Raw genomic sequence first — 112578 nt, forward strand, 5'->3', positions numbered from 1 at the left:
CGACGGCGAGCGCGTCACACGTGACGCGCATCGCCGTCTCTTTATCTGCTTGTTTGGCCTGTGTGAACTCCGCTGCTATCGGGATCTTTGCGCCGGTCGAGATGATCGTACAGCCGAAGCCGTAGTAGTACTCCTCAGCCGTTGGATCGTAGTTCCATGACGCCGCGTCGTTGTATTGAATCGCTTCAACGTGTGTCGAATCGATGGAGTACGTGGAGTCGAGCAGGCCGCGGGCGGCGGCCTGCTCGACGAGTCTGTCGAAGACATCGTCGATAACTTGTTCGAGGTCAGTGAGAAAGCGGTCAATGGTGTCTCTGGATGGCGGTTTGTCGAGTCCGCAGTAGTACCAGACAAGGCCGTTCTGAAGTTCTCGTGTAACCGGGCGTGTACCGTACACATCCTCGTAGTAGCAGTGCAGAAAGCCGCGAAAGAGATCTGGTGGCTGGTAAACTCGTGTTCGCCCCCTCGAAGCGGGGGCGAACACGTCGTACTCCAGCAGAAACTCGAACTCAAGATGTTCAAACAGCGGCACTGTCTCGATAGCCGCGACATTCAAGAAGTCGTCTACCGAAGCTACATCTTGCAGGGTTGCGCTTGTGTTGGACACACTTCGCGCACCCTGCTGCTTCGTACGTGACGCTTTCTATGACACGCTCTAATCATGGTAGACGAAACACCACGACTGAATTTAGACCGGTTTGAACAGGGCGATACTGACTGGGACCATTGACACGGTCGACGCGGTTGACGTGCAGGCGATCGTGCACGGTCCAATCTCGGAACGACCCGACACGGGAGAGTCCGACGACGAGCTGTACCACGCGACAGATCAGCAGATAACTTGGCGGTGGGACGCGTCAGCTGAAGACTGGGAGTACTTTGCTGGCCGGGGTTCGGAAGAGCAATCCATTCCTAGCACAACACATCACGAGGCGGTCGATACCGAACAATCAGTGCTCACTGAGGAGCCGGCAGGCATCGATCGTGCTCGGTCCTTCGAACACATGGCTCTGCATCCGACCCCTCTTGTTGCTCCAACGCGGGAGTCTCTGGGAGATCCCCCATGGCCCCTCAATGCCTTTGACGGCTATGTGTGGGGGCGTGCGGAGGTTGACGGGCAGCACTCCATCCATCGGTCAGACGACGATGGCGAGACGTGGAGCCATCACGTCGACACGCCAATCGATCCCGACCGGCACATCCTGCCGACAGATGACGGCGAGGTGTTGATCGCTTCTGCCGACTCGATATATAAGTCGTCGGGGTGGGACAGCGACGAGACAACATCCGTCTCGTGGACATCCGTGTTCAGTCTCGATGACGATGGGACCGTCATCCGACGCTGGAGTATTGACGGAGACGGGACAAAGTTCGTCGTCAACCACTACGCCGGAGGCGGAAGCCGGCCGGATAGCCGACATGTCTGGATCAGCACTGATGCAGGGGACACGTGGTCAGAGGTGTACGATTCCGTGGAGCGACATCCCGACCACCACGAGGACATGCACCACCACGGGTGTGCATATGACCCGTGGGCCGACCGATTCTGGACCATTGACGGCCACACTGATGCGGGTGGCATCTTTTATTCAGACGACGACGGCGACACTTGGTACCGGCTACAGCATTTCGACAACCCCCTCGAAGAACGGGATCAGATCACAACGATCCTCGCCGGACGGCACGGGATGGTCCTTGGTTCGGATAACCAGAGTTCGCCGGGGATCTACGCGATTCATCGGGCCGAAGACCCGGAAAATATGGTTCTAAAATATATCTGGAATTGGCCTGCAAAAGCGGAGGGGATGCCGGGGATCGCTTTGCTGAGTCGTCGAGATGACCAAACTGGGACCGTCTACGTCGGCTTCTCCGCATATGAGGTGACGGGTGGCGAATTTACAGAAACTGGCGCGATAATTGCTGCGTCGGACGGTACCACGGGTGCCGGTGTGTGGGAGGAGTCTGACCCGGCCGATGAGTAGTCTGCCGCTCTGAATTTCGCAATTGCCGGGCGACGGCTCGTTGCCCGTCTTGAGCGCGACGATAACCCGGACGACTATCTTAACCGGATCTCTGTCGCGAGACGGGGCGCATCCGCCAGCACAGTTAGACACCGGGGGCGTCCTCGGCGGGACGCGCGAACGGATGTCGGGCGGGAGGCAGTGGCCGCCGATGGCCGTCGGTCGGACGGCGATCGCGGGCAGTCAGGAATCGTTAGCCGTTGGCAGTCATGCCAGAGCCGCCAATCAATCGCTAGCGATGGGTGTGAATGCAGAACATCCAGGGAGAGGCGTCGTCCTGGAAATAATATTCGTCCAAGTGATGAGGTGTCTCGGGCAGTGATTGTCGGTGGCGACAACAAAGCTGATGGGAATTTTGACCTCTTGACTGTCATCGGATTCGGAGCAAATGCATTGGATACGGGAGCGACCGCCATCGGATACAATGCCCAGAGCGCGATGAACGCAACTGCGGTTGGCCGGGAGGCGGATGCGACAAATCGGACGACGGTTGTCGGGGCGAATGCCGATGCTGGCGGCAACACAATCGGCGCCGTGGCTATTGGGCAAAGCGCGAGTGTCGGCCCGAACTTTGGGGTCGCACTCGGCGAGGGTGCAGCGGTCAACCACTCCAATTCGGTCGCGGTCGGGCGAGAGTCAGAGACGACCGCTGATGATCAAGTCATGGTCGAAAATCGCGATATAGAGATGACCAATCAAAAAGGGCCGGTCATCGAAGATTCTAATGGTGATAGATATAGAATTACCGTTGATACAAAGGGCAATCTCGATACGGAACCGCTGTAATTCAAAACGTGATTGAACATCAAGGCGCACAATCATCGAAGCGACGGTCGGCGGGGTGGGCGACCTAGAGGACATCGACCCTCGTATAAAGACAATTAAATACGATGCTCCAGCACACTGTGACGTCGAACGTTGACATCGCAACGACTGATCTGGGACACTACTACAGGAGCGAAAGAATATAACCATAGAGCAACTCAGGACCATATATTCATGAGAGTAGGTGTTGTGCACCCTGAATTGAAATCTACCGGGGGAGCTAATGCAGTCTGTCTTAATGTTATTGAAGCCTTACAACAGGATCATAAAGTAGATCTCATAACTAGTGGCGAGCCAGATATTGAAGGATTAAATAAGGCGTTGGGAACATACTCAAGGATTGATAGCGTTATTGTCCCTGATTACTCAGGAGTTCTAAATATACCGTCAAAATATTCCAAAAAACATTTTGGTATAGGATTAGAGCGAATGAAAAAGTCTTTATTAAACCGATATGCCCAGTCAATTTCTCATAATTATGATGCCATTATAAGCACTAGTAATGAAATTGACATCAACGATATTCAAACATTACAATACATTCACGTGCCCCAGTATGGTGGTAAATCGATTCCTGGAGTAGTTGGAAATGATAATCAACTTCTGCCAATATATAATCTATTATGTAGGAGAATGGGTGGCATGGATATTGAGTTTGATGAGTCAGATTGTTTGGTGAGTAATTCAAAATGGACTGCAAAGATGGTAGAAAAAGCGTACAATGTAGACTCTAAGGTGGTCTATCCTCCTGTTGTTCCTCCAAAGGACTCGAAATCATTTGAAAAAAGAGAAGATGGATTTATATGTATTGGTCGCATCTATCCAAGCAAAAATATTAAAAAAATAATTAAGATGATAAAATCAGTACGAGAAACTGGATATGATACACATTTGCATATCATAGGTCCTGAGTCGTCCACACAGTATAATCAAGAAATCAAAAATCGAGTCTCAAAATATGATTGGGTATCTTTAGAAGGCAAGCTTGATCGGTCCGAATTGAATAATGCATTAATTTCTCATAAGTATGGAATCCATGGACGACAATATGAGCACTTTGGTATTGCTGTGGCTGAAATGGCGATGAGTGGAACTATTCCATTTGTACCTCGATCCGGGGGACAAACAGAGATTGTTAACGAAAGCAACTTGCTCACGTACGAAAATCCGGAAGAAGCAGTTCGTAATATTACTACTGTTATGAGTAATAATGATCTCCAAAAAGACCTCTTGTCTCAATTAAACCGGTCATCAGAACAGTTTAGCCGTGAAAATTTTAAAAAGGATATCAGAAAAATAGTTGAGGATATCAATTAACGGTTCAAGATCAATATCGCCCTTATTGGCTTGGCGTTCCACTAAAAGAGCTACATTTTAGTACATTCGCCTTCGTTTATGTCTTGATGAATGTCCTCTATATCACCGTCGACGCGCTCCGTGCAGATCACGTGACCTCAGAGATTATGCCAAAAACCCATGGTTTTGTCGACAAGAACATGGAATATACTCGTTGTTATGCAAACGGTCCTGGCACACCGTGGTCGTTCCCTACCCTTCTTGGGAGTAGGTATTCAGGGGGTACCGATGGATTTGGTATTCCGGGCGAGGATGATGTCCGCCCGACGCTTGCTGAAACTCTGCAAGAAGAAGGTTATGCGACCGCGGGTTTCACTGATAATCGTTTTGCAAGCAGTGATTACAACTACGACCGAGGAATGGATTCAATGTGGGATTCGGGTGCGACATCGTCAGAAAAACGTCTCAAACATGAAGTTCGGGGACGCCTCGATCAAGATGGACTACTTTTTAAAGCAATTCTGAGAGGCTATCATCTTATAGATGATCTACTTCTTAATATCCGAGGAGATGATACACGGTTCGTCCGGGCGGAAGTTCTCGTAGATCAAGTCACGGAATGGATTGAAGACAGAGAAAATGACTGGTTTGCCTGGGTCCATCCTATGGATACTCACGCGCCGTACGAAGCACCTGACGAATATCAACGGCAGTATCTTGAAGAACCCGTCTCACGAAGAAAATCACAGAAACTTGCGAGCGCGGCGACACACCGACCAGATGATCTGAGCGATAAAGATTGGCAGCTACAAAAACAGCTTTACAAAGCTGAATGTCAGTATCTGGATGATCAGCTCGAACGACTCTTTACTTCTCTGCCGGATTCCGTAAGGGATGAAACGGTAATTGTCGTCACTGCCGACCATGGCGAGATGCACGGTGAACATGGACTTGGTGGGCATCCACAGCAGTTCTGGGAAGAGGTGATCCACGTCCCATGTGGCATCTCGATTCCAGGACGGAGTAACGAGACGATTGATGATCAAATCGGTCTCGTTGATATCCCACCGACAATACTAGATTCTGTCGGAATTGAGTTCCCCCGAACTGGGACGGCCACAGTATCCTTCCAGATGATGACGGCGTAGTCCAGGAACGCGAGCACCTGTTTGTTGATGTTGAGCCCGAATTAAATAGGGATCATGCAGGTGTTCGACATGCTAACAACTGGAAACTGATGCGACACGATATTGAGGGTGAATTATTACTTGATTTGAATACGAATCTACAAGAGGACCCAGAAGGCGATCAGTCAAATGCCGCTACTCAGCAGTACAGGTCGCTTACACGCGTACTCGACGAGCACCTCGACGAGATGGAACAGCGCCGTCGCGGTGAGACATCTGGTGTTGAAGATGAAGAACTCATCGAAGATCATCTCAAAGAGCTAGGATATCTCGAGTAGAATACATAACCCCGAATTTTCGGGCGCCAATCGTTTCGGGAGAGTGAGAGAGTGACGGCACTTAGAAGAGCATTAGTGATTTCAGCGATTACTATGTTCTTTGTTCGTTAAGTGATCTATCTTGGGAAAGATTAACTATATTAAATTATGAATAACGAAGTGTCTATATCCCTCGGGAACATCGGCATCGATAGTGTATGACTTTTACTGGTTGGAATACCGAATTCAACACCTATATTTGAGAAGCAACTACTCCAATACTTATGACGTATCTTGCTAAACTTCAAAAAACAGCACGACATCGAGGAGTTATCCCGACAGTTAGACATGGGGTTCGTTTTACGATTCAGAAGGCAGGCTATCCAGTTTTTTCAAAAATCTTGTCTCCTAAAACTCACGAAAAGCTGATGGCTGCACCTGTTCTGGGATACTGGCCACAACTCGAGGAACCACGGTCATTCAGCGAAAAAATCATTTCGCGAAAGCTATCTGGTGAAAGAGCCGAACTATTCTCGACGGTATCTGATAAGTATTCAGTTAGGGAGTATGTTAAACAGAAGGTGGGAGAAAATCTATTGACAGATCTCTACTTTGTCGGCGAATCATCGGGGGAAATACCCAAAAACGGACTCCCGGAAAAATTCGTTATTAAAGCTACCCACGGAAGTGGTATGACGATTGTAGTAGACGACCACCGGGAGTATGACTTTGATCTGATCGAATCTAAATGCAAATCATGGCTCGAAACACCGTTCGGAAAGAAATCCAGAGAATATTGGTATGAGGAAATTCAACCACGGGTGGTCATTGAGGAATATATCGATGACCCAAAACATGATATACCTCCTGATTTCAAGTTCTACGTTTTCAATGGTCGTGTCGAATTCGTACATGTTGATTTCAACCGGTTTTCAGCTGAGAGGTCGCGAAGATTCTTTGACAGAGAATGGAATGCTTGCGACTTTAGATTGGACTACCCATTAGGACCGACAATTGATAAACCAGATCGCTTGGACGAGATGATCAAAATTGCTGAAACGCTGGGAGAAGATTTTGAGTTTGTTCGCGTAGACCTGTACCATACTAGTGACAACAGGATCTACTTTGGAGAGATGACCTTAGCTCCTGCTGCAGGCACAGAGAGGTTTTACCCGGTCGAGTGGGACTTCAAATTGGGATCGTACTGGTAAGGACACCAATCTATAACAATCCCAATGGTTGTTCCATCGATGCACTCTTTACAATTCTACGGGGATTGATCGAGTCAGTGTTCTAGCGGGTGGTGGTCAGTTCCATCCCTCGTTGTAAATCCCATCTCTCACTACCAATCGCGTGCTTCCCTACGAATTAGCACGATACTAAGACGTAAAACTCGTCGGACCTTTCTCAGGTCTCTCACGTATTCCGGGAACTTGGCTATAATATACTTCCCAATATATCAGTGGTTCGTCCTACTGTCTCAGCCCAATCGAACGATCCTTCAATTTGCGCCCGCGGTTCGTCATAGTCCTCGTGTATCATCGTGTCAATACCTGACGCGAAACCATCGACATCTCCAACTGGAACCGTTACACCACTACCGTTGACCACTGGTGTGACTTGCTCCAGATCACTTACGACGACAGGGATTCCCGACGACATCGCCTCTAACACAGTTCGAGGCAGTCCTTCAGCGCGACTCGGCAACACCAGCACGTCGCCAGATCGGTAGATTTTGCACATCTCATCATAGGCGAGTTGTCCGAGGAATTCTATTTTTTTATCAGCTATTTTTTCCAAATCAGATCGCATTGGGCCATCTCCAATTAGATATAGTTTTATATCTTTCTCATTCGAGAGCTTTGAAATCGCTTTTACTGCATCTTGCGGTCGTTTCCCCTCAACCAAACGACCGACAAATAAGATTACTGGACCACGATGATCTATCTTCTCGCTAGCCCGTCCATGAGGCGTGAATCGCTCAATATCAATACCGTTCGACACAACTTCTATCCTAGTTGATACTCCGTACTCTTGAACGCGTTCCCTGTCTTCCTCAGTATAACAGAATACCACATCTGCTTGGTTGAATGTCCATCGCCCAATCGTCTTCAGATACAACTCGAAAACCCACTCGGGGGCCGTCTGTGAGTACAGGCCGTGATTCGTGATTGCCAGCGGGATATCACCTAAGAACGCCTTCAACGCTGCTAGGTTCGTCGAAAAGTACAGATGCGAATGGGCGTGAATCACGTCGAAGTCCCCAGCGTCTTTCAGGTACTGTGCAACGCCAGTTGAGATATCATTCCCGAGTAAGTTTACTGTCGGATCGTATCGCACAACAGTGTATCCGTCACGTGTTCTGAACTGTGGTTTGTCCGGGTTGCGGTGTATCGTAAGTACCGTGACGTCGTGGCCCATCGCTGCCTGATCCCGACTCATAGCATGGACGTGATACGCACCGCCACCTTTCACGTCAGGGTATGCGGTCTGTGCGACTCGAAGGATCCGCATCGGTGAATCCGTTTCCGGGAGATCACGAGCCATCACTGAGACTCCTGAACCAGTGTCGTAAGTCCGTCTATGAGACTAATCGTCGTGTCGTAATTCATAGCTGCTTGGATATTCGAGAGATCGCTCGGCTGTGCTCGATATCGCCGGGTCGTGGATCTTGATGAATTATATCTGACTCTCCGCGGACAATATCCCGAATCGTTTCCGCTAGCTCCTGAATCGTCACAGAGGATCCAGTCCCGACGTTGAACGCCTCTCCAACGTGATCAGTCTTTGCTGCCAACAGGTTTGCTTGCACCACATCGGATACGTGAACGAAATCTCGTGTCTGCTCTCCGTCACTATTCACGGTGATCGGCTCGCCTGCACGTGCTTGCTCGAGGAAAATACTGATCACAGCACTGTAATCCCCACCGGCCTGCCGTGGGCCATATACGTTGAAGTACCGCAGTGCAACTGTCTCCAAACCGTACAGTTCGTGATACAGACGTGCGTATTCGTCCGCAGTTGCCTTCTCAAGCCCATAGGGGGAACTGGGCTCGGTCGGATGCCCCTCGTCGATCGGAACGTATTCGGGGTGACCGTAGATCGCCGCACTTGACGCGAGGATAACGCGAGCATCCTCAGCCCGTGCCGCTTCGAGGACGTTCAGCGTTCCCTCTATATTCACCGAGTGACTTTCTGTAGGCTCTTCAACGGACTGGCTAACACTCACAACAGCAGCCTCGTGAAACACGATATCGACACCACTCATTGCCTCCGAGATCAGTTTCTCGTCTCGAATGTCACCCTCGTTTAGCTCGGCGTCCTGGTGCAGATACTCACGGGACCCCGAGGAGAAGTTGTCGAGAACTCGGACGTCGTTCTCTTCAACCAGCGCGTCGACGAGGTGGCTTCCAATGAATCCTGCTCCACCGGTGACTAATACTGTCTCGTTACGTATCTCTGAGTGATCTTGCATAGTAGCACATCGAATTGCGGCGTCTCAGTCGTCTCCACTGTTCGCATCTTGGCCCTCTGTCTTAGTCTCACTTGGTGGTTCCGCACCGCGTTCTGAACGCCATCGCATCCATGGCAACCATCCAGAGCTGCCGAACCACGATCTTTACGTCGAACCAGAACGACTGTTTTCGGACGTACTCGATGTCATAGCGGAGCTTTCGACCGGGCTCGTGGCCAGTGACCTCGTTGATCTGTGCGAGCCCTGTCAGTCCTGGTTTGATGAACCATCGTTTTTCCCAATCAACACCACCCTCCTGAATGTCCGAATCAAGTTTCGGTCGTTCGGGTCGTGGACCGACGACGCTCATGTCGCCGATAAGAATTGACCACAGCTGTGGGATCTCGTCGAGATGCGTCTTCCGAAGAACACGCCCGACGCGGGTAACACGTGGATCTACGCCTCCAGCATCTTCCTCACTAATCTTCGCCCCGGAGACGGATTCGGCGTTTTCGATCATACTCCGAAACTTGTAGATCTGGAAGGTTTCGCCGAACGTAGCTGTCCGTTGCTGTCCGTAGAGGATCGATCCGCCGTCCTCGAGCTTGATCGCGGTAGAAATTACAATGATCGCTGGTAACGTCGCTAACAGGGCAGCAGACGCAAAGAACACGTCGAACACCCGCTTGAATAAGTGGTCCTGCGGATCCCACGGTTCCAGATCCACATCAACCAGATCACCAACAGCCCCCTCACCAACGAGAACACTATCAGTGTAGTCCCGATGAACCTTCACGTTAACACCGTGTTCGTGACAGGCATCGAGTGCACCAAAGAACTCGGCCCGGTCGGGTTGTCGGAAGGCCAGGATTACCGTATCGATATCACACTCGACGAGTGTGTCTTCGAGACGTGAAAGCCCACCAAGTCGCTCCAGATAGATCATCCCGCCGTCGGTAACGACTGGGACTTCCTCCCCGTCCCTCGAATCAAATAGATCGTCTTTCGAGATCGGTTCAAGCACACTGGTCGGACACAGATAGCCGAGCACGTTCCCGTCCAGATCCGGAACGACGCGCTCGATCTGTGCGGGATCGTCGCCGACGACGATCGTCCGACTGCCGTCCGTATCCGGGCGGTGTCGGATCCAGACGAACCAGAGGGGCAGCGCCAGCCCGAGCAGGCCGACCGTCATCACGAGCGTCGCACGCGGGACGCGATACGAGAAATTAAAAAAGCCGATCGCGGCGAGCGCAAGCCCGCTCGCGACGAGACGTTTCTCGGTTAGCGCAACTGTATCCAGCACTCGCCGTGGGCGTGGCTTGTACAGCGGAATCAACGCAAGCGTCACGGCCCCGACCGTCAGGCCGACGACCAGCGCGAGCGAACTGCCCCAGAGCACGATTGGCTCCAGCCGATTGAACAGCGGTACGTACTCGGTGAACAGCCGCTGTGGCACCGGATGGTTCGCCACGAGAACGGCAGTAAGGGTCAATATAACGGTCCCGATAGCACTTGTAATTCGATACGGCCACCCGGTAAGCATTGTTTAACCACACGCATCTCAATTCTCATAAATGCTTTGACAATACTATCACAGGAAAATCGGGGTGGAAAATACTACAACATGATTCCTCATACGCCTCGGCGCTGGACGACGCTCCCAGTCCGCAACGGCACCAGATTATGAATTCCGAACCAATGGATCGTACCACGCCTCGTTCGCCCGGTACCAGTCGATGAACTGCTGGGCTCCCTCGCGGATGTCGACGGTCGGTTCGTAGCCCAACAAGTCGTTGGCCTTCGCAATATCCGCGTGGGTGTGCTCGGCATCGCCCTTGCGCGCGTCGGTAAACTCGATCTCCAGCGACGGATCGATCTCGTCGCGCACGACCTCCGCCAGCGTGAGAATGTCGATGTTGTCGGTCGACCCGATGTTCATGATCTCGCCGTCGGCGCTGTCGTCGGTGAGCAGCTGCTCGTTGACGCGCTTGATGTCGTCGACGTACGTGAAATCACGCGTCTGCTCGCCGTCACCGTAGATCTCGGGCGACTCGCCGTGAAGACACCGCGAGACGAAGTTGGTGAAGGCCATGTTCGGGCGCATCCGCGGGCCGTACACCGTGAAGTACCGCAGGGCAACCGTGGGCAGGCCGTAGATCTCGTTGTACACACGCGCGTACTGCTCGGTCGCGAGCTTCGAGACGCCGTAGGGTGACACGGGCGTGGTTCGGTGATCCTCGTCGTAGGGGAGATACTCGGGTTTGCCGTACACAGACGAAGACGACGCGACGACCACGCGCTCGACGTCGTGGTGCCGGGCGGCCTCCAGAACGTTGATCGTCCCGGTGACGTTGTACTCGTTGACCGTCTTCGGTTCGTCGACGCTCGCGCGCACACCAGCCTGTGCGGCCTGATGGTAGACGACATCGATATCGTTGGTAGCCTCCTCGACGAGTTCCGCATCCGTGAGACAGCCCTTGATCAGTTCGTACGAGCCGCCGTTCTCTTGGGCTGCCGTCCGTGCGACGTCGACGGTGTGTTCTTTGATCCCTAAGTCGTAGTAGGGAACGAACTTATCCAGCACCTTGACGTCGTGGCCCTTGTTCGCCATTCGCTCGGCGATGTGGCCGCCGATAAAGCCCGCGCCGCCAGTGACGAGTACCTGCATTACAGGAGAAGTCGGTTACCAGCCCAAAAACTGTTGTTCTTTTGGTCTGTTTCCGACGACCAGTAGCCGGGGGACGCTACTCTTGATCGATGCCGAGGCGTTCGCGCGCTTCGTCCGTGGACAACGTCCGCCCCGCCGCAACGTCTGCGTAGCCCTCCGAGATACCCTCCTGTGCGCCGGGGGTCAGGATCGGCTCCGTGGGGTCGCGCAACACCTCTCGGATGAGCTTCAAACGGTTGCTATACTCCAGTTCCTCGGCCAGTTCGTCGATCTCTTCCAGAAGCCGCTTAGGAGCTTTCATATTCATCACACCAATAGCTGCTGTTCACAGCTCCTTTTCGAGCTCGCTCATATCTCGACGCTCCCGTTCGCGCTGATCGTCGAGTAACTGATCGAGTTCCTCCTCTAGTTCGGCTTCCGACATCGACCCTTCGGCGTACTCGGTCTTGACGTCACTCACGGGATCCGCGGGCTTCGACCGGGACGTCTCGACACTCCGCTGGGACTCACTACCTGCCGTCCAGCCCGTGTACACTTCGTAGGCGACGTACATCGCGAGCGCGGCGAGCAACACGAACGAGCCCCAGGCGACCATCCGACTCATGAAGCGCAGCACTTGCCCGGCGAAGATGAACAACAGAAGCCCGCCACCGACGAGGAGCGCGAGCTTGATCCCGGTCGTATCGACCGATAGTCGGTCGCTCATACACGGAGATGGTGCCAGATTGATAAAAACCTTGGTCAAAACACCCGACATTATGACCAGCATGTGCGCTCCTACAGAGACCACAGGGTGGGACTCAAAGGGGCTGGCGGGCTCGGCGAACCCCGGCGACGGTGAGCCGAACGGCGTGAGGCGAACGTCGCGTGACGAGCGTAGCGAGTCACGCAACAAGCACTGCAGGCCGGAGGCCGAAGCGCGCAGCGAGCCGCGGGAGTCGAGCGCGCCAGGGGCTTTTGAAGTGTAAGTCACCCCAATCCGTATAAATCCGACAGCTATTTTCCCTCACTCCGACCAACACCACGGCATGGCGCTCCCACTCCCCGTCTTCCCTCGACGAGTGCGACTGCTCGCCGTCGCCATCGTCTGTGGGATCATCTTCTACTTCTCCGTACTCGTCATCCCACCCGAAACCGGCGCTCCCGACTCGCTCGAACTCCCAACCGCCCGCCACCTCCTCGCGTACTTCGTCCTCGGGCTCTCGGTCGCGTACGCACTAACTGACCGATCGCTCTCCCGGCGACGCAAGGCGCTCCTCGTCTTCGTCCTTGCGACCGCCTACGGGGCTGGGATCGAGGTCGCTCAGGGTTTTGTCCCGGAGCGGCACATGACCCTCGTCGACGGCTTCGTCAACGCGGCCGCGATCACGGCGAGTCTGGGATGGTATCTCATCGAGCCGTATTTCGATCAGGTGAAGATTCCAAAAGCCATCACGAAGCGACGACGCACCGAGCAATAACGCCGCGATCTATCTCCGAGCCCGACACCCCGAACGTATCACTGACACATGATATCATAATAAGATATTTACCGGAGTAGTAGCCTCCTATGGGTATGAAAGCAGTCGTACTCGCGGCCGGCAAGGGAACGCGCCTGCGCCCGCTCACCGACGACAAACCGAAAGGCCTCGTCGAAGTGAACGGGCGGCCGATCGTCACCCACTGTTTCTGAACGCCTCGCCGAACTCGGCGCCGAGGAGTTCGTCGTCGTCGTGGGCTATCGCAAGGAGGACATCATCGAACACTACGGCGACGAGTGGGAGGGCATTCCGATCACCTACACTCATCAGCGCGAGCAGAACGGCCTGGCCCACGCCCTGCTAACTGCCGAGGAGCATATCGACGACGACTTCATGCTCATTCTCGGCGACAACATTTTCGAGGCCAACCTCGAGGACGTCGTCCACCGGCAGAAGGAATCCCGTGCTGACGCCGCCTTCCTCGTCGAGGAAGTGCCGTGGGACGAGGCGTCCCGATATGGGGTGTGTGACACGAACAGCTACGGCGAGATTACGGATGTCGTCGAGAAGCCCGACGACCCGCCGAGCAATCTCGTGATGACCGGCTTTTACACGTTCTCACCGGCCATCTTCCACGCCTGCAAACTCGTCCAGCCGTCGAATCGCGGCGAGTACGAGATCAGCGAAGCAATCGACCTGTTGATCCAGAGTGGACGGACCATCGACGCGATCGGACTCGATGGCTGGCGCATCGACGTCGGCTACCCCGAGGATCGCGATGAAGCCGAAGAGCGACTCCAAGAGAAAAAAGAGGACGCGGCGACTGCTGAAGCGGCCGAGTAGGGAACTCGGGCGTGGACTTTCTCGGAGTGTGTGACGTTTTACGGAAGGCGAACCACGATTACACGAAACCGAATATCTACCTCAGTAGTTTACTTCGAGTGAACTACCTGTCTGATGACCCCAACTACACTGCGTTCTCACCTCACTCCAGTGATTGAATTGGAGTCGCAGGTCGATGGATCATCCGTCCTGTGACCAAAACTACCTTATCGGGCTTGCTCCAACGGAAGATATGAATCTCACAGGACAGCGGATTCTCCTCGCAGGTGGGGCAGGCTTCATTGGCTCGCATCTCGTCGCAAGATTGCTCGCTGATGGTAACAAAGTCCGTATCGCGGACGACTGTTCGAATGGCCGACGTGAGTGGGTGCCGAAAGACGCTGAGTTTATTGAGGCCGATCTTACCACCGAAGACGGCGTTGCCAAGGCGGTGACTTCCGATCTCGACCTCGTCTTTCATCTGGCCGCGCACAAGAGCGTCAACGATGAGGATCCAAAGTCGCAGTTCGCCGCAAATACGACAATGACGCATACGATCCTCGAACGCATGCGCGAAGTCGGCGTGACGAATATCGCGTTCACGTCGTCGTCGACGGTGTATGGCGAAGCACCACGTCCAACTCCGGAGGATTACGCGCCACTTGAGCCCATTAGTGTCTATGGAACGGGTAAGATAGCTGATGAAGGGCTTGTGTCGACGTACGCACATTCGCACGACTTTACGGCGTGGACGTTCCGGTTCGCAAACATCGTCGGACCACGACTGATCGGCGCAGTGATCCCCGACTTCATCGAGAAACTCCGTGAGGAGCCGGAGACGCTGACGATTCTGGGTAACGGCCTCCAGGAGAAGTCCTATATGCACATCGAGGACTGTCTCGACGCCATGATTCACGTGATCGAGAACACTGACAGCTCGCTGAACACGTATAATCTGGGAACACGGACGACGACGTCGGTGAATCGGATCGCGGATATCGTGAGTGACGAACTGGGCCTCAATCCGGAGTATGAGTATACTGGCGGCGAGCGTGGATGGACTGGTGATGTACCGAAGATGCGACTATCAATCGAGAAGCTGTCCGCACTCGGATGGGAACCTGAAATAGAGAGTAATGCGGCGGTACGTCAGGCTACAGCAGAGCTGTTATAATATAATACCGGATTATAACACGGGGTGAGCCGGCATCGTCAATCGGACGCTGGATTTACCGCGCATCAACATTCATCTGCCTGTGACCACCACGAGTCATAAATATCAGCTCTACTATATGAACGCACATAATTTGAGTTACTTTTGCGGGGCACATAGCTGGTCAGTCAGAGGACGGTATGACCAGTTCTATCAATCACCTGAATCGGCTCTGACCTGTTGGGGCTGCTCCTGAGAGCTGTTGTACTGTTGGCAAACGTTCTGGATGCCCTCTTCAAAGTCAATTTGTGGTTCCCAGCCGGTAGCTTCAGTCATCTTCGAGAAGTCAGCACAGGTATCATGGACGTACACGTCGTCTGGAATCGGGTTCTCGATGTATTCGGGCTCTACGTCGGTGCCCAGCTCGTTGTTGATCATCTCGACGACCATTTTGAAATCGTAGGTGTCGCCGGTACCGAGATTGTAGATCCCATTGAGTTCGTGTTCAGCGGCGAGTTCAAGCCCCCGCACGATATCATTGACGTGTGTGAAATCTCGCGTCTGGGTTCCGTCGCCGTACAGTACTGGCGCGTCGCCGTTCGAGATATCGTCAGCGAACTGTGCGATAACGTTCGCGTACTCACCTTTGTGCTCTTCTGCACCCCCGTAGCCCTGGTACACGGAGAAAAACCGCATCCCGGCGACGGCCATATCGTAATGGTTCGAGAAGTACTCACCGTACCGCTCGCGTGCGAGTTTCGACGCTTCGTAGCCGGTGTTTACCCCCACAGGCATGTCCTCCGGAGACGGATCGGTTCGACTCCCGTAAATCGACGAGGTCGAAGCGTAGACAACGGTCTCACAGCCGTCGTTCCGAGCTTGTTCGACTACGTTGACGAATCCTTCGACGTTGACACGCGCGCCCTTCGTCGGATCCTCCTCATGCATGGCATACGAGGAGAGTGCCGCGAGATGAAAGACGACATCCACGTCTGTTGGCAAATCCTCTTCAACGACACTTCGGTCGTGGAATTCGACCGCGTCGTCGAGATTCTCTCGCGTTCCTAAGTACTCGTCGTCTACGACCACAACATCGTTTTCCTCGGCCAGATGGTTCGCGAGATTTGATCCAATAAATCCTGCGCCACCGGTGACTAGCACGCGGTTGTTTTGCATAGTAGACGGGAATCCAAAGTAGATATAAAAAGTTGTCTGTATTAACTAATTTTGACTATCAGTTTTACATATTATATTTGTGACTCTGACACCATGTTGACACCCTCCACAGTCTGAAGACGGTGGTGGCGCGTCTTTTCAGCATAAGATGGTCAGAGTAGACCCTTTCGAGATCAAACGTTCGGCCAAAATCTAACAGTATTGAACAGTAACGTTGTTGCAAATTGGGTATTGTGGGTGCGTCGGTTACCTCTATTGACGTTTATCTAATCTATCATACCTATCTCGGCGGAGAACTCAAGAACTACCCACGATCTGTCCGTCGACGAGTCGATACTGCGTTGAAAAGCGCTCTGCAATCGCCGGATCGTGGCTGATCACGACGTGGTGGTCGTCACTATCTCCTGCGTTCCTGGAGCAGTTCGAGCACCTGCTGTGCTGTCTCCGGGGTCGAGGTGGCCGGTTGGCTCGTCCGCAAGCACGATCTCGGGCTGGTTTGCGAGTGCCCATGCGATGCCGACGAGTTGTTTCTCGCCCCAACTGAGCGCTGCTGGACGCTTGGCGGCGATGTCGGTGATGCCGAGTCGCTCGAAGAGTTCGTAGAGCCACGCCTCGTCGCGTTCGCCGGTGTGTTCCTGCGGGAGGGCCGCGTTGGCTCAAGCACTCAGGTCGGGAATCGACTGATAGTCCTGAAACACGAACTTGGTCGTATCGCGTCGAAGCCGTACCCGCCGACGCTCCGATAATCTGTTAACCCGTAGAAAGAGTGTGTCAATGAATCTCGAAATCTAGCAAGAACCGTTGCCCAGGAATGCGAGATTCAGCGAGGGCGACATATTGATCGACAAGACAATTCCTTTGGATTACCGGCCTACAGAGCTACTCAGCTATTGACTCCGGTACCACTCCGCTGTTCGCTCAAGTCCCGCTTGGAAGGAGACTGTCGGTTCGTAATCGAGATCGGCGGTCGCTTTCAGAAATGTCCGCCGACGAATGTTGGATATCGCCTGGCCGTGGGTCGGTATAGACGATCTCCGAGTCCGTATCGGTAACCGCCTGGACGTGCTCGGCCAGTTCACGGATCGTGACCGAATCGCCGGTTCCGACGTTGTATGCCTCGCCGACGACGTCGGTTGTGGCAGCCCGCAAGTTGGCCTGGACGATATCGTCGACGTAGACGAAATCCCGCGTCTGTGTGCCCTCGCCATTGACGGTGATCGGGTCGCCGCCCAATGCCTGATCGAGGAAGATGCTAATGACGCCACTGTAGTCGCCAGCCACCTGTCCCGGCCCGAAAGCGTTGAAATAGCGGAGCGCAATCGTCTCGAGGTCGTATAGCTCGTTGTAGAGGCGAGCGTAGTGGTCGACCGAGAGCTTGCCAAGACCATACGGAGACGTCGGGTCTTTGGGATCGGTTTCCGTGATCGGTACGGAATCCGGGTGGCCATAGATCGCCGCACTCGAGGCGAGCACGACGCGAGCATCCTCGGCGCGGGCAGCCTCAAGCAGTTCGAGGGTCGCCGTAGAGTTAATCTCGTGGCTCGTTAGCGGATCCTCCACTGAGCCCTGAACGCTGACGAGGGCCGCCTCGTGAAAGATCACGTCGACGCCGTCGGTGGCACGGGCGAGTGCCTCATCGTCTCGGATATCGCCTTCAATGAATGTCGCACTGTCAGGTACGTGTGCTCGGTCGCCAGTTGTTAGATTATCGAGTACCCGAACGTCGTTCTCTGCAACAAGTGCATTCGCGAGATGGCTTCCGATGAATCCGGCTCCACCTGTAACAAGAATCGTTTGATCTGTCAGCCGATCAGCGGTCATACGCACGAGTGCTTATCGAAAACACATAGATCTGCGCATGTGAACATCGAACCGGACTGATCTGCTAGAGGAGAATGACTTGAGCGAGACTGCTATCTATATATCATTTAATTAGTTTCGGTATCAGTAGAGGCTCCCTCTTCGGGTCCGTATATCGATTTCGTGAATCGCTCTGATGGATTCGGATCGAATCGTTTTTATTAGCCACCACAACCAAACAGACAATATACTTTATAACTATTGTGACCATACCGTGGGACGAGGCCTCCCGCTACTGCGTCTGTGATACGAACAGCTACGACGAGATTACGGACGTTGCCGAGAAGCCTGACGACCCGCCAAGCAATCTCGTGATGACTGGCTTCCATATGTTTCGCCGTCGATCTTCCACGCCTGCACGCTCGTCCAGCCGTCGAATCGCGGCGAGTACGGGATCAGCGAGGCGATCGACCTGCTGATCCAGTCGGGCCGCACCATCGATGCGATCGGCCTCGATGGCTGGCGCATCGACGTCGGCTATCCCGAGGACCGCGACGAAGCCGAAGAGCGGCTCCAGAACAAAGCAGAGGATCCGGCGACCGCTGAAGCATCCGAATAATCCGGCTACAGTCCTTATCGATGACTCGTCGATGCGACTCGCCGAAGTGAACGGCCGACTGATCGCCACTCACAAAGACGTGATCGAATCGAGTCCATAACGAGCGAGATAATAACATACCTGTACTCTGCCCAGTAAGTCCACGTATGAACACCGGGGTGAGTGTTATTCTCCCGACGCTCAACGAAGCCGATCAGGTCGCAACTGCGCTCGAAAGTCTTGCTAATCAAACATACGACGAATTCGAGGTCGTTGTTGTTGACGACGGCTCTGATGACGGCACAATCGAGGTCGTGAGACAGTTCAGAATCGGCGGTTCCAGACCTCACGATTATTGAACGAGACACAGCAACGGGTCTCCCAAGCGCACTCAATACCGGAGTCACTGAAGCGAAATACGATCTGCTTGCTCGACAGGATGCAGACGATCGATCAATGCCACCCCGACTCGAACGACAAGTAGCCTATCTGAACAGAAATCCAGAAACAGCCCTGGTTGGCTCTGGTGCGTATCTCACGGACTCGGATGGGTCTCTGCGTAGTGTTCGACACGTCCGGATCAAACCATCGAAAGACCAGTTATTGGACTCGAGTCCCTTTATTCACGGTTCAGTGATGTTTAGACGAGATCCATTTGAAACAGTTGGGGGATACAGTGAACAGTTCCCGACCGCAGAAGACCTCGAGCTATGGGCTCGGCTTGCTGTGAAGTACCCACTCCGGAATATCGATGAACCGCTCTATGTACTGCAAATGAATCCTGACAGTGTCTATGCAACTGAGATGTACCGGACAAAGCTCTATGGAAAATATGGAGTCATTCGGACACTCACAGACCGTTGTCCAGACGATTTCGACGATAAAGTCGAGGCAGACGGAATCAGTGCTATTGAAGAGCTCTTAACACCGGAGGAGTTGCAGACTCTCAGAGTCACGACTGCCCAAGAGCTTCTGCGGTATGGCGACCGGGCCACCTCTCTCAGCCATAGTGGCGCGGCACTACGCACAAACCCATTCGATAGTATGTCCTGGGGAACAGTCGGATTGGCAGTTGCACCGACAGCACTGGTAACCAAGATTATTGAGTGCTACCGTACGAAACTCAATCGAGACATTATTAAAGAGAACTGGCGGACCAAGATCGAGGACCAAGCAATTCCATCGGGCGGAGAGCACACCTTCAAACGGCAGTAGATCAATTCAGTCATAATGACTCCAGCACGCGTTGGGATCTGGGAGCCAAACATAGATGATAACGGTGCCCCGGAGCGGTGTCTTCGACACACAATACGTGCCCTCGAAAAGCAGGATGTCGAAGTGATTCATGGATCCTCGGAGCCTGTTACAACTGAATTTGACCACGTTACGGCCAAGAACGCCAACGCATTCGTGAAACAATCCGGCGTTGAGGTCGTGCACTGGAACAAGACAATGGATACAACCGTTCCCAAACGACTGTCAGTCCCGACTGTTCTCACCTATCATGGTGATATTCAGTGGGAGATCCCTGCCCTGAATTACGGTGCGCATCCGTACCTCAACAGCATCAAAGAGCGCCTCGTTGATCTGGCCAAGCTCTGGCAGTACGATGCCGTGTGTTTCGTTTCTGAACGATCTCAAACAACGCATGCTGCGGCGATTCTCGCCGTTGCTAAGCAACGTCGAAGTGACGCACAATGCACCAGCGCCGCGTTTCGCTCCCGACACGAGCACGAACCACCTTTCAGCGCAGTTCGTCGAGGAGCCGTACATTTTCCATCTAAGTGCCTACTCGCGCCGGAAGAACCCTGAAAATCTCCTCAAAGGGTATGCAGCATCAACCCAACAACATGATCTCGTAATTGGCGGTGGGGGATGGGAGCACATGCATGATCGTGTGTCTGAACTTGGGATCGAAGACAAGGTTCACTTCCTTGGGTACGTCCCGAACGAGCACCTCCCCCAGCTCTACACGAATGCGGAACTGTTCTTGTTCCCCTCGTATCACGAGTGCTTCGGACTACCGCCGCTCGAATCGATGGCGTGTGGAACGCCACCAGTCGTGTCTGATGCCTATTCGCTTCCGGAGGTTGTTGACGACGCTGGGTTCTACTGCCAACCAAACGATCACACGTCTATTGCAGACGCGATTGATAGAGCCGTCGAGAACACCCAAACAAAAAAACCTATACAACGTGCGGCAACATTCACTTGGGAATCCACAGCCACCCAACTCATCAAAATTTATACCAGACTATGTCATTAACAGACTTTATCAGTAAGTCGAAAGCTCGCTATCGCGAACAGGGCGCATCAGTACTCCCAGCGATTGGGTCGGATTTTATTATGAGCGCAACCGGGAAACTGCCGTATATTCCTGAATACGGGACGAATGTCTTTTCGAAAGACTGGGATGTCCTCCTGATTTTGGATGCCTGCCGATGGGATATGTATGACGAGTTCGTTGGGCGTGGCGAACCACTGTGGTCTGTCGGCAGTGCCTCTGGTGAATGGATGACGAACACATTTGCCGAGCAGTACAAGCACGAGATGGCCGAGACAGCATATGTAACCGGGAACCCGTTTTCGGAGAACCTTGCACACGAAGATGAATTCGCGTGTCTCGACGAACTCTGGAAAACACACTGGGATTCTGAACGCGGAACGATCCCGCCCCGGCCCATCACAGATTATGCTATTAAACGCCACCGAGAAGGGCACGACCGGACGATAGCGCACTACATGCAACCACATTACCCGTTCATAGCGAGTGAAGAAACAGGTGGCGAGATGACCTGGGAGATCATCGATGATGAGGCTTTTTCTGAGGACTCGCTGGCCCTGTGGGATCAGTTCCTCTATGGGGTTCGAGATGACATTGAGACGGTCAGAGAAGCCTACGAAGCCAATCTCCGACACGTGTGGAACGACGTCGAAATAGTTCTGGACAATGTCGACGGAACTGTTGCCATCACGGCTGACCACGGGAATGCGCTCGGCGAGTACGGGTTCTGGGGACACAAGCCAGGGATTGTCCATCCGAAAATGCGTCGAGTGCCGTGGGATATCCAACAAGCGACAGACACGGGATCTCACCAGCCCGAGATAGAGACACGCACTATCTCACAGGACAGAGAAGACCAACTCAAAGAATTGGGGTACATGTAACGTGAATCAAACTGATAAGAAATCGGGCTGGATTGTCCCTGACAGGCTCACCGACAGATGGGAGGTGACAGAAGGGAAAAGTCAACGGAAGTTACCAGGGGTGCTCGCTGACGCTGGTGACATAGATCTGTTTTTGCATGACTCTGAACATTCGCTTACATGCATGGTATTTACATACGAACTTGCGTGGGAGTACCTCAACACAGCTGGTATGCTCCTCTCTGATGACACGTACTGGAATTCTGCATTTACCGACGTTACAGATGTTCGTGCAGACACATTTGGTAACATGACTGAGTATGGCCGTTATGCAATAAAATGAATGCAGTTATGCTCTATCAGGGCGCTAACCCACATCCAGCACACGAAACATTCGGTGACAGCATTGCTTGTGATTACCTTCACTTCGAACAGGGTATCTCACCCGATGCGAAGCCATCCGATCAAGGGTCGCTTACAAAACGCATCAAAACGGGCTTCGCAGCCAGAACGTACGATATTGTGATTGCAGAAGGCTCGGCACCGCTCCAAACCGCACTCGTCACAGGAACACTCTCACCGGCTACAACAACCATCTATCTCGGCGCTGACCGCACCTTCCAAACACTTCCCGACAGACACTCACACTACTTCTGGCAGGCGGTCAAACCACTTTCTTCTCAGGCGCTTGATGGGATTATTTCCGTCAGTAAGCTTGTCGCCTCCTGGACACACCCATACATCACCGCAGACACGCACATAGTCCGTCCACCAATCAGCGACGCAAAATACCCCGGGCTTCAGGAACTGCCGGTCAACAGTGATGGTGAACACCTCCTGTGTGTCGGCAGACCATCACCATCGAAGAGGTTCAGCGTCCTCACCGACATCCTCGATACCCGTCCAGATGCGACAGCAACAGTTCTTGGCGCCGGACATGACAGCATGGGATACGCTTCCCACGACAGAATTACCACCCCCGGTTTCGTGCCGATCGCGGACTTCGTTACACACTTCTGAAAAAGCGGATCTGTTCTTGCAACCGTCTCTCGGAGATGCATTCCCTGTTGCTGTCCTCGAAGCGATGCTAGCCGGACTGCCCGTTGTTGTCACAGAAACCGTTGGCGTCAAAGAGATTCTTGCTCCCGAATTCATCTCCCCAGTCACTACAAAAGGGATCGTACACACTGTCGACACTCTCCTTGAGAAGAACCCCGACTCTCGGAATAACATTGGGCATGAAAACCGAAAGGCTGTCTCCGAGCTAACCGAAGAAAACCAAGCACGACACTTCAAAAACGCCGTTCAGAAATATTGCACAATGACACGAAACGTTGCCCTCATCATCCTCGACACGGTCCGAAAAGATTATTTCGACAAACACGCCCCACGGCTAACGGCTCTCTCTGATGTCTCATTCAGTGAATGCCGCGCTGCATCGTCCTGGTCAACCCCGAGTCATGCAAGCATTATGACCGGTGAACTTCCATCGCAACACGGCGTTCATACACACAATAAATCGTTTACAACGATCGATCCGAACACCGCATTCACTGCCGAGCTCTCACACCACACGGCCTGTATTAGCGCGAACGCATTCGCCAGTACGGAATTCGGGTTCGATCAATTCTTCGACGACTTCATATCGGTTTCAACGGACAAATACTTCCCAGATGGGAAAAACATCAAATGGTGGATTCACAACCGTGAAGAGGAAGGGCTGCCCGATTTCCTGCATTCTTCAAGATGGCTCTCTCCTCAAACAGTCCACTCCAAACGATCGGGAATGGACTTGTACTCAAAGCCAGGTCGCTGTTCGAACAAGCACCAATCCCGACCCCACTTACAGAAGGTGCAGGTCGGATGTGTGCTCACGCTCGAGAGGTCCCCGACGATGAACCATTCTTTTTGTTCATGAATTTCATGGACGCACACGGCCCACTGAAGAGCATTTCAGGCTTCGATAACAGCCTGCATGACGTCCCACATACCTGGACGTCCAACGATTTCGAGAACTGGGAAATGATACTCGCCGACGAAACCGATGAGTTGTTTCAAGAACATCTCCAACACTACCGAGAGCTCTATGCCACTGCAATCGACTATCTAGATCAGAAAGTCACACAGCTCGCCACTGACCTGCAAGAAAACACCGATGACGAAACCACGGTCATTGTGACTGCCGACCACGGTGAGAATCTCGGCTACGCCGAGGAAGATCGCTTATTCAACCACACGGCATCTCTCTCGGAAGCACTCCTACACGTTCCCTGTGAGATCATTAACGCTCCATCTTGGCTCGACGCAGAATATAACGAGGTATTCTCCCATCTTGATCTTGGCGAGCTCATAACAGCAATCGCTCGAGACACACCATTTTCAGAGATGCCCCACCGGTCACATGTCCCGGCAGAGGTAATCGGAGCTGGTGTCACCAATCCTCAGCTCAATGAAAAATACTGGGACCGGCTCATCAGGGCCGTCTACACCAATCCACAGACAAAATACGTCTGGGACTCACTCGGAGACAGTTTTGTACAACATAAAACGGATGATCACTGGGAAAAAGAGGACGCTCCGATTCCACCAGAGATCCTCGCTCAATTCGAGACCGACATTCAAGAGTACAAATCCACGGTAATGGACGACGAACAGCGGGTCGACCTGGACCCTGAGACTGAGAGTCGCCTTGAAGAGCTGGGCTATCTATGACCGAGGCTGGCGATGTTAACCACCGGTGGCAAGTCATTTCTGGCAGCATCGCCCAGGTCGCCCAACTCGGTATCGGATTCCTCACAACAGTCCTCATTGCACGTCTTCTCTCCGCGGAAGTGTTCGGGCTATACTTCTTTTTGATCGCAATAATCACCATTGCAGATGGCCCGATTGTTGGATTCTGTGCCTCTGCTCGAAAGCGATTTTCTGAAACAGATGCACCCCAGAGTGAACTGCTCGGAGCAGTCTTACTCACGATATTCGCCGCGACGCTTCTATATACTACTCTTTTTATTTTCCTTGCAGACTACCTTCCAGAGTCAAACACCCAGCATCTACCCGTGATGCTAGCAATTCTATTCCCGTTCTATGTCGGATCGAATATCTTCCTGTCGCTCATTTCAGCCACTGGCAAGTCCGGTATTGAAATGTGGCTTTCCACAGCACGAAACACCATTGAAAGGGCAATTCAAATAGCGCTCATTCTCGCTGGATTCAAAATCACCGGGCTCATTACAGGAGCAATCATCGCAGCTATGCTAGCCGGTTTGGCGGCACTCTATTATCTCAATATTCGACCGACGATCCCATCGCGAGCCACGCTTCGTTCAATGTGGGAATTCGCACGGTATAGTACATTTAATGGGATTGTGAACAAAGTGGCATCCGCTTTCGATAAGCTTCTCCTCGGGTTCGTCTTTGCAACAGGTGCGGTTGGGCTCTACGAGGTGTCGCTCAAGCTCGTAATACCCGCTCTGGTCATTACGTCATCAATCACTGCCGGTCTCATGCCCCGAATCAGCAACCTTGTCAGTAGAGGAGAAGACATCACCGAACACATTTCCCGCAATACCGCGTTCACATCTATCCTTGCGATTCCGGTCTTCTTCGGGGCCCTCGTGTTCGGCGAAACACTTGTTGTTACGGTCTTCAGCTCGAAGTACGCCGGTTCTGGTGGCTTTCTCATCTGGCTTGCGTTAGCCAACATCGGACAAACCCAAGCCTCCGTTCACTCTGCGATTGTCCGAGGACTTGACCTGCCCAGAACTGAACTCAAAATCTACGCCAGTACGACACTGCTCAACGTTGTTGCTGGAATTGCACTCCTGTATCTTCTTGGCCCGATCGGAGTTGCCGTCGCAACGGCGTTTACATTTTTCACTAGATGGGGGCTTCAAGCGGTTGTTGTTAGAGAGCATGCACCTCAAGCAACGCTTCTCCCACGTCCGTTTTTCTCCCAACTGTTCGCAGGTCTCTGCATGTACGGTGTACTACTGGCACTACTCACAATGGTGCCGTTACAAAGTTGGATTAACGTCGTTCTCCTTGTTGGAGCAGGTGCGATTATCTATTCAGGCACGCTCTTTGCAGCGTCACGGACAATCCGAACAACGATGTTTAACCTACTGGAAAGGCATTATTAACTGTCCAAGTGGTCGGCGACGTGGACCTGCTGCCAGACGTCGACGTCTGGATCAAGATCCACATTTCCAGGCACAATTTTGAGTTGTTGATATGAAGTGTATGTAGATCGTTGTGGATGGCTCACATACACCACCAGCGCGAACAGAATGGCCTCGGACATCCGCTACATACCGCCGAAGAGCATATCGACGACGTCAAGTTCATTCTCGGCGACAACATCTTCGAGGCCAATCTCGACGACGTCGTCCACCGGCAGCAGGAGTCTCGCGCCGACGCCGCCTTCCTCGTCGAGGAAGTCTCATAGGATGTGGCCTCCCGGTACGGTGTCTGTGACACGAACAGCTACGGCGAGATCACCGATGTCGTCGAGAAGCCCGACGACCCGCCGAGCAATCTCGTGATGACCGGCTTTTACACCTTTTCGCCGGCCATCTTCCACGCCTGCAAGCTCGTCCAGCCGTCGAACCGCGGCGAGTACGAGATCAGCGAGGCGATCGACCTGCTGATCCAGTCCGGCCGCACCATCGACGCGATCGGTCTGGACGGCTGGTGGATCGACGTCGGCTACCCCGAGGATCGCGATGAAGCCGAAGAGCGTCTCCAGGAGAAAGAAGAGAAAGCGGCACCTGCGGAAGCCGAATAGCGGATAGAGGATCTCCTTCAATCCCCTATCTCAATTGAGTAGTACCATCTCTGAGAGGACTCAGGTTCATCGAGTGGTACCGACAGAACGAGGCCCGATAAGATCCGCTCATCCGACAATCCTGAGTAGCCGGACCGAGATACAGTCCGTATGCGCGTAACTGTCCTCGGGACTGGTGCTGCTCAGACCACAGGCGAGCGCTACCAGACCGGGATCCTGCTCGAGGCTGGTGATCGATCGTTGCTCGTCGACGCGGGCAACGGCGTCTTCCAGCGACTGGCCCAGCTGTCGCGTCCAGCAGAGACCATCGACACGGTCCTGCTCACGCACCTCCATCTCGACCACGTTGCAGATCTGTCGTCGATCGTCAAGGCGCGCGTTCTGTCTGGCCGCCCGGAGTGCACGGTCGTCGGTCCGCCCGGAACCGAATCGACGCTTCGCCAGCTCCTTGCTGTCGACGAGCTCTGGGATCGAGCCACCCTCCACGTAACCGAAATCGAGCCGGGAACGCACACCGTTGCCGGCTTCGATGTCACTGCCGTCGAGACCGACCACTCCGCGTACTGTCTGGCGTATCGCTTCGGCGACCGGTTCGTCTTCAGTGGCGATACCGAAGCCAGCCACGCCGTTGCGCGCCTGGCCGACGGCTGTCAGGTGCTACTGCACGACTGCGCGTATCCTGATTCTCATCCTGATCCATCGAACCACGCCACACCCACCTCGCTGGGACGCACGCTGTCCGAAGCAGACGCCGACCTCGACCGGCTCTATCTCACTCACCTGTATCCAGCCGCCGCCGACGCCATCGACGAGCTACGCTCAACGGTCGACTCGTTCGTCGACGCCTCGGTTCAGGTCCCATCGGATACCGATGTGTTGCTGTCCTGATCACGATTATTAATAGCCTCCTCTGCCCGTTCGATATCCCCCGGCGTGTTCACGTTCACTCGCCAGCCGTCGAGTTCTACGGGGGAGAGTCACGAAGAGATCCCGATTGGACAGGTTCCGATCCAACCCAGTGTTTAATCGTATGTCGACCGTACTGTCAGTCGATGAGCGACCTGACCGATGACGTCGAGACGATTGCCTCCGTAGGGGGCTACGAGGACGCGGACGATGTTCTCGAAGACGCTCTCGGGGAACTCTTGCGCCGACGGCCGAACCTTCGACTTTCTCTTGCAATCGAAAAATACCGGCATGGCTCCGTGAGTCTGAACAGGGCCGCCGAACTCGCGGACGTCTCCACTGAAGCGTTCAAAGACGAGTTGGCAAGCCGTGGCATCCACCGAACGGCAGGATTTCTTGACGACGAGGACCGTGATGCCACTCTGAGATCACTCTGATGGCGTCGGTCGGCGCCGTCATCACGCCGGTGCGCGCTCCTCGCCAGGTTGCTCGCCGATAAGTTCGACATCAAGGTGGATCCGCTCATAGGGCAGGTACGGTCGCTTCGCCTGGCCGTCCTCGACGACGAACACCAGGCCGTAGTCGTCGAGCAGGGAGACGTCGTCGTGGACCGCCCGGTAGTCACGGTCGAGGGCCTCCGCGACCGCGGAGATGCTCTCGGCTGCTCCTTCGATCGCCATCAACGCACGCAGGAGTTCGATCCGGCGGTCGGTGAGGATCTTCCGCAGCTCCCCAACCGTGCGGAACGAGACGACCGCAGGCTGCTCCTCCCCTCGCTGACCGCTTCGGCAGCGTCGAGCACGTCCTCACGCAACTCGTCGAACGACTCCACGGTGACGCGGAGCACGCTGGGATGCGGACGGTCGCGGGGATCGCTGTACTTGTCGGGCCAGCCGTCGTCGGTGGGGTCAGTCATTGTTCGTGTCCTCGATGTTGGTGAGGTGACCGACTTCCTGGAGGAAGCGGCTGATATGCGCGGTGATGTTCTGGAACTCGATCTCCGTGTCCTCGCCGAAGCCGACATGTCGGTGGTGCCAGCCGAGATCGTCATCGCCGTGCGCGTTATCGTAGCGCAGTATCTCCCCTTCTTCCGGGTGATAGTACTGGAATCGGTAGAACCACCCGCCCGGGTAGTCGTCGTCGGGGATGGCGAACATCTCCACACGGCCGCCGGGGACCGCGCGGTTCAGTTCGAGTGGGTGGTTGCCGGTCATCCTCTACCTACTATGACCTATGACCTCATAGGCAATAATTCTGGTGGGCACGCCGCCGCAATCACGCCGGGAGCATCCCCCGTCGGCGGCGTTCAGAAGACAAGTTAGCCACCAGCGACACCCACCGAACGGCTGAATTTCTCGACGACGAAGACCGTGACCGGCTGCTTGATGACTTTGACGGATGATATAGAGCGGAACCCAAAGACTTCACTCGTGTGAGTAGTCACAACCAGATATCTTCGCTTCAGCGCGCTCGATATCGCCCGGCGTGTTCACGTTCACTCGCCAGCCGTCGAGTTCCACGGGGACGAACTCGTAGCCCGCCCGACAGAGGACGCCGACCGCGTCGCTGAGCTGGTACTCGCCCTCTGCACCCGGTTGGAGGAGGTCACACGCCTGAAAGATCGCCTCGGGGAGCACGTAACAGCCTGCGTTCGCGAGCGTCGATGGAGGCTCGTCCGCTTTCTCGGTCAGATCGACGACTCGTCCGTCAGCCAGTTCGACGACGCCGGTCGTTCGGGCCTCCCCGATAGAGACGGATTCGACGTATACCGCGCCGTCGGCGTCAGCCTCGAGATACGCGTCGAGAAGCTGTCCGGGTGGCCGACCGAATACGTTGTCGCCGTTGACGACCAGAAACGCCCCCTCCACGTGGTCACGCGCCTGCACCAGTGCGTGTGCCAGTCCCCGGCGTTGTTCCTGCCAGGCGTACGTGAGCGGGACCCCATCGAAGGCGTCACCGTAGTGATCGATGATCTGTTGACCCTCGTACCCGACGATCACGATGATCTCGTCGATCCCCAGCTCCACGAGGTGCTCGAAGCAGTGGGTGAGAATCGGCGTTCCGGCGACCTCTATCAACCCTTTCGGCGTCTCACTGGTGAGTGGGCGCAATCGCGTTCCCCTGCCAGCAGCCGGGACGACGGCGTGCATCGTATACGCTATTCTGTGACGCTCACGGAGAAACCTTCGGACGTCGTCGACTACTGGGTGAGGTGGGTCTGCTGGTGTGTTCACTCTTCGCGGAGTTGATCGAGTTCCTGTTCGACGGCGTTGTCGTCCAGTTCGACGGTAACTGCCGTTCCCTGGGACTCCGCTGTCGTTTCAGCCCCCGCGGAGCGGGCGAGTCGGTGATCGATCCGCCGACCAAGCATGTAGGTGAGCGCCCCCGCGGCCAGTGCGAGGACCCCGTACGTGACGAGTACTGCTTCCGTTCCGAAGTACACTGCCAGAAGCGGCCCCGCAAGCCAGGCGAACACACTCACGCTGACGAGGACACCGGCAGTAGCGCCGACGCTTCGACTCATATGCAACCGTCGACGTATGACATATTCAATGGAGGGCCCGGTAAGGAACACAGCAGATCAGGCCTCCAGTGCGCAATCTCGAACACGCCACAGCCTCTCGGCGTCGATCTCCTCTGCCTGCACGCTCGTCCAGCCGTCGACCCGCGGCAAGTACGAGATCAACGAGGCGCTCGGCCTGCTGATCCAGTCGGGCCACACGATCGATGCGATCGGCCTCGAGGGCTGGCGCATCGACGTTGGCTATCCAGAGGGGCGCGCGAAGCCGAAGAGCGTCTCCAAGAGAAAGAGGAGGTAGCAGCACCCGCAGAAGCCAAATAGCGGGTGGAAGACAGCTTATAGTAGCATCAAACCGTTGTAACGGCTCCCGACGTAACCCGACTATGAGCGATGCAGACGACATTGCCGAACTTGGCCATCACGCCCTCCGTACCGCACGGGTGGAGGGACTCCGCCGTCGGATGAACGACTTTATCGAGTCACACGGGCACGAGCAAGATCTCAAAGAACTCCGCACAGGTGTTGATTCGATGGGCGAGCTTGTCGATGACGGCCGAACTGAGCGGCTGAAATGCTGTTTTTCGACACTTCCGCACTGGTCAAGCGGGACGCAGAAACACAGACTGTTGATCAACTCATCGAAACGCGGGAGAAGACCATCAGTATGTTCCCCCACCGGTGGCTGGGCAGTCACGAGATTTCGGATCGGCGCTGACCTCATCCACATTCTGCTGTCCGTGCGTCGAGGGCTCGCCGTTGACGCCGAGGCCAACGACAGCACGGTAATACGAAATAGTTCTGAAGTATGCCAAATTAGTAGTCAATACCCACTCTAGAGTGACCCATGACCGATCAATCACGTGCATGGCCAGCAGAGATGGATGCCGCAGACCGGGTCAGGCATGTTGCGATGACCCGAACAACGCCACGAAACGCTGGCTGGATCGCTCAAGAGGCCGATGTCTCACGGGATACGGCCGTCAAATATCTCGATCGGATGGCGAATCAGGGCGATCTTTCGATCGTCGAAACAGCTGACGGCACGTGTTACAAGCCGGACGATGTTACACAGTTCCTTCATGAAGTTCGTACCCTCGCTGAAGAACAGTCCGTAGACGAACTCACCAATGAGTTGCGTGTAATCGGAGACGAAATCGACTCGTGGAAATCAGCGTACGCCGTCAACTCACTCGCGGAACTTCGCCAAAGCCTTGCACGTGATGAGCTGTCGCCGACCGATCGACGGGATCGCCTCGAGATCATCGAGGAATGGGAATACAACATTCAGATACGGGAAGCGATTCAGCTCGCCATCAGCCTGCAGAGTTCACTGACGAAGCTCGATGCGGATCCACGTACCGGAGAGAATGGTTTGGGGATGCTTCAACAGGAAAGCTAGCAAGCAGAGATGATCCTGTTTCTTGCTAGTGGCCGAGGATTCACGCGGCGTGAAGGACTGCGACGGATCAAAGAACGGCTCGAAATGGAGCCGGGGTTTTCTGACGTCCAGTATCAACCGTCCAGACTCCGCCCCCGGTCTGTTGTCGCTGATGTTGACACAATGATAGCGGAAGCCCACGACTTGAGTCCTGTCTCTTACCCATAAGTTCACGGGGTCACAAACAGACGTTTCAGACGCTGTCGACCCCAATCTGCAATCGGAAGATCGAGGTGAGGAGTGATCCGGGCGATAATCTCGGCGGTGGGTGGGTACTGAATGTGGTAAACGAGATTAGCAAAATCGTTCCATAGGAGTGTTACATCTGTAGATATCGAGGTTTCGATCGGATTTATTGACCTCGGCAGCGACTCGATTTGTGGGTAAGAGACAGGAGTTTACTCGTGGGAGGACGTCACACCGAGATGTTCTTCGGGGGTAGATTTCCCCGGAAACAGGCCACCTGTGAGGTCACCTGGCGTCCCCGTGCTGGCACGGATGTCCAGCGTGTGCAGTGGGTCGACGATGCGGTCAGTCTTGGCTGGCACAAAGATGACGATCACGAAGAGCTCGGCACTACTCACTTCCAGATCGAAGCTGCTGACGAACGAGTCCACGAGCCAGGACACCTCGAGGCAGAAGCTCCCCTGAGCTTTCTGGAGACCTGTCTGCAACGACTCCCTGCTAAGCTCGAGGCCACGATCAACGACTGAAGTGTGACACCGGTAGCTGGTGCGCTTGATGATCGGTTGCGTCTGTTACCAAGTTCGGGTACGAAAGCGGAACTGGCGGGTGGTCTCAGGTAAGGTATACGTCGAGCAACCAGGTGGCTGATTGTCGTATTGACATCCTCCTCCATATGAATGCGGAGGAGTCCCACGGCACCGCACCGCTGGATTGGGATATAATTCAATCCACATCCCCACCCGTCATTTCCGCTGTTCTGTGCTCGGAGCGGTGGTCGTGGGTGCCCCAAGTCATGAGGGTTAGCTCGGATCGACGAGTAGCGCGCGATATGGGGAGTGTCGGTTGTTCCATACGAGATGATCTCTACAGATAGCGGCGGCACTACTATATAAATTATAAATAGTAGCACGATCTATAACTACACATGCGCAGTAACAGTTCGACAAAGTTCGAACCATCGACACAGCGAGGATCATCGGTGGAACTAGCACTCCCGATCCGAGACACGGAACTTTTCAAACATACGGCCAGCCCGCATATCCTCAACTTTCTGTTCGACAATCCGGAGATCCATCTCCCAGCTCGTCAGCTCGCCAACGTCACACCGATGAGCGAGCGAGCAACTCTAGAAGCGATCAATACGCTCGAAGCGAACGATCTGGTTGAGACGTTTCGGGAGGGAAACGCTCGCCACGTGCGAATTAACAGAGCCAGACTTCACAAGCCGGACGATCCGATTTCGAGCGTTCCACAACTGGAGTTTCGGACTCCCCTACGCATCGCACGCCAGTATATCGAAGACGAGCTCGAAGAAGTTCTCGGAATTATCCTCTTCGGAAGTGTCTCTCGTGGCGAAGCCGATCGAAAATCAGACATCGACCTGTGGGTGCTCGTACGCGGCGATCACATGAAACGACGACATCAAGCGAATAAACTCGCAAACCATCTCGAACAACTGCAAATACCAGCTTCGATTGAGATATCGAGTGCGGATAGCGCTGATCTCGATTCCGACTGGGAGGCAATCAAAAATCAGCTCGAAAATCCGAGCCGATTACCACCGTCGGCCGAGCGCTATTCATTCGAGCTTATCGTAGAGACGCCGCAGTCGGTTCTGAATCAGCCCGATCGTATAGACGCCGAGGACCTATTCGGTGACGCCATTACACTGTGTTCCTCCGAAACACTCCAGCGGGTCAAACAGGAGCTACTGACAAATGAGTGATCCAACCTCCCTTCTGGATCAGATTGCTGCAGCGGAAGACGCCTTCGGGCATACACACGGACAGCCGACATTTGAGCCCGGGTTGAACGCTACCCCGGATGCGAATACCGGTGAGGTCCAGATCCAGAAGGCGTGTCGCCTTCTCGATGTGACGCGAATCATTGACGAAATCGGCGACTACTACAAAACAAGGGACTAGTCTGCGCTGGCAGGAGTGTTGTCTGGACCGACGTCGTCAAGAAGGGGGTAGTCGATGTGCATCTCGATTCTGTCGAATGGGACAACGGGCTGAATCGCTCCACTGGGCCCTCCCTCCTTGAGTTCGAGGATACCCAGTACTTCGAGGTGTTTCAGATCTGCATGGACATCCGAGACATCGCGGTCAACGAGTCGCGCAGCCTCACGCATGCTTGTAGGGTGCTCCTGAGCGATTGCCTGGATGAGATCAAGGCGCAGCGGGGTGAGGCTGTCGACAAGATCGTCATAGGTCCCAAACTGGAGGACTGCACGCTCATCTTGTTCATCTAGGTCGCCAGCCTCGACACGCTGAATGAACTGGAGCGTGTCCTCTCGGAGTTGTGCTCGGTCGCCGACGGTGATGTGAAGCGTGGTCATGGTTGGGTCTGTTAGATGTGGATTCTAGTTGTTGTCAGTAGGGACGGGGTGAGTTGCCACTAGCTGTGTCCCAGTACTCGTCAGCGCTGGCCCAGAACTCGACGATGAGTTCTTCCATGCCAGGAAACTCGACGTCTGCGTCGCCAGCAGCGGTGTGGAGTTCGTGGCCCTTGGTGTCCTCATGGGCATTGTCGTCTCAAAACGGCGAGCCGTTTTGACGAGTCGTCGACAATCTCCGATTTTCGAGATAGCGAATGAGCGTCAGATCCTGCAGCGTTCCCAGATGCAGTGTGTACTTCCAGCCGGACGGGTAGGTATCTGTATCGGTCGTTCGTCGGATGACGACGTTCTCGACAAGTCCGGCTTCGACGTGGGTGTAGCGATGCGTAAGGTCGTGGCCCATCCCTCGTCTGTTGGTTTATCGCCCAACATCATAACTGTGTTGGAGATTCGCCCAACAGTCACTCGGAGGATTCGTTTCTCGATCATAACAATTCCGTTAAAGATAGAGACGGATTCGACGTATACCACGCCGTCGACGTCCTCCTCGTGAAACGCGTCGAAAAGCCGTCGAGGTGACCTACTGAAGACGTTGTCGCCGTTGACGACCAGACACGCCCCCTCCACGTGGTCACGCGCCTGCACCAGTGCGTGTGCCAGTCCCCGGCGGTGTTCCTGCCAGGCGTACGTGAGCGAGATCCCACCGAAGGCATCACCGTAGTGGTCGATAATCTGTTGCCCCTCGTACCCGACGATCACGATGATCTCGTCGATCCCCAGCTCCACGAGGTGCTCGAAGCAATGGGTGAGAATCGGCGTTCCGGCGACCTCGACCAGTCCTTTCGGCGTCTCACTGGTGAGTGGGCGCAATCGCGTTCCCATGCCAGTAGTCGGGACGACGGCGTGCATCGTACGCAATACTCCGTGGCGCTCACGGAGAAACCTTCGGCCGTCGTCGACCATCTCGAAACTCGTGATCCTGAGGGTAACGGCCTGGGTGACCAGACTTCGGTCGCGGTTGTAACCAACAACGAACCCATCTTAACCAACAGAATCACTGGCTCTCTCACCGTGGTCCGAACAAGAGCTACGACCAACCCACACCGCCGCCGATCCAGACGTACCTTCCGAACACTCTCAAAGAGTGTTCCAGGGTCACACTTCGTGCGATCGTCAAGTACGTCGAGGCCCTGACTGAATAGCGCGAACGCGAGCAGCGCCTCGACAGACCGAATCGGGGCAGTGGCGAACGCCGCTCGCTACCGTTCACGCCTGCAAGTCAACCGCCTCGGGGTCAAGCCCCGTGGCATCCGCCTCGTACCGCCTGTGAATCGGGCAGTTCGGCAACTACATTTTCAGAATTGAGCGAAAGAATTTTCCGAAGCTATGGTTCTCAAGTGAACTACCCTACCCTACTCGCTCACGGCTGACGCCGTTCGCTGCTTGAGGATAGGGCTTCCTGATTCCACGACGCGCTTTGCAGACACAGAGGTGTCCACAGGGAGCGCAGTCTCCACAGGCGTTCGTTCGGAGTGTCCCACTCCTACATCTTGTAGACCGCGAGAAAGGATGTTCCACGCCGCGTTCGCGTCCCTGTCCGCCTCAAACCCGCAGGCAGGACAGGAATGTTCACGGACCCACAGCGGCTTCTCCGTCGAGACGCCGCACGCCGCGCACTCTTTCGTCGTTCCTCTCGGGTTGACCGCCACGAAGTGCGTTCCTTCTCTTTCGCACTTGTATTCGAGCAACGAGAGGAACGTTCGCCACGCCGACGACGCCGTGTTGCGACTGTTCGACGGCGATTCGAGCATCCCCCTCACGTTCAAGTCTTCGACCGCCACGAGGTCGTACTCCCGAGCGTAGTACGCCGAGAGCTTGTGCAAGAAGTCGCGGCGCTTCCGTCGGAGGTCGGCGTGACACTCCGCGACCCGCCGCCGTTGCTTCTCCCAGTTGTTCGACCCGTGTTCCTTCCGCGAGAGCGACCGCTGTTCGCATTCCAGTCGCTCCCGTTCGGCAGAGAGGTCGAGCGACCCGACCGCCGCGCCATCGGTGTCGTGAGCGTACTTGCAAATCCCCACGTCGATACCGACGCACTTCTCGGGGTTCTCAGGCGGTTCGGGTGGTTCGCGGTCCATTTCGACGCCGAAGGTGGCGAACCACTCGCCCGTCGGTTCCTTCTTGACCGTGACCTGTTTGAGCTTCGCGTCGTCGGGGATGGCACGGTGGAGCCGGATGGGAATGTCACCGAGTTTCGAGAGCGACAGGACAGTCTGACCGCCCTTCTTGTCGAGCTTGAAGCCAGACTGGCTGTACGTGAAACTGCGGAACTCCCGCGGCGGCTTCCACTTGAGTTGGCCGACGCCGTAGCCCTTGTCCTTGAGTTTGGAGAGGCCTTTGAGGTTGTCGAACAGCCGTTCTACGACGGTTTGGAGCACCTTCGAGTACACGTCGGAGAGGTCGCCCCACCACTCCTTGAGGTCGGGGAGTTCCGACCGCAGGGTGGTCATGGACGGCAGTTCGCCGTGTTCGTCTTGGTACTCGTTGAGGCGGTAGAGTGTGTGGTTGTACAGTTGCCTACAAATGTCTCGGTGGCGGTCCAACTCCTCTCGGTGGGCGTCGGACGGTTTGAGGCGGTACTTGTAGGCGTAGTACATCAACTCTCCCGCTGGTCTTCGACGTACTGTTTCAGCACATCCAGCGACACCTGCCCCGTCGAGATGAGGCAGTAGGAGTCGTTCCAGAACGAGTCGCCCCACAGTTCGGTCTTCAGTTCGTCCGCGTACTCGTTACGGATACGTCGGGCGGTCGCGCCCTTGACCGTGTTGATGAACTTCACGAGGTCCGTGGTTGGTTTCGCACGGAACAGGATGTGAACGTGGTCGTCCTCTCCGTCAAGGTTCGTCAGCTCGACGCCGTAGTTGTCCGTGAACCCGCTGATGACCCCACGTATGAATTGGGTTCGCTCCTCGGTTAGCACTCCGCGCCGATACTTTGTGGTGAGTATCAGGTGGTAGTGCAGGGAGTACGTCGAATGCGCTCCCGAATCGAGGTCGTATTCCATTGGGTTCGTACTGTTATACAATATCCTAATGCAAAAACGTTGCGACTACGTGGGTCTGTGGGTCTGCAACCGTATCGCCGTATGAACAGGTGATGACGGCGCTGTATCCCCACCCTACTCCGCTCCCTTCGGTCGCTCCGGTGAGGGTGGGGGCTTAGCGCCTATATCCAGCTAATTGAACAGGACGAGAGCCTCCCGTCCGTGTTACAGGCCTTGTTCGACCACGAGTTCGATGAGTCGCAGACGACGTTCGTTCTCGTCGGGTCGTCGATTAGTATGATGGAGGAAGCGACGCTGCTTGGCGATAGCCCGCTGTACGGGCGGACATCCCTAACGCTCGACATCCGCGAACTCCCGTTCGACGCCGCGACGGAATTTCTCCCGGACGATGCGACAGCAGACGATGTCGTACGCGCCTGGAGTGTGTTTGGAGGAGTTCCCTACTATCTCGAGGAACTCGACGCCGACCGGTCGCTCGGCGAAAACATCCAGGAAACGGTGTTGACTCGTCACGGCTCGCTCCACAACGAACCGGAGCACGTCCTCCGCATGGAACTGACAGAGCCGACTCGCTACTTTTCGATCCTCGAAGCGATCGCTGGCGGAGCAACCGGCCGAAACGAAATTGCTGGCGTGACGGGCATCGACTACAACCAGTTATCGACGTACTTGGATCGCCTCTCGCGGCTTCGGCTCATCGAACGGCACGTACCGGTGACTGAGAGCGCCGAACGATCCAAGCGAAGCCAGTATCGGCTGCGTGATCCGCTCTTCCGATTCTGGTTCCGGTTCCTGTATGGAAGTGCTGATCGCTATGACCAGTTCGGCGACGGGGCCTATGAACGGCTCGTCGAACCAGAGCTGGCCGACTTCGTCGCGCCCGCCTTCGAGCAACTGTGTTGTGAGGCCCTGTGGACGCTGTACGACGAGACGCCGATCGTCGATGTCGGACAGTGGTGGTACCAAGACCACGAGATCGATGTCGTTGGACTCACCGACGAAGAAACGCTCGTCGTCGGCGAGTGCAAGTATCAGGACTCGCCACTCGATTACAGCGCACTGGCATCACTAGAGACGCACATCGAGGAACTCCGATGGCAGCCGTCAGGCGGCGGCACCCGAACCCTCGAATACGCGCTGTTCTCCCGGAGCGGGTTTACCGACAGCGTCACCGAAGCCGCCACCGAGCGTACTGACGTACGCCTCTACACGATCGATGACGTCGTCGCCGCGCTCGGAGCGTGAGTACAACGGTCCGACTTCGGCCGAGTACCAGGTCTCAGCGAACACATCGAACAGATCGATAGAGGTGTGTGTCGCCTATGTCTGCGAGCGTAACTGCGAACGAACGACGCTCTGGACGGACTTTTGGTCGACCATCTCGAGGCGGGAATCCTCGCGCAACGTGTCCAGACTCGTTTCGGGACGCTCGCCGAACTGGAACTCCAGAAACATCCCGGAACTTGGGCCGTGGCTGCGCCGTTCGACGTCGACGAGTGAGTACGTCGTCAGCTCCTTCATTTTGTTCACGTAGGTCTCTTGGTGGTACTGGTTCGCGTCGATTTGCTCGGTGAGGTATTCATACACCTGATACGCGGTCGTGCTCCGGGCGGTCCCGTCGCTGCTCTGTGCGGCGACCGCGGCCGTCGCGTACAGACAGAGCTTTTTTGCGTGCTGATCCCGCGGACGACTTCGAGCACGCGGTTCTTCTCGACTTTCTCCTGTGCGGTACGGACGTGCTCCTCGCCAACGTAGCCGTCACCCTCGCGTTCGGCCAACTCGCCCGCAACCCGTACCAGATCGATCGCCTTCCGGGCGTCGCCATGCGTCTGTGCCGCAAACGCCGCGGCGAGCGGGATTACGTCATCCTCGATGACGCCATCATAGAACGCGTCCTGCCGACGCCGGAGAATCGCCTTGAGTTGGTTCGCATCGTAGTCGTCGAAGTGGACATCTTCGGGCGTGAAGGAGCTTAACGCCCGGGAGCCGACGGACTCCATCATACGCGTGTCGTTCGAGATCGCGACAATCGAGATCGCACAGTCAAGATCGTTGTCTGTCCCCGCTCGCGAGAGCTGGTAGAGCAACCGGGAGAACGCGGGTTCTTGCTTGTCGCGTCGCCCCACGAGCATATCTAACTCGTCGAGGACGAACACAGCGAGGTCCAATTGCTCGTCAAGGATCCGGAAGAGGTCGTCCCACTTCTCTTTCGTCGAGACGCCGTGCTTGGGTACTTGCACCTCGGCACCGGTCTCGGCGGCGGCCGTCTCGGCGAGCTCGTAGACGGCGATTCCCAGTGTATCCAGATCCTGGCACGTCACCTCGATCGTCCCGAACCGGATCTCTCGAGACTCACAGATCCGGCTGATGTTCTTACAGACCGCTTTCGTGATGAGCGACTTCCCGGTCCCACTCGGGCCGTAGAGAAAGAGGTTCGGCGGGCGGTTGTCCCCGAGTGCAACGCGAAGCATCTTCGTGACCTCCCGAAGTTGTTCGTCACGACCGACGATCCGGTCCTCCTCGACGACGAACGTCGGGTCCAACAGCGACCGGTCGCGGATCACGCCCTCCTGCTCGTCGAACTCCAGTATCATCTCCTCGATCGACTGCTCGCCTGACTCCGCTGGTCGGTCGTCTGGCGGCGGGTCTTCGGGCTGAGCGTTAACGTCCTCGGATGTCATACGTCGTGCCATACAGGCGAGGTATAAAAACCCAGCTATACCTCTATCGATATGTGATTACGCAGTACGGCCGCTATTTCGCGGATAATCGTGCATTTATCCCAAGTATCTCAACATATTATCCTCACGTCCGACGATGTGTTCTCACTGTTGATGTCGACCAGACACAGACACCCCTCTATCGATGTGTTCGATTTGTTTGAGGGGAGGGGCCTAGCGGGTCACACCACCCGTGAAAGCCACGGAAACGTCGATATTACGCGTTTCCGCTGTTTAAGAACAAAATTTCGACCAGTCGTGGTCGTCTAGTCGTCTAGCGTTCTGGGCTAGAGGCACAGACACACCTCTATCGAAGTGTTCGATGTGTTCCACAGACCGGGGGTAGGTTCCTCTCATCTAAAAATGCGGCTGTCCCGAGTAGATGTAGGTTTCGACCGTCTTGAGCACGAGTACAGCACCGTTCGAGTTCCTTTTGCATATTCACTGACTGTAGATCATCTATTTTACGCGCTATCGCGGCGGTTCTCTACAGATCGAACACATCGATAGAGGGGTGTGTCTACCGTACGAACGACTCGCAGAAACACATCGATAGAGGGGTGTGTCTACCGTACGAACGACTCGCAGAAACACATCGATAGAGGGGTGTGTTCATGTCGGTTGATTGTACCTCGACGACAGGCCCTGAACAGACAGAGATAACGAAGGACTGCACGTCAGGACGTGTAGCACTCAAACGCCAGTTCGACTACTCGTGTGACAAACGCCGGCATGAGGAGGACGGACCCTACAACCGGTTGCCAGGCCAATAGTAGAAACACGCCTCCGCGGGCGAGCGGTACGGGAAGAGTTGCTGTAACGAGATCAGCGAGGCGATCGACCCGCTGATCCAATCCGGCCTGACGATCGACGCCATCGGCCTAGACAACTGGCGCATCGACATCAGCTATCCCGAGGACTACGACGAAGCCAAAGAGCGACTCCAGGAGAAAGAGGAGGACGCGGCGAGTGCCGAAGCGGCCGAGTAGGGAACTCGGTCGGGACTCCGTCGGACTATGGTGACTCTACAGAAATCTAAACCACCTGGCTGGCCCGGCGGCGGGCCAACCCTACCTCACTCCAGACTTGCTGCAGTCACCTCCGCGAGCGCCTCGTAGAACGGCTCCTCGGTCTCTCCCTTGACGTCGGCGAGGAACTCGTCGAGCCACTGCTCGGGATGTTCGTCGAGGAACGACTCACAGGCGGTCGTTTCACCGCGAGCGAGCAGATACGCGGCGAACTCAAGTTCGGTCGCGACGTGATCGGGGAGGTCGGGCCAGTCGGGATCGAGCCCGAGGTCGTACTCCTGGTACCACTGGACGACGTCGTGAGCCGCCGGGCCGAGGACGTCCGCCGACTCGTTCCGATACACGCTCTCGTAGGGTGGACACCGTGGCTCACCCGGACCGACGAACAGGCGTGCGTGTTCCGCGCGCAGCGCGGTCACCGAGACGTCCTCGATGGAGACGCCGACCGATCGGAACAGCCCGCTGTCCGCGACGGCGTCGACCAGATCGGCCGTCGGCTGTCGCCAACACCGCGCGAGCATGGCGTACCCGCTGGCGAGATCCGCAGTGTCGCCGCCGTGAGCAGCGCCTGCGTCACTCATCGTCGTTCACTCCGTGGTTGCCGGTCCCGACTGCCCCGCCGTCAGTCACGGCTGCATCGGTCGTCGGCTCCTCCGACGTGACGGGCTCGGGCGACCCACCGCCCGGCTGGATCGGCAGGAAGCGAAGCCCGAGCGTGACGATTAGCGCGCCGATCGCGACGATGCCGAGGACGACCAGCAGTTCGATCAGCGTCGGGGTGTAGGTCCCGCTTGTCGCCCAGACGTCCGCCGTCACGCCGGTGTAGTCGGTGCCGGTCGTCACGCCGGGCGCGGCACCGATGTTCAGCTCGGTGTAGCCGGTGAAGATCAGGTTGACACCCTCGAAGAGGATCCCGACGATGGCGAAGACGCTCGCGGTCGCGACCGCCCAGAGCTTGCGACGGAGCGACGGGATCGCGAGCAACGCAATGGGGAGCGCCCCGCCGACGACGGTCCAGAGCCAGAAATGGATGGTGTCGCCGACGAGGAACGAGCCCGTGATCGACCAGAACTCGAAGTTCTCCGCCCACGCGTGGGGCAGGCGCTCGGCCGCCACGAGGTAGACGACGTGGACCGCGACGAACACGCCCAGTACCTTCGCGAGCTCGGAGACCAGGTCTTCCTCCAGTCGGAACTTCGTCGTCCGGTCGAGTACGATTGCGGTCACCAACAGCAGGCCGAGCCCGGAGACCAGCGCCTTCATGATGAACATCGGCGCGACGAGCGGGCTGAACCAGTCGCCGCGACCGATCTGTGTGGCGAAGATCCAGCCGGTCACGGAGTGCAGCGCGATCGCCAGCGGGATCGCGACCGCGGCCGCCCAGAACGCGAGCTTGCGGTCGCGTTCGCGGCCCTCCTCGGTGTCCTCGACGCCGAAGGCGAGTCTGGAGCCCATCCGGGCGAGATCACGGCGCGTCAGCAACCAGAGGTAGCCGGCGCTGAACAGCCCGTACACGAGGACGATCCCGAAGTCCCAGACCATCGGCGACCGGAAGTCCGGCGATGTGAGGAAGCCGACGACTCGGCTCGGGCGACCCAGATCGGGCAGGATCAGCAAGCCGGCGACGACGATACACCCGAGGCTCAGGAGTACGCCCATCGCCGCGAGGCTGTCGTAGCGTTTCGAGTGGAAGAACTTCGGCGCGCTGGAGATGATCAGCCCCCCGCCGAGAGGCCGATAAACAGCACGAACAGCATGATGTACAGCCCCCAGGAGAACACGTTGTCCATCCCGGTGACCGCAAGGCCCTGCGTGAGCTGGTAAGCCCACGCGCCCATGCCGACGAGGATCGTCAGCACGAGGACGCCGAGCCACGCCTTGCCGCGCGTCCCGAACTGCGGGATGACGACGCCGCTTTCGGTATCGGTCGCCATCAGCTCTCACCTCCGTTGCTCGCGACACCATCAGGATGGCCGACCTCCTTCTTTTCCGTTCCTTCGAGCTGGTTCCCGTCCTGCGGGCGACCGGGACTCATCTCGCCGCGGATGTAGTAGGTGTTCGGATCGGTTTCGAGGTCGTCGAGCAGTTGATCGGTCTCGTACTTGTTTATATATCGGGAGACCGTGCTCTCTTCGTCATCGAGATCGCCGAAGATCCGCGCATCTGCGGGACAGGCGACCGTACAGGCCGGATCGAGATCCTCCTCGACGCGATGGCTACAGAACGTACACTTCTCGACGACGCCCTGCTCGCGCTCTTCGACGTTCCCGGTGCCCTCGGTCGGCAGCGTCTTGGGCTCGTCGTAGTTGAACACCCGTGCGTTGTACGGACAGGCGCTCATGCAGTACCGACAGCCCATGCACTTGTCGTAGTCGATCTCGACGATACCGTCATCGCGTTTGTACGTCGCGTTGACGGGACACACCTTCACACAGGGAGCGTTCTCGCAGTGTTGACAGGATGTCGGGAGGTGGTTCATCGAGAGGGTACCGTCCCGACCGTTCTCCGGGTACTCACCCTCCGGGGTGTCCATCGTATCGCCGCCTTCGGTGAGGATCCGGTTCCACCGGCTGTCCAGCGGAACGTTGTTTTCCTGGCTGCAACTCACCGAGCAGGCATGACAGCCGATACACCGTTCCAGGTCGATCACCATGCCGTAGTTCGTCATCAGTTATCACCTCGGTTCGGGTAGCCGTCGAGCCAGTCGTCCGTTCCGGGGTCCGTGTACATACTCGTGTCAATGTCTGCCGGAGCGGGTTCGACCTCGGCCCGAACGTCGTAGAAGGCGAACGTCGGCGCGAGGTCGTTGACGTCCATATGGGTCAGGTCCTGCAGGTTGCCGTGGATGTAGTCTTCGGTCCACCAGCCCTGGTCGATGTTGATCAGCCCCGGCTGGAACCCTTCGTTGTACTGCGCCCGAACGACGACCTCTCCGCGGTCGTTGTACACCCGGACGTAGTCGCCGTCGTCGATCCCACGCGCTGTCGCGTCCGAGGGATGGATGTCGAGTGTCGGTTCGGGGTTGATCTGTCGGACCATCGCGTTGTCCGCCCACTGTGAGTGGATCCGCCACTTCGAGTGTTTCTGCATGAACATGAGCGGATAGTCCTCAGCCAACTCGTGATCGTCGGCCGTCCGATCCTCGATCGGACGCGGGAGGTCGAGGACCGTCCCCTCGTCTTCGACCGGCTGGTCCTCGTCGTAGAGTTCGATGCGACCGGTGTCCGTGGGGAACGGATCGGTGTACTTGATGACGTCCACGTCGACGCGGACGTTCCCCTTCTCGCGTAACTCGTCGAAGTCGATCCGGTCATCGTTGGCTGCGATCTTGCGCAGTTCCTCACGCTTGTCGTCGAGGAACAGGTCGTCGTAGCCGAGTTTCTCGGCGAGGTCGGCGATGATGAAGTAGTCGTCCCGGGCCACCCACAGTGGCTCGTGTGCCTTCGTCCGGTGTGAGATGTGGGGGTGCGATCCCCAGGCGTCGGTGATGTCTTCACGCTCGAACCAGTGGGCGGCAGGCAGGATGATGTCTGCGTGCTGGACCGTCGGCGTGTTGTGGATGTCAGCCATCGCGAACATGTCGACGTTCTTGAGCAGTTCCTGCCACCGCTGTCGGTCCGGGAACTGGTTGACGAGCATGTTCGACTCCATCCCGTAGATCGCCTTGATCGGCCACGGATCGCCGTTTTCCAGCGCGGCGGGCTCTTCATGCATCCGGAGCGACTGGGCACCTTCTGCCCCTCCGGTGAGCCGTACCCACCGCTGTTCAGCGAGGCACCCAGTGGGTGCTGAGCGTGGATCGTCCCGGACCGACCGTAGTCGCCCGTCAGGGCGAGCAGGATGGCGTAGCTCTGGCCGAAGACGTGGCCGTACTTGTATCGGCCGAGCGCGTAACTCGATGCGATCCCACCGGGGCCGCGCGTGGCCAGCCACCGTGCGGACGTCCGGATGTCTTCGGCATCGAGGTCTGCAACGTCGGCGACGGCTTCCGGCGAGTAGTCCTGAACGTGCTCTTCCAGCAGTGTTAGTCCTGTCGTCGTCGAAATACCTCCGATATCGTAGCGACCGAACAGTTCGACCTCTGCATGCGTATCTGGCTCCAGTGGGATCGGTTCGCCGGTCTCGGCATGGATGCCGACAACGCGGTCGTCGTCGTCCCCGGTGATATCGCTCATCCGGAGCATCTCCTCGGTGTCCTCGCGGACGAGGGCACCCGCGGTCGAGCGCTCGCGCAGGAACTCCTGATCGTAGATCCCTTCGGCCAGCACCTCGTGGATCATCGCCAGCGCGAGGTGGGTGTCCTTGCCGGGTTTGATCGGCAGCCACAAGTCGGCTTTCGCAGCGGTCGTCGTGTAGACGGGATCGACGACGACCAACTTGGCCCCGTTTTCCATCGCGTCGAGGACCTTCGAGGCGTCGTTCTGGAACTGGCTTTTGAACAGATCCGAGCCCCAGACGATGATCGTGTTCGCGTTTACCCAGTCTTCGCTCTCGTTCGTCGGCGGGAGGAAGTAGCCGTGTCCAGTTACACGACGAAAGCCCATCCCGACGTTCGAGTCGATCGACCACCCCTGCTGCGTGCCGCCAAACATCGACGCGAGGCGACCGAAGAACGTCGTCCCCATCCCGTTGTCTCCGGAGCCAGTGTGGAAGAAGACGCTCTCCGGGCCGTACTCCTCGCGGACCCTGCTCATTTTATCGGCGACGTAATCGAGCGCCTCGTCCCACGAGACTTGCTCGAACGTGGCGTCTTCGCCTCGGCCCTCTGGGTTCGGTTCACCTGGCGACCAGTCGCTTCTGACCATCGGGTACTTCAGCCGTTTCGGGCTGTAAACTCGCTGGACGTGAGACTGGCCAAGGACACAGCCACGCCGATACTGCTCGTCATCGGTCATCTGTGGCTCGACGAACTTGACCTGACCGTCTCTAACGTGAACGTTCAGTGGACATTTCCCACGGCAGTTCGGCGCACACGCCGTGTTGAGGACTTCGGTCTGATCGAATAGGTCTTCGACGACTGCGGATTCAGCCGTGTCCTCTCCGAGCGACTGCAGGACGTTCCCGCCACCGAGGCCGAGTGCCCCGGCCGCCGCTCCCGCGGAGAGTAACACTGACCGACGGTGGACGCCGGAGGACTCTTGCTCACTCATTGGTTACCTCCGGATCCGTCGGACGCTCGTCGACGCCGAACTCCTCGAGGATCTCTTCGTGATACTTCTCGTGGAACTCCGCTTCGCTCATCTCCCCGATACTCACGCGAACGGCGTCCCGACTCATCCGCTTCCCGAGATCAGCGTCGGCCGAGCTGTCGGCCAGTATCTCCTCCGACGCCTGCTCCCAGTCATCGGCGTCGACGCCGTGCGCTTCCTCTTCCGTCAGCCGATCAGTTTCGTTACCCATCCTTGTGCCTCTACTACGACGTAGTTCGTACGCCGCCCTGCCGTTCGCGGCTAATAGTTGCCCGTTTCTTCTAGGTCGCATATGTAGTTATAATCGGACCTGTTGTTACCAGATATCGTTACATAGTGAGATATAGCAGACATACATCTAGGAATAACGTGAAATAGTGGGCCCTCCTGTGCTATCGTGCTCGTTTGTAGGCTGTAACGTTCGTAGCCCGGCACAGACTGAAACGGTTCTAGTAAGTGAGATTTGCTGCCACAGATGCCCTCAACACAGGAAAAGGACTGGTTGCCGTAATGCTTATTCATACACAAATTCAACACAGCATATGCCAGAAGCGGAATCTCCACCTGAGAAAACGACGGTGAACGTCCGGATGACAGAGACCTTTTTGGAGGACGTTGACGTGACGTGGAAAGAATACGGCTTCAACAGCCGCAGTGAGTTCATCCGAGCCGTCCTCCGCGATGCACTCAAACATCCCGAATTTAACCGCGCAGATCTGAAGGCGATGCTCACCAGCGAAGCTGAGATTCGTGACGGTCGCACTCACAGTAGCGACGATGTGAAAGCCGAATACGGCCTCGACGGGACCGTACGTGACAGCGATGAGTGAGTGGGACTGGGAACTCACCGACACGGCACGGCGGGATTTCGACGGACTCGACAATCATGCACGTGATCGCATCGCTAGCAAACTCGACGAGATCACTACTGACGAATGGCGAGATCCACCCGAACATCTCGAACCACTGCAGGGAGCACCCCACGAAAAGCTCCGTATTGGTCCATTCCGACTTGGCTGTCGTGCGGACCGCACCACACAAATTCTCTACGTCTTACGGATTCTGAAAGCGGGGTGGTGATGCATACCGCAGTGACGGCGATTGATTAGGTTGTGCCTTTCAGCGACTGGCTGTTTCGGGCGCAACTATATCTGAAGAATCGGGTTTCCACAGGACCACTGCCGCCTACTCTTCGACGAGGTCGACGAGCAGTTTCGATTCGGCGATACGCAGCCGTTTCGACAGGGTCGGCTTTGTTATCTCCAGTTCCTCGGCAAGCGCATCGAAATCGATCCGGCGCGGGTTGTCGTAATAGCCGGCGTCGATCGCACGACTAAGTGCCGCTTCCTGGGCATCACTGAGCAGGGAGACGTCCACGGACCGCAGATCAGCGAACCGTTCTTCGTCGAGGTCGACGAGTCGCTGTAAGGAAACGTACTCGCTTACCTCCTGTAGGTCACGAATCAGGTCCTGTACGGTCTCACGGTCGGTCAGATACGTCGTCACAGTGACGCGGCCGTTGCTCGCCGACTCGAACTCGGGGAGACAGCCGTATCGACAGAAGACGGTGCACGGACAGCACCCACTAACCGCTTGTTCGTGTTGTTGCACGGCACCATCATCGCCGTCGGCCTCGGAAACCACGTAACACCGGTTTTCGAGGATCATGTGCGTGGAGATGTTCCGATCGGAGGCTCTGGCGATCGGGCAGTCCGCGTCGGGGACCTCGAACCGAATATCAGCCCGGATCGTCCGCTCGGCACGACTGTGCTCGTCGCTGGAACGGATCGCTCCTGTCTTGGCCATGTCTGAATGTTTGGTCGATCCGGCAAATAACTCAGCGTACGAATCTCAGCTCGTGATAATGATCTGAATTTAACTTTTGGCCTCCGAATCGATTTGAGTTCCATATACGGGCGGACGTCGAACGAGGTGTGGTACACCACTGCTGTGTGCTCTGGTGGAGACTTCGGGGAGCCATACGCGGGGAGCGGCTCCGAAAAACGTCGTATTGGAGGCGAAAAACGTGGCTATAGTCGTGGAGTGCGAACGACGTCGTGAGACCGCCGAAACGTGAAAACCATGAGACGGCAGGGGAGTTGCGTGTACATAGGCACTAGACAGTAGAGCAGGAAACAGACATCGTGGTGAGTGGTTTCAGCGTCCAATTCTCCATTATCTCCGTGATTTTGCGGTTCTGGACAGCCATGGGATCAGCATGATACGTGAGTTGTATCGCACTCTCGACGTCGACTGCATACTCGAACAGGCCGTAGCGTCCCACACGAGTCCATTTTCGACTCGCACTGACGCGAGTGCATCCAGAGGGCTGTATCGACCGCACCATTCAAACGTCTCAGCCTCGACTCCACCATTCAAACGTCTCAGCCCGTGATTCGCAGGCAGCCTTTCGGAACACCACCGCACGTATGGACGCCGGGAGACGCTTCTGATCGAGGTGACGTCTGACCACGACTTTTGATACGTTGCTAACCCACTATGGGGTCTTCTTGAGACAACCACATCCAGCACTCCCAGTATCGCCGTATCTCGTCGTCGTTGCAATCAGCCCGTCATGTGGTGATTTCACAGTCTCAAGAAGTCGTCTCGTTATTCGTCTTCGTGCGCTCTGTCCGCCGGTCGTACTGCTTGTCGAGAAACCACCCGCTCGCGTCCAACCGACCGGAGACCAGCGATTAGCCCTCATTGGCGAGTCGATGAGCGGTCACCCGACCGCTTCGGACATCGTGGGGCGACCGCGACGACGGGCAGGTACGAAGCTTCGAGTAGTCCGTTGCCTCGCAGGTCTCCGGATACCGGTCATGCGGGCACGGCTTCCAGTGGAAACACGACTGAGTACCCCGATACACCGCGTCACGGATCGACGACGAACCGATGCGGCTGTATATCGACGTCGCGGCCCGCAACCCCGACTGTCGTCAACACTGACGCCAGAACGGTGCTGCGGGTCTGGCACGCAAAAGGCGACCAATACCGCGAGACGCCCGTCCTGAGAGATCTCGGTACGACTATCCGGACGGTCGACGTGTTGGGCGGCTTCACGGAATTGCTCGGACGTCTCATCAAGAACGAGATACTCGTCCTCGTCGACGTCGAGGTTAATTTCGAGATTTCTGACGACCATCACTCTTCAAATGTTGTCGGAATGATGTAAAAATCGTGATTCGTGCTGGGGGAGTCACTCGTGCTGTAGAGTGTGGTTTGATTCAGCAGTGACGCGCTTCCTCCAACGGCTAACGCCGTGGGTTTTCGCGCTGGTTCTGTATGTGGTATGGGAATCGTCGCTACCGTGATCGAGAGGGATGCGACCGGGTCATCCATCTTGCAACAGGTGGCCCTGAATAAGACTGACGTCTCAGTGTAGGTGTGATCGAGGACCCCCAGTGATCTGCGTGGAATTGATGTGCTTTTGTTCTCGATCGGGAGCATTCTGCGAGAGTGAGAGAGTACATTTCGTGTGCTTTCTGCTTTGTCAGTAGTTGCTCACTCAGGTGGTTGTTCGATCGAGATTCGCTTCTCAGTAACATCGTCAAAGGATTGGTCTGAGGATATTATGCGATCATGATCAGCATACGCGATGTGATATGCATCAAAAGCGGTGAGGCCATACTGCTCCATATAATCTGCTGCCTGGAAGAGAACCGTCTCGTCTGAAGACACCGATGCGATCTCAAGCGCATAACTGAGTGCTTCCATTCGGTCGAATTCGAACCGATCTGAGATCATTAGTAACTCTAGGAGCGTTGCCCGCGACGTGTAGATGTCCCCTTCGTGCTCTGTGGCGATCGCTCCTGCTCGTTCCTGAAGCCAATCGTCGTCTTTCACGAGTGCGATGAAAAAATCCGTGTCAGCGTAGATCATCGCTTCTCCGACTCAGTGACTTCCTTAATCACGTCCTCCCGGGCAGTATCGCGTGCCTCCCGTTTGATTTCCGCGATGGATTTCCCATCAAAGGCACCGCCAACGGCCTCTCGAAGTCCCTCAATCGGGTCATCGTTTAGCGGAATTAACTCAACACGATCGTCGAGTTCGACGATTCGATATCTGTCACCGTATTTTTCGCGGATCTCCTGTGGAATGACAATCCGACCACGATCGTCTACCTTCGCTGTCTTGCTCACTGTAATCTCCTCTATGCGGGGATGAAGTAAAAGTATTCCCACGAAAATGTGTATTGTCCCAACACTCGGTGTTCTTTCATCTAGAATTGGGTGGGTGTAAGCCGAGCAGTATCGGTCCGCGAGTGATCACAATGGCGTCATCGACGGTGACGGCCGGTGGTTCGTCGATGCCATATTCTGGATCTACCTGCTCGAAGTCTGTATCGAGGCCGATACCGGGAACCCGATCGAGACAGCCTGCAAGGCCAACCCCAACTGACAGTCCACAGCTCGCCAGGAATCTGCGACATCGCATAGTCTGATTCGCTGTGGATGAGAACACGTCAGGGAAATACCGACCTTGTTTGTGTATAGTATCTCAAATACAATAACTGGGCTTAACTCACCCCAGTATTTGCATTTGAATTCACTAGATTCATTTACTGGCGCTACATAGTGTCGGTACATGCATGAGAGGACCAGAGATCGAAGATACCGCGCCTGGAAAACTCATCTCCTACGGGAGAGAGTCATACTACCGGCCAGAGCCTCTACCACCCTCGAGTGATCTCCAGTTCGATGCGGATTTTCACGACCTGCTTTCGGAGGCCACGTTCTGGCTCGGCAAACTCAGTGGTATCAGTCTAGAAATCGGCTTTCCTCCTGTCCTCTATACGTCCCTCCTCCGAAAAGAAGCGATGGAATCGGCCGAAATCGAAGGAGCAGATATCGACTATAACGCGCTCTACAGTCTCGAAACACGCAGCTTCGACGAGTCTACAGCTGCAGACGCTATTGCATCCTCCACAAGTGAAGCAGCGACAAAAGATACCAAAGAAGTCCTGAATTACGAACAGGCCATCGAGGAGGGCATTGAAGCACTCGATAGCGGTGGGGAGATCTCCGTTGCGCTTTTCCATGACCTCCACGAGACGCTGCTCACGGGCGTTCCAGACGACCGCATTGAGACGGACACGATTGGTGCATACAAGACAGTTCCAAACCATCTCGGCGACTTCCTCCCACCAGTTCCGGGTGACGTCGAGGGGCTGATGGATGCCCTTCTCACGTACTACCGAACTGGGGGAGCTATCATACGCTCGTGGACATCGCGCTATTTCACTACCAGTTTGAAACGATCCACCCATATGGCGATGGGAATGGACGCCTCGGTCGCCTCCTCATCACACTCCAGCTCTACGATGCCGATCTCATTGAGCGCCCGAACCTCTACCTCAGTGAGTACTTTAACCGGAACAAAGCCACGTACGTCGACCGAATGGAAGCGCTCCGGTCTCGCGGCGACTGGGAAGACTGGGTGTCGTTTTTCGTCAAAGGAGTGGCCCAGCAAGCTGCAGAGTCCGTTGACCGCACGCTGGCACTGGACGAACTTCGGCGTCGCTACGAGGAGGAGTACGGTGGTGTCCAGTACGCGAAGCATCGCTTGGCGTGCAAACTCTTCGAGCAGCCGTACGTGACCACGAAAACAGTCGCGACGATGCTCGATATAGAGCGTTCAACAGCATACCGTGCTATTGCTGATCTTGAAACTGAGGGAGTTCAGAGGAAGTGACAGGGAAACAGCGCAACAAAGAATACCGCGCAACGGAAATTTTCGAGATTCTTGAGCGGCCACCGCAAACGTAGTGAACTACCCTGCCCTACCGCGCTCGGGGCTACTCGCCCCTCGCTTGTTGAGGGCAGGGCTTCCTGTTTCTGTGTCGGAATTTATACCCAACGTGGGCACAGGGATTCCAGACTCCGCAGACGATTTCCCTTCAGGGGCGGTTCGGAGTGTCCCACTCCTACCGAATCGACACTCGGCCACAACCGACGTTGCACGCTTTTTGTCGCGTTTGAACAACGCCAGAAGCGTGGTGAGCATCTTACTACCTCGTTCGACCGCAGGGGTAGTAAGCGTGGCGGGGAAAGGGCAAGTAACTCGTGCGGGCGCTGTATCCCTCCCTGCTCGCGGCTTCGCCGCTCGCTGAGGAAGGGGCTTAGCGCCCTCAATTACAGCTAAGTCGGATGTCCGTGTGTCGGCACCGTTGAGGACTGTGACAAACTCGAAGCAACTGTAGAGAGTACATTTCGTGTGCTTTCCTTCTCGAACAAGTGGCTCATGGGGAGAGTGAGAGAGTACATTTCGTGTGCTTTCTCACCATGAGACGGTACCAATACTGGAGACAAAGTCCGAACACCAAACAGGGAGAGAGTACGTTTCGTGTGCTTATCGTCGAGCAGTAGTGTATTACAGATCGCCAGTCTCCTCGATCGTCTTGCGCGTCTCGATGACGATCTCCGGGTCGAGATCGAGTTCGTACTCGTAGTACTGCCCGCCACTGAGTCCCTGATTCCGCTCGAAGCGCTGGAGGAACCCGAGCATGTGGAGATCCGAGAGATGGTCCTGAATGCTCTTGAGCGTCGTCAACGGATCGGCACCACACGCCGCGGCGACGTCCTGGTAGACGTCGTAGATCTCCTTCGAGCGAGCGGGCGTTTTCCCCTTCTCTTCGAGGTATGCGATCGTCTCCAGGATGTACTGTCCGTGGATCGTCTGGTCGCGGATGCGATTTTTTAGTCGGCCGCGCTGGACGCGTTCGCGAGCCCGCCCGATGTGGTCGTCGGTGACGCAGTCAGCCTCCTCACGGAGGGCGACCTCCCCGCCAACGCGAAGGAGGTCAATGGCCTGACGTGCATTCCCCATATCCTGTGCGGCCAGCGCTGCAGCCCGACCGATCGCTGATTGATCACAGGCGTCCTCGGCAAACGCTTGCTCCGCCCGATCCTGTAGAATCGCACGAAGCTCGACGGCGTTGTACGGACTGAACGAGATTTCGGTCTCCATCAGCGTGTCCTTCACTTTGGGCGAGAGCGTGGTGCGGAAGGTGTAGTTGTTGCTGATCCCGATGATGCCTACCTGGGCGTCGACGATGTGTTTGTTCGAGCGTGCTCGCGGGAGTTCATAGAGGAGGGTATCGGCGTCGTCGAGATGGTCGATTTCGTCGAAGACCATTAGATGCGTCCCGCCGATTCGATCGAGTTGGCTGTAGAGCTCTTCAAAGGCATCGCCGGTCCCGAGGCCACGCTTCGGAAAGTCGCTTGCACCCTCGGGCAAGAGCGTGTTCACGAGCTGGCGAACGACCATGAAGACGGTCTTGCCGTTGCAGTTGAGGTCGTGGACGTGCAAGTCGTCGGCCTCCTCGCGTGTCTCGACTTCGTCCTGGAGTGCGTCGAGTATGTACTTCGTCACCGCTGTCTTCCCGAGGCCGGCTTTGCCATAAAGCATGACGTTCTCGGGTTCGCGGTCGAACAGGACGTCCTGCAGCGCGTAGCGGTATTCCTCGATCTCTTCGTCTCGCTCGAGAATTGTCTCCGGCTGGTAGCTCTCGGTGAGCATCTCCTTGTCCGCAAAAATCGTATCAACCATGTCGCCGAACGGATTGCTCATTCACTATCAACTGGTTGCTCAATAGTATTTAAAACCTTACTTTGTTAGCTTCGTTTGCTATTTCGTATCTTATTTTCTGCAGATTATCATCAACGTGTCTGGTAGATATGTATCGCAGTTCTACTGAAAGCACACGAAATGTACTCACACTATGTCTGATAAGATCACACACGAAATTCACGTATCCTCTCTCAAACCGGGCCTGTCTTCTTGGGAAAAGCACACGAAATGTACTCTCTCACTCCATCGACGTCGAAGCATACGAAAGCACACGAAATACACTCCGTAACCGCTTCAGCGTGTAGTCTCCAACACCCACTCGGTGTGATTCTCGGGAGCAACCATTCCCAAAGAACCGATGAAACAGTGGGGGGTGGGTGGTCTGTAATAAATCCACAAAGCACACGAAACGTACTCTCTCTGTGTTGGCGAGTGAGCACACGAAATTCACTCTCTCAATTCATACCCTCCCTGCCATCTTGGGAAAAGCACACGAAATGTACTCTCTCACTCCGTCGACGTCGAGGCATCCGGAAGCACACGAAATCCACTCCGTAACCGCTTCAGCGTGCAGTCTCCAACGCCCACTCGGTGTGACGCTCGGGAGCGACTATTCCTAAAGAACAGATGAAACAGTGGGGGGTGGGGGATCCGCAACAAATCCACAAAGCACACGAAACGTACTCTCTCACTCCGTCGACGTCGAAGCATATAGAAGCACACGAAGTCGACTCCGTTACCGCTTCAGCGTGCAGTTTCCAACACCCACTCGGTGTGACGCTCGGGAGCGACTATTCCTAAAGAACAGATGAAACAGTGGGGGGTGGGGGATCCGCAACAAATCCACAAAGCACACGAAACGTACTCTCTCACTCCATCGACGTCAGGGCATAGCAGTTGACGACGTGATTTACACCCACTCCGTGATGCGCTTTTTCAGTACCTCTACAAAGCTGGAGGATACTCCTCGGCTCACTAGTCGTCTTTCCCGCCAATCTCGTTTGTATTGCTCTTCCTGCTGTCGAAGACCAGACAGTCGTTCTCTTCGTTTGGGGTCTTCGACGCGCACACTCTTTTCATGATGGCCGTCACCGGGATCACGCTCGCAACCTCACCCGTCATGACCCCGAGTAGAAGCGTCCGATCGACGGCATCTCTGACCGCGAGGTTCTGGTTTGGGGCTGGCGATTATGAAGTATGAGCGGTTAATCAGGGCGCAGCTGCCTCAGGTGAGCTGTTCAGAATCAGTAAGTGGAAGATCGATTTCGAGGCCGTCATAGGCCAGTTGCGGTTTCTTTGCCCGTCCTGAGCCACCGCCCGCGAAGTCGATGACGCCGATATCTTCGAGCTCGGTGAGGTTTTGATGGACCTGTTTGTAGTCGCGATCGACCAGATCTGCTGCTTCGCGAATACTGTCCGGATCGTGTTCAGCGAGAGCTTCTAACAACTCGAGGTTCTTCTGGCTCAACAAGCGGCTTAATTCGGCATACGACCCGAAATTGAGTACCGGCTGTGCGTTATCTAGTGCTTCGTCTTCTTGCGCTGCTTTGATACGCTGGCGCGTTTGCTGATCGAGACGAGTGCGTTCGCCGACGGTGACTTTGAGCGTTGGCATGATTTCTCTCCTGGTCAGGTACCCACGACTAAAGTCGTGGGCTTGTCAGTGGACTCCCGCTCTGACCACGAGATGTGGTAGGCGAAAACTCGCCGTTCGCGTTCACTGTCCCTGACTTCAGGGCGACCTGACAGTCCGCCCGTCCAGCCCCAGACTTGAGCCAGTGCTGGACAAGCCGCCACCCGATGTTCCGAGCAGCGTTATAATCCGCGTGAAGCTCCTTTCCACAGTTCAGGCACTTAAACTCGTCACCGTCACGGTTCTCCTCGTGCGTGAACCCGCACTCCGAGTGACTACATCGCTGGGACGTGTACTGTGGCTTCACGTCATCAACGACAATACCGTACTCTTCGGCCTTGTACTCAACAAGAGATTGGAGTTTGTTGAACGCCCACTGCTGGAACTTACTTGCATTCGAGATACGCGCTCGAATATGTTTCAAGTTCTCGAACGCTATCGCGTCACAATCGTGTCGGCGGGCTTCGAGAACCAGTGTGAGTGCGACGCGATGCAAGTAATCCTCGCCCCAATTCGAGAAGCGATTCCCGATGGCTTTCAGTGTCAAGTGGGCGCTCCGAGTGCCTGTCTGTTGGAGTTTTCCACGACGCCGTTCGTACTCCGCACGCTTGTGATTGAGGTAGTCTGCGTTGCCGAGGAACGCACCAGTCGAGGTGACAGCAAGGTAACCGTCAACGTTGAGGTCTACGCCGAGTACCGCTCCGTACTCAAAAGTAGATGCCTCGTCATCCTCGCGTTCCTTTTTTATCGACACGTGCAGATAGTACGTGCTGTCACGCTTGTGTAGCGTGGCCTCACCGCGTTCCCACTCTGGGTTCTCCCAGTATTCTTCGAACGGCGTGCCGCGAGTATCCTCGGGAATGGTGTATTCAGCCGAGACACGACTATCCACGGTAGACAGCGTGCAGTGGTCGTCGTTGTACGTTATTGTGCGACCGTCGTAGACGACTACACTACCGCGGAACTCTGATTTACTGGCTTTCTCACCGTCTTCGAGGATACGGTCTTTGCAGTTACCGAGCGCGTTTGCCGCGAGGCTGCGAGCGGCTTGGACGTGGTTTGCGGTGAGGTCTGTCTTTTCACGTACGTCTTGGTAGGTGGCGTCGTGGAGTTTCGACTTGCTGTCGATTATTTGGGTCGGGTCGTCAGACCAGCCGTAGTCCGCGGCGTGTTGCGCGGCTTGACGGAATTGCTCGAACGTCTCATCGAGAACTGGGTAGTCCTCGTCGGCAACGTCGAGCTTGATTTCGAGGTTTCTGACGACCGTCACGGTTCAAATATTGTGGTTTTATTATTTAAAGACTATGTTTTTCGTTGGGGAGTCAGCCGTGTCTGGATGCGTAGTTGGATTCACAAGTGACGCGCTTCCTCCCACGGCTAAAGCCGTGGGTTTCCGCGCTGCCTCTGTATGATGTCTTACTCGGGCCAATTCCACGAGACTGGTGTCATTTCGTCTGCTTCCCGCTTGAATCAGTCGTACAGCGCAAGCATTCCGGGAACATCGATGCGTTCGACATGATTCTCCGTATGTCGCTCGTGCCCTTTGGTTTGTTCGTGAGCATTATCGTACCGGAGGAGTGTAAGTCCACCCACTTCCCCAAGGTGGAGGCTGTAATCCCAACCGCTTGGATATATGTGACGTCCTCTTACGACTGAAGTCGTGGGCTTCCGCTGTTGTCGTGTCATAACCCGCAGACACTGGTCCTAAAGACCATCGTCGAGCACGACGATCTCGTGGCTGCCGTCGAGGAACTTAATTTTGAGCGCCTGAGCCTCTCGAACGTCCCCAGCTAATCGATGCTCAGCCGCCAGCCGGAGACGGTCGAAGACCCCTTCTTCATGAGTTTCTTGAGAAAGAAGAAAATCGTACAACCGACAGCAGGAAACGCAAGAACTGATGAAACAGTGGGGGTGAGACTGGCTCCCCACGAGCGAGCTGGACTCATTCCGGGATTCGTTCCTCGAACAGATGAAACGGTGGGGGGTGAGGAGGATGGCCGAATCGCCTGTGTGGTCGATCGTCGATCCATACTCGTTCGTCTGGTCCGGTAGGACGTCTAGACGAACTACCATGTACAGAACTAGGAACGAGACCGAGAATGACGTTCAGGTCGGGGAACCAGAGCAAGACACCCAGAGGAGACCGAACACGCTGGTCCATTGTCTGGCCGGTCGTCGACGACGGCCTGTTTCTGCCCCACTTCGAGTTTCATAATCGGCTCCCGTCTAGCGGTTTGGGGTTGTTAGCCGTCGACGCCAGACCAGGGTCACTCGTCACGAAACCGCTCATCTGCAGCATACTCGGTAGAGAACCGTCCTACACGCCATACAGTATACTGTCACTGCGTTTTCCAACCAGCACACGACGGCTCCCACGAATTCCCATAGCTGCTGTAGAAGCGCTCTTCCCCCAGTATGATCCGATTATGAAGATTCAGCGATCGAGGTCGCAAAAGCCCTGCTGTCTGACGGCCAGCACTCACTGGTTGGGACCCCTGAACGAACTCCTGTAGGACGTCGAACGGACGGGGTGAGTTCCTGCTGATCCTCCGGTTCGTGTGCGCGTCGACGTCTTCGCGTACGTACCTGCAAGCGGGATGGACGCCGCTTTCAGCGGGCCGACACCCCGTCTTCAAGTGTAACGTCTCCGCTATCCCGACCTATCCTGTCGTCGATACCGACCCTCGCATACTGTTTCAACGCCGTTGGTTGACCCGTTTTTCCCGACTCTCGTCTCGACCTCGTCGCGTCGACGACGTCGATTCCCCTCCGCTCAGACATGGCCCCGGTTCATACTTCGATTTCCAGAGTCCGTGCAAGAGTAGTAGCGGTGCTGAGGAGCGATTATGAACGGGATCGGGCCGCTAGTGAGGCGTCGAAACCCCTGTTTGACACCAGAAATGTCTTCGAATTGAATAGGCCCACTGGTGGGCCGTCGATAATGCTGTTTGCCGTAGACGTATCCTCGAATCCGATGTCGAATCGTCCGAGTCCCAGAGAACCGGTAGAGCGTCCGGAAAACGGAGACCCTCCGCAACGATTGGTGTCTGTGGTCGTCGGAACATCTAAGTCATTATCACGATAATCATTATTTAGAGTATGACCTTTTTCGACCGGACGGCAGAACTCGACGCGCTCGATGCGGCAATGGACTCTCCCGGGCACGAGTGTTTCGTCGTTTATGGCCGTCGCCGCGTTGGGAAGACGGAACTACTCAAGCAGTTCTGCGCCGACCGAGAGCACATTTATTTTCTCGCCTCAGAAGAGGCTGAACATCGACAGCGGGAGAAGTTCGTTGAGCAGGTGGCGGCCTACTTCGACGATCGTGTCCCACGTATCGACGGCTGGGACGAGGCGCTAGCCTATCTTGGCGACAAGATCGCCGACCGGGAGCTGGTGGTCGTTATTGACGAGTTCCCATATCTTACCGACGAAAACGAGTCGCTCCCATCATACATGCAGGCGTTCGTTGACGAACAGTTACAGCACAGCGAGTCGATGCTCGTTCTGTGTGGCTCAAGCGTGAGTGCGATGGAGTCGGAGGTGCTCGGCCACAAAAGCCCACTGTACGGTCGACGAACGGGACAGATCGATCTAGAGCCGTTCTCGTTCACTCAGGCGCGTGAGATCATCACGTACGGGATCGAAGATGCGATCAGATCGTACGCGGTCACTGGGGGAACTCCGATGTATCTCACGCTGTTCGACTACGAGCGTTCTCTCGCTGAGAATGTCCGTCAGAACGTATTGTCGCCAACGGCCGTCCTGTACACCGAGCCCGAGTTCCTGTTACGGACCGAGCTGCGGAGCCCAGCTCGATATATGAGCATTCTCGAGGCGATCGCGCTTGGTCATACAACACCGAACGAAATCTCGGGGGCGACGGGAATCGATGTCGGGCCCCTCTCGAAGTATCTACAGACACTGCGCCGTCTTCGGTTGATCACCCGTGATGTCCCGGTGACGGCAGCACAACAGAAGTCCAAGCGCTCACGGTATCGTCTCAATGACGAGTTCCTCAGGTTTTGGTTCCGATACGTCGAGCCGAACCGATCGAGTATCGAGGAGGCACCAGCACTCGTCTTCGAGGGAACGATCGAGCCGGACTTTCCGACCCACGTCGCGACCACGTTCGAGTCGGTCTGTCAGGAAGCGATCTGGGAAGCAATACGTCGAGGCGACCTCGATGCGTATTCCGATATCGGTCGGTGGTGGTACGGAGAAGACGAAATCGACATCGTCGGACTTGCACCTAGCGACGATCGGATCCTACTGGGAGAGTGCAAGTGGACCACAGAGCCTGTCGGACACACTCTGGTCAACCAGCTCCGGTCGAAGGCCGACCGCGTTCAGTGGGGATCACCAGACCGGGACGAACGGTTTGTCCTGTTCTCGAAGAGCGGCTTCGTCGACGAACTGGAGCAGGATCTCGACGACGAGTGGGTACTAATCGATCTACCCGCGCTCGACAAACTGCTCACTCCACACACTGACGAATAGTCCCTGACCAAGACGGATGCCCACGACGGGAGTCGAGAGTCACTCCTCCAGATGATTCTCCCGCAGCCACTCCACGGGATACACCGCAGTCAGCCCTGGCGTATCGATCCGGAACTGCTGGGGTGGCGTCGTCTTGGCGTAGGTCTTCTCGACGCGTGGCTCTCCTTCGATCGGGTCGTTCAGCGCCGAGAGGACCTTGTGGCCGTCGCGCTGTTTCATGACGACCCAGATCGCCTCGTCGACGCCACAGTCGGCGATCTTATCGAAGTCGTCGGGAACTGCACGCTGGACGTCGTTGTTGATCCGCTCGACTTCCACGGCAACCACGACTCTCCCGTCCTCGTCGAGCGCGGCGACGTCCAGACGACGCTTGTCGAAGGCAGAGGCCGCGTCTTCGGCGGCCGCCTGATCACCACCCATGTAGATCGACGCGGGCAGAGTCACCTCTTCGAGGTCGTAGTACGGCAGCACTTCGACGACGGGTGAGTCGGGATCCTCGAGATACTCTTGACAGAGATAGCGTCGGGAGACCTCGACTGCGAGGACGTGCTGGCTCGATTCCTCCAGGTCGCCCTGTCCATGTCCGTAGTCGACGCCCAGCCGATAGCTCTCGCCTATCTCCGAGCGACCGTCAGGCGTCACCGTGTACAGCCGATGTGGGTGGTCGGTATCGTGGCGCAGTAGGTCGGAATCGATGAGCTCGTCGACGGCGTCAGCGTCGATACCCGCGTACTCCTGCAGGCGGAGCATCGAGTCAGAGAGGATGTCGTAGGCCAGTGGGTCATATCGGAGTTGCTGGGCGTTGTACACCGCCTGGAGGAACATGAGCTGGATGTCGGTGAACTCCGAGTCCTGACGTTCTTCAGGTGTGACCTTGAGGTTGAGTTCGCAGACCGGCACGTCGTCGCGATCAGTCTCGTCGAGTGAGGCACAACACGAGATGGCTCGCTTCATGCCGTCGATGTGTGGATCATACCGATTGTCACAGGCTGTACACCGCACTGCGTGAATCGACTCGTCGTATTCGACGGTCTCGGGCATCCGTTTCGTCGTCAGCAGAGCGGTGTCGACGCGTGCGACGGCCACGCCTTCCTCGTCCGTCTCCTCGTCTTCGTCCTCGTCGTCGGCGATGCTTGGCGAGTCGAGCGAGATCCCACAGCGCTCCAGCGTTCGGTCCGTAACGGCCTCGGTCTGCGTCTCGAAGGCCGCTCGTTCACTGGCTGTCAGCGGGCGTGGGCCATCCGGATGGCCAGCGGGTGGCGTTGCCGACTGGAGGAGGAACGGCCGCGGCTCCGGTTCGTCGAAGGGGGCGGGGAGGCTCACGAACCACTCGCCGCGTTTCAGTGCGCGAAGCCGATTGCCCACGTCCTGTGGATCCATCGCGTCGGTCGCCAGCCGTTCGGCGAGGCGGCGATCAACGGGGACGTTCCCCGTGACGAGCGTCGAGACGTTGTTCAGCACTTCGTCGTAGACGTCGTCGTACTGCTTGAGCTGGCCGGGGAACTGCATCGCCAGTGTGACCGAACAGCCAAAGCTCCGTGACTGGGAGAGCAACTCTTTGAGCAGATCAGAGACGGCGACGCTTGCAGCCTCTTCGACGTAGAGGTTCACCAGTGGCGTATCAGCTGTTTCGCTTGCGGACGGCCCCTCGCCATCTTCGCCCGCTTCGTCGCCCCCTGCACGCTGGCTGCGGCGCTTGAGCGCACTCCAGAGATTCGAGAGGATCAACAGCGTGAGGACGCGCTTGGCTTCGGATCTGAGGCCACCAGTATCGAGGATGATCACCGTGTCGTCGTCGAGATGCTCGGCGAGATCGAAGTGTGCATCGCCCTCCTGTGGGATGTTGTTGAAGATCTTGGCCAGGCGACGGTCGACCGGGATCTTCTCGATCCGGTTTGCAACCCCACTCATCAGGTTGTCGAACGTCTTGGGCCGGTTTGCGACGATCCCCCGAGCATCCGTTCGAGGTCCGTATCCGAGACGGGCGGGCTCGACTGGCGTTCGTGCATACTCTGGACCTCGTAGTGGAACGCGCGGTGCGTGAACGCATCGGAGCCGTGGACGGGATCGAACCGCGCCTTCAGCAGGTATCTGATGATGTCTGGCGAGCGAACGGCCTGCTCGAAGCGATCCTTGCCCATGATCTGGGTGAGGATCTCGATGTAGTGATCGATCGTGTCCTCGACGGCTGTCTCGCGCGGGACGCCAGCAGCCAGGTCGTCGCGAATATCGAAAAACGAGAACGCGGGCAGCACCTTCGCGCAGTCGAAGTAGAGCACGTTCTCCAGCGAGCCATACCTCGCGTAGTGTGCCTGCAGGTACTCGATCGCCATCCCGTCGCCTTTCGGGTCGATCAGGATGTCTGCCCCTTCGGTGGCCGCATGATTTCCCAGGATCCCGTTGAGCAGCGATGTCGACTTCCCGGAGCCAGTCTTCCCGAACCAGCCGACGTGCATGGGCTGTAACGCAGGGGGAAGCGACAGCGGAGTCGGATCGGCGGAACCGTCCTGCGTGAGCGGGTTCCCCAGCAGCAGGCCATCGTCGTGATACCGGTCGAGTTGCCCTGTCGGCGGTCGGGGAACGGGTGCCCGTTCGCCGGGCGTCGTCGAGAGCGCGCGTTCGCCAGCCGTCGTAAGCGCCCTCCCACCGACGAGACAGAAACTCGGCGCCTCGTGGACGTCCGCGACGATACCGCGCGGTGGAGCGGAACGCCACGGGAGGCGATTCGAGAGCCCTTCCGTCTCCGGGACATAAACAGTCCGTGCAAGCAGATCATCGAGAACCCGCTCTGCGGCCGCTTCGCTCGTCCGCTCGCCGTCGATCTCGTAGGTGGTCCGATCGAGCTGGGTGAACGCACCTTCGAGTTCGCGGAAGGTGGCCGCACCCACCTCCTCGGTGGTAGTCTCGGCGGCGACGCTGCCGACGAGTCGAGCGGTAAGAACGAACGAGTGGCGCGCGTCCTTTGCCTCGAGTTCGGCGAGTCGCGTCTCGTTCGTGGGTGTAAGCGTCGGCTCTTCGGTCGGGTCTGGCGCACCGAAGACCGTATTCGCGAGGCGCTCGCCCAGCGTATCGCTGTGGAGTTCGATCGCCATGCGTCGCTCCTCGGCGTCGGCGGTCCAGTCCGGTTTGGGCTGTAAAAGCACCTGATAGACGATCGGCCCCTGGTGGGCACTCATCGTCTCGACGACGGAGGCGAGCGGGACGCGACTCTCCTCGTCATCCTGGAACGACTCGAACAGTGTCAGCTGGGTCTGCCAATCACGCGGTCGCGTCGGGGTGCCTTCGTACTCGACCGCATGGATAGTGCGGTCGGTCGTGGCGTGGTCTGTCCCCGCTGTGGCTCTGATGATCGATTCGAGATACCCTGGCTGGATCGCGCGCCGCTCGAACTCGTAGCTATCGGGAAAGACGCCACGGAGGATGCGTTCGAGCGCTGGCGTCGCCGCCGGGTCGTCGACGCCGAACCAGTACGTGAGTGGCTGCTCACGTGAGTGATCACTGTGGAGTAGACACTCGATCGTTGGCGGAGCCTCCGTCGTCGAACCGAGCGAGAGTAGCCGGGAAAGGCCACTTGCTGCATCGTCTGGCGTCGTGAGTCCGTGCAGTCGCTTGAAGTAGGTCGCCGCCGAGTCAGCGCGAAGCGATGCATCAGTCGGCGTGACCTGAATATACTCGCGGACGTCCTCGGCGGGAACGGGTAACTCATCCGCGTCGGCATTCGTCGACGAAGGGGCGGAGTTCGAGAGCGGGGCATCAGAACGGGGTGGTGAAGTAGGAGTGGGCATGTGTCGTGAGCGCTATCTCGGGTCGCGGTGGCTGGATGAGTGTGTAGATAGCGGTAGAAAGAGAGGATAATAAATTGCAGTTATGTGTAACTGAGACGTATGATAGCTGATGTATTTCGGGATCTAACAAGAGTTGAGTGTACTCTGTGTCGCTGTCTGGGTACCTCGATATCGGTTCTATTGATCAGTATCACAAATAGTAAAATCGCAATTAGTAAAATCGCGATTTAGATGATCCATAGCATTATCTTCACGTGGGGCGTAGCGTGGGTATGAGCAACGCAGCGTTCGTGAATCGTCGCAACGAACTCGAAACGCTTCAGTCACAGTTCGAGAGCGATACAGCGGAGTTGATCGTCATCTATGGCCGTCGACGACTCGGCAAGAGTGCGCTCGTCCGGAACGCGGTCGAGGGCCGGGACGATGCAGTATACTGGCAAGCAACCGAAGAGACAGCCGACGCACAGTTAGCAAACTTCGTGGACACTGCCAGCGAAGCGTTCCCCTCCTCGAAGACATCCAGCGCGACTGGGAGGCGCTGTTGCGAGCACTCGGTCGTGAGGACGCTATCGTCGTCCTCGACGAGTTCCCGTATCTAATCGAATCTGACGATGCACTACCGTCGAAGGTCCAGCGAGTGTGGGATCTCCATCTCGAAGAGACGGAGATGACTCTCGTCCTCGTCGGGTCGTCAATCTCCGTGATGGAGGAGAACGTCCTTGGCGGTGGTAGTCCCCTGTATGGCCGCCGAACGGCGACGATCGACCTGCCTCCGCTCGGACTGGACCATGCCCGCGAACTGTATCCCGTCGAGGAGCCCGACGCCGCGATACAGGCCTGGGGGTGTTCGGAGGCACACCGTACTACCTCCGGGCGCTGTCATCGGACCGAACACTCCCGGAAAATATCCAGTCGTTACTCCTCTCAGAGCACGGTGTGTTGCACAACGAACCGGAGTTCCTCTTGCGGACCGAGTTCGGGATTCGCGAGCCCCAGACGTACTACACGATCCTGCGGGCAATCGCCACCGGGAAACGCAAAGCGAACGAGATCGCAACCTTCGCCGGTGTCGATTCAAACACGCTCGGTTCGTATCTCTCGAAACTACGCCGACTCAGGCTGATCGAGCGTGATATCCCCATCACGGCGAACCCGAACGCAACACGGAAGAGCCGATATCGATTGCAAGAGCCGCTGTTTCGCTTCTGGTTTCGGTATGTCTACGGGCGGACGGGAGAGCTTGTACAGCTTGGTAGTGATGCGTACGATGAGGTCGTTGCACCGTCGTTCATCGACTACATGGGGCCGATGTTCGAACAGATCTGTCAGAACGCGCTTCCGGGCTTGGTTCCGAAGACCTACCGCGGGATCGGGTACTGGTGGCACCAGCACCACGAACTCGATGTCGCCGGCCTTGCAAGCGACGGAACGATCGTCGCGGGCGAATGCAAGTATACGAGCCGAGAAATGCACGAAGGCGATCTCGCCGATCTCGAACGCAGTGCGTCCCAGGTCGAATGGACGCCACCTGGCGGCAGTGACCTCACCCATCACTACTGCTGTTTCTGTCGCTCCGGCTTTTCCGATGGGCTCGAACGGACTGCTGCGGAGCGAGATGACGTCTCGCTGTTCACGCCAGCCGATATCGTCGACGGGATCGCAAGCAAGTGACCAGGTGATACTCGTTCATCAAGTGCGTCGTTCACAACCTGGAACGAGGTCTCACTATTACCGGGAGAAGTTTAAAGTTCAAGAATTTCGTACTAGCTAGTATGACTCCCCACCCCGTCACGGAGACACCCCCACATGATTTCTGAAACCGGGATCAATCAGCTCGCAACTGTCGGCCGGTTATTGGATCATCCAGAACTGGCGCGTGTCTATGTGTATACCTGCTATTACGGGTCGGTCACTCGACCAGAGATCAAGGCGGCACTGGACATCCCGAAGACCACGGTCTATGATCACGTAGAGACGCTTGAGGCGCTCGGAATCGTCACGCTGGCGGGAGATCGACCGGTGGAAGTGACCGCAGATCCGGTTCAGAATCACCACTGACGGTATTGTTGTGACGCCGACGATCCTCCACGCCGTTGCACTACAGGAAGTCGACGAAGATGTCTCATACTTTGTTGAGCGACACGGCGTTGGCAAACTCGCTGCCGCTATCCGGCAGGCCGGACTCCACTATGCTGGTCAGATCACGCAGCGAATGGCCGCTGATCCACTTGGTATCCCAACTGGGGAAGCGATCTGTATTGTCCTCGCGCTTAAGCCTGCGCTCGCAGTTGGGCACGAATACGATCCCTACTTCGACGTTATTTTCCCGGAAATTTCAGATGATATCGGATTCGAGAGTGAACTCGACGTGACTGCGCCTCATCCGAATACTGAGTCGTAATTCTTCTCATTCTCGATGGATAATTCATCTCCTCTCTCCCCCGAATCAGTCACATTAGTCGACGCAAACGTCTTCATTAGCGTCGGAAATCCAGGTATATCCAAGCATCATCGGTTCCGTCAAACAGTTCGGCGTGCTGGCGTGACGCTTCTGGTTCCTGCTCGCGTTGAAGACGAAATTGAACAGGGTGGAGTCAAGCCAGCACTGGAGCGCGCTCAAGACGAAGGATGGGCGAAAGTTGTGGCGGCCCCGACCGTCTCACACAGCAAGGCGACAACAGCCCAAGATATCGTCCGGCGAGCAATCGCCTCGAAATCGTCGAGCAAAGATGAGCACGACGTGGAAAAAGCCGATCCCGTGTTCGCTGGACTTGCTGTCGAATACCTTCTCGATACAGAACGAGCGGATAACATCACTGTGATCACCGCCGACCGGCTTGCCCGAGAGGCAATCGAAACCGCAATGTCGTCGTTAGGCTACGAGGGGCAAGTTACTATCATCACACTCTGGGATCTCATTGATAGCGAGGATGATGATATCACACTCATTTGATCACGTCTACCGAAATCGATGACCTCTCTGGCTCTCATCAATGTCGCTAGTTGTCCACTCTGGCTTAAGAGACCAGTTACTGACACATAGCGGTCAGATTGACATCCCCCTCCGCGTGAACGCGGAGGAATCCTGAGCGTTGGAGATTTCAGGTTTGCAGTTCCACCGAGCATCCAAACGGTAAGAATCCGTGGGGATGCTCACGGACTGTAGCGGGTGGGACTGCTGGGAGTGCCAAGCCCCCGGTACTCCTATCTTCCGTCGTGTATGGACTCCCAGAGTTGTTTTTGCCTCGGGGAGTCCGGCAGACTTCGACAGACTCGGAGTTACTTTCGTCGGCCGTACAGCAGTCAACTCCGGTCGAATCCTGTGAGGGTTCGCCGGTTATCGACTGGTTCCGATTATTGCTTGGTTGCTTGGGGCGGACAGGCCGCCATCGTAGGGCTGGTGGGAATCGCTCTATTCCCAACCGATTCCTACCTGTGTGTAGGGTTGTCTGTCAGTTAAAGCTACGCGCCAAATCTCACAGTGGCTCTTGTAGCGTCGATTGACTCCGTGTTGTCGGATTCATCCTGCGGCTAAAGCCGCAGGTATTCTCCTCGAATCTGTATAATTCAGCCCAAACAGTAATACTCGCGAGCTACTGCACCTCTTCGAGAACATTCACGACGGATTGTCTGCTACGGGAGTCTCCCGATATTTCCCGATTGTACAAATCGATCTCGTCAGGGTGTCTGTGGCGGCAGCTCACTCGTGAGAACAGCGGAAACGACGGGTGGGTGTCCCTGCTCTCATGTGATGATTGCGTGGCCCCGGTCAAAGTACGTCTTCTCGACCGATCACCAGTTGTTCGGCTGACGAGTGAGTAGCACGCCCCGCTCGCTGTCGCAGCTGCCCGCCGTATCGCTCACGGCAGAGCCGTTCGCTGCGAGGCGTTCCCTTCGGTCACGCCTCGCCTCGCTCGCGACCGACCAGTCCGGGCGGGCATGCCGCTCCATGCGGAGCGGTTCCTGCCGGGCATCTGGTTTCGACGCCAGTATTAAGCGCGCTTTCGCCCCTCACAGGTTCGGCGCGGAAACCGGCTTAAAACTGGACGCTCGCGGCGGGCACGACAGCGCGCGGTGCTGGTTGAGTCGCCGCAGAACGCGCGCTGCTCGCGCCCAGAGGGCGCTCGTGAAGGCGCGAGCAGCGCGCAGTGATGGTGTGATGTCGTCGTCGAGAGCTACGACTGGTGAGTTGTAGTGTTGGAAAAAGACGCTGTGTGGGCGCCTTCGGAGCTTGAGACTCCAATGAGTACTAAACGCACTATCGGAAAAGAAGGTTCGGTTGATGAACAGACGAACGAACACGAGACGGAGTGGGGACGAGGCGACGTCGAAGAAGGTCCTGAACAGCGAGCGAGCGTCGAGCAGGACATTCAGGCGAAAGTTGACTACGCGGATGACCGGGAGATCGAGGGGCGGTTGTTCGGACAGACGTTGGTTGCACAGGAAAAGCGGGAAGCGAGAGAGGTGGAAATCAACAGAACGAGAGATCGGTGGGATCGGCGCGCCGATTCGGATCGGGAGGCGCGGACGCGGCGTGTCGTCGAAGATGGGTGTGCGGAGCGACGACGCGAGTTCGAGCGGCGAGCAGCGAGCGTGGATCCGCGGTGTGATCCGGATGTGGCCGATCCGAGAGCGCGATTGAGCAGGGAGCAGTTGGGGCTGGTGAACGAACAATCGAAACGGTTGGAAGCGAAACTTGATGGCTGGTCGAGAGCGGCGATCAGTCGGCGGTTGGCCGAGCGCGTCGTCGATGGATCGGATGTTCTGAGTGCAGTCGTCGGCGTATTCGAGGAGTTAGAGCAGGCGGCCGGGACGATAATCCCGATCGCGGCGGTCGAGGAGGTCGACCGAGGCGAGGTGTGTGTGGAGGGCACGGTGAAGGTGTTGTGGAAAGCGACACATCCAAAGATCAGCCAGGTCGGCCTGATCGAGGACGACTCGGGCGTGTGTAAAGTGACGGTCTGGAAGGCGAGCGAGCAACCGGTGATGGAGGAAGGCGAGCGTGTGCGGCTTCGGGGGCGGCGAAGAGCTGGTACGATGGGCGAGTCTCGTTGGCGCTGACTGGCTGGAGTGAGATCGACTTCCCGGGCCGGTAGTCGACGCGATCCGTTCTGTTTGTTCGTCTCCGAGATCCGTCATTGCGAGATCAGTATGACGTGGTGTCGCCCGAGAAGGTCGCCCAGAAACTCGACGCCGACGAGATAGAGGGGCGGGATGACCTCTCCGGGTGGAAAACCACGTTGCTGTTGCCCAAGCAGCCCTGGCCGACGACGAAGCCAGCCACCAGCCCATAACAGAGCGACGACGACCGACCCGGTGTGTTCGGGCCGATATATCTGGATGCCCTCAAACGCATTCGCGATCAGGACAAAATCGTAGCCCAAGCGACGGGTAAGACGCGTCAACCCCGGGCACGGTGGCCGGGGAATCCGCCTCGCTACATAGTTTGAAAACGCCCGCGAGGACATGGAGACGCTTCGGGGGTACATTTGCGATCTCGTTGCAGACGCTCGCCGGATTCAGCCAGTGGACCGATAGGAAGAGTAATTCTTTTGGGGGTTGCACAGAATTGTGTAATCATAGGATGTACGAAATATGCGGTGAGAAGGAATTCAAGATCATCCTTGCGCTCGACCCAGAGGATTCCATATCTGATGTCGCGCGGAAGGTCGACGAGAACCGTGAGACGATTCGTCGCGTCGTGAACCGGCTTGAAGAGGCGGGGTACGTCGCGTACGACGATGGTCTCACGCTCGTCGATCAAACGCTCCGAGATGTCGGTCTCGAATTCCTAATGGCGGCAGCAGACACCTCACCCCCATCGATCTCGGAGGCGTATGTTCTCCCCCAGTTCGCTGGCATGGACTATGCATTCACATCCATCGATGCAGTCTACGTCTGGACCCGCGGTGGCTACCAGGTCGCTCGCGACCCGGAGGATTACCCGCTGTTTATCGCCGTCAACGAGTCCGACCTCGACGCTTGGATGGAGTTCTTCGATCGATTCGGAATCCCGACTGCGGAGGAGCGCCAGCCCGCTGAAGACCTCAATGGTGCGATACAGGTCGTCCTCGAGCGACGGTCGCAGGTCGAGGCCGAGCTGGTCGATGGACGGCCCGTTCTCTCACTCGAGGAGACCGTTGCGTTCGCAAACGAGCACTACGCGACCTTCGAGTCGGCACTCGACATGCTCGGACGGATGTACGACGACGTCGACACTGACGCGACCTACAGTAGGGAGCCAGCCTGAATGTGAACAAGACGTAGACTGGGTCGACGGCGAGAGACACCCGGAGCTGCGAGCGAGCGTCAAGCAGGACATTCAGGCGAAAGTAGATTACGCAGATGATCAGGAGATTGACGGACGGTTGTTCGGACAGACGGTAGTGGCTCAAAAAAAGCGAGAAGCGAGATACCGGGAGGTCAAGTAGACGAGAGATCGGTAGGATCGAAGATCCGACTCGGATCGGGAGGCGCGGACGCAACGTGTTGCAGAAGGCGGGAATAGGGCGGGACGACGTAACTTTGAGAGACGGGCACCGAGCGTGGATCCGCGGTGTGATCCCGACGTGGATGACCCAAGAGCGCGGTTGCGCAGAGAGCAACTGGGGATGGTGAACGAGCAGGTAGGACGGTTAGAAGCGAAACTCGATGGCTGGTCGAGAGCGGCGATCAGTCGGCGGTTGGCCGAGCGCGTCGTCGATGGATCGGATGTCCTGAGTGGGGTCGTCGGCGTGTTCGAGGAGCTAGAGCAGGCGGCTGGGACGGTGATTCCGATCACAGCGGTCGAAGAGGTAGATCGCGCCGAGGTGTGTATCGAGGGCACGGTGAAGGTGTAGTGGGAGGCGACGCATCCGAAGATCAGCCAGTTCGGTCTGATCGAGGACGACTCGGACGTGTACAAAGTGACGATCTAGAAGGCGAGCGAGCAATCGATGATGGAGGAAGGCGAGCGTGTGCGGATTCGGGGGTAGCGAAGAGCTGGTACGACGGGCGAGTGTGTTGGCTCTGTTGGTAGCCCCTTCTTCAGAGACACCACAGTTTGATATCCTCCCCGCGCTGAAAAGTGGGGCTTTCTCCTTGACTCTCCGTAAGAATGTCAGACTCGCCGGCCCGATGCGATGGTGTACCGCGACGATCAAGGAAAGAATATTGCTCCCAAGATTAATATACTTACACTCACGAGAATATGTATGACCGACGACCGCCCGGCAGACGTGAACGAGCGCGTCACCGAGGAGTGGAAGGCGGACACCAGTCCCGGCGAGCGCGTTCGCACCGTGATGAAGCGGGTGTACGGCCCCCAGTCTGTCGCCACCACCGCCGAGCGTGCGCTGACCTCTGAGACGACCGCACGAAAGCACCTGAACATCCTCGCCGAGGACGGATTCGTCGAGGCAGTTTCCCTTCCGGACGAGCGCGGGACGCGGTACAAACGTGCCCCTCGCTCGGTCGTTCTCGAACGTGCCCAGCAGATACTCGACTCCGTCGACATCGAGACACTATCAGCACGTGTCAGGGAACTTCGCGAGACCGTTCGTGAGTTCGAGGACCAGACTGGAGCAGAATCTCCGCGCGCAGCGGCAATCGATGGAGCGGAACTGGACGCGGCGACCATGACCGAGTGGCAGACTGCGCGTCGGAACCTGAAGCTCGCACGAGCCGCGCTCGCACTCGCTGACGCGACTGAGGTCGTTGGGGCGGACACCGAATCGGACGAATACGGTGAACAAGCAGGCGTTATGAGCTGACACGATGCGAGACACCGAGTCGCACTCGCTTCGGGGCGCTATCGACGCCGGCGCACTCCACGATTTTCGCTCCGAGTTCGAGCGCCTCGAACCACTCGCGAACGGGTCGCTGGACGACCAGTTGAGTCCCAGCGAACTGCGCCTTCAGCTTGATGACGGTATCGGTGAGGCGGCGAGCGCGACCATCACCGTCCGGTGGTCGGTGCAGAGTGACTACAACGTTCATTATAACGACAACACGGGTCGTGACCTCCGATGGGATGTGCATCCCCACGAGTACCCGGACCCCAACGGCGACGCTCACTATCACCCACCGCCGAACGCGTCGGGCGATACCGACGATGTCGAAGCGTCCTGTATCAGCGTCACGGAACTCGTCCTCGTCGCGCGTGCGGTACACCAGTTATGGCGGACTGGTTACGACAGTGGGACGGACGACCCGCTCAATGACGCGACTAACCCTCCCTAGGTGCGGTCGCCGCATCTTCCCATTGGGGCCCGCCTCGTTCGACGAGACGCTCCCGATTTGATTGGTATAAAAGCCGGGCACGTGATGGTGGCTTCCGAGCGGTCGGCTCACTCACGAGTGCCTCATCGCCATTCCACTTGCCGTCTTGGGCGTAGCTGCCTGCTCAACTTTCTGCCGAACGCGTTCTGGCGCAGTGGTTGAAGAGTTCCAGCTCTCTCGCGCTTCGATGATCGCCTCGATTTCATCGTCTGGTTGATTCGTTCCGAGCGCATAGAGTACTGTAATATTTTTTGTGCCCCTCACGGGTGCGGGGCACTCGAGATACCTGTGTCCTCGCAGTTGAGCAATGAAACCAGCAACCCAGAGGGTATCGTTCACAGAGAGCGATACCCGAACAGCGGAGATGCACAGCACGGTCGAGCGGTGGGCCGAAGAACTGGTCGAACTCGTCGACGATGCGACGACCAGCGAGGCGTTCAGAGCGTGGCTCGACGTCCAGAGCCGGTTTCACGACTACTCGCATCGAAACACCCTCCTGATTACCCTCCAGTGTCCGGAGGCGACGCGCGTCGCCGGCTACCGAACGTGGCAAACCGAGTTCGATCGGCAGGTTACAGCGGGCGAAGACGCCATCTGGATCTGGGCGCCGATCATCGCCAAGCGCTGTCCGGAGTGTGGCAACGCCAGATCGTATCACGAACAAAGCGACTGTGAGTACACGGACACGCCACCCGAGGAGTGGTCGAAAGGCCTCGTCAGCTTCAGGCCAGCCTCGGTCTTCGACGTCTCACAGACGGAGGGAGAGCCACTTCCTGAACTCGACACCGAGGCCGAGGGCGACGCCGAAGCAGTGCTCCCGCGGGTACTCGATGCAGCAGGGCCACTCGGTATCGACGTCCGGATCGTCCCCGACTCGGAGTGGTCTCATGGCGAGGCAGATGGGATCTGCACGCACGCCGTCGACGAGCAGCCGACAGTCGAGGTCCGTGACCGATCCAGCCCCGCGGCACTCGTGGGCGTGCTCATCCACGAGTACGCTCACGCACGACTGCACAGCGGCGACCTTGATCGCCCGGAGCGAACCAAACGCGAAGTCGAAGCGGAAGCCGTCGCGTATCTCGTGGGGCGGTATTTCGGTCTCGACATGAGCGGCTCTGCGTTCTACCTCGCGGCGTGGCAGGGTGAGGATCCCGAGGTGATCCTCGAACGACTCGGGCGGATTCGTGAGACGGCAACCCACCTGATCGAGGCAGTGGAAGACCAGATATAGTCAGGGCTGGCAAATACGTCGAGTGCTGGTGCTCCTTCCAGTCTTCCTTGCCAGTCAGCTCTTCGGGGAGACCGCCCGCTTCGAGCTCGTCGACGATTACGATCGATCTCCGGAACGAATCAGCCGACCAGGTCGATGGCGGCGTGGGTGTGTTTGAGTGCCAGAGGGACAGTGTGCGTCTACGAACGACGACCACGCCATGCTAACACACACCAAACATCTCGATACCAATATGTGTCTGCCGGGATATAGTATCGACTAGACAATGGGGGCTCCGACCGAACACGAGATCGAACGCGGGGTTCGCTATGGGTTATTGATGGTGTTCGTCACCGGTATTCGCCGCGGGGATCCGGGGGCAGTCGTCAACGCCGTTGCCGGCGTAGTCGGCACCTATGTGCCCGATTTCGTCGAATGGACGTTCGACGTCGAACTCCGTTCGTGGCACCGTGCGTACATCAGTACCGCAATGATCACCCACGCTATCGGAATGCTCGGTCCGTACGAAGATGTGTGGTGGTGGGATCACCTGACGCATACTCACTCCGCGACGATTATCGGTGGCGCTGCCTACGTAGTCAGCCGGCGGCAGGGGCGCGATCCTCGGCCTCGAGTCATCGCGGCCGTTGTCTGTCTCGGACTCCTGTGGGAACTCCTCGAGTACGCCATTCAGGCCGTGGCCAGATGGCTCGGTGTCGACGCGATACTCGTTCCGTACGGGGCAAAAGACACTGCCCTCGACCTCGTCTTCGATCTGGTCGGTGCGATGCTCGTGCTCGCGGTCGGTGATCGTGTCCTCGCTGATCTCGCAACCGAGGCGTGAGCCAGTGTACGGCTCAGTTCTGCGCGCTGGCGTCCCCAATCAGGCGGGTTCTTGATACCTGCCGACCCGCGTAACCGAGACCACGGCCACGGGCCCTCAGAACGCCACTGCGCGCATGCCGACGTCGTCGCTGTTGCGATACTCGTGACCACGGCAATACCACCGTTGGACTGCTGGAACGGCGGTCTGACCGCTCATCACGACCGCCCTTCAGAACAGCGTTCCTCGTCGATAGTTCGTTCCAACGCGCAGGTCCTCGGGCCCTTTTCGGCACCTACTCACTCCAGCAACACGAACGCAACGGTAGCCGAGCCGATGTGTCGATTCCAGTGACCAGGAAGCCTCCCCGACTGCCTGTGAAGACGGGTGTCTCGACGGCTTCAGAGAGATGGGCGCCAGTACGCAGATCTCGAACCTACTTGCGAGTGATTTCGACGATGTCGTCGACAAACTCCTCTGGAGTGAGTGGCTCTGTCCACTCTTCACCGCACGGTTGCAGGTGGACTTCCAGAAGCAGGCCGTATATCGAGAGATGGTCAACTCTCCACTCTGTGGGATCTTCTTCGAATCCTCTATCGAGCGTGAGCACGTCGCCGGCGTCGAAATCAAGGTCGTAGGACTCTACCTGGCCGGCAAGGGTTCCGTCAACATCTGGAAGGGGATCGCCTGGATCTTCGACGTGGATTCGCCAGTCATCCATAATGCGCTCCCTGCGAATGCCCGTCTTTCGCTCGTCTACTTCACGCAGGTCAATATCGTAGACTGGTCGTGGGAGAATAGGATCGCGTGAGAACCGTCTCGAAAGCCACTTTCCGTATCGATCCACGATCGTCACTCGGCCATGTTCGATCGTCTGGAAGGAATCACCGACTGCAAAGAGAAACTCACTGGAGTGTTGCTCTCGAAACTCGGATTCGGAGAGTACCGTGCCCTCCTCGATATACTCTGGGAGATACGACCATCCGATCGATCGTCCGTCGTTAAATGGATATATGAACGTATTTGCTGATCTGAACTCCTCGGCTAGGTGCTGGAGTGCCTCGCGTTCGCTCATCATCTTTGCAGGAACCCGTTCCGAGGTCGTGAACCCGTCGAGATGTTTGATATCCTCCGTTTCCTCGACGATCTCAGATGAGTCCAGACTCCCCTCACTCTCTATCGTTGCATCGGTGGGAAGGGAAGCCACGGCATCTTCGGAACTCCGAGACTGGTGAGTGGAACTGATAGTTGCGGATCTCAAGACAGTAGTACTTCGCACCGTCGATGTGATGTAGTTGTATCTCGTCGACGTCACCCAGCATATACAGCCGCGCAAGAACGTGCGATTTGAGCTCGTAGAGTGCGCTCTTTCGCAGGCTATCGGCCTTTGCTACTCCACCGAGCCCCTGTTCATATGCTTCGGTTCCCCGTCGAGCATACTGCTTTGCTTTCTTGTTGATAACGAACAGCGCTTCTAGTTCCTTTTCAGTGTCTCTCATTGCGTTCTGTCCCCGCAACAAACAGTGGTTTCGTCATCGAATGTAAACTGCAGTACAATCGTCCGTCAGGGAGTTCGGGAGACGCTTCGAGAGATGCTCTCGAATGAAGTACTAATCGAGGTATAGCAAAAGTACGAACGCGACGAGATACCCCAAGACGTCGCCGAAATCCTCATGAGATCTGGGGCTGTGAAGTATGGATACTGGAGTAACTGACGGGCGAACTTATTGGCGCCTGCAACGGGTGCAGGCGCGCTCACAAAGTGCCTGCTGAGTAGAAGTGACACCATCGAAGAACTCCCAAATCGACGATGCAGAGAACGCGCTCGAGTGGTGGCTGGTGAGCAACGCCGACGCCGGTGTGCCAGATCGTGCCCTCGTAGCGGTGCTCCGAACCTACGCAGACACGATCGATCAACTTGGCCACATCCCACGGTCGTGGGACCGGTCACCGCCCGCTGCCGAACAGCACTGGAGGCCAGGGGAGTGCAGAAAACACAACAGATCTACCCTGCGTGTGTGCATGACCAGGTCGCCAAAGAGTTCGAGGTGTATCGACAACCGGACGCGTTCAACGAGGACTCACTTGTGATCGAAAACAGCAACGGGGAGCATTCGACGCTACTCGTTCAGGTTGACAGGAAGGACGTGGTTCCTTGCTAGCAGTTATTAATCTAGTTGATCAAATTGTATAGACAGATACTCTTGGAGTGCTACGGCTGTCTTCGTCGAGACAGCAGATGCCCCGAAATCACTCTGATAGCCGTGCTTGAGCACCTCACTCTCTAAGATCTCCGATCCACGCTCAAGTTGCCTTCGTAGCGCGTCCTCGTCCCCTCGCCGCAGATGGGGTGTGACAGCTTCGAGACCGATCTCTTCTGCGACCGCCAAGACGTCTCGAAGATCTGTTTCACGGCCGCTGTGGAGCTTTGCCGCCACGAGGACCGCTCCATCGATGACTCGGGCCGTCGTCGTCATCGTCCCACTGCTGACCTCCTGTTGTTGGCTGTGGTCGTATAGGTAGTCAAACGACCATTGTGCTTCTGTCTGGCGGCAGCCGAGTCCATTCACCAGCAGATCGAAGCCGATCGGCTGCTGCGGCGTGAGCCGTTTTTCGTACTCGATAACTTCGGTGTCGTAGAACCATTCCTTAGCGTGGCTGTCCGTTTCCTCGAAGCCTCGACGTTCGAGGAATTCGATGAATCCCGCCTTGGTATCCTGGGCGACGACGATATCGAGGTCAGTGGAGAAGCGTGCGTTGAACGCCGATACAGCATAGCCGCCGACAAGAACGTACTCGTGACCTGCCTGAGTGAGTTCCTCGAGCAGTTCGATGAGCGCGTCACTCCGGTTGTGGAAACTCATGTCTGTGCCCCTTCCGTTTCCCGGTATGTGACGCCAAGGTCGAGGTCGTCGTACATCCGGTCGACCATCGCCAGCGCCGACTGGAACTGGGCGTAGTGCTCGTGCATATACTCGATCGTCTCCGCTCTTGGGATCACCGCATAGCCTTCGACGTGCTCGATTTCGAGTGATGGTTGTGGATCGAGGACGACCTGGAGCGGTCCATCCAGCTCGTCTCGGGTTTGCCGCTCGAATGCGGTGGGGAGGTCGAACGATTCGAAAACGTCTGCCAGGCGTCGACGTCATGCTCACGGACGGCAAGGAACAGCGGATAGTCGTTGGGATCGCGACCGACCTGGTAGCCGCCCTGTGTCCACACGTAGACGGCGTCGATCCGTGTGAACGCGAACGGCCAGTCACCGAACTCCGGGAGGACGTAGGCTTCCTCGATGGATGGTGGGCTGACGCTGGCGCTGGCAGCGATGAGTTCGCGTGCTGCGTGACTCACGTTGTCGTTGACGACTGAGAGGCCGTCGTCATAGCGGACGTAGCCTGCGTCTTCGAGGCGGTTGACGGCCTGTCTCACCGTTTCGTACGGCGTGTGGATGGTTTGGGAGACACGTCGGATAGAGTCACCACTCTCAATGGCGAGGATGATCTGTGCTGCCGTGTCGTCAAGTACCTCGTACATCTGGTAGTTACCAATACTTCGGTAACAATTAAAAGTCTTACTCGAACGAATCTGAAGCTACGACCTCCACATTCGTCCTGTATCGAGTTGTGGACCAGTGTCGAACACTTCACCACCGAATCCAAATAGCTGTTATCAGACAAGAACTTCTACGGAGCTAGACGTAAGACAGTCAGCTGCCCGGTTGAGAGGCGTTACTCACCGCGATTTTTTGAGCGCCTGCAACGGGTGCAGGCGCGCTCATAAAGTGCCTGCTGAGTAGAAGTGACCCCATCGAAGAACTCCCAAATCGACGATGCAGAGAACGCGCTCAAGTGGTGGCTGGTGAGCCACGCCGACGCCGGTGTGCCGGATCGTGCCCTCGTAGCGGTGCTCCGAACCCACGCAGACACGATCGATCAACTGGGCTATGTCCCACGGTCGTGGGACCTTGCACGCCCCGCCCCAGACCCACAACGGAGGGCACGACACCGATGAACCGTTCGTTCCTTGCGGTACTCCTCCGCGTCGGCCGACAACGCCCTGAGCGAATCCACGAGTGTCGTCACTGCGGGACGACGCTTGCCAGTGAGACTGAGCTGTGTCCGTACTGTTTCGAGACGGACGTCATCAGGTACGAGATTTCCTGAACGGGGCGACGTCGAACAGCGATTGTACCTGACCACGGAGAGCGACTGCTGTGCAGTCGCGCTTTCTGCAACCACCGAATCCTACCAATGAGTGTTCCACTATCCGAACTAGACGCAACGAGTAGAGTGATCAAACGAGCCCAGTACGAGGCCTTCGAGTTCACGGTCGAGGACGACGGCGTACGAGTTAGAAACGGCAGCCATGCGAACCCAGAGGATCACGAGTACCTCGTCACGCTCGAGGGCGGGCTCCCCACTGGGTGTGAGTGTCTCGCCGACGCGAACTACGAGAGCGCGTGCAAGCATCGAGTCGCCGTTGCGATTCGACGACCGATCCTGGATGCAGCAGTCGACCGACAGCTTGCCGCTGATGGTGGGAAACCACGATCTACCTCAGAACCCGCGGGAGATACCCCGGACTCGTCCCCACCGAGAGCGAGCCAGGTATCGACGGACCGATCTCAGACAACAGCAGAGGAAGACGATACCAGTGAAGGCGACGGCTCGGACACTGGATGCGTCTGCACTGCGCTTCCGGATGGACTGCCCTGCTGGGAGTGTGTCAGAACGGGACGACGTGAGGTGCCTAATAGACAAAACACTGAGCAGTGAGGTCTCCCCTGAGACCGTCATATGGGTTGTCGATCGTGGATCCAGTTCGTGTAAGTGGAGGTGTTATGACTTGCTGCGTGTTAATGCTCCCAGTTGACGAGACCGACAACTGTACAGCCGCTCGCCGAAGACTGCGAATGTAGCGTGAAGAGTCGTGGTACCTCGACCCTCGCAAGGGTTATCCCTTATCCACTCCTCTGTTTGTTTGTAATGGCAAACGGTAAGGTTGACTTCTTCAACGACACTGGCGGCTACGGTTTCATTTCGACTGATGACGGCGATCTCGACGACGACGAAGACGTGTTCTTCCACATGGAAGACGTCGGCGGCGAAGACCTCACGGAAGGTACTGAGGTCGAGTTCGATATCGAGTCCTCGCCCAAGGGGCCTCGCGCAGAGAACGTCGTCCGACAGTAATACTGACACACAACTGTCGTTCACAGCGACAGACACCACTCTCGATTTTTTGGCAGGCTACACGTCCGAGCTGATGCTATCTGTACACTCTGTACTCACCCGTACCGGGTCAGAACTTAGCAGTAATTGAGTATTCTGAACAGAGCCTCTCGTAGGTAACTGATCGCTTCCGCATGCCATTTCTATCGCCCCCTGACGGGTGCGGGGCGTTCTGAAGAATGTCCTGTGTACAGAGTATGTCACTGAGAGATGTCTACGAAACTGGCTTCGACGAAGACGATGGACAGACGACAAACCGAACGGCGTGTCCCGAATGCGATGGGGGCCTGCAGACTGTTGGCGGAGAAACGACTTGCACTGAGTGTGGAGTAATCGTCGACGAATACCGGATCGACCATGCAGCGGCGAAGCGATCGTTCGCGGGCGGGACTCCCGAGCGAACACGAACGGGGGCACCGCTCACGCCTGCGAGACACGACCGCGGCCTCTCGACTGAGATCGGGCGGCGGGTCGATGCGAACGGAAACAGCCTCTCGAGCAGGAAGCGTCGACAACTGCATCGGCTTCGCAGACAACACGGTCGAGCGCGATATCGATCAAAGAAGGAACGGAACCTGGTGCGTGCCTGTGGAGAGATTGCGCGGCTCGTGGGGGCGCTCGATCTCACTCGGTCGCGACGTGAAGAGGCGAGCGTCATCTTCAGGCGGGCGCATGAGGAAGACCTCCTCCGGGGTCGCTCAGTGGAGTCGACCGCTGCCGGCAGCGTGTACGCGGCGTGTCGATGCAGTGGCGAGCTCCTCACCATCGTGGGCCGTCGGTGCGGAAGTCGCCCACGGAATGTCACTTTGCTTTGAGGAATCCAAGGCGATCAGACAGTGGGTACTCGTCTTTAAGCACGAACGGCCGACGGGAGATGTTGAGACGTAGATCGACGAAAACAGCGCCGATGGTGAGCTATTCGGTCAGTATGACGAAACCTCTCAGCAACAGGAAGACGACAGGGCAATCGTCGAAGCCACGATCACCCCCTCCGACCTCACCGACGTCCCCCTGTAGTCTGGACCGCTGGAAGCTGTTTGAATTCCGTACTCCGTACGACTCTCAGCTGATTGGGTGAGGCTCTCGGTCACTCTGAAGGAGTACATCTCTCAATCGAATACGGGTAACTACTTTCCCTTTGACAGATACACATGAAATATCGCCCTCCAATGACTGGAATCGAAACGACACAGCTGACGAAGCGATACGACGAAACGCTTGCCGTCGACGACCTCGACCTCTCCATCCCGAAGGGGGTCGTCTACGGCTTCCTCGGACCGAACGGTGCCGGAAAAACCACGACGATGCGGATGCTCACCGGCCTCACCAGACCGACCAGTGGGAGCGCCACCGTCGCCGGTGTCCCTGTCACGGATCGGGACGGGCTCCGCTCGCATATCGGCTATCTGCCCGAAGAGCCACCGCTGTACGAGCAGGCGACCGCGCTCGAACAGCTGAGTACGTCGCCGGCCTTCGGAACCTGCCCGAAGCGTCCACACGAGAACGGATCGACGGGCTGCTCGATGCGCTCGACCTCGCGGCCGACGCGGAGACGCGGATCGCGGAGTACTCGAAGGGAATGCGCCAGAAAACGGCGTACATTCAGGCTGTTCTCCACGAGCCCGATGTCGTGTTTCTCGACGAACCAACGTCCGGCCTCGATCCCCGGGCGGCCCGGACCATCCGGGAGATGATCACGGACCTCGCCGACGCGGGAACGACCGTCTTCCTCTCGACGCATATCCTGCCGGTCGTCGAAGACGTCGCTGACACGGTCGGCATCCTCTACGACGGACGCCTCGTCACCGAGGGATCCCCTGAAGCCCTCACTCAGCCCGCGGAAACGGAGGCGGGGACCCAGACGCTCGAAGACGTCTTCCTCGAACTGACCGAGACCGATCCGGCAGTCGACGCGGAGGCGAGGAATGGCTGAGCCAGGGTGGCCAGCGAACGTACTTAGCGTCGGCATCTTCGAGTTCCGCCGATCAGTTCGGGACATCTGGGCGGACAAGGCCCGGTTCGCCCTCATGACACTCGGCGTGATGGTCCCCTCGCTCATGGCGGCCGTCTTCGCCGTCATCTTTTCCGATCCGATCCGCGGTGTCGATGCGCTTCCTGAACCGGACCTCTTCCGGGGGTGGGTGGCGCTGTTCTGGCTGTTTGCGGTGTTCCTGCTCGGCCAGCGCGTCGTCTCGGCCCGCTCGCGGATCGACGCCGAATCGCTGATGCTCACGACGGTGTCGGCCCGGACGGTTGCCGGCGGGATGGTCGTCGCGGAGACGCTCCGGATCCTCGCGTATCTCGCCCCACCCGTACTCGTGCTAACCGGGGTCGGCGTTGGCCTGCTGGGCGCGCCCGTGAGTCTGGTGGTCGTGCCCGTCGCGGCGGCGCTCTTTGCCGTGACGGCCGTCGTCGCGGCGGCCGTCGCCGGCTACGCGGTAGCCTGGCTGGTCGCGACGTCGCGGTTCGTCGCCAGACACAGAACGGTGCTCGCCTCGGTCGCCTCGCTAGCCGGGACGGGGCTGTATCTCGTCTTTTTCTTTCCACAGATCTCCGGAATCACGCCGGAGTTGCTCGCGCCACTCCCCATCGCGTGGCTCCTCGACCTCGCCCTCCTCGGCACCGGCCTCGCCGAGGCACCACTCCGTGCCGGTGGGGCCGTCGTCGTCAGTCTGGCCGTGCTCGGCGCTGGCGGCGTCGCCATCGAGCACGAGACCGTTGCGCTGTGGTTCAGCGAACCGGTCAGCGTCGATAGCGAGGATACGACGGAGACGACAGCGAGTGCCACGGATGGAGACCTGCGTCGCGACCCGCTCGCCGCGGCCATCGCTCCGCTGGCGGTCCCCGAGTTCGTTTCGACGCCGGTACGGCGCGTCGCCGAGTGGGCACTGCTACGCACGCGCCGGGATCCGAACCGATTGACGTTCATCCTGATCCCCGTGATCGCGATGAGCGGTCCGCTTGCCACTGGCGCGCTTGAAGCCGGAGCGATCGGTACTGTGGCGACGCCGGTGTTCGCAGTCGTCCTCCCGTGGCTCGCCGGTGCGCTATTCGCGATGAACCCCCTCGGCGACGAGGGACGGTTGCTCCCGATCACGCTCACAGCCGTCTCGGGCCGACAGTACGTCCGCGGACTCGTACTGCCCAGCCTGCTGTTCGGGCTCCCGGTCGTCGTCGCTTTGACGGCGCTCGGGGGCGTCTTCTCGCCGTACTCGCCCAGCGAGCACGTCGGGCTGGTCGTCCTCGGCGTGTATCTCACCTGCGTTGCAGCCACCATTACGCCGGCAATCGGGATGACGCTCCCGCGCTTTAGCGCGATCAGCGTCGGCCAGAGCCGGGACGTGCTCCCGCCACGGATGGCTGCCGTCGTCGTCCACGCCGGACTGACGACCGTTCCCGGTGGGGTGCTCGCGGCACTCGTCATCGCGCCGGCGGCCGCCCGCACCGGTCTTGCCGGCCTGTTCGGCTTTCTCCCCGCGATTTCCCTGCAGCTACTCAGTCGATCGGACGGCGGCGTCCTGATCAGGGTTGGTGAATCGTTCGCCAACCTCGGGGAGGTGATCCAGTCGATCGGTCTCGCACGGCTCCAGCTCGTCGGTGGCGGGCTACTGCTGCTCGGGGGCGTGCTCGTCGCTGTAATGCTGTACCTGAACGCGATCGGTCGCTTCGAGCGGTACTCGCCAGTGTGAGTCGCGAGTCACCAGGCGGCGGGCCCAGCGTTCGGATCACTCGCTCCCGAAGCATCAGCCCGGATGCACAGCAGGGTCGACGCCGGGCCACTCGGCGCGAACGCCAGGATCAGGGGGCCTGATTGCCGTGGTCATTGACTCCATGATCAACGCAGAGCGCGTCTCTGGGGGAGCTACAGTTCAGGTTCCCACCCGAAAAGAAGTATTGGCGCGATTAGTTCTCCTGTCCCTCGCTCTCGTCGGATTCGTCGGTCCCAGAAGAGTCGGAATCTGACTCTTCGGTGCTTTGCAGGAGAAGATCCGTCCCGGCTGCGGCGACCATACCGATGCCGATCGCGCGCACCTGTCGGAGATATTCCGGGGTCGCCTCGAGTTCGGAGGCGTTGTCAAAGTTCTTCCCGATCATCTGTTTCGTGAATTTGACACTCAATTGCGGCAAAAGCGCAGTCGCTACTCCCTGCAAGAGGACGAATGCTGCGCCGAACGAACGACCTTTTTGAGAATTCATTACAGATCTACACATGGGTCGAGTAGGGATTAATATTGTGACTAACAGGAAATATTGAGAATGCCAATAACTCTTTTTAGACCGTTTTAGAGTCGAATAGCAATTTGATATTGCTTTTTATACGCAACGCCACATTTATGCGTATTTCAATCATGACCCCCCTCGGCGATGAGGGACGGTTGCCCCCGATCACGCTCACAGCCGTCTCGGGCCGACAGTACGTTCACGGACTCGTACTGCCTCGGCCAGAGCTGGGACATCTTCCCGCACCGGATGGCTGCCGTCGTCGCGCCGGCGGCCGCCCGCGCCGGTCTTGCCGGTCTGCTCGGCGGCGTGCTCGTCGCCGTGGTGCTGTACCGGAACGCTGTCGGCCGATTCGAGCGCTACTCGCCAGTGTGAGTCGTGAGTCACCAGGCGGCCCCCGGTGACTCGGGGGAGCAGATAAATCCGTAGCGAGAGTACTCTAACGGTATGGGGGAAACAGTCCTTGTTCCGATCGACGGATCACCGTTATCACAGAAGGCGCTTCGACACGCTCTCGAAAAGTTCCCGGACGCAGCGGTAATCGCCTACCATGTGGTGAACATCTACGAACCGGCATACGACGTGAACGATACGTCCATAGCCGAACTGCTCGGTGGGTCCGGGAAGTGGGACGAGATCGAACGGGAGGCAGCAGATCACCTGCTCTCGAAGGCAGACGAGATCGCTGCCGAGTACGATCGAGAGATCGACACCGAATCGGCTATCGGAGATCCACAGCGTCTGATTCCCGAGTACGCCAGAGAGAACGCTGTCGATCATATCGTAATGGGAGTGCATGGGCGAGCCGAGGAAGATCGATCGTTGGTCGGCCAGGTCGCTGAAACCGTCGTATTCCGCTCCCCTGTATCAGTAACGATCATCCGCTGAGATAGTTGACTGGTCGGTATTCGGTTTCGAGAACGAGTGAGGGCGCTGACAGCTGTGCGCTACTCGCTCGCCCCGCTACCGGACCTGTCGCTCGCTGCCTCGCTGAGCGTGGCCTGTCGCCCCTCCGTTCGCCGCTCGCGGCGGGAGCGATAGCCCTCGCGCAGCCCGAGGGTGATCGCGCCCAGTCCGAGCAGGAGGGTGAAGAACTCGAGCAGGCTCCCGACGAACGGGATCGCCCCCAGGAGGGTGAAAGCGACGAGGCCGACGACCAGCGCGAGCCAGCGGTTGTCCGCACTGACGAGTCCCAGCGCCCAGGCCGCAACGGCGTACTGGCCGTAGATAACGGCGACCCAGACCCCCAGGCCGAACACGATCGCGCCGCCGACGGAGAGCGGGATCCCGACGATCGTGATCGCGAGGATCACGAGCACGACGGGAACTGCGATCAGCGTCAGGAAGCCGACGCCGCCGGCTGTGACGGGTGTCTCGGAGACTCTCGTCGCGACGCCCCTAGAGAACGCGGGGAACGCCGCGAGGAGCACCGCGCCGAGCAGGAGGCTGGCGAACAGGCCGTAAATCGTCGTCAAGGTCGACGACACCGGGCTGAGATCGGTGGTAACGCCGAAGCCGTTGCCCAGACTCGAATCCTGCACGACGCCACCGGTCACGGTCGCGGCGGAGTCCTGGGTGAAGCTTCCCGCGTCGTAGCGGAACTCGCCGCCCACGTCCGTGTTCGGTCCGAGTTCGATCGTCGCAGCGCCGGCCCGGGCGTCACCGCCGATGCGCCCGTCGACCCGAAGGAAGCCCGTTCCGACGTCGAAATCGTTGCCGATCTCGCCGGTTTCGCTCACTTCGACGTGGCCCGCGCCGGCGCTGACGTCTCCGTCCACCTGCCCGTCGATGAGCACGGTCCCGGCGGCGGCATCGATGGAGCCTTCGACGACTCCGGTCTCGGTTACGTGGATCTGGCCGGATACCCCGGAGACGTCACCCGTGACCGTCCCGGAGATGATGATCGATCCCGATATCCCGCTGATGCTGTCGTACGTTTCTCCTTCCTCGACGACGACCGTGCCGGAGGCGCCCTGGAACGACTGTGCGGCGACGACGCCAGTCCCGAGCGAGAGGACCAGCATCATCACCATCACAAACACCGCGAATCGGCGACTCCGGGAACCGAGTGATAGGTCCATATCTAATAGTTCAATCAACTACCGTATATCCCTATTTCCAGCTTATTGAGGGGTTCTACCTCCGGCGAGCGCGACGCAATACGGACACGCTGCCCGGAATCGTGAAGCCGGTTCCCATACACTGACGGGAAACAGTCGTGCAGGCGGGCACCAGTCGGGCGACGCCTGCGATTCGATTCGACGGCGACCCGCGGTGCTGTCGTCTGCGGTTACCTGATCCGTCTCTCTGCCCGCCGAATCCATAGCGTCCTACTGGAGCCACGCCCCGGCCCTGCGGTGGTTTCTACAGCGCCATCGTGGATCGCATAACTGTAACTGTCTCCGTTCTCAAGTGCAACTATGTTCGGTACAAGCGGTGTTCGCGGGCAGTTCGGCACTGACGTTACAGTTGATCTGGCGGTTGTGATCGGACGTGCAGTCGTCGCCGACGGAGCGGAACGGGTCGTCATCGGTCGGGACCCTCGCACGACGGGGCCAGTTCTCAGGGACGCCCTCTCTGCCGGCGTTCGGGAGTCTGGCGGGGACGTGATCGACTGCGGGATGGTTGCGACACCGACGCTCGCACGGGCAGTGGCGTGGCGCGACGCGGACGTCGGCGTGATGATCACCGCCTCGCACAACCCGCCCGAGGATAACGGCATCAAGCTCTGGACGCCGTCGGGGATGGCCTTCGATGAAGCCCGCCGGGGACGGATCGCCGAACTGGTGGAGGCCGACGAGTATGCCCCGGCCGACTGGGATGCAGTCGGCACGGAAACGGCCTGGTCGGACGCCACGGCACGTCATCGAGATGCTATTGTCGACGCCGTCGATCCGGTCGAGGAGCTGTCGGTCGTCGTCGACGTCGGCAACGGCGCGGGAGGTATCACCGCTGGCGCGCTCCGGGCGCTCGGCTGCTCGGTCGAGACGCTGAACGCCGAGCCGGATGGCCGGTTCCCCAGCCGACCCAGCGAGCCGACCGAAGAGGCCTGTGGCACCCTGCAGGCACACGTCGCCGCGACCGACGCGGATCTCGGCATCGCCCACGACGGCGACAGTGATCGGATGATGGTCGTCGACGAGACAGGCCAGTTCCCCGCTGGCGACGCCCTGCTCGCGCTGTTCGCCCGCGGAGCGGCGGGCGACGGCGACGTCGTGGCAGCGCCGCTGAACACCAGCCTCGCGGTCGACGACGTTCTCGCAGAGATCGGTGGATCGCTCGTGCGCACACGCGTGGGTGACGTATTTGTCGCCGAACGAGCCCGCGAGGACGACGTCGTCTTCGGGGAGAGCCAAGCGGGGCCTGGATCTGGCCCGACGAAACGCTGGCTCCGGACGGCCCGCTCGCCGCGGCGAAACTCGCCGCACTGGTCGACCGGGAGGGCCCGCTCTCCGAACTGCTCGCCGAACTCCCCTCGTACCCACTCCGTCGGGAGAGCATCGAAGTCGAGGGGAAACGCAACCTGATGGAGACGGTCGCCACGCGCGCACACGAAGAGTACGATGGTGTCGAGAGTCTCGACGGCGTCCGCGTCGAACGCGAGGACGGCTGGTTCCTCGTCCGCGCCAGCGGCACCCAGCCGCTCGTCAGGATTACGGCGGAGGGTCGTACGGAAGCGGCTACCGCGGAGCTGTACGACGAGGCGCGGGCACTGGTCGAGGACGCGATTGAGGGGTAGGAACTCCACAACTCTGGAGCTGTAGATGATCGGTATCAGAGGAACGCGTCTGCTATCAGCAACCGAGATTGGAGGTGGTGGTGGCTTCAGAATCACCGAGATGCTGTGTGGGAATGGACTGTAGCTCCCCATTAACGCTTCCGGTACGGGAAACGCTTATATGTGAGACATGCGTCTCACACAATAATGAGTACTGATACTAATGACGCTGGTGACGGCAACGGTACGTCCAAGATCGACGTCCGGGTTCCGGATCGACTTCTCGAAGTGATCGACCAGGAGTACGAGCGCCGCGGCTATACGTCACGATCGGAGGCGATTCGCGACGCGCTCCGGGACTGGATCGACCCGCCGGAGCGGCTCTCTGAAGAGGTGCTCGACGCGCTCGAAGACAGTCGCGAGCAACGGGGGCGCGGAGAAACGTATTCGGCCGACGACGTTCGTGAACGCCTCGGCCTCGATGAGTAACGTCGAATACACCGAACAGGCGATCGAACACCTCGGCCTCGATGAGTAACGTCGAATACACCGAACAGGCGATCGAACACCTCGGCCTCGATGAGTAACGTCGAATACATCGAACAGGCGATCGAACACCTCGAAACGCTCGATCCGCAAGTTGCTGATCGCGTAATGAACAAGGTCGACGAAGCGACCGACTAGACGGAACAGCGACTAGAACGCCTGTCCGGCTACCCGTACTACAAGCTTCGCGCTGGCGACTACCGGGCGATCATTACGTGGGATCGTGACGACGACCTTCTGATCGTCGAAGCAGTCGGTCACCGACGAAACGTGTACGATCGACATCTCCCGCCCTAATCATCCTTATCACGGAAAGAAATCGGATTGTTTCACTCATCGTTGCCAGCCCGCTCGACACACCGGTAGTGCTCGGCGTCGAGGCCGGTCTCGCGAGCCGACTGTAGCTGGGACTCGATCAGCTTGTTCTGTTGGGCTCTCCACACCTCCGGTGGATGCTCCTCGATAAACTCGACCCACTGGCGAATCGCTTCCAGCCGGAGCTCCCGGTTGCGCTCGTGTTTCTCGTCGAGTCGGTCACGAAGATCCGAGTCGGTCATAGTCGTCCTCGACAGCCAGTGTCCGTACCCATTTTTCGAGTTCATCCGCCCTAAGGCTTTCCTCGAACCGCGCCAGAAGGTGGCGCATCCTCGATATGTGCAGAACCGTGCTCATGCCTAGTCGTGATTGTCGATACCTTCGTAGTGTTTCAGCCGACTATCGATCTCCCACGGCTCCCAGCCACAGTCGTGGTAAAGGACATCGGCGAGTTTGCCGAAGTTGCTCTTGTTGAGCTCGATACCACGGCTTCCGCGGTACGTGATATACGGTTCGCTGCGCAGGTCGGCGAAGACATCACGCGCCGTGGGATAGTCGCCATCGATCGCTGAGAGATCCAGGAGAGCATCCTCCGTGATCGGCGAGCCCCACCTGTGTTTCGCTATCATCGTTGCCAGGAGGGCACATTTCACTGACGGCTTCTGCATGATCGGTGGATATAGCCGCTGGAACATAAATACTGTTAATGGCTGTTAACGGTAGTGGAAATACTTATGAACGAACAGCCGTTGTTTCTCTGTATGAGCAGCATGGACCATGCGGCTGACCGCGGCGAAAAGAAGGAACTCCGCAAGGAGCACCCAAGCGGATGGCTCTACCTCACGCAGCACGACGCAGTTCCGATACTCGTAGATGCGTTGCTCGATCTTCCGCCAAACCGCGAATTCAACAAAACTGAACTTGCAGAGCACGCCGGTGTCACACGCCAGACTGTCGGCAACTATACCGATCTTCTGCTTGAGGTCGAACTCATCGAGGAGGTTCCAGGCACGTCTCCACGTCGGTACCGGGTTGCAGACAGCGACGTCGTCCGGGAACTCTTCGAGTTGAACAGCGCGCTCAACAACGTCGGCGACGAGTAGCAGTCTGCCCGCTGGTAGATTCTTTCACTCCCGCTTGGCTTCGCCAGCCCGCTCGACACACCGGTAGTGCTCGGCATCGAGTCCGGTCTCGCGAGCCGACTGTAGCTGGGACTCGACCAGCCTGTTCTGCTGTGGTCCCCATACCTCGGGTGGGTGCTCCTCGATAAACTCGACCCACCGACGAATCGCTTCCAGCCGGAGCTCCCGGTTGCGCTTGTGTTTCTCGTCGAGTCGGTCACGAAGATCTGAGTCGGTCATAGTCGTCCTCGACAGCCAGTTTCCGCACCCATTTTTCGAGTTCCTCGGTCCTAAGGCTTTCCTCGAACAGCGCCACAAGGTGGGCCGCATCCTCGATGTCCGTGCGCGTTCCGAGGTAGAGCTTGTACGGGATCTGCAGTTCGAGCGGCCCGACCGGCAGTTCGGCGTCGCCAACCCGGGCAGTGATAGCTTGGTCAAGTGAGGCACGGTCCGCCTCGTCGTCGACGAACTTCGCCTCGATATGTGGGATTACCTGTTCGTCCGGCGCGACCCAGATATTGTCCCCGTCGCTCAACATCATGTGTAGATCGTCGAGCGGCATTGCAGGTCCCCACATGCCCTCGCGTTTCAGACGCTCGGCCAGGCGCTCACTCTCGGCTTCGTCGATCGGTTCGAGCAACACGTCGATGTCTTCGGTCGAGCGCGAGCGGCCGGTCAGGATCGCCAGATAGCCCGCGACGTAGACGTGTTCGATATTGAGGTCGTCGAGAATCTCGGTGAACGCGATCGCAGCTCGTCGAGTTCGTTCGGTGGCCGATCGATGACGAGTTCGCCATCTACAATCTCGATACCGCCCATAGTTGTGGCTCGCTCCCGATATTTATAAATCACTGTGCCCTCGCGAGGAGTCGACGGCCGACGCCCTCCGCTCGGAGGCCCGGTCGCTTTGTCGAGGACGCCCTCGCGTCGCGGTGAGCCTGCCGATGCCGGTAACCTAGTCTTTCACGGATCGCGTCGGATCGACGTCCCGGCACCGCTATTGTTTAAATAGAGAGTCGGACGAACGTCTGACGGTAAGATTTTCCTAATTAGCCGATATCGGCCGTCTCAGACTATATGGCACGTCTTACCATACCCCGAAACCACCACAAAGCATTTATAATAATGGTTCAACCAATGTAATGTACCCCTACCCATGGTACCAGCAATTAGTATCACGTTATGCGTGAGAAAGCTGCTGTTGCCGACGACAACGAAATACAACACACATGACAAGTAATACAGAATCATATCGTGAGAAGGGACGCGCAGTGTTCCTGGCCGCGATGATGATTATGTCGATTTTCGCCGCAGGTGCTGTCTTTGCGGGCAGCGCAGCAGCGAACGATGTAACAGCAGGCGATGACAGTGGTATAGATAGTCCAGTTTACGTTGGTCAGCAGGTCGCGCTGAATGATGTCAGCGACGACGCTGTTGTCGACCTCCTCAACCGAGATGGGAACTCTGTCAGCTCCCAGCTTGAATCGGACAATTCCGTCGTCTTCCAGACGGATGGTGTTTCCCCAGGCATCTACAAATTCGTAGATGACGGCCTGGCCGAGGACGCACAAGACCCGGACTGGCATCAACAGAACTTCGAGATTGTTGAGCAGGATCTCAGCGCCAGTTTCACAGATTCCACGCTTGAGGAAGACTCTGATGACCTCAGCACTCTGGAAATCGAGTCCGATAACCGTGATCTGCTGACTTCGATGTCGAAATCAGTGTTGACGGCTACGACAGTAGTGCTCTTGATAAGTTGGCTGATGGTACCGCTGGTACGGATTACACCCTGAACGATGAAGACGACTCGATCACTGTCGCTGCCGATTCCGTTCCGGACTTCGACTTCACGGGCGAAGAACTCGGTGAAAACAACGTCACAGTTGATGTTGTTGACACGACGGCCTCCGCCAGTGGCACGCTCGAAGTAGTCGAGCCTGTGGACGCCAACATCGAATTCACCGAACCTGGCTTCGAAAGCGAACTCGGTGACGACGCCGAAGTTTCGTTTGTTGCGGACAACACCAACGAGGTATCCGTTCAGGTCGGTAACGCCGCTGACGTCAACTACGAGGCCATTCTGGACCTCTCCGGATTCAACGACGTTGCTGAGGGCGAAGAGGTAACTCTGACCCTCAACACCGCAGTGAACCCGGACGCTTCAGAGACTGACGGCGAGTACGACGCGTGGTCGGTCGACCACGAGGACGTCTCCATTGATACGGTCACTATCAACAATGGCATCGACACCGCACCGCTCGGTGCCGCCGACTACGAAGTGAGCCTCGGCCTCGACTCGTCCGACAACGGAGGAACGCAGGTCATCGATGATGAGCAGGACACTGCATTCCTGACGCTGACCGAGCGAACGCCGATCGGTCAGGATCTGACCACGTGGACGGCTCCCGACGGTGACGAGAACCTGAACCCAGAAGACTGGGAAGACGCACAGATTTCGACTACCGACAGCATCGCAGCAGGCGATGAGGTCGCAATGAGCTTCGAGGCAACCGGTGTTAACTCGTTCATCGAGACGGGTGATATCGGCGAGCAGGACGACCTCTCCCTCAAACTTGAAGAGCAGGACGACCGTCCGAACGCGGAAGGTCAGTCGCTCTTTACTGAGGACGACACGCTCGACGCTACGATTCTGACCGTCAAGGACGGACAGGTCATCGTCGCTGTTAACAACGCTGATGCGCTGAACGCTGGCTCGACCTACGACGCCACGTTCGCCATCAGCGGTGACAACGCTCTCGTCGGAGACAACGCAGAAGCTGACGACGAAACCTCCGAAGGTAGCTTCTCCGTTGAGGAGCGTACCATCGAATGGGACGACTCCGCTTCGGAAGTCGAAACTACCGCTAATGCGACCGCAACCGGTACGACCAACGTCGCACCCGGTACCGAAGTGACCACGCTCGCTCGAGCGTCCGGTGTCTTCGTCCAGCGACCGTCCACGACGGTTGCTGACGACGGTAGCTTCACGGCAACGCTCAACTTCGAGGGCGAAGAGGCTGACCAGAAGTTCACCCTCACCGCAACTGACACCAACGATGGCGACAACCAGGCCGAAATCACCTCGACCCTCGTTGAGGCAGGCCCCGAGCCTACCGCGACCTTCGAGGTCTCGGAGCTCAACCCTGAGGACGTGACAGTTAACCAGAGCGATCTGATCACTGTTACCGCGAACATCGCGAACACCGGCGACGCTGCAGGCACGCAGGACGTTGCCTTCACGCTCAACGGTGACGCGCTCGCAACTCAGGAAGTCTCCCTCGACGCTGGTGGCAGCACCACCGTCGAATTCGCTGACGTCGACACCTCCGAGCTCGAAGGCGACTACGAGCACGGTGTCGCAACTGACGACGCCAGTCAGACCGCGACTCTGACCGTTAACGTCCCTGACGATACGACGGACGAGAACGGTGAGGAGAACGGTACCGAGAACGGTGAGGAGAACGGTACCGAGAACGGTACCGAGAACGGAACCGAGAACGGTACCGAGAACGGTACCGAGAACGGTGGCGAGAACGGTACCGAGAACGGTGGCGAGGACACCGGTGACTCCCAGCCTGGCTTCGGCCTGATGGTCGCTGTCCTCTCGCTCTTCGGTGCTGCACTGCTCGCCCGCCGACACAACTAAACTCGACTGCAGTAGTTGAGTTCCCCTTTTCCGCATCGCGCGGATTTTTTTGATGCACTGATGAACTAGTGCCGACAGTAGCTTTGGTGTTTCTTGAGTACTTGATCACATATCTAGATCTGGCCTCCACTTTTTGACATAACTACAAAACTTTGTGGAACACTCATCTCATTCTTTGGTATTTGATTCTAAAAACTGTATAAAACTGTTTTAGAGTTCCTACGGCAAAATTTTGTCTGTGAAGAACTATAACACCGTAAATTATTACTAATAGCATTCTGATGTAACGAATGCAATCCCTACCGTGGTAGTAGATATTAATTACCTTCTCGGACTCGTCCGGGGTGAGGATTCTATTGCCACCAACCGACAGGATACTACAGACATGACAAACGACACAAAATCATATCGCGAGACAGGACGTGCGGTGCTTCTGACCACGATCATGGTACTTTCGATGGTTGCTATGACTGCTACCCTTCCGGGTGCAGCGGTAGCCGAGGCAGCCACCGATGCGACTGTACAGTTCGATAATCAAGAACTCGCACAGGATGACTCCATAAATGTGGACGTCGACACGAATGGAGATGCAACAGTTATACTGACTTATAATGATCCCAACGATGGCGATTCTACAAAAGTAGCGGGCATCAATGGGGGTGCGAACAATATCGGTGCATCAGTCAATATCGGTATCGACGAGGGCTATCCTGACGGCCTACATGGTGCATACACTGTACACGTTTTCGACGATAAGACTGCCAGTAGCGCAGGTCTCAGCGTCGGTGACGTAGTTGACGAGACAACGGCCAACGCCGCACTCGACGCTGACACGGCAGTTGTCGTTGCAGAAGGTGACGCAACCGAGGCATCCGTTCTTTTTGAGGGACAGGTCGGTAAGGGCAGCGAGGGCCCAGTTGAGGACATCACCATATCTGACATCGATGTCAATGGAGATGCAACACTACTGCTGGAAACTGACTTTGGTGAGGGAGGCCAGTACATGCGTGGCAGTACCGAAGTTTCTACCGCGGATGATACAGCCACCATCACACGAGAAACAGATGTAGGCGATAATGAGGGCACGTTCACAGTATACGCTGTTCCGACCAGTACTCTCAGTCAAAACTACGAGGACAGTTTGGGTGAAATCTCTACGAGCACCCTGAACAGCGCGATTGCATCAGATGATGCCCCACTGGTTTGGGAAAGTAATCTCAGAAAGGGAGAAGTAAGTCTTCAGTCACAGGGCTCGACCTTTGATGGGACTATCGTTGCGGACGCAGATCTTCCCTCTGGACCCGAAGGTGCCGGATTTTATATAGTGACCGATGAATCCGGCACCATTGTTGATGCTGATCACGGTGTTTCGTCTGCAAGCTCTCAGATTTATGGGACGACCGACGGGGCTGGTGAACATACGTTCTACATCGTTGCGTACGCGGGACAACCCCAGCCGGGAGATGGTATAGTGGGCGCACAAATATCCGACCGACAAAAGAAAGCGGTTATTAGCCAATCTACAGCGACTATATACGGTGCTGATATTTCAGTAGACGATCAAGTTCCGGACGAAAATACCGTCACAGTGGATACATATCTCGACCCCAATGATGAATATGTGGCTGTTATCCATGATGCTGAAAGTGACGAAATCCTCGGCACCAGTGCTCCGACCACGGGCGACAAATCTCCAGAGGTGACTCTTGACGAACCACTTGACGCTGGATTCACCGATGTCTATGCGATGCTTCACTTCGCAGAAGATGACGGGTCTCCTGGAGACGGAATTCAGCGGCTTGAAGCAGGTGAATTGGTTGATGTAACGGATACCGCGACTCTCTCCGAGACCTTTGTCGAGTTCGAGGATCAGGCTATCAACGAAAACAACGAGATCTTCGTGAATACGGCAGGTAGTGGCGCGGCAACTCTCGTGGCCACCTACGAAGATTCAGCAGGAGATCTGATCGTGGCCGGCATCGCAGATGGTGCCAACGAAGAACAGTACGTGAATATCGAACTCGAAGATTTGGGTGGAGCACCGGGTACCCATACCGTTCACGCGATCGATGGGCTGAACGGTGAAGAGATCGGTGATCCAATCAAATCAGAAACTAAAAACAACATTATCACTGCAGATACTGCAACGGCTTATGCAGCGGACGTGAACGTTGAAGATGCTGGCAACGATCAGGTAGACGGTGATATCGTCACTGTCAACTCTAGTAACCTGTCTCCTGCTGATGATTACACTATCGTCATACACGAAGCAACAGATGGTGAACTCCCAGTTCTTGGGTCGTCGCAAACGCTCAGTGGCTCTGCTGAGGATGTAGAAATTGAGATAGAGCCGCTGGCAGAAGATACTGAAGTTGTTGCGACACTCCATTACGACGGAAGTCCGAACGGAGAAATGATCCCCACAGCGGGCACATCTGCTACAGATAATCTGCCTACTGTCGTTTCCGATACGGCAGCAGTATCTCTTAACACCCCTGAAAATGCAATTCCAAAAAAAGCACTTGCAGGGATGACGATCTGGCAAGGCCAAGACCTCCATGTTGGTGTGTTTGATAGCAACCAGCTGGTTTCATTTGAGGAGCGTGCAACAGGGGAGTCCCTCGCTGGAGGTTTGGCAGACGATGACGGAACCGTCTCATTCGATACCTCGGATGCTGAAGGCTTACATCTCTTAGAAGTCGACGACAACGCTGGAACTACGCATGGTCCGGTAGAGATCAAGGTGCAGGAAACCACCTTTGCATTTGACCAGGCGACAATCGAACAAGGTGAATCTGCAGGTCTGAAGTTTGTAGAGGACAACCGGAACGAACGGGTTGATGCTCGGATCCGCGGCGAGCGTGATGGCGAGGCGATTGATGCCGACACGCTCGCGGACATCTTCGACAGCGTCGATCAGAACGATGACGAGAACACGGTGACGGTTGCCGACCTTGCTGTCGGCGACTCTATCGACGCCGAAATTGCCAACGATGCGGATCTTGGCCAGTACAATTTCACAGTCGCAGTCGCGGACACAACCGCCTCCGACAGTGTGACTGTCGACGTCGTCGAGCCACGCGAAACGAATGTAAGCTTCGCCGAGAACCAGTACGAGGTTCAGAACGGCAACATCGCTCACATCAGTGTCAATGTCGACAACTACGACGACGACAACCTCTACGTTGTAGTGGGCAACGAAGAAGACGTGGCCTACGAGGAAGTCATCGAAGTGAGCAATCTCGGAGAGCACAACGAGGACGAAGAGCTAGTCCTCACCTACAACACGTACTACCAGACCTGGGGCGTCGAGGACAGTGATGCCAAAGCCGACGCGTTCTACACCGTCTCTGGACTGTCCGACGAGATGCTCGACCCCGCCGACTACGAACTGAGGATCGCTAAGGACTACGATACTACAGAAGAAGCGCTCATCGACGAACTCGACACGACGTTTATGATGCTCAGCGAGCATCAGCCGATCTCTCAAGCGCCCGCAACGATGCTGACGGCTCCGGCTGAAACCATCGAGGACGCTGAGGATCTCGAAGATGCGACCCTCACCGAAACCGATACGATCGCTGCGGACGACGAGATGCTGATCAAAGTCGAAGCCGAGAGCGTCTATGGCTTCGCTTTCGAGGGAGACAGCGTCGAAACCTTCGGTCAAGGCCCGGGTGTCGTTGACGACATGCTGGTCAAGGTTGATAACCTCGAAAACGAGATCAATGTCGACGACGCTGGGGACTACGGAACGTGGCAGGATGACTTCAGAGCCACTGTCGTCAAAGCAGATCAGGACGACGAAGAGCTAATTATCCTGATCGAAACTGACCTCCTCAAAATGAACAAGGAGTATCAGGCATTCGTGGAGATGTCTGAAGCCAGTCCGCTCTATGACGATTACCAGGACACGACCGGTGCGTTCACCATCGAAGAGCGTACCCTTGGGTGGAGCGACGAGGCCAGCGAAGCACCGACTACCGCGAACGCCGAACTGAACGGCACGACGAACGTCGCGGCAGGCACCGAGGTCGAGACCCTTGCCCGCAAGGCCGGTGTCTTCGTCACCACCCAGACCGTCGAAGTCACGGATGATGGAACGTTCACCACCGCCTGGGACTTCAGCGAACAGAACGCTGACCAGGAGTTCACGCTCCGTGCAACCGAAGCGTTCGATTCGGACAATCAGGACCAGATCACCTCGACATTCGTCGAGGCTGAGCAAGAAGAGTCCGAACTGTCCGTCGACTTCGGCCAGGACACCTACGAAATCGATCAGGGTGATGCAGTCGATATCGACGTCACCGCCGTCGCAGGCGCTGACGGACTCGATGCCGACAACGTCACGCTCTCGCTCAACGGCGAGGAACTCGCCAGCGACGCTCTGACCGCCGATGCCGGTGCAAGTGACGGGGTCACCTTCACGCTCGACACCAACGCGGAGGACTTCCCCGAAGGCGACCACGATCTCGAAGTCGGCCTTCTCGACGCCTCCGGTGAGGCAACCCTGACCATCGTCGTCGAAGACGAGAACGGTGAGGAGAACGGCGCCGAGAACGGTGACGAAGAGAATGGCGATGAAGAAAACGGTGACGAGGAGAACGGAATGGAGAATGGCGATGAAGAGAACGGAACGGAGAACGGCGACGAAGAGAACGGCAACGAGGAACCCAACAGTGACTCCCAGCCCGGCTTCGGCCTGATGGTCGCTGTCCTCTCGCTGCTCGGTGCCGCACTGCTCGCCCGCCGACACAACTAAACTCGACTGCCGTAGTTGAGTTCCCTTTTCCGCACCGTGCGGATTTTCTTTTGCGTGCTACACCGGAGAGCGGTAGCACCGCCGAACTCCCAGTCGATACGGTCTGCCGTAGCCGTTAGCACACAAATGTATTAGTAGAGCCGCACGTACGATTGGATATGACGATCACCCAAGACGAAGGGGTTCTGGGGGTGAGCCACGGATCGAGGGGACTCGAATTGCGGTTCGACAGGTCGCCGACATGGTGATCGACGGCGATCAGTCACCACCGCACGTGGCGGATCAACTCGACGTGGCGCTTGCTGCGGTGTACGAAGCACTCTCGTACTACTATGCACATCCCGACACGATGCGGGAGCTTGCGCGGGAGAACGCCGACGCGTTCGAGCGTGTTCGCGAAGCCGCACTGAAGCCGAAAGAGCCGGTATCGTGACTGTACAGTTTTTGCTTGACGAGCACGTCGGACGCGTTTTCGAGCGTGTGCTCCGGGAGCGTGGCTATGCTGTTTTGCAGGCAAAAGACCAGTTTGGAGAACGGACGACCGACGAATCGCTTGTTCGATGGTGTGAGAATAACGATACGATTCTCATTTCCAACAACGCGAAAGATTTTGAGCAGCTACACAGGGAACTCGACCACGCTGGTATATTCTTGTATTACGATCAGGAGTTGCCGGATACTGATCCGGAAGGACTCGCACGTACCATCGAGTCGATTCTTGAACAGTACGGTACAACCGAGATCGAAAACCAGCTCGTCGATCTTGGAGAATGGTACCAATGGATCCATTGAGTCCGCATGACCCGATCGTCCTCGACGAAGTGACGGTCGCCCGACTCGAAGTGCTTCGATCGGAGATCTAAAAGGAGACTGGGACCACGGTACGACGGGAGAATCTCCTCGCTCGTCTCGTCGAAAACGCGTACGACTCGCAGGACGAGGTCGTAGACATGTTCCGTGAATCCACAGTGCCGCTCTCGGAATCGGAGAAGGAGACGATGCGCTGCGGTCGCTTCGCCTCGGGAACCGACACCGACGAAGACGATATTGACGACGAACTGTATCGCTGACCTACCGTCCGACCGTGACGTTTTTCTGGGTACCACCTGTCCCCAGCAATAATGGATTCCTCCAGTGACCAACGCGCGGATGGCCACACGCGCCGCCGACTCCTGCAGGCGGCGGGCGTGACGGCGACGGCGGGCATCGCCGGCTGTGCGGAGTTCGGCGGCGAGCCGAATCCCGAGGCCGAGATCGATTGTGACCCCGTCGAGCCCGCGGCGGACGTCTCCGAGTACGCCACGCATCCCAACGACGACGTCTCGATGTTCGGCCGGGGACTGCGACGGCTGAACTACTACCCCGACGAGAGCATCCCCGAGGCCGTCGAGGTCAACTGGGCGACGCAGAAGAACTTCGTGGGGCATACAGCCGCCAAGTCGAGCCCCGTCCCGACGCGAGAGGGCGACACCATCGTCATCGCGGGCGATAGCGGGCGTGTCGAGGCCTACTGTCCCGACGGCCAGAAGAAGTGGAGCACGCAGACGAGCGCGACCAAACTCGGCTTTCACGGCTCGCCGGCCATCGTCGACGATACGGCGTATATCGGTGGCTACGACGGCGACCTCTACGCGCTGGATATGGACAGCGGCGAAATCGTCTGGCACACGACCTCTCGTGATTTCGAGGGGACGCTCGCAATCGGTTCTGCCCGGCGTACTACGAGGGGTCGCTGTACCTGATCGCGGAGTACGGTAGTCCGTCGACGGGCGCGCTCTGGGAGGTCGACCCCGAGACGGGCGAACCGCTGTGGAGCGACCGGCGCATCTGGGGCCAGCCCCACCCCTCGCCGACGATCGATCTCGATCTCGGGCTGATCATGGCTGGCTCGAACGACGGCGTCGTCTACTGCTGGAACTTTCCCTCGCTGGACTTTCGCTGGGAGTTCCAGGCCGAGGCCAACGGCGAGGAGCGCGAGGGCGGCGCATTTCGCTCCGGCGCGGAGATCAAAGGTACCGTCGCGGCACACGACGGCCGGGGCTACGTGGGATCATGGGATCAGCAGCTCTACTGTCTCGATCTGGAAGAGGGCACGGAGGAGTGGTCGGTCGATACCGGTGGCTCGAACATGTCCAACCCCGCACTTGATCCCGACGAGGGCGTCGTCTACACGGGGAGCGATAGCGGGATCGTCCGGGCGCTGGACACCGTCACAGGCGACGAACTGTGGAGCGCCGACGTGAACGGCCGGGTCGTCGGCGCACTCAGCGCGACGGCGGGCAAACTGCTCGTCGGATCCTACGACTCCCACGTCTACGCGCTCGACCGCGAGACCGGCGAGCGGTGCTGGCGGGTTCCCAACCGGGGCCGGGTCACCAGCGCGCCGGTACCGGTCGACGGCCGGGTGTACTACGCCGAACGCGCCGTCTTCTCGAACTACTACGACGACGACGAGGAGACCGTCCTCGAAGAGCCGGGCCACGCATACTGTCTGCGCGAAGCGCAGTAAGCCGCGTAAGGGGACGTGATGGTCGTGGAATACTCTGTTCGCCGCGCCAAATAAAGTGGGAGAGAGGAACGGCCGAATGGCTGGAGTACGACGTTGTGGAATGGAGTGGCATCGAAGAAAAGCACGAGTGCTGAGAGTGTGATCACTGCTATTGTTCTTCCGACCAATAGTCTTATTGTATTGGTCTGTGTACCAATTAACGAGGATGGCCTCACTGACCGACGACGACCTCGATGGTGTGAGCGAGGGCCGGAAGTACCCCGACGGGACCGTTGTCCGCGTGTTTTGCATGCGGACAGACCGTGACGCGTATCCGTCTGGATGGGCCTACAGGCTCCACTATGGTACGACGGAGCCGAACCCACCCCGCACACTTGACGATGGGACGATTCGTCGACATCTCGAAAATCGGAGATTTTCGACGACTCGTCGAAACGGCTGCCGTTTCGAGACGATAACTCGCACGAAGACACCAAAGGCCACGAACTGCACGTCGCACCGGAGCCCGACCCAGACATAATCGAGTTCCCCGGGATGGTCGAACTCTGGGAACGATTCTGGAGCGAGATCCCGAAATCCGAGTTCGAGGTCAAGTGAGACCATTACACCACGGTGATACCCATGAACGACAATACGCCGCCGCTGCACCCGATGGAGCGCGAACAGCTTCGGGCCGAATCAACACTCGTCGTGACTGTGAAGTCGTCCAGTGAGTACCACGACGACGTCATCGACGGCATCAAGGCGCTTGAACGGGGCGACGCGGTGGATTCCACACCGACGCTCTCGTTCACCAGCTACGACGATCTCATGGAGACGCTGACGCCGCGCGTCCTCGATCTCATTGAAGCCATCCGTCGCGAAGCGCCATCCAGCATCAACGAGACCGCACGAGTTGTTGACCGGGATGTAAAGAACGTCCACGAGGAACTCAGTCGGCTCGCCCAGCTGGGCATCATCTTCTTCGAGGAACACGGTCAGAGTAAGCGCCCGGTCGTCTGGTTCGACGAACTCGTCATTAACCTCCCATTCGATCCAGAGGCTGACGACACAGCAACCGCCGCACCGTAAGATGCTACGAGCTTTTCACCGTCTCAAATCCCGGTACTGTGCAGCGTGAGGCAAGGGGTTTCACAGTCCATTATATGATGCAAGTTAATACATCAACGACTGCTCTTCTTCCGACGTGATCAGGCCACTTCCTGGACCGACTCGGCCAGCAACTCCACGCCCATCTGGATCTCTCGCTCGGTGACGTCGAGCGGGGGCAGCAATCGCAGCGTCTTGTAGCCACAGCCAAGCGTCAGCAGGCCCCGGGAGAGCGCCGCCCGCATGGCGGCCTCGCGCCGGTCCTTCGTGTCGAACTCGATGGCGAGCATCAGCCCGCGCCCGCGAATGTCCTCGACGCCGGGGAGGTAGGCGTCCGAGAGCAGTTCTTTGCACTGTTGGCCCCGCCGGGTCGCGTTCTCCATCAGGTCGTACTCGTGGATGGCGTCGATGGTCGCGACGCCCTGGAGCGCCGAGAGGAAATCGCCTGCGCCCCACGTCGAGGAGAGACGGCCGGTCTCGTCGGGGAAGACCTCCGAGCGGCCGACCGTCGCGCCCACGCGCAGGCCTTTCGCGCTGCTGATGACGTCCGGTTCGAGCGTGGTGTGCTCGATGGCCCAGAACTCGCCCGTTCGTCCGAGGCCGGACTGGATCTCGTCGGCGATCACGTTGATGCCGTAGCGCTCGCGGATCTCGGCGATGTCGTCGAGAAATCGATCGGAGGGGATGCGATAGCCGCCCTCCCCCTGGATCGGTTCGAGAATGACGTATGCGACCTCCTCTGGGTCGACGACGCCCCGTTCGGGATGGAGTTTGTCGCCCAGTGCGTTCCCGGCCGGGCCGTCCGTCTCCCACCCGCAGGCACACTCGCCGTCGCAGGTGCAGTAGGGGACGCTGATCACGCCGGGAATCTCGGGAAAGCCCTTGCGGTGGGTCGCTTTCGAGCGATTGAGCGAGAGCGCCCCCAGAGTGCGGCCGTGGAACGCGCCGTCGAAGGTGACGCCGCGATGGCCGCGGTCGGCATAACAGATCTTGATGGCGTTCTCGACGGCCTCGGCGCCGGTGTTCGAGAGGAAGACCTGATCGAGTCCGAGCGACTCCGAGGCCGAAACGATCCGCTCCATGAGCTGGGTCGGCCCGGGGAACTCGGGATCCTCGGGCGGCCAGCCGCCGCTTCCGTAGAAGTCCTGGCCGGCGAACTTCGTGGGTTCGGGCAGATCGAACCCATCCAGCGCGTCGGTCACCTTGGGGTTGTTGTAGCCCAGCGGCGAGGCGGCGACGTGGCTGGTGAAATCCAGCAGGACGTTGCCGTCGATGTCCGTACAGAACGGGCCGACCGACTCGCGTGTGACGTCCCAGACGAACTCGTAGACGTAGGTGCTCGGTGCGGCGAACTCGTGGTGATAGCGGACCCACTCTTCGGCTCGCTCGCCCGGTACGTCATCGACCACTGGCTCGGCGGTCTCTCTGTCCATAACTAGCGTGTAGGCTCCTGCTACGTTAAAGTATTCGCGGGGCGAGACGTTGCCGGGTGAGTCGTACTCAGACGAGGACGACGGCGGCAGTCGCGACGCCCGCAGTCACCAGCAGCGCGCCGCTCCACGCCGCGACCTGGAGGGCGAAGTTGCGGTTGGGGCCGACGGCGGTGAGGCCAACTTTCACCAGCACGCTCGCGGCCGTCGCGAGCAGGATCGCGACGACGGCCGTCTGGTCGCCGATCTCGCCGACGCGGTAGAGCAATACGGCAGAAGCCGTTGCGCCCGCGCTGGAGACGAGGCCGGTCGCCACTGCGGTGGCGTAAAAGCCCAGTTGCCCGAGTTCGACTTCCGCGACCGCCCCCGCAAGGAGGATAAGGGTAAACACCGCACCGAAGGCGAGCGCGTTCCGGAGCGAGAAGGGGCTATCGAGTTCCAGTTCGACCTCGCCGGACCAGTCGGCGACGTACAGCGCGATCAGCAGGGAGCCGATCACGATGGCCCCGAGCGGGACGATAGCGCCGTAGAGAAGGCCGCCGTCGATGGTGAACACGATAGCGATCCCCAGGTTGCGCAACGCCATGGCCGCGTTCGCGAGCAACACGGCCGTCAGCGCGTAGGCGGCGGCGTCAGGGCGCTGGTTCACGTGGTCGATCATCGTCCCGACGACCGCGGCGGAGGAGGCGAGGCCGCCGAAGAAGCCGGTCACCGCGATGCCGCGCCCGCCGTAGCTCTCGACGACGGCGTAGTTGATGATCCCGATGGCGGCGACGAGCACGACCATCAGCCATGCGACGCGGGGTTCGAACGCCACCGTGGTCCTGGCGAGATCGATATCGATCGGAGCGGCGGGCAAGAGCGGGTAGATCACGAACGCGAGGATGGCAAACTCCGACGCAGAGCGGAGCTCTTCCCGGGAGAGACCCCACGCGATGTCGTGCAGTTCGCGTTTCAGGACGAGCAGTAGCGAGGAGAGCACAGCGACGGTAACGCCCTCGATCAGAAAGCCCGACGCGACGAGCGCACCGACGCCGTAGGCGACGAGCATCGAGACGGAGGTAGTCAGGCTCAGCCCCTCCCCCTCGTCTTCGACCAACCCCTCGACGGCAAGTAAGATGCCCTGAGTGATCACGAGTACGCCGCCGACGACGAGCAGGGCGACCTGATCGAGCACGACGAAGACGGCCCCGAGCAGGCTGATCAGCGAGTACGTCCGAATCCCGGCCGTTTTGTGGGACCACTCACGCTCGAGACCGAGAAAGAGACCGAGCGCGGCGGCGAGCGCGATTCGGAAAACGGAGCTATCGAGCGGCGTCGCCTGTGCCACCTGTGGCTCTCCGACAGCGACAGCGTCGCCGAGCGACAGCACGACTTCGAGCACCCATCGGGCTACACGTCACAACCTCTTAAACGGCCCCCTCAGTCCGATTCCTCGGTGTAACTGGCCTCCCACTCATCGCGGGCTTCGATCTCTCGCTGGCCGCGGCGGGTGATCGTGTACGTGTTGGTGCGCCGGTCACGCTTGCCTTTTTCGACGAGGCCCTTGTCGACGAGTGTATCGAGGTTGGGGTAGAGTCGGCCGTGGTGGATCTCCGACTCGTAGTAGTTCTCTAGCTCGTCCTTGATGGCGAGTCCGTGTGGCTCGTCCTTCCCGGCGATGACGTACAGCAGATCACGTTGAAATCCTGTTAGATCGTACATCGTATAACGATTCAAGGGTAAACGTTAGTTGAAAATAAGTGTGTCGTCTCCCCCGCATATCTGGCGAACAGTGCAGAGACGATGCTGAATCCCTGTCTCGGTGCGATTCTCTGATCTATTTCGGTTAAATTACTTACAATTTGAAACGTTTGTGAATCGGTCTCTTTCCGGCCAGACAGTTATATCGGCGCGGCGCGTAGTGGTGGGTATGACTGAAGAAGTCATTTTCGAGACCGAGCGTACCCAGAGCCGTGCCGACATCGCCGAGACGTTCCGTGCCGTCGCGGACAAACTCGACGCTGGCGAGTCGATCACTCTCTCCGCGGGCGACCAGTCCGTCGACCTCGACGTGCCCGCCGATCCGACCTTCGAAATCAAGGCCGAACGGGAGATCGAGGGCGGGACCGAGGAGCTAAGCGTCGAGTTCGAACTGGAGTGGAAACCCGGCGAGAGCGACGACGGCCCAGTCAGCATCGAGTAGGAAGCGTCAGCGTTACTTCCGGGGCGCGTCGACGGTAGGGCATGGACGCCCACTGCGTGCGTGTCGACCGCGAGCGCGGCGAGGAGGCACGGCGCGCGCTTGCCGAGGCCGATCTGGTCGCCGAAGATGTCGAAATCGTCGCCGACGACGGCGAGATCTACATTCCGGTCGTCGACCCCGAGTCGGTCCCCGACGAGTACGACCTCGTCGTTCGCGACCTCCCCGAGCGCTCGCTCCCGGAGATGCCCGCGGACATCCTGGGCTACGACCCCAGCTACGAACGCCTCGGTGACGTCGTGATCCTCGACGAGGACGACCCAGAGCGGGCCCACGAGATCGCCGCGGCCGTCGACGAGTCAGCCCTGCCCGTCGAGACGGTGCTCGACCGCGCCTCGAAGATCAAGGGCGAACAGCGCATCCGTGATTGGACGGTCCTGCTCGGCGAGAGCACGGAGACGGTCCACCGCGAGTACGGCTGTGAGTTCGCGCTCGACCTCGACGAGGTCTACTTCTCGCCGCGACTCGCGACCGAGCGCCACCGCGTCGTCGAGCAGATCGACCCCGACGAGCACGTTTTCGACATGTTCGCCGGCGTCGGGCCCTTCGCCATCCCCGCGGCGGCCCGCGGCGCGACGGTCGTCGGCACGGATATCAACGAGCAGGCGATCGAGTACTTCCGCGAGAACGCCCGCCGAAACGGCGTCAACGAGCAGATAACGGCGATTGCGGGGGACGTCCGAGAGGTCGCCACCGAGTACGCGAACTGGGCCGACCGCATCGTGATGAACCTCCCGCACAGCGCCGACGAGTTCGTAGACACTGCCGTCGAGATCGCGGGCGACGACTGTGTGCTCCACTACTACGACATCCAGCACGAGGACGACCCCTACGGCCCCGGCGAGCGGGCGATCCGCGAGGCCGCCGAACCCACCTACGACGTGACCGTTGAGACGGCGCACACGGTGCGATCCTACGCTCCCCACGAACTCAACGTCTGTCTCGACGTCCGGCTCTCACGCAGGTAATTCGCAACCCTTATTGGGGTTTTGCGTCGTACAGTTGAGTGAGTGCGAGCGTAGCGGTGTAGCGCTGGCCCGTAGCGTGTCGGGGTCCTGCAGCGCGAAGCGAAGCAGAGCTCGGACACGCAGTGTGCCGGTGTAGCTCAGACTGGCTAGAGCGAATCCTTCGTAAGGATTAGGCCGGGGGTTCAAATCCCCCCACCGGCTTGCTTTTGCGAGGAACGGACGTGACGAGCTATGCAAATAGTGGGATTTGAACTACGGGACGAAGGAGCGGAGCGACTGACGTTCAGGAGGTTCACAATCTCCCCCACCGGCTTGCTTTTGCGAGGAACGGACGTGAGGAACAGGAGAGCAATTTGAGGATTTGAATCAGACCACGAACGAGCGCAGCGAGTGACGTGGGCGTGGTTCACAATCTCCCCACCGGCTCTTTTGTAAAAACCTACTAAGCAGTACTAACTCCACCGACCTTTCCAGCGATATCGACCCTCTATTCGCTGTCGGGGTCGACCGTCTGAAACGCCTTCGCGACGTCCTCTCTCCATTGGCGCGCGTTCTTGAGTTCGCCCTCGATTGCCGTCAAGTTCCGTCTGAGTGTCTCTCTGGTCTCGTCGACGGCTCCCTCGAGGGTATCAAGGTCGGCATCGCGGCGCTGTCCGTCCTGCTTGACTGCCTCGATATCGGTTTCGAGTCTGTCGATGCGTTCGACCTGCGTTTCGATCTCGTCGTGAACCGCCGCGAGTTCCTCGTTGAGTGCTTCGACCTCGTCCAGCAGGTCGGTATCGGTGTCGAAGAGGTCTTCCATCGCCTGGATGTACGCTTCGAGATCGAGAAACCGGGACTTGAGATGGGTGAACTGGACTTCCATCCGTCGCCTGTCCTGAATACCCAATGCCTCCCGGAGTTCGGACCGCTTGCCGTCGGTCACGGCTCCGTTTTCGAGCGCGTCGATCAGTTCGTCGACGGGTGTGGACTCGGCCTTGGCCTCCCGCTCCTCCGCATCGCCATCGGTGACCGTGATGCGTTGCTCGTCGTCTCGCTGGTGGTCCGTCGTGCTGTCGGCGCCCCCTGTCCCCTCGTCGGCAGCGGCGTCTCCTCCGTCGGAGGTGTCCCCTTCACTTAGAAGTTCGTCGAGGCTGACGCTGTCTTCTTCCATCTCTAGCTCGCCGTACTGGTCCAGGAACTCCAGATAGCTCGGATCCTCGACGAGGCCGTCGGCGCTCATCTCGTCCACCTCGTCCTGCAGTTCCCCGAACTGCTCGGTATCCGGGGCGCCCTCCCGAGTTGCCCCGCGTATGAACTCGTCGATGTCGTTTTCGGACTCGCCCGTGTGATTGTTGTCTTTATGTTCCATCGGTCTCCCCTAAACTGGTTTTGCTCCGTATCCCAGTCCCCCGCAAACCTGTTTCGCTCCGTGCCCCATCGGTCTCCCCCAAACTGGTTGCTCCGTATCCCAGTTGCCCCCAACTAGTTACTGAGAATACATATCTAAAAGCGTTTGGATAGCTACAATTGTTTTCACTTTTGTAGCGTAGAACTCTGCCCTGTTGAAATAATACTACACAGATATTCAGTATTTCAGGAACGCGAATCTGGCTGTGGTCCGAAACCGCCCGATCTGTCCGTCAGCGAGTCACGCGTAGACACCCGGAACTCGTCACCGACCACTCGAAGCCGTTCTTCACCTGCCGATCGACGAGCGGCGCTCGCTCACCGGTTCCGGATCGTCCTGGTAGAAGAAGTTCGGTCGCTCGACGCTGTTGTCGTACTGGTTCTCGAAGACGTGCGTCGTCGCCGAACTCATCGGTGGGAGCAGCCAGTCACGATCACCCGTGACGTCGCGGCCTGCTTCGTCCTCGTTGCGCTCGAACTGCTGGAACTGCTCGGTGACCGTGTGGTGATCGACGATCTGGACGCCCGCCTCGTCGAAGGAGTGTAACACCGCCCGATTCAACACGAGCAGGGCCTCGTCCTTCCAGAGGGTCCGATCCCGACTCGTATCGAGACCGAGATGTTCGGCGACGGTAGGCAACATATCGTAGCGGTCCTCGTCCGCGAGGTTCCGCGAGCCGATCTCGGTGGAGACGTACCAGCCGCTGAAGGGCGCGGCGGTGTACTGGATGCCGCCGATCTCCATGCGCATGTTCGAGACGACGGGGACGTCGTACCAGTAGAGACCGAGCTCTTCGAACCAGTCGTACTCGGGATGACTGAGCGGGACTTCGCCGATTGCGGAGTCCGGTAGCTCGAAGATCTCGGGCTCCTCGTCGCGGATCTGGACGACGTGGGGCAGGATATCGAAGGCCGTCCTCTCGCCCTCCCAGCCCCGGGACTGGCAGTACTCCGTCAACTCGACCTCGTCGGGGTCGCCGACGATGCCGTCGTCGGTCCGATAGCCCGCGTACCGCAGCAGTTCGTAGTTCCAGAGTCGGACCTGCTGTTCGCCGTCGATCATCGGCTTGAAGACGGTGAGCAGCGGGACGATATCGCCGCCGTTCCGGGCGTGTTCGAGGTGGTTACAGCAGGCCTCGTGGACCTCGCGAGCGGTCTCGCAGTCACGGGCGTCGGCGACGTTGAGGGCTTGCCAGAACAGCCGTCCGATGCACCGATTGCTGTTGCGCCACGCCATCTTCGCGCCGTGTTCGAGTTCCTCGCTGGTGTGGTCGTAGTGCCCCCGTCGCGCGATTTCGTCTTCGATCTCGTCAAGTCTGTCGTCGATAGCATCCTCCTTCCCGAGTTCCGTGTAACACTGCTCGATGAACTCGTAGGCCTCCTCAAACAGTTCCACCCGATCGTACTCGGGCAGTGACTCGTGCATAGCGGGCGTTGGGAGTTCGCGATAATACGTGTAACGACAGCGAATGACGAACATCCACGGACTCGAACACACGGCCACCGGTCGCACCGACGTGTTTTTGTTCGGTCCGACCAACGGGCAGTCAGTGATTCGATGAGTGGATCCGGTCCGGGCGTCGTCGGTAAACTGCGAACTCTGAACGAGTCGGGACGCCTGTACGTGCTCGTGGGCACTGTCACCGCGATCCTCTCGTGGGTCGTCATGCCGCTGCTGGGGCTGATCGCAGGCTTCTGTGGGATCGAACTCTACCGGAAAAAGGGGTTACCGCTCTCGGGAATCGTCATCGGCGGAATCGGTATCGCCGCCGTCCTGACGTGGTTCGTAATTCTGGCGATCTACTGACCGGCGTCAGGGCGTGATCACCGCTCGCCCCTCGATCTCGCGGTTTTCGAGCATCTCGGCGACGGTGTTGATCTCGTCGAGATCGAACTGTGTGGTGTGGAGGTCGACGTCGCCGCGCTCGACGAGCGAGACGAGTTCCTGTAGCTCCGTGTACTTGCCGACGATATTGCCCTGGTAGGCGAACTCGCCGTTGACCAGGGCCTGTGCCGGTTCGTGGATGTGGCCGCCGTAGCCGATGATGTGGTGGTCGCCGCCGGCCGCACAGATGTCCGGAGCCAGCGCCGTCGTCGAGTCCGCACCGACGAAGTCGAGCACCTGCGCCGCGCCGCTCCCGTCGGTGAGGCCCTCGATTTCGTCCGGAATATCCTGGCTCTCCGGGTCGAGCGTGTAGTGGGCGCCGAGGTCGCTCGCGAGGTCTCTGGCTTCCTCTTTGATGTCGACGGCGACGATGTCCGTTGCGCTCATGGCGTCGATACACTGGAGGCCGATGTGGCCGAGACCACCGATACCGATGACGACTGTCGTATCGCCGGGATTGAGCTCTCGGACGGCCTTCTTTGCGGCGTGATACGCCGTGATCCCCGCGTCGGCGTGAGGCGCGATATCGGCCGGATCGACGCCGTCAGGTAGCGGAATGACTGCTCGCTCGTTCGTGAGCAGGATATCGGCGAAGCCGCCGTCGGTCGTCAGCCCGGAGAACTGGTCGTTCTCGCAGTACATCGTCTCGCCCATCCGGCAGGCCCGACAGGTGCCACAGGTCCGGACCGGATGGCAGATCACCTGATCGCCCTCGGAGACGATCTCTACTTCGTCGGCGACCTCGACGACGGTCCCCGCGTTCTCGTGGCCGAGCGTCATCGGCAGGGGCTGTGGGACGTACTCCTCCCACATCCCCTCGATGATGTGGTTGTCAGTCTGGCACCAGCCCGCGCCCTCGACGTCGACGAGGACGTGATCGCTGGCCGATAGCTGTGGCTGATCGATCTCGTCGAGTGAGAGGCCGTTCGACATGTCGTGGGTGTACTCGTGGAGTCTAGCTGCCTGCATAGCTGTGGGTTCATCATGAACGATCATAAACGTATCTCAGAAACGGGTCGGGAGCCGCTACTCGTGGCCGCTGATCGGGACTGGCTCGTAGGGGGCTTCCAGATACTCGATCTCGCTTCCCGAGAGGTCGATCTCGGTCGCCTCGACGGCGGCTTCGAGATGTTCGACCGAGGAGGTGCCCAGAATCGGCGTCGTTACCCACTCCTTGTGGAGTAGCCACGCCATGGCGATCTGGGCCATCGAGCGGTCCTTCTCGGCGGCCAGTTCCTGGACGCGCTCGTTGATCTTGCGGCCACCGCCCTCCGCGTACGGGCGGCCGAGCGAGGCCTCGTGTTCGCCCCGCGTCGTCGCGTCGAACTCGTCGTGCGGGCGAGTGAGGAAGCCAGCGCCGAGCGGGCTCCACGGCATCACGCCGATGCCCTCCTTCTGACAGAGCGGGAGCATCTCGCGCTCTTCCTCCCGGTACGCGAGGTTGTAGAGGTTCTGCATCGTGGCGAAGCGTTCGAGGCCGAGCCGGTCGCTCGTGTGCAGCGCCTCGGCGAACTGGTGAGCCCACATCGAGGACGCGCCGATGTGTCTGACCTGTCCGCGTCGCACCGCGTCGTCGAGCGCGCGCAGTGTCTGCTCGATAGGCGTGTCGTGGTCCCAGCGGTGGATCTGGTAGAGGTCGACGGTGTCCATTCCCAACCTGTCCAGCGAGTTCTGCAGTTCCTGTTCGATCGCTTTCCGGGAGAGGCCCTCGGAGTTGGGGTCGTTCTCCCGCATCTGGAACCGGACCTTCGTCGCGACGACCATCTCGTCGCGGTTGTACTCCGACAGCACGTCGCCGAGGATCTCCTCGCTTTTGCCCTTGCTGTAGATGTTCGCCGTGTCGAAGAAGTTGATTCCCAGTTCGATGGCGCGCTCGATCAGCGCTTCGCTCTCGTCGCGATCCAGCATCCACTCGTTGTCGTCGCCGAAGCTCATACAGCCCAGACAGAGTTCGCTCACGTCGACGCCGGTGCTGCCGAGTGTGGTATACTCCATACACGAAAAGGACGTCCAACCCTGAAAAACGTTGATGAAGGAGTGAGTGCCCAATGACATCCTCCGCGCCGTAAACGGCGCGGTTTCCTCTCCGACGTGGGAGTCTCAGCCGGTCTGAGACTCACCGGAGGCAACATTCCCGTCACGGTGGACGGTACTCGGGTCTGTGCGCTGTTCTTTGGGACTTTCATGAGAGCGTGGTAACTCCGACCAGTTGTGGTCGTCCCACTCAAACCGCACGGGCGGTGCCATCCGCCTGACTCTCTTCTCTGTGTGCCGTTGACGAGACGCTCTGCGTCTCGTTCGCCAATCAGAACGTTCCGAGTTCTGATGACGCTTCAGGAACGTTTCCGATGCTGTAAGGTCGGCGTGCCCCTCGAATCCACATGGACAGGTGAGTGTATCTTGATGCCGTGTCGTCCGGTCTGTCGAACCACACTGCGGGCACTCTTGGCTGGTCCACGCCTCTGACCGAACCTCAACCGAGATCCCATATTCCTCGGCGGTACACGCAAGTCTCTCGGTGAATTGTTTGAACGCCCAGAAGTTGTGGGTCTTGGCGTTGGTTTCGACCGACCAGTGCGTTTCGAGTACGTCGGTCAGACCACCGATATACACGGTACCGATGCCCTCGTCGTACAGTCGGTCCAGCAGGTCACGACACAATGCCTCTTGTGCGTGGTCGCGCCGACGTGTCCGTTTCCGATACAACCGCCGGATACGCTCGCTACTGTATCGGCTTTCCCGTAGCTTGGACTGCAACCGGGCGATTTCTCGTGTCGTCTCACGGAACCGCTGGAACAACTCGCGGCCTTCGTAGAGGTATTGCTGGCCGGTTGTGGTGGTACAGGCGACGAGATTGTTTGCACCAATATCCAGAGCGGCCTTCTCTGAGGCCAGTGGAGTGTCCCGTGCGTCGTCAGAAACAGTCACGGGTTGCGAAGCTCGGAAGGTGCTGTCTGTCTCGTCGTACCACAGTTCCAGCCGGCTTTGGTCATCGTAGTCAGGCCAGTTTGGGTCGCCAACAACCTCCAGCCGGAACCGACTGTTCGGGCTGTTGTGTCTGTCTCGGAGCTTTTCACCGACGACGATCTCAAGCCGGGAGCGGTTGCCCCATTCGATGGTGTATGCGTCTTTTCGGACGACGCCTTTGAGGACACGTCCGTCGTCCTCGTTGCCACGGAATCCCGGCGGTTCCGGGTGTTCCGTGACCGATGTATTCGAGTCGTCGTGGTATGCGTTCTTGTTCTCGAAGAAGCCGCGCCACGCTTCGCTGTTTGCTCGCCGGACAGTTTGGGCGGTGGACGCGCCGAGAACGTCTTTGTATTTGCCCTCAAGTTTGCCGGTGTCGGCGTCCCACACGTCGCCCTCGAAGCCGTCTTCGTCGTTGTATCGCATGAGGCGCTGGTAGTTGATCTCGTTCCAGAGAGCGGCGGAAGCGTCCAACAGGTCACGTAGCACCTGCTCATCGTCATCAGTGAGCGGTCGCACGGCGAACGTGTTGGTACGCTTCATCCAAAGTATAATTAGTCCCAAGGTCTAATAAGTCCACCGATGAGGCCAAACATCGACATTGACTGGGCAATCCACGGGCGAATCAAAGACTACGCAGAAGCGAACGAGATGAACCTCTCAGAAGCTTATACAAAAGTGTTAGAAGCCGGTCTTGAAGCGTTGGAGACTCAC

106 protein-coding genes, 1 tRNA gene and 22 pseudogenes (2 of these 129 running past the window's edge) are annotated in these 112578 nt (G+C 57.7%); 72 read left to right on the plus strand and 57 right to left on the minus strand.

What is annotated here, in order from left to right; all coding sequences use genetic code 11:
• Nucleotides 1-607: the 5' portion of a transposase gene (locus tag ACFQH2_RS06060; protein ID WP_377051182.1), read on the minus strand. The gene continues 386 nt to the left of window position 1, outside the view; only the first 607 of its 993 coding nucleotides appear in the window; its start codon is at nucleotides 605-607; the stop codon falls past the left edge of the window.
• A 484-nt stretch (nucleotides 608-1091) separates the two neighbouring features.
• Between ACFQH2_RS06060 and ACFQH2_RS06065 the strand changes: the two genes are divergently transcribed.
• The 4 genes from ACFQH2_RS06065 (at nucleotide 1092) to ACFQH2_RS06080 (ending at nucleotide 5290) form a co-directional block, all read left to right on the plus strand.
• Nucleotides 1092-1982, plus strand: coding sequence for a WD40/YVTN/BNR-like repeat-containing protein (locus ACFQH2_RS06065; protein WP_377076548.1), 891 nt, complete (start codon nucleotides 1092-1094; stop codon nucleotides 1980-1982).
• A gap of 357 nt (nucleotides 1983-2339) precedes the next feature.
• Nucleotides 2340-2807, plus strand: coding sequence for a hypothetical protein (locus ACFQH2_RS06070; protein ID WP_377076549.1), 468 nt, complete (start codon nucleotides 2340-2342; stop codon nucleotides 2805-2807).
• 213 nt (nucleotides 2808-3020) lie between these two features.
• Entirely contained in the window at nucleotides 3021-4163 is a 1143-nt protein-coding gene (locus ACFQH2_RS06075) for a glycosyltransferase (protein WP_377051880.1), read from the plus strand.
• Nucleotides 4164-4249: 86 nt separating this feature from the next.
• Entirely contained in the window at nucleotides 4250-5290 is a 1041-nt protein-coding gene (locus tag ACFQH2_RS06080) for a sulfatase (RefSeq protein ID WP_377076550.1), read from the plus strand.
• 164 nt (nucleotides 5291-5454) lie between these two features.
• On the opposite strand, the gene ACFQH2_RS06085 is transcribed toward ACFQH2_RS06080, so the two are convergent.
• Entirely contained in the window at nucleotides 5455-5580 is a 126-nt protein-coding gene (locus ACFQH2_RS06085; protein WP_377076551.1) for a hypothetical protein, read from the minus strand.
• A gap of 290 nt (nucleotides 5581-5870) precedes the next feature.
• Here ACFQH2_RS06085 and ACFQH2_RS06090 point away from each other — a divergent pair, with 290 nt between their 5' ends.
• The gene (locus tag ACFQH2_RS06090; RefSeq protein ID WP_377051884.1) at nucleotides 5871-6797 is read left to right on the plus strand and encodes an ATP-grasp fold amidoligase family protein; all 927 of its coding nucleotides are present in this window, start codon (nucleotides 5871-5873) and stop codon (nucleotides 6795-6797) included.
• Nucleotides 6798-7023: 226 nt separating this feature from the next.
• Here ACFQH2_RS06090 and ACFQH2_RS06095 read toward each other — a convergent pair whose 3' ends face one another.
• The 6 genes from ACFQH2_RS06095 to ACFQH2_RS06120 all read right to left on the minus strand — a co-directional run bounded on the left by ACFQH2_RS06095 (nucleotide 7024) and on the right by ACFQH2_RS06120 (nucleotide 12417).
• On the minus strand, nucleotides 7024-8100 hold the full coding sequence (locus ACFQH2_RS06095) for a glycosyltransferase family 4 protein (protein WP_377076971.1): 1077 nt from the start codon (nucleotides 8098-8100) through the stop codon (nucleotides 7024-7026).
• Nucleotides 8101-8194: 94 nt separating this feature from the next.
• Nucleotides 8195-9061: an NAD-dependent epimerase/dehydratase family protein gene (locus tag ACFQH2_RS06100; RefSeq protein ID WP_377051886.1), complete on the minus strand. Its 867-nt coding sequence runs from the start codon at nucleotides 9059-9061 to the stop codon at nucleotides 8195-8197.
• A 67-nt stretch (nucleotides 9062-9128) separates the two neighbouring features.
• Nucleotides 9129-10586, minus strand: coding sequence for a sugar transferase (locus ACFQH2_RS06105; RefSeq protein ID WP_377076552.1), 1458 nt, complete (start codon nucleotides 10584-10586; stop codon nucleotides 9129-9131).
• A gap of 138 nt (nucleotides 10587-10724) precedes the next feature.
• A complete protein-coding gene (locus ACFQH2_RS06110) occupies nucleotides 10725-11711 on the minus strand; it encodes a GDP-mannose 4,6-dehydratase (RefSeq protein ID WP_377051890.1) in 987 nt (328 codons plus the stop codon).
• A gap of 76 nt (nucleotides 11712-11787) precedes the next feature.
• Nucleotides 11788-12018 (minus strand): ribbon-helix-helix domain-containing protein, encoded by a 231-nt coding sequence (locus ACFQH2_RS06115; RefSeq protein ID WP_377051892.1) that lies wholly within the window; start codon nucleotides 12016-12018, stop codon nucleotides 11788-11790.
• 18 nt (nucleotides 12019-12036) lie between these two features.
• On the minus strand, nucleotides 12037-12417 hold the full coding sequence (locus tag ACFQH2_RS06120; RefSeq protein ID WP_377051894.1) for a hypothetical protein: 381 nt from the start codon (nucleotides 12415-12417) through the stop codon (nucleotides 12037-12039).
• A gap of 322 nt (nucleotides 12418-12739) precedes the next feature.
• On the opposite strand from ACFQH2_RS06120, the gene ACFQH2_RS06125 reads away from it, so the two are divergent.
• The 3 genes and pseudogenes from ACFQH2_RS06125 to ACFQH2_RS06135 all read left to right on the plus strand — a co-directional run bounded on the left by ACFQH2_RS06125 (nucleotide 12740) and on the right by ACFQH2_RS06135 (nucleotide 15167).
• Nucleotides 12740-13171 carry a VanZ family protein gene (locus ACFQH2_RS06125; protein WP_377051896.1) on the plus strand — a complete coding sequence of 144 codons (432 nt, stop codon included), beginning with the start codon at nucleotides 12740-12742 and terminating at the stop codon, nucleotides 13169-13171.
• A gap of 95 nt (nucleotides 13172-13266) precedes the next feature.
• Nucleotides 13267-14014: pseudogene (gene aglF / locus ACFQH2_RS06130) on the plus strand (UTP--glucose-1-phosphate uridylyltransferase AglF).
• 232 nt (nucleotides 14015-14246) lie between these two features.
• Nucleotides 14247-15167, plus strand: a complete 921-nt coding sequence (locus ACFQH2_RS06135; protein WP_377051900.1) for an NAD-dependent epimerase/dehydratase family protein — start codon at nucleotides 14247-14249, stop codon at nucleotides 15165-15167.
• A gap of 192 nt (nucleotides 15168-15359) precedes the next feature.
• Here ACFQH2_RS06135 and ACFQH2_RS06140 read toward each other — a convergent pair whose 3' ends face one another.
• Nucleotides 15360-16322 carry an NAD-dependent epimerase/dehydratase family protein gene (locus ACFQH2_RS06140; RefSeq protein WP_377051902.1) on the minus strand — a complete coding sequence of 321 codons (963 nt, stop codon included), beginning with the start codon at nucleotides 16320-16322 and terminating at the stop codon, nucleotides 15360-15362.
• Nucleotides 16323-16699: 377 nt separating this feature from the next.
• Nucleotides 16700-16900: an ATP-binding cassette domain-containing protein gene (locus ACFQH2_RS06145; RefSeq protein ID WP_377057016.1), complete on the minus strand. Its 201-nt coding sequence runs from the start codon at nucleotides 16898-16900 to the stop codon at nucleotides 16700-16702.
• Here ACFQH2_RS06145 and ACFQH2_RS06150 point away from each other — a divergent pair.
• Nucleotides 16847-17068 (plus strand): hypothetical protein, encoded by a 222-nt coding sequence (locus ACFQH2_RS06150; protein WP_377076553.1) that lies wholly within the window; start codon nucleotides 16847-16849, stop codon nucleotides 17066-17068. The two genes, ACFQH2_RS06145 and ACFQH2_RS06150, sit on opposite strands and share 54 nt — an antisense overlap.
• Nucleotides 17069-17240: 172 nt before the next feature.
• On the opposite strand, the gene ACFQH2_RS06155 is transcribed toward ACFQH2_RS06150, so the two are convergent.
• Nucleotides 17241-18143 (minus strand): NAD-dependent epimerase/dehydratase family protein, encoded by a 903-nt coding sequence (locus ACFQH2_RS06155; protein ID WP_377076554.1) that lies wholly within the window; start codon nucleotides 18141-18143, stop codon nucleotides 17241-17243.
• A gap of 248 nt (nucleotides 18144-18391) precedes the next feature.
• Between ACFQH2_RS06155 and ACFQH2_RS06160 the strand changes: the two are divergent.
• The 13 genes and pseudogenes from ACFQH2_RS06160 to ACFQH2_RS06220 form a co-directional block, all read left to right on the plus strand.
• Nucleotides 18392-18741: pseudogene (locus tag ACFQH2_RS06160) on the plus strand (sugar phosphate nucleotidyltransferase); the annotation flags it as partial.
• A 146-nt stretch (nucleotides 18742-18887) separates the two neighbouring features.
• Nucleotides 18888-19079 (plus strand): glycosyltransferase, encoded by a 192-nt coding sequence (locus ACFQH2_RS06165; RefSeq protein WP_377076555.1) that lies wholly within the window; start codon nucleotides 18888-18890, stop codon nucleotides 19077-19079.
• Nucleotides 19075-19935, plus strand: a complete 861-nt coding sequence (locus ACFQH2_RS06170) for a glycosyltransferase (RefSeq protein WP_377076972.1) — start codon at nucleotides 19075-19077, stop codon at nucleotides 19933-19935. The genes ACFQH2_RS06165 and ACFQH2_RS06170 overlap by 5 nt, the downstream gene beginning before the upstream one ends.
• 433 nt (nucleotides 19936-20368) lie before the next feature.
• On the plus strand, nucleotides 20369-20986 hold the full coding sequence (locus ACFQH2_RS06175) for a glycosyltransferase family 4 protein (protein WP_377076556.1): 618 nt from the start codon (nucleotides 20369-20371) through the stop codon (nucleotides 20984-20986).
• Nucleotides 20987-21066: 80 nt separating this feature from the next.
• On the plus strand, nucleotides 21067-21888 hold the full coding sequence (locus ACFQH2_RS06180; protein WP_377051910.1) for a hypothetical protein: 822 nt from the start codon (nucleotides 21067-21069) through the stop codon (nucleotides 21886-21888).
• A 1-nt stretch (nucleotide 21889) separates the two neighbouring features.
• Nucleotides 21890-22210: a class I SAM-dependent methyltransferase gene (locus tag ACFQH2_RS06185; RefSeq protein ID WP_377051912.1), complete on the plus strand. Its 321-nt coding sequence runs from the start codon at nucleotides 21890-21892 to the stop codon at nucleotides 22208-22210.
• Between the two features lie 8 nt (nucleotides 22211-22218).
• The gene (locus ACFQH2_RS06190) at nucleotides 22219-22887 is read left to right on the plus strand and encodes a hypothetical protein (protein WP_377076557.1); all 669 of its coding nucleotides are present in this window, start codon (nucleotides 22219-22221) and stop codon (nucleotides 22885-22887) included.
• Complete coding sequence (locus ACFQH2_RS06195; RefSeq protein ID WP_377076558.1) at nucleotides 22805-23785, plus strand: glycosyltransferase; 981 nt, start codon at nucleotides 22805-22807, stop codon at nucleotides 23783-23785. Before ACFQH2_RS06190 ends, ACFQH2_RS06195 begins: the two co-directional genes overlap by 83 nt.
• A 5-nt stretch (nucleotides 23786-23790) precedes the next feature.
• Nucleotides 23791-24579 carry a sulfatase-like hydrolase/transferase gene (locus ACFQH2_RS06200; protein ID WP_377076559.1) on the plus strand — a complete coding sequence of 263 codons (789 nt, stop codon included), beginning with the start codon at nucleotides 23791-23793 and terminating at the stop codon, nucleotides 24577-24579.
• Nucleotides 24576-26006 (plus strand): oligosaccharide flippase family protein, encoded by a 1431-nt coding sequence (locus ACFQH2_RS06205; protein WP_377051918.1) that lies wholly within the window; start codon nucleotides 24576-24578, stop codon nucleotides 26004-26006. Before ACFQH2_RS06200 ends, ACFQH2_RS06205 begins: the two co-directional genes overlap by 4 nt.
• A gap of 131 nt (nucleotides 26007-26137) precedes the next feature.
• Nucleotides 26138-26650 (plus strand): annotated as a pseudogene (locus tag ACFQH2_RS06210) (sugar phosphate nucleotidyltransferase); the annotation flags it as partial.
• A 150-nt stretch (nucleotides 26651-26800) separates the two neighbouring features.
• The gene (locus tag ACFQH2_RS06215) at nucleotides 26801-27538 is read left to right on the plus strand and encodes an MBL fold metallo-hydrolase (protein ID WP_377051920.1); all 738 of its coding nucleotides are present in this window, start codon (nucleotides 26801-26803) and stop codon (nucleotides 27536-27538) included.
• 164 nt (nucleotides 27539-27702) lie between these two features.
• Complete coding sequence (locus ACFQH2_RS06220; RefSeq protein ID WP_377051922.1) at nucleotides 27703-27993, plus strand: UPF0175 family protein; 291 nt, start codon at nucleotides 27703-27705, stop codon at nucleotides 27991-27993.
• 21 nt (nucleotides 27994-28014) lie between these two features.
• Here ACFQH2_RS06220 and ACFQH2_RS06225 read toward each other — a convergent pair whose 3' ends face one another.
• From ACFQH2_RS06225 to ACFQH2_RS06245, 5 genes are all read right to left on the minus strand, one after another.
• The gene (locus tag ACFQH2_RS06225; protein WP_377076560.1) at nucleotides 28015-28236 is read right to left on the minus strand and encodes a hypothetical protein; all 222 of its coding nucleotides are present in this window, start codon (nucleotides 28234-28236) and stop codon (nucleotides 28015-28017) included.
• Nucleotides 28236-28472 carry a hypothetical protein gene (locus tag ACFQH2_RS06230; protein WP_377076561.1) on the minus strand — a complete coding sequence of 79 codons (237 nt, stop codon included), beginning with the start codon at nucleotides 28470-28472 and terminating at the stop codon, nucleotides 28236-28238. The genes ACFQH2_RS06225 and ACFQH2_RS06230 overlap by 1 nt, the downstream gene beginning before the upstream one ends.
• Nucleotides 28465-28770, minus strand: a complete 306-nt coding sequence (locus tag ACFQH2_RS06235) for a toxin-antitoxin system TumE family protein (protein ID WP_377051926.1) — start codon at nucleotides 28768-28770, stop codon at nucleotides 28465-28467. The genes ACFQH2_RS06230 and ACFQH2_RS06235 overlap by 8 nt, the downstream gene beginning before the upstream one ends.
• Nucleotides 28771-28980: 210 nt before the next feature.
• Nucleotides 28981-29706: a sugar phosphate nucleotidyltransferase gene (locus tag ACFQH2_RS06240; protein ID WP_377051928.1), complete on the minus strand. Its 726-nt coding sequence runs from the start codon at nucleotides 29704-29706 to the stop codon at nucleotides 28981-28983.
• A gap of 80 nt (nucleotides 29707-29786) precedes the next feature.
• Nucleotides 29787-30080 (minus strand): hypothetical protein, encoded by a 294-nt coding sequence (locus tag ACFQH2_RS06245; protein WP_377051930.1) that lies wholly within the window; start codon nucleotides 30078-30080, stop codon nucleotides 29787-29789.
• 106 nt (nucleotides 30081-30186) lie between these two features.
• Between ACFQH2_RS06245 and ACFQH2_RS06250 the strand changes: the two are divergent.
• Nucleotides 30187-30398, plus strand: a pseudogene (locus tag ACFQH2_RS06250) (UTP--glucose-1-phosphate uridylyltransferase); the annotation flags it as partial.
• Nucleotides 30399-30954: 556 nt separating this feature from the next.
• The gene (locus tag ACFQH2_RS06255) at nucleotides 30955-31476 is read left to right on the plus strand and encodes a DUF7342 family protein (RefSeq protein WP_377076562.1); all 522 of its coding nucleotides are present in this window, start codon (nucleotides 30955-30957) and stop codon (nucleotides 31474-31476) included.
• Nucleotides 31477-31913: 437 nt separating this feature from the next.
• On the opposite strand, the gene ACFQH2_RS06260 is transcribed toward ACFQH2_RS06255, so the two are convergent.
• Complete coding sequence (locus ACFQH2_RS06260) at nucleotides 31914-32132, minus strand: hypothetical protein (protein WP_377051934.1); 219 nt, start codon at nucleotides 32130-32132, stop codon at nucleotides 31914-31916.
• A 548-nt stretch (nucleotides 32133-32680) separates the two neighbouring features.
• Here ACFQH2_RS06260 and ACFQH2_RS06265 point away from each other — a divergent pair.
• Nucleotides 32681-33427: a nucleotidyltransferase domain-containing protein gene (locus ACFQH2_RS06265; RefSeq protein ID WP_377051936.1), complete on the plus strand. Its 747-nt coding sequence runs from the start codon at nucleotides 32681-32683 to the stop codon at nucleotides 33425-33427.
• Nucleotides 33420-33626, plus strand: coding sequence for a hypothetical protein (locus ACFQH2_RS06270; protein WP_377051938.1), 207 nt, complete (start codon nucleotides 33420-33422; stop codon nucleotides 33624-33626). Before ACFQH2_RS06265 ends, ACFQH2_RS06270 begins: the two co-directional genes overlap by 8 nt.
• Here ACFQH2_RS06270 and ACFQH2_RS06275 read toward each other — a convergent pair.
• The 5 genes and pseudogenes from ACFQH2_RS06275 to tnpA all read right to left on the minus strand — a co-directional run bounded on the left by ACFQH2_RS06275 (nucleotide 33623) and on the right by tnpA (nucleotide 37103).
• Nucleotides 33623-34042, minus strand: coding sequence for a transcriptional regulator (locus tag ACFQH2_RS06275; RefSeq protein ID WP_377051942.1), 420 nt, complete (start codon nucleotides 34040-34042; stop codon nucleotides 33623-33625). The genes ACFQH2_RS06270 and ACFQH2_RS06275 overlap by 4 nt on opposite strands.
• A 34-nt stretch (nucleotides 34043-34076) precedes the next feature.
• Nucleotides 34077-34382: pseudogene (locus ACFQH2_RS06280) on the minus strand (hypothetical protein).
• On the minus strand, nucleotides 34304-34951 hold the full coding sequence (locus tag ACFQH2_RS06285; RefSeq protein WP_377051944.1) for a nucleotidyltransferase family protein: 648 nt from the start codon (nucleotides 34949-34951) through the stop codon (nucleotides 34304-34306). The pseudogene ACFQH2_RS06280 and the gene ACFQH2_RS06285 overlap by 79 nt, the downstream one beginning before the upstream one ends.
• A gap of 503 nt (nucleotides 34952-35454) precedes the next feature.
• Nucleotides 35455-36696, minus strand: coding sequence for an RNA-guided endonuclease InsQ/TnpB family protein (locus ACFQH2_RS06290; RefSeq protein ID WP_377051946.1), 1242 nt, complete (start codon nucleotides 36694-36696; stop codon nucleotides 35455-35457).
• Nucleotides 36696-37103, minus strand: coding sequence for an IS200/IS605-like element ISHko3 family transposase (gene tnpA / locus ACFQH2_RS06295; RefSeq protein ID WP_377051948.1), 408 nt, complete (start codon nucleotides 37101-37103; stop codon nucleotides 36696-36698). Before tnpA ends, ACFQH2_RS06290 begins: the two co-directional genes overlap by 1 nt.
• 168 nt (nucleotides 37104-37271) lie before the next feature.
• On the opposite strand from tnpA, the pseudogene ACFQH2_RS06300 reads away from it, so the two are divergent.
• Nucleotides 37272-38348: pseudogene (locus ACFQH2_RS06300) on the plus strand (ATP-binding protein); the annotation flags it as partial.
• Between the two features lie 75 nt (nucleotides 38349-38423).
• On the opposite strand, the pseudogene ACFQH2_RS06305 reads toward ACFQH2_RS06300, so the two are convergent.
• Nucleotides 38424-39697, minus strand: a pseudogene (locus tag ACFQH2_RS06305) (orc1/cdc6 family replication initiation protein).
• A gap of 947 nt (nucleotides 39698-40644) precedes the next feature.
• Between ACFQH2_RS06305 and ACFQH2_RS06310 the strand changes: the two are divergent.
• A pseudogene (locus ACFQH2_RS06310) lies at nucleotides 40645-40812 on the plus strand (UTP--glucose-1-phosphate uridylyltransferase); the annotation flags it as partial.
• A gap of 86 nt (nucleotides 40813-40898) precedes the next feature.
• Here the strand turns inward: ACFQH2_RS06310 and ACFQH2_RS06315 are convergent.
• The 5 genes and pseudogenes from ACFQH2_RS06315 to ACFQH2_RS06335 form a co-directional block, all read right to left on the minus strand.
• Nucleotides 40899-41432, minus strand: a complete 534-nt coding sequence (locus ACFQH2_RS06315; protein ID WP_377051950.1) for a TorD/DmsD family molecular chaperone — start codon at nucleotides 41430-41432, stop codon at nucleotides 40899-40901.
• Nucleotides 41425-42785 (minus strand): annotated as a pseudogene (gene nrfD / locus ACFQH2_RS06320) (NrfD/PsrC family molybdoenzyme membrane anchor subunit). Before nrfD ends, ACFQH2_RS06315 begins: the two are co-directional and overlap by 8 nt.
• A complete protein-coding gene (gene dsrO, locus ACFQH2_RS06325; protein WP_377051954.1) occupies nucleotides 42785-43519 on the minus strand; it encodes a sulfate reduction electron transfer complex DsrMKJOP subunit DsrO in 735 nt (244 codons plus the stop codon). The pseudogene nrfD and the gene dsrO overlap by 1 nt, the downstream one beginning before the upstream one ends.
• Nucleotides 43519-46001 (minus strand): annotated as a pseudogene (locus ACFQH2_RS06330) (molybdopterin-dependent oxidoreductase). The gene dsrO and the pseudogene ACFQH2_RS06330 overlap by 1 nt, the downstream one beginning before the upstream one ends.
• Nucleotides 45994-46251 (minus strand): 4Fe-4S ferredoxin N-terminal domain-containing protein, encoded by a 258-nt coding sequence (locus ACFQH2_RS06335; RefSeq protein ID WP_377051958.1) that lies wholly within the window; start codon nucleotides 46249-46251, stop codon nucleotides 45994-45996. Before ACFQH2_RS06335 ends, ACFQH2_RS06330 begins: the two are co-directional and overlap by 8 nt.
• 331 nt (nucleotides 46252-46582) lie before the next feature.
• On the opposite strand from ACFQH2_RS06335, the gene ACFQH2_RS06340 reads away from it, so the two are divergent.
• Complete coding sequence (locus ACFQH2_RS06340) at nucleotides 46583-46870, plus strand: ribbon-helix-helix domain-containing protein (protein WP_377051960.1); 288 nt, start codon at nucleotides 46583-46585, stop codon at nucleotides 46868-46870.
• A complete protein-coding gene (locus ACFQH2_RS06345) occupies nucleotides 46863-47120 on the plus strand; it encodes a type II toxin-antitoxin system RelE family toxin (RefSeq protein ID WP_377076973.1) in 258 nt (85 codons plus the stop codon). Before ACFQH2_RS06340 ends, ACFQH2_RS06345 begins: the two co-directional genes overlap by 8 nt.
• A gap of 105 nt (nucleotides 47121-47225) precedes the next feature.
• On the opposite strand, the gene ACFQH2_RS06350 is transcribed toward ACFQH2_RS06345, so the two are convergent.
• Nucleotides 47226-47846, minus strand: a complete 621-nt coding sequence (locus tag ACFQH2_RS06350) for a helix-turn-helix domain-containing protein (RefSeq protein ID WP_377051964.1) — start codon at nucleotides 47844-47846, stop codon at nucleotides 47226-47228.
• A gap of 1153 nt (nucleotides 47847-48999) precedes the next feature.
• Between ACFQH2_RS06350 and ACFQH2_RS06355 the strand changes: the two genes are divergently transcribed.
• Nucleotides 49000-49215 (plus strand): hypothetical protein, encoded by a 216-nt coding sequence (locus tag ACFQH2_RS06355; RefSeq protein ID WP_377051966.1) that lies wholly within the window; start codon nucleotides 49000-49002, stop codon nucleotides 49213-49215.
• A gap of 329 nt (nucleotides 49216-49544) precedes the next feature.
• Here ACFQH2_RS06355 and ACFQH2_RS06360 read toward each other — a convergent pair whose 3' ends face one another.
• Together ACFQH2_RS06360 and ACFQH2_RS06365 are read right to left on the minus strand one after the other, a co-directional pair.
• Complete coding sequence (locus ACFQH2_RS06360) at nucleotides 49545-49922, minus strand: type II toxin-antitoxin system VapC family toxin (RefSeq protein ID WP_377051968.1); 378 nt, start codon at nucleotides 49920-49922, stop codon at nucleotides 49545-49547.
• A complete protein-coding gene (locus tag ACFQH2_RS06365; protein ID WP_377051970.1) occupies nucleotides 49919-50182 on the minus strand; it encodes an AbrB/MazE/SpoVT family DNA-binding domain-containing protein in 264 nt (87 codons plus the stop codon). Before ACFQH2_RS06365 ends, ACFQH2_RS06360 begins: the two co-directional genes overlap by 4 nt.
• Before the next feature lie 449 nt (nucleotides 50183-50631).
• Here ACFQH2_RS06365 and ACFQH2_RS06370 point away from each other — a divergent pair.
• Nucleotides 50632-51808 (plus strand): annotated as a pseudogene (locus ACFQH2_RS06370) (Fic family protein).
• A 604-nt stretch (nucleotides 51809-52412) separates the two neighbouring features.
• Here ACFQH2_RS06370 and ACFQH2_RS06375 read toward each other — a convergent pair.
• The 6 genes and pseudogenes from ACFQH2_RS06375 to ACFQH2_RS06400 form a co-directional block, all read right to left on the minus strand.
• Nucleotides 52413-53612 carry an orc1/cdc6 family replication initiation protein gene (locus tag ACFQH2_RS06375; protein WP_377051974.1) on the minus strand — a complete coding sequence of 400 codons (1200 nt, stop codon included), beginning with the start codon at nucleotides 53610-53612 and terminating at the stop codon, nucleotides 52413-52415.
• Nucleotides 53613-54587: 975 nt separating this feature from the next.
• Nucleotides 54588-54734: a hypothetical protein gene (locus ACFQH2_RS06380; RefSeq protein WP_377076563.1), complete on the minus strand. Its 147-nt coding sequence runs from the start codon at nucleotides 54732-54734 to the stop codon at nucleotides 54588-54590.
• Nucleotides 54735-54821: 87 nt separating this feature from the next.
• Nucleotides 54822-55227 (minus strand): annotated as a pseudogene (locus ACFQH2_RS06385) (transcriptional regulator).
• Nucleotides 55228-55255: 28 nt separating this feature from the next.
• Entirely contained in the window at nucleotides 55256-56515 is a 1260-nt protein-coding gene (locus tag ACFQH2_RS06390) for an RNA-guided endonuclease InsQ/TnpB family protein (protein ID WP_377051978.1), read from the minus strand.
• A 200-nt stretch (nucleotides 56516-56715) separates the two neighbouring features.
• Nucleotides 56716-56877: pseudogene (locus ACFQH2_RS06395) on the minus strand (toxin-antitoxin system TumE family protein); the annotation flags it as partial.
• Nucleotides 56878-56949: 72 nt separating this feature from the next.
• Complete coding sequence (locus ACFQH2_RS06400) at nucleotides 56950-57318, minus strand: hypothetical protein (RefSeq protein WP_377076564.1); 369 nt, start codon at nucleotides 57316-57318, stop codon at nucleotides 56950-56952.
• A 1026-nt stretch (nucleotides 57319-58344) separates the two neighbouring features.
• Here ACFQH2_RS06400 and ACFQH2_RS06405 point away from each other — a divergent pair.
• On the plus strand, nucleotides 58345-59745 hold the full coding sequence (locus ACFQH2_RS06405) for an ATP-binding protein (protein ID WP_377051980.1): 1401 nt from the start codon (nucleotides 58345-58347) through the stop codon (nucleotides 59743-59745).
• Nucleotides 59746-59784: 39 nt separating this feature from the next.
• Here the strand turns inward: ACFQH2_RS06405 and ACFQH2_RS06410 are convergent, their stop codons facing one another.
• Nucleotides 59785-61656 (minus strand): hypothetical protein, encoded by a 1872-nt coding sequence (locus ACFQH2_RS06410; RefSeq protein WP_377076565.1) that lies wholly within the window; start codon nucleotides 61654-61656, stop codon nucleotides 59785-59787.
• Nucleotides 61656-63530 carry a hypothetical protein gene (locus ACFQH2_RS06415; RefSeq protein WP_377076566.1) on the minus strand — a complete coding sequence of 625 codons (1875 nt, stop codon included), beginning with the start codon at nucleotides 63528-63530 and terminating at the stop codon, nucleotides 61656-61658. Before ACFQH2_RS06415 ends, ACFQH2_RS06410 begins: the two co-directional genes overlap by 1 nt.
• 272 nt (nucleotides 63531-63802) lie before the next feature.
• Here ACFQH2_RS06415 and ACFQH2_RS06420 point away from each other — a divergent pair.
• The 13 genes and pseudogenes from ACFQH2_RS06420 to ACFQH2_RS06480 all read left to right on the plus strand — a co-directional run bounded on the left by ACFQH2_RS06420 (nucleotide 63803) and on the right by ACFQH2_RS06480 (nucleotide 73843).
• A pseudogene (locus ACFQH2_RS06420) lies at nucleotides 63803-65201 on the plus strand (ATP-binding protein).
• Nucleotides 65202-65336: 135 nt separating this feature from the next.
• Complete coding sequence (locus ACFQH2_RS06425; RefSeq protein ID WP_377076567.1) at nucleotides 65337-65588, plus strand: helix-turn-helix domain-containing protein; 252 nt, start codon at nucleotides 65337-65339, stop codon at nucleotides 65586-65588.
• Nucleotides 65589-65598: 10 nt separating this feature from the next.
• Entirely contained in the window at nucleotides 65599-65931 is a 333-nt protein-coding gene (locus tag ACFQH2_RS06430) for a DUF7437 domain-containing protein (RefSeq protein WP_377076568.1), read from the plus strand.
• A gap of 15 nt (nucleotides 65932-65946) precedes the next feature.
• Complete coding sequence (locus tag ACFQH2_RS06435; RefSeq protein WP_377051988.1) at nucleotides 65947-66483, plus strand: hypothetical protein; 537 nt, start codon at nucleotides 65947-65949, stop codon at nucleotides 66481-66483.
• Between the two features lie 1289 nt (nucleotides 66484-67772).
• Nucleotides 67773-68626: pseudogene (locus ACFQH2_RS06440) on the plus strand (DNA-binding protein).
• A 42-nt stretch (nucleotides 68627-68668) separates the two neighbouring features.
• Nucleotides 68669-68824 (plus strand): hypothetical protein, encoded by a 156-nt coding sequence (locus tag ACFQH2_RS06445; protein WP_377051992.1) that lies wholly within the window; start codon nucleotides 68669-68671, stop codon nucleotides 68822-68824.
• A gap of 24 nt (nucleotides 68825-68848) precedes the next feature.
• Nucleotides 68849-69068 (plus strand): annotated as a pseudogene (locus ACFQH2_RS06450) (hypothetical protein).
• Nucleotides 69069-69114: 46 nt separating this feature from the next.
• Complete coding sequence (locus ACFQH2_RS06455) at nucleotides 69115-69780, plus strand: winged helix-turn-helix domain-containing protein (RefSeq protein WP_377051994.1); 666 nt, start codon at nucleotides 69115-69117, stop codon at nucleotides 69778-69780.
• A gap of 319 nt (nucleotides 69781-70099) precedes the next feature.
• A complete protein-coding gene (locus tag ACFQH2_RS06460; RefSeq protein ID WP_377051996.1) occupies nucleotides 70100-70369 on the plus strand; it encodes a hypothetical protein in 270 nt (89 codons plus the stop codon).
• Between the two features lie 354 nt (nucleotides 70370-70723).
• On the plus strand, nucleotides 70724-71281 hold the full coding sequence (locus tag ACFQH2_RS06465) for a DUF7342 family protein (protein ID WP_377051998.1): 558 nt from the start codon (nucleotides 70724-70726) through the stop codon (nucleotides 71279-71281).
• A 4-nt stretch (nucleotides 71282-71285) separates the two neighbouring features.
• The gene (locus ACFQH2_RS06470; protein ID WP_377052000.1) at nucleotides 71286-71750 is read left to right on the plus strand and encodes a hypothetical protein; all 465 of its coding nucleotides are present in this window, start codon (nucleotides 71286-71288) and stop codon (nucleotides 71748-71750) included.
• Nucleotides 71751-72096: 346 nt separating this feature from the next.
• Nucleotides 72097-73020, plus strand: coding sequence for a DUF955 domain-containing protein (locus tag ACFQH2_RS06475; RefSeq protein WP_377052002.1), 924 nt, complete (start codon nucleotides 72097-72099; stop codon nucleotides 73018-73020).
• 265 nt (nucleotides 73021-73285) lie between these two features.
• A complete protein-coding gene (locus ACFQH2_RS06480) occupies nucleotides 73286-73843 on the plus strand; it encodes a hypothetical protein (protein ID WP_377052004.1) in 558 nt (185 codons plus the stop codon).
• 415 nt (nucleotides 73844-74258) lie between these two features.
• Here ACFQH2_RS06480 and ACFQH2_RS06485 read toward each other — a convergent pair whose 3' ends face one another.
• Nucleotides 74259-74897, minus strand: coding sequence for a hypothetical protein (locus ACFQH2_RS06485; protein WP_377076569.1), 639 nt, complete (start codon nucleotides 74895-74897; stop codon nucleotides 74259-74261).
• Nucleotides 74898-74991: 94 nt separating this feature from the next.
• The gene (locus tag ACFQH2_RS06490) at nucleotides 74992-75321 is read right to left on the minus strand and encodes a hypothetical protein (RefSeq protein ID WP_377076570.1); all 330 of its coding nucleotides are present in this window, start codon (nucleotides 75319-75321) and stop codon (nucleotides 74992-74994) included.
• A 519-nt stretch (nucleotides 75322-75840) separates the two neighbouring features.
• Between ACFQH2_RS06490 and ACFQH2_RS06495 the strand changes: the two genes are divergently transcribed.
• On the plus strand, nucleotides 75841-75984 hold the full coding sequence (locus ACFQH2_RS06495) for a hypothetical protein (RefSeq protein WP_377052008.1): 144 nt from the start codon (nucleotides 75841-75843) through the stop codon (nucleotides 75982-75984).
• Nucleotides 75985-75990: 6 nt separating this feature from the next.
• On the opposite strand, the gene ACFQH2_RS06500 is transcribed toward ACFQH2_RS06495, so the two are convergent.
• Nucleotides 75991-76686 (minus strand): nucleotidyltransferase domain-containing protein, encoded by a 696-nt coding sequence (locus ACFQH2_RS06500; RefSeq protein WP_377052010.1) that lies wholly within the window; start codon nucleotides 76684-76686, stop codon nucleotides 75991-75993.
• Nucleotides 76683-77356: pseudogene (locus tag ACFQH2_RS06505) on the minus strand (RNA polymerase subunit sigma-70). The gene ACFQH2_RS06500 and the pseudogene ACFQH2_RS06505 overlap by 4 nt, the downstream one beginning before the upstream one ends.
• 716 nt (nucleotides 77357-78072) lie before the next feature.
• Between ACFQH2_RS06505 and ACFQH2_RS06510 the strand changes: the two are divergent.
• From ACFQH2_RS06510 to ACFQH2_RS06535, 6 genes and pseudogenes are all read left to right on the plus strand, one after another.
• A complete protein-coding gene (locus ACFQH2_RS06510; RefSeq protein WP_377052016.1) occupies nucleotides 78073-78597 on the plus strand; it encodes an SWIM zinc finger family protein in 525 nt (174 codons plus the stop codon).
• Nucleotides 78598-78807: 210 nt separating this feature from the next.
• Complete coding sequence (locus ACFQH2_RS06515; RefSeq protein WP_377052018.1) at nucleotides 78808-79014, plus strand: cold-shock protein; 207 nt, start codon at nucleotides 78808-78810, stop codon at nucleotides 79012-79014.
• A 236-nt stretch (nucleotides 79015-79250) separates the two neighbouring features.
• On the plus strand, nucleotides 79251-79868 hold the full coding sequence (locus tag ACFQH2_RS06520) for a transcription initiation factor IIB (protein ID WP_377052020.1): 618 nt from the start codon (nucleotides 79251-79253) through the stop codon (nucleotides 79866-79868).
• 354 nt (nucleotides 79869-80222) lie between these two features.
• A pseudogene (locus ACFQH2_RS06525) lies at nucleotides 80223-80647 on the plus strand (ATP-binding cassette domain-containing protein); the annotation flags it as partial.
• Nucleotides 80633-80986 (plus strand): AAA family ATPase, encoded by a 354-nt coding sequence (locus ACFQH2_RS06530; RefSeq protein ID WP_377076974.1) that lies wholly within the window; start codon nucleotides 80633-80635, stop codon nucleotides 80984-80986. The pseudogene ACFQH2_RS06525 and the gene ACFQH2_RS06530, both read left to right, overlap by 15 nt.
• Nucleotides 80979-82742, plus strand: coding sequence for a hypothetical protein (locus ACFQH2_RS06535; RefSeq protein WP_377052024.1), 1764 nt, complete (start codon nucleotides 80979-80981; stop codon nucleotides 82740-82742). The genes ACFQH2_RS06530 and ACFQH2_RS06535 overlap by 8 nt, the downstream gene beginning before the upstream one ends.
• 214 nt (nucleotides 82743-82956) lie before the next feature.
• On the opposite strand, the gene ACFQH2_RS06540 is transcribed toward ACFQH2_RS06535, so the two are convergent.
• Nucleotides 82957-83265, minus strand: coding sequence for a hypothetical protein (locus ACFQH2_RS06540; protein WP_377076571.1), 309 nt, complete (start codon nucleotides 83263-83265; stop codon nucleotides 82957-82959).
• Nucleotides 83266-83418: 153 nt separating this feature from the next.
• Between ACFQH2_RS06540 and ACFQH2_RS06545 the strand changes: the two genes are divergently transcribed.
• Both ACFQH2_RS06545 and ACFQH2_RS06550 read left to right on the plus strand, forming a co-directional pair.
• Nucleotides 83419-83649: a hypothetical protein gene (locus ACFQH2_RS06545; RefSeq protein WP_377052028.1), complete on the plus strand. Its 231-nt coding sequence runs from the start codon at nucleotides 83419-83421 to the stop codon at nucleotides 83647-83649.
• Between the two features lie 72 nt (nucleotides 83650-83721).
• A complete protein-coding gene (locus ACFQH2_RS06550; RefSeq protein WP_377052030.1) occupies nucleotides 83722-84162 on the plus strand; it encodes a universal stress protein in 441 nt (146 codons plus the stop codon).
• Between the two features lie 59 nt (nucleotides 84163-84221).
• On the opposite strand, the gene ACFQH2_RS06555 is transcribed toward ACFQH2_RS06550, so the two are convergent.
• The gene (locus ACFQH2_RS06555; protein WP_377052032.1) at nucleotides 84222-85355 is read right to left on the minus strand and encodes a cell shape determination protein CcmA; all 1134 of its coding nucleotides are present in this window, start codon (nucleotides 85353-85355) and stop codon (nucleotides 84222-84224) included.
• A gap of 339 nt (nucleotides 85356-85694) precedes the next feature.
• Between ACFQH2_RS06555 and glmM the strand changes: the two are divergent.
• The 3 genes and pseudogenes from glmM (at nucleotide 85695) to ACFQH2_RS06570 (ending at nucleotide 87835) form a co-directional block, all read left to right on the plus strand.
• A pseudogene (glmM, locus tag ACFQH2_RS06560) lies at nucleotides 85695-87013 on the plus strand (phosphoglucosamine mutase).
• A 186-nt stretch (nucleotides 87014-87199) separates the two neighbouring features.
• On the plus strand, nucleotides 87200-87481 hold the full coding sequence (locus ACFQH2_RS06565) for a ribbon-helix-helix protein, CopG family (protein ID WP_377052036.1): 282 nt from the start codon (nucleotides 87200-87202) through the stop codon (nucleotides 87479-87481).
• A 90-nt stretch (nucleotides 87482-87571) separates the two neighbouring features.
• Nucleotides 87572-87835: pseudogene (locus ACFQH2_RS06570) on the plus strand (type II toxin-antitoxin system RelE family toxin).
• Between the two features lie 32 nt (nucleotides 87836-87867).
• Here ACFQH2_RS06570 and ACFQH2_RS06575 read toward each other — a convergent pair.
• Complete coding sequence (locus ACFQH2_RS06575; protein WP_377052038.1) at nucleotides 87868-88095, minus strand: hypothetical protein; 228 nt, start codon at nucleotides 88093-88095, stop codon at nucleotides 87868-87870.
• A 117-nt stretch (nucleotides 88096-88212) separates the two neighbouring features.
• Nucleotides 88213-88521, minus strand: a complete 309-nt coding sequence (locus ACFQH2_RS06580) for a hypothetical protein (RefSeq protein WP_377052040.1) — start codon at nucleotides 88519-88521, stop codon at nucleotides 88213-88215.
• A 93-nt stretch (nucleotides 88522-88614) separates the two neighbouring features.
• Between ACFQH2_RS06580 and ACFQH2_RS06585 the strand changes: the two genes are divergently transcribed.
• Nucleotides 88615-88956: a hypothetical protein gene (locus ACFQH2_RS06585; protein WP_377052042.1), complete on the plus strand. Its 342-nt coding sequence runs from the start codon at nucleotides 88615-88617 to the stop codon at nucleotides 88954-88956.
• A 24-nt stretch (nucleotides 88957-88980) separates the two neighbouring features.
• Here ACFQH2_RS06585 and ACFQH2_RS06590 read toward each other — a convergent pair whose 3' ends face one another.
• On the minus strand, nucleotides 88981-89214 hold the full coding sequence (locus tag ACFQH2_RS06590) for a hypothetical protein (protein WP_377052044.1): 234 nt from the start codon (nucleotides 89212-89214) through the stop codon (nucleotides 88981-88983).
• Nucleotides 89192-89614 carry a hypothetical protein gene (locus ACFQH2_RS06595; RefSeq protein WP_377076572.1) on the minus strand — a complete coding sequence of 141 codons (423 nt, stop codon included), beginning with the start codon at nucleotides 89612-89614 and terminating at the stop codon, nucleotides 89192-89194. Before ACFQH2_RS06595 ends, ACFQH2_RS06590 begins: the two co-directional genes overlap by 23 nt.
• A 589-nt stretch (nucleotides 89615-90203) precedes the next feature.
• On the opposite strand from ACFQH2_RS06595, the gene ACFQH2_RS06600 reads away from it, so the two are divergent.
• From ACFQH2_RS06600 to ACFQH2_RS06635, 8 genes and pseudogenes are all read left to right on the plus strand, one after another.
• Nucleotides 90204-90770, plus strand: coding sequence for a surface glycoprotein (locus ACFQH2_RS06600; protein ID WP_377076573.1), 567 nt, complete (start codon nucleotides 90204-90206; stop codon nucleotides 90768-90770).
• Nucleotides 90734-92623, plus strand: a complete 1890-nt coding sequence (locus tag ACFQH2_RS06605; protein WP_377076574.1) for a BGTF surface domain-containing protein — start codon at nucleotides 90734-90736, stop codon at nucleotides 92621-92623. The genes ACFQH2_RS06600 and ACFQH2_RS06605 overlap by 37 nt, the downstream gene beginning before the upstream one ends.
• 385 nt (nucleotides 92624-93008) lie before the next feature.
• Nucleotides 93009-97385 carry a BGTF surface domain-containing protein gene (locus ACFQH2_RS06610; protein ID WP_377076575.1) on the plus strand — a complete coding sequence of 1459 codons (4377 nt, stop codon included), beginning with the start codon at nucleotides 93009-93011 and terminating at the stop codon, nucleotides 97383-97385.
• 241 nt (nucleotides 97386-97626) lie between these two features.
• The gene (locus ACFQH2_RS06615) at nucleotides 97627-97818 is read left to right on the plus strand and encodes a hypothetical protein (protein WP_377076576.1); all 192 of its coding nucleotides are present in this window, start codon (nucleotides 97627-97629) and stop codon (nucleotides 97816-97818) included.
• Entirely contained in the window at nucleotides 97815-98177 is a 363-nt protein-coding gene (locus tag ACFQH2_RS06620; RefSeq protein WP_377052054.1) for a DUF5615 family PIN-like protein, read from the plus strand. The genes ACFQH2_RS06615 and ACFQH2_RS06620 overlap by 4 nt, the downstream gene beginning before the upstream one ends.
• Nucleotides 98178-98506: 329 nt before the next feature.
• Nucleotides 98507-99894 (plus strand): annotated as a pseudogene (locus ACFQH2_RS06625) (PQQ-binding-like beta-propeller repeat protein).
• A gap of 205 nt (nucleotides 99895-100099) precedes the next feature.
• Nucleotides 100100-100491: pseudogene (locus tag ACFQH2_RS06630) on the plus strand (toxin-antitoxin system TumE family protein).
• Between the two features lie 24 nt (nucleotides 100492-100515).
• A complete protein-coding gene (locus ACFQH2_RS06635) occupies nucleotides 100516-100965 on the plus strand; it encodes a hypothetical protein (protein ID WP_377052058.1) in 450 nt (149 codons plus the stop codon).
• Between the two features lie 119 nt (nucleotides 100966-101084).
• Here ACFQH2_RS06635 and ACFQH2_RS06640 read toward each other — a convergent pair whose 3' ends face one another.
• The 3 genes from ACFQH2_RS06640 to ACFQH2_RS06650 all read right to left on the minus strand — a co-directional run bounded on the left by ACFQH2_RS06640 (nucleotide 101085) and on the right by ACFQH2_RS06650 (nucleotide 104117).
• Complete coding sequence (locus tag ACFQH2_RS06640) at nucleotides 101085-102416, minus strand: aminotransferase class III-fold pyridoxal phosphate-dependent enzyme (protein WP_377052060.1); 1332 nt, start codon at nucleotides 102414-102416, stop codon at nucleotides 101085-101087.
• 67 nt (nucleotides 102417-102483) lie between these two features.
• Nucleotides 102484-103785 (minus strand): MgtC/SapB family protein, encoded by a 1302-nt coding sequence (locus tag ACFQH2_RS06645; protein WP_377057020.1) that lies wholly within the window; start codon nucleotides 103783-103785, stop codon nucleotides 102484-102486.
• A 50-nt stretch (nucleotides 103786-103835) separates the two neighbouring features.
• On the minus strand, nucleotides 103836-104117 hold the full coding sequence (locus ACFQH2_RS06650) for a PadR family transcriptional regulator (protein WP_377052062.1): 282 nt from the start codon (nucleotides 104115-104117) through the stop codon (nucleotides 103836-103838).
• A gap of 208 nt (nucleotides 104118-104325) precedes the next feature.
• Here ACFQH2_RS06650 and ACFQH2_RS06655 point away from each other — a divergent pair, with 208 nt between their 5' ends.
• The 3 genes from ACFQH2_RS06655 (at nucleotide 104326) to ACFQH2_RS06665 (ending at nucleotide 105824) form a co-directional block, all read left to right on the plus strand.
• The gene (locus tag ACFQH2_RS06655; protein WP_377052064.1) at nucleotides 104326-104598 is read left to right on the plus strand and encodes an amphi-Trp domain-containing protein; all 273 of its coding nucleotides are present in this window, start codon (nucleotides 104326-104328) and stop codon (nucleotides 104596-104598) included.
• 41 nt (nucleotides 104599-104639) lie between these two features.
• Nucleotides 104640-105623, plus strand: a complete 984-nt coding sequence (locus ACFQH2_RS06660; protein ID WP_377052066.1) for a class I SAM-dependent methyltransferase — start codon at nucleotides 104640-104642, stop codon at nucleotides 105621-105623.
• A 126-nt stretch (nucleotides 105624-105749) separates the two neighbouring features.
• Nucleotides 105750-105824 (plus strand) — tRNA-Thr (locus ACFQH2_RS06665).
• Nucleotides 105825-106110: 286 nt separating this feature from the next.
• On the opposite strand, the gene ACFQH2_RS06670 is transcribed toward ACFQH2_RS06665, so the two are convergent.
• Nucleotides 106111-106974 carry a hypothetical protein gene (locus ACFQH2_RS06670; RefSeq protein WP_377052068.1) on the minus strand — a complete coding sequence of 288 codons (864 nt, stop codon included), beginning with the start codon at nucleotides 106972-106974 and terminating at the stop codon, nucleotides 106111-106113.
• Between the two features lie 327 nt (nucleotides 106975-107301).
• Nucleotides 107302-108438: a nitric oxide synthase oxygenase gene (locus ACFQH2_RS06675; protein ID WP_377052070.1), complete on the minus strand. Its 1137-nt coding sequence runs from the start codon at nucleotides 108436-108438 to the stop codon at nucleotides 107302-107304.
• 132 nt (nucleotides 108439-108570) lie between these two features.
• Between ACFQH2_RS06675 and ACFQH2_RS06680 the strand changes: the two genes are divergently transcribed.
• Nucleotides 108571-108819 (plus strand): hypothetical protein, encoded by a 249-nt coding sequence (locus tag ACFQH2_RS06680; RefSeq protein WP_377052072.1) that lies wholly within the window; start codon nucleotides 108571-108573, stop codon nucleotides 108817-108819.
• Nucleotides 108820-108825: 6 nt separating this feature from the next.
• On the opposite strand, the gene ACFQH2_RS06685 is transcribed toward ACFQH2_RS06680, so the two are convergent.
• The 3 genes from ACFQH2_RS06685 to ACFQH2_RS06695 form a co-directional block, all read right to left on the minus strand.
• Nucleotides 108826-109866, minus strand: a complete 1041-nt coding sequence (locus ACFQH2_RS06685; protein WP_377052074.1) for an NAD(P)-dependent alcohol dehydrogenase — start codon at nucleotides 109864-109866, stop codon at nucleotides 108826-108828.
• 57 nt (nucleotides 109867-109923) lie between these two features.
• The gene (locus tag ACFQH2_RS06690; protein WP_377052076.1) at nucleotides 109924-110892 is read right to left on the minus strand and encodes an aldo/keto reductase; all 969 of its coding nucleotides are present in this window, start codon (nucleotides 110890-110892) and stop codon (nucleotides 109924-109926) included.
• A gap of 105 nt (nucleotides 110893-110997) precedes the next feature.
• The gene (locus ACFQH2_RS06695; protein WP_377052078.1) at nucleotides 110998-112407 is read right to left on the minus strand and encodes an RNA-guided endonuclease InsQ/TnpB family protein; all 1410 of its coding nucleotides are present in this window, start codon (nucleotides 112405-112407) and stop codon (nucleotides 110998-111000) included.
• A 39-nt stretch (nucleotides 112408-112446) separates the two neighbouring features.
• Between ACFQH2_RS06695 and ACFQH2_RS06700 the strand changes: the two genes are divergently transcribed.
• Nucleotides 112447-112578, plus strand: the 5' portion of a protein-coding gene (locus tag ACFQH2_RS06700; protein ID WP_377052080.1) for a hypothetical protein. 12 nt of this gene lie beyond the right edge of the window; 132 of the gene's 144 nt are visible here — the first part of the coding sequence; the start codon lies at nucleotides 112447-112449; its stop codon lies beyond the right edge, outside the window.

This window comes from Natronoarchaeum sp. GCM10025703 (genome assembly GCF_042661985.1).
Taxonomy (GTDB): domain Archaea; phylum Halobacteriota; class Halobacteria; order Halobacteriales; family Natronoarchaeaceae; genus Natranaeroarchaeum.

What these genes read in the sequence shown, in the direction of transcription:
- ACFQH2_RS06075 (WP_377051880.1), top strand. Translation starts at nt 3,021, where the DNA reads ATGAGAGTAGGTGTTGTGCACCCTGAATTGAAATCTACCGGGGGAGCT.
- ACFQH2_RS06080 (WP_377076550.1), top strand. Translation starts at nt 4,250, where the DNA reads ATGAATGTCCTCTATATCACCGTCGACGCGCTCCGTGCAGATCACGTG.
- ACFQH2_RS06085 (WP_377076551.1), bottom strand. Translation starts at nt 5,580, where the DNA reads ATGATCTTCGATGAGTTCTTCATCTTCAACACCAGATGTCTCACCGCG.
- ACFQH2_RS06090 (WP_377051884.1), top strand. Translation starts at nt 5,871, where the DNA reads ATGACGTATCTTGCTAAACTTCAAAAAACAGCACGACATCGAGGAGTT.
- ACFQH2_RS06095 (WP_377076971.1), bottom strand. Translation starts at nt 8,100, where the DNA reads ATGCGGATCCTTCGAGTCGCACAGACCGCATACCCTGACGTGAAAGGT.
- ACFQH2_RS06100 (WP_377051886.1), bottom strand. Translation starts at nt 9,061, where the DNA reads ATGCAAGATCACTCAGAGATACGTAACGAGACAGTATTAGTCACCGGT.
- ACFQH2_RS06105 (WP_377076552.1), bottom strand. Translation starts at nt 10,586, where the DNA reads ATGCTTACCGGGTGGCCGTATCGAATTACAAGTGCTATCGGGACCGTT.
- ACFQH2_RS06110 (WP_377051890.1), bottom strand. Translation starts at nt 11,711, where the DNA reads ATGCAGGTACTCGTCACTGGCGGCGCGGGCTTTATCGGCGGCCACATC.
- ACFQH2_RS06115 (WP_377051892.1), bottom strand. Translation starts at nt 12,018, where the DNA reads ATGAATATGAAAGCTCCTAAGCGGCTTCTGGAAGAGATCGACGAACTG.
- ACFQH2_RS06120 (WP_377051894.1), bottom strand. Translation starts at nt 12,417, where the DNA reads ATGAGCGACCGACTATCGGTCGATACGACCGGGATCAAGCTCGCGCTC.
- ACFQH2_RS06125 (WP_377051896.1), top strand. Translation starts at nt 12,740, where the DNA reads ATGGCGCTCCCACTCCCCGTCTTCCCTCGACGAGTGCGACTGCTCGCC.
- ACFQH2_RS06135 (WP_377051900.1), top strand. Translation starts at nt 14,247, where the DNA reads ATGAATCTCACAGGACAGCGGATTCTCCTCGCAGGTGGGGCAGGCTTC.
- ACFQH2_RS06140 (WP_377051902.1), bottom strand. Translation starts at nt 16,322, where the DNA reads ATGCAAAACAACCGCGTGCTAGTCACCGGTGGCGCAGGATTTATTGGA.
- ACFQH2_RS06155 (WP_377076554.1), bottom strand. Translation starts at nt 18,143, where the DNA reads ATGACCGCTGATCGGCTGACAGATCAAACGATTCTTGTTACAGGTGGA.
- ACFQH2_RS06165 (WP_377076555.1), top strand. Translation starts at nt 18,888, where the DNA reads ATGAACACCGGGGTGAGTGTTATTCTCCCGACGCTCAACGAAGCCGAT.
- ACFQH2_RS06175 (WP_377076556.1), top strand. Translation starts at nt 20,369, where the DNA reads ATGCTGCGGCGATTCTCGCCGTTGCTAAGCAACGTCGAAGTGACGCAC.
- ACFQH2_RS06180 (WP_377051910.1), top strand. Translation starts at nt 21,067, where the DNA reads ATGAGCGCAACCGGGAAACTGCCGTATATTCCTGAATACGGGACGAAT.
- ACFQH2_RS06190 (WP_377076557.1), top strand. Translation starts at nt 22,219, where the DNA reads ATGCTCTATCAGGGCGCTAACCCACATCCAGCACACGAAACATTCGGT.
- ACFQH2_RS06195 (WP_377076558.1), top strand. Translation starts at nt 22,805, where the DNA reads ATGACAGCATGGGATACGCTTCCCACGACAGAATTACCACCCCCGGTT.
- ACFQH2_RS06200 (WP_377076559.1), top strand. Translation starts at nt 23,791, where the DNA reads ATGGACGCACACGGCCCACTGAAGAGCATTTCAGGCTTCGATAACAGC.
- ACFQH2_RS06205 (WP_377051918.1), top strand. Translation starts at nt 24,576, where the DNA reads ATGACCGAGGCTGGCGATGTTAACCACCGGTGGCAAGTCATTTCTGGC.
- ACFQH2_RS06215 (WP_377051920.1), top strand. Translation starts at nt 26,801, where the DNA reads ATGCGCGTAACTGTCCTCGGGACTGGTGCTGCTCAGACCACAGGCGAG.
- ACFQH2_RS06220 (WP_377051922.1), top strand. Translation starts at nt 27,703, where the DNA reads ATGAGCGACCTGACCGATGACGTCGAGACGATTGCCTCCGTAGGGGGC.
- ACFQH2_RS06225 (WP_377076560.1), bottom strand. Translation starts at nt 28,236, where the DNA reads ATGGCGATCGAAGGAGCAGCCGAGAGCATCTCCGCGGTCGCGGAGGCC.
- ACFQH2_RS06230 (WP_377076561.1), bottom strand. Translation starts at nt 28,472, where the DNA reads ATGACTGACCCCACCGACGACGGCTGGCCCGACAAGTACAGCGATCCC.
- ACFQH2_RS06235 (WP_377051926.1), bottom strand. Translation starts at nt 28,770, where the DNA reads ATGACCGGCAACCACCCACTCGAACTGAACCGCGCGGTCCCCGGCGGC.
- ACFQH2_RS06240 (WP_377051928.1), bottom strand. Translation starts at nt 29,706, where the DNA reads ATGCACGCCGTCGTCCCGGCTGCTGGCAGGGGAACGCGATTGCGCCCA.
- ACFQH2_RS06245 (WP_377051930.1), bottom strand. Translation starts at nt 30,080, where the DNA reads ATGAGTCGAAGCGTCGGCGCTACTGCCGGTGTCCTCGTCAGCGTGAGT.
- ACFQH2_RS06255 (WP_377076562.1), top strand. Translation starts at nt 30,955, where the DNA reads ATGGATGCCGCAGACCGGGTCAGGCATGTTGCGATGACCCGAACAACG.
- ACFQH2_RS06270 (WP_377051938.1), top strand. Translation starts at nt 33,420, where the DNA reads ATGAGTGATCCAACCTCCCTTCTGGATCAGATTGCTGCAGCGGAAGAC.
- ACFQH2_RS06275 (WP_377051942.1), bottom strand. Translation starts at nt 34,042, where the DNA reads ATGACCACGCTTCACATCACCGTCGGCGACCGAGCACAACTCCGAGAG.
- ACFQH2_RS06285 (WP_377051944.1), bottom strand. Translation starts at nt 34,951, where the DNA reads ATGCACGCCGTCGTCCCGACTACTGGCATGGGAACGCGATTGCGCCCA.
- ACFQH2_RS06290 (WP_377051946.1), bottom strand. Translation starts at nt 36,696, where the DNA reads ATGTACTACGCCTACAAGTACCGCCTCAAACCGTCCGACGCCCACCGA.
- tnpA (WP_377051948.1), bottom strand. Translation starts at nt 37,103, where the DNA reads ATGGAATACGACCTCGATTCGGGAGCGCATTCGACGTACTCCCTGCAC.
- ACFQH2_RS06315 (WP_377051950.1), bottom strand. Translation starts at nt 41,432, where the DNA reads ATGAGTGACGCAGGCGCTGCTCACGGCGGCGACACTGCGGATCTCGCC.
- dsrO (WP_377051954.1), bottom strand. Translation starts at nt 43,519, where the DNA reads ATGACGAACTACGGCATGGTGATCGACCTGGAACGGTGTATCGGCTGT.
- ACFQH2_RS06335 (WP_377051958.1), bottom strand. Translation starts at nt 46,251, where the DNA reads ATGGGTAACGAAACTGATCGGCTGACGGAAGAGGAAGCGCACGGCGTC.
- ACFQH2_RS06340 (WP_377051960.1), top strand. Translation starts at nt 46,583, where the DNA reads ATGCCAGAAGCGGAATCTCCACCTGAGAAAACGACGGTGAACGTCCGG.
- ACFQH2_RS06345 (WP_377076973.1), top strand. Translation starts at nt 46,863, where the DNA reads ATGAGTGAGTGGGACTGGGAACTCACCGACACGGCACGGCGGGATTTC.
- ACFQH2_RS06350 (WP_377051964.1), bottom strand. Translation starts at nt 47,846, where the DNA reads ATGGCCAAGACAGGAGCGATCCGTTCCAGCGACGAGCACAGTCGTGCC.
- ACFQH2_RS06360 (WP_377051968.1), bottom strand. Translation starts at nt 49,922, where the DNA reads ATGATCTACGCTGACACGGATTTTTTCATCGCACTCGTGAAAGACGAC.
- ACFQH2_RS06375 (WP_377051974.1), bottom strand. Translation starts at nt 53,612, where the DNA reads ATGAGCAATCCGTTCGGCGACATGGTTGATACGATTTTTGCGGACAAG.
- ACFQH2_RS06380 (WP_377076563.1), bottom strand. Translation starts at nt 54,734, where the DNA reads ATGACGGGTGAGGTTGCGAGCGTGATCCCGGTGACGGCCATCATGAAA.
- ACFQH2_RS06400 (WP_377076564.1), bottom strand. Translation starts at nt 57,318, where the DNA reads ATGGTAGTTCGTCTAGACGTCCTACCGGACCAGACGAACGAGTATGGA.
- ACFQH2_RS06405 (WP_377051980.1), top strand. Translation starts at nt 58,345, where the DNA reads ATGACCTTTTTCGACCGGACGGCAGAACTCGACGCGCTCGATGCGGCA.
- ACFQH2_RS06410 (WP_377076565.1), bottom strand. Translation starts at nt 61,656, where the DNA reads ATGAGTGGGGTTGCAAACCGGATCGAGAAGATCCCGGTCGACCGTCGC.
- ACFQH2_RS06415 (WP_377076566.1), bottom strand. Translation starts at nt 63,530, where the DNA reads ATGCCCACTCCTACTTCACCACCCCGTTCTGATGCCCCGCTCTCGAAC.
- ACFQH2_RS06425 (WP_377076567.1), top strand. Translation starts at nt 65,337, where the DNA reads ATGATTTCTGAAACCGGGATCAATCAGCTCGCAACTGTCGGCCGGTTA.
- ACFQH2_RS06435 (WP_377051988.1), top strand. Translation starts at nt 65,947, where the DNA reads ATGGATAATTCATCTCCTCTCTCCCCCGAATCAGTCACATTAGTCGAC.
- ACFQH2_RS06455 (WP_377051994.1), top strand. Translation starts at nt 69,115, where the DNA reads ATGTACGAAATATGCGGTGAGAAGGAATTCAAGATCATCCTTGCGCTC.
- ACFQH2_RS06465 (WP_377051998.1), top strand. Translation starts at nt 70,724, where the DNA reads ATGACCGACGACCGCCCGGCAGACGTGAACGAGCGCGTCACCGAGGAG.
- ACFQH2_RS06470 (WP_377052000.1), top strand. Translation starts at nt 71,286, where the DNA reads ATGCGAGACACCGAGTCGCACTCGCTTCGGGGCGCTATCGACGCCGGC.
- ACFQH2_RS06475 (WP_377052002.1), top strand. Translation starts at nt 72,097, where the DNA reads ATGAAACCAGCAACCCAGAGGGTATCGTTCACAGAGAGCGATACCCGA.
- ACFQH2_RS06480 (WP_377052004.1), top strand. Translation starts at nt 73,286, where the DNA reads ATGGGGGCTCCGACCGAACACGAGATCGAACGCGGGGTTCGCTATGGG.
- ACFQH2_RS06485 (WP_377076569.1), bottom strand. Translation starts at nt 74,897, where the DNA reads ATGAGCGAACGCGAGGCACTCCAGCACCTAGCCGAGGAGTTCAGATCA.
- ACFQH2_RS06490 (WP_377076570.1), bottom strand. Translation starts at nt 75,321, where the DNA reads ATGAGAGACACTGAAAAGGAACTAGAAGCGCTGTTCGTTATCAACAAG.
- ACFQH2_RS06500 (WP_377052010.1), bottom strand. Translation starts at nt 76,686, where the DNA reads ATGAGTTTCCACAACCGGAGTGACGCGCTCATCGAACTGCTCGAGGAA.
- ACFQH2_RS06510 (WP_377052016.1), top strand. Translation starts at nt 78,073, where the DNA reads ATGAGTGTTCCACTATCCGAACTAGACGCAACGAGTAGAGTGATCAAA.
- ACFQH2_RS06515 (WP_377052018.1), top strand. Translation starts at nt 78,808, where the DNA reads ATGGCAAACGGTAAGGTTGACTTCTTCAACGACACTGGCGGCTACGGT.
- ACFQH2_RS06520 (WP_377052020.1), top strand. Translation starts at nt 79,251, where the DNA reads ATGTCACTGAGAGATGTCTACGAAACTGGCTTCGACGAAGACGATGGA.
- ACFQH2_RS06530 (WP_377076974.1), top strand. Translation starts at nt 80,633, where the DNA reads ATGCGCCAGAAAACGGCGTACATTCAGGCTGTTCTCCACGAGCCCGAT.
- ACFQH2_RS06535 (WP_377052024.1), top strand. Translation starts at nt 80,979, where the DNA reads ATGGCTGAGCCAGGGTGGCCAGCGAACGTACTTAGCGTCGGCATCTTC.
- ACFQH2_RS06540 (WP_377076571.1), bottom strand. Translation starts at nt 83,265, where the DNA reads ATGTGTAGATCTGTAATGAATTCTCAAAAAGGTCGTTCGTTCGGCGCA.
- ACFQH2_RS06545 (WP_377052028.1), top strand. Translation starts at nt 83,419, where the DNA reads ATGAGGGACGGTTGCCCCCGATCACGCTCACAGCCGTCTCGGGCCGAC.
- ACFQH2_RS06550 (WP_377052030.1), top strand. Translation starts at nt 83,722, where the DNA reads ATGGGGGAAACAGTCCTTGTTCCGATCGACGGATCACCGTTATCACAG.
- ACFQH2_RS06555 (WP_377052032.1), bottom strand. Translation starts at nt 85,355, where the DNA reads ATGGACCTATCACTCGGTTCCCGGAGTCGCCGATTCGCGGTGTTTGTG.
- ACFQH2_RS06565 (WP_377052036.1), top strand. Translation starts at nt 87,200, where the DNA reads ATGAGTACTGATACTAATGACGCTGGTGACGGCAACGGTACGTCCAAG.
- ACFQH2_RS06575 (WP_377052038.1), bottom strand. Translation starts at nt 88,095, where the DNA reads ATGACCGACTCGGATCTTCGTGACCGACTCGACGAGAAACACGAGCGC.
- ACFQH2_RS06580 (WP_377052040.1), bottom strand. Translation starts at nt 88,521, where the DNA reads ATGCAGAAGCCGTCAGTGAAATGTGCCCTCCTGGCAACGATGATAGCG.
- ACFQH2_RS06585 (WP_377052042.1), top strand. Translation starts at nt 88,615, where the DNA reads ATGAGCAGCATGGACCATGCGGCTGACCGCGGCGAAAAGAAGGAACTC.
- ACFQH2_RS06590 (WP_377052044.1), bottom strand. Translation starts at nt 89,214, where the DNA reads ATGACCGACTCAGATCTTCGTGACCGACTCGACGAGAAACACAAGCGC.
- ACFQH2_RS06600 (WP_377076573.1), top strand. Translation starts at nt 90,204, where the DNA reads ATGACAAGTAATACAGAATCATATCGTGAGAAGGGACGCGCAGTGTTC.
- ACFQH2_RS06610 (WP_377076575.1), top strand. Translation starts at nt 93,009, where the DNA reads ATGACAAACGACACAAAATCATATCGCGAGACAGGACGTGCGGTGCTT.
- ACFQH2_RS06615 (WP_377076576.1), top strand. Translation starts at nt 97,627, where the DNA reads ATGGTGATCGACGGCGATCAGTCACCACCGCACGTGGCGGATCAACTC.
- ACFQH2_RS06635 (WP_377052058.1), top strand. Translation starts at nt 100,516, where the DNA reads ATGAACGACAATACGCCGCCGCTGCACCCGATGGAGCGCGAACAGCTT.
- ACFQH2_RS06640 (WP_377052060.1), bottom strand. Translation starts at nt 102,416, where the DNA reads ATGGACAGAGAGACCGCCGAGCCAGTGGTCGATGACGTACCGGGCGAG.
- ACFQH2_RS06650 (WP_377052062.1), bottom strand. Translation starts at nt 104,117, where the DNA reads ATGTACGATCTAACAGGATTTCAACGTGATCTGCTGTACGTCATCGCC.
- ACFQH2_RS06655 (WP_377052064.1), top strand. Translation starts at nt 104,326, where the DNA reads ATGACTGAAGAAGTCATTTTCGAGACCGAGCGTACCCAGAGCCGTGCC.
- ACFQH2_RS06660 (WP_377052066.1), top strand. Translation starts at nt 104,640, where the DNA reads ATGGACGCCCACTGCGTGCGTGTCGACCGCGAGCGCGGCGAGGAGGCA.
- ACFQH2_RS06670 (WP_377052068.1), bottom strand. Translation starts at nt 106,974, where the DNA reads ATGGAACATAAAGACAACAATCACACGGGCGAGTCCGAAAACGACATC.
- ACFQH2_RS06675 (WP_377052070.1), bottom strand. Translation starts at nt 108,438, where the DNA reads ATGCACGAGTCACTGCCCGAGTACGATCGGGTGGAACTGTTTGAGGAG.
- ACFQH2_RS06680 (WP_377052072.1), top strand. Translation starts at nt 108,571, where the DNA reads ATGAGTGGATCCGGTCCGGGCGTCGTCGGTAAACTGCGAACTCTGAAC.
- ACFQH2_RS06685 (WP_377052074.1), bottom strand. Translation starts at nt 109,866, where the DNA reads ATGCAGGCAGCTAGACTCCACGAGTACACCCACGACATGTCGAACGGC.
- ACFQH2_RS06690 (WP_377052076.1), bottom strand. Translation starts at nt 110,892, where the DNA reads ATGGAGTATACCACACTCGGCAGCACCGGCGTCGACGTGAGCGAACTC.
- ACFQH2_RS06695 (WP_377052078.1), bottom strand. Translation starts at nt 112,407, where the DNA reads ATGAAGCGTACCAACACGTTCGCCGTGCGACCGCTCACTGATGACGAT.